Consider the following 85,689-nt stretch of genomic DNA (forward strand, 5'->3'; position numbering starts at 1 on the left):
ACACAACCTGCATATCCGTGCCGTTACCTGCGTCTCCCACATCGCCGACGGTCACGCTGCCCGCCGCAGGCACGCCTGTAGACGTCAGCGTAATGACCGGAGAGGCAAGCGACAGCGCGTTGATCCCTTGCGCGGAGCCGTAGCCGACAGAGAGCACGTACACCCGGTAAGGCATTCCGTTCTGAATCGGCAGCCCCAAGAAATCTTTCGCGCCGGCTGCAAGCACTTGACTTACGTCGCTGCCGATGTTCGCTGTCGAGTATCGGGTCGCATCGCTAATCCCGCTTGCCACGTTCAGGTTGAACTGGTAAGTGGCCGCATCTGGAACAACGAAGATCCGATAGTGGCTAATGTTGGTTTCTACCGTTGCTCTTTTGAAGGCTACGCGGAGATCCTGACCATTGTTGTTATCGCCCACATCGCTGGCCGTCACATTGGTAACCGCCGTCACCGTCCCGTTGTTCGCCAGCTTGATCGTCGCCGACGCACTGGACAGCGCGTTGCCGTACGCCGAGGAAACGCCGACAGAAAGAACAAATACTTTGTAATTCAATCCGTTCTGAATGATTGCGCCGTCGGAATCGCGAGAATCGGCGTTGAGGGCAAGAGAAATATTTCCGCCGGTCTTGTAAAACACGGTGTAATTCGCATTGGCGTTAGCCGTATTCAGGTTGAAGTAGCTCGCCGCATTTTCCTTCACCACATAAACCCGATAATGTGCAATATTGTTCTCGTTGGCCGGCTTGGTAAAAGATACTCGCAAATCTTGTCCGTTGCCGTAGTCTGAAATATCGCTGAGCGCCAAGTTCGTCGGAGCAGTTACATTGTTACTGGACAACTGAATCGGCATGGAGGCATAAGACAGCGCGTTATTGCCTGTCGCATTGCCGACGGACATGACGAATACCCGGTAGTTCACTCCGTTCTGGATCAGTGCTCCATCGACATCCCGGGCACTGGAGGATAACGCTTGAACAATGTTGCCGTTGGTTTTATTCACCGTTGTATAGTAGTTTGTATTCGTAATCGCGTTGGCTGTGCTCAGGTTAAAGTTGCCTACGCTGCCTTCCTTGACCACGAAAATGCGATAGTTCCTAATCGGGGTTTCGTCGGCCGCTTTTGTAAACGACACTTGAAGATCGCGGCCATTGTTATAGTCCGCAATGTCGCTGACCGCAAGGTTCGTTACTGCACCGACGCCGGAATTCAAGAGCGCGACCGATGGAGAAGCTGTGGACAGAGCATTCGACTGGCTGCCCGTATTGGAGCTAAGCGCTAGAACAAATGCCGTATACGCCTCTCCGCTCTTGATGAGCGTGCCCGAGGTATCTCGCGCCGAGGAACTAAGCGTAACGCTGAGCGTGCTATTGCCTGTCTTGGACACGGTCGTGTAGTTCGAACTGGACATGCCGTTCGCCGCCGCAAGATTAAATGCGGATGCACTGCCCGTCTTGACGATCATGACGCGATAGCCCGTAATGTTGCTCTCATTGGAAGCCTTGGCGAACGTCACTCTCATGTCGCGGCCATCCCCGTAATCGCCTACGTCTTCAATCTTGACGTTCGTCGCCGGAGTAACCGCAGGGCTGAGCGTCAGGCTGATGGAAGCCGACGAGCCGGATAAGGCAAACGAGTCCTGACCGACCGATAGCACGAATACCCGATACGCTTGATTCGCGCGCAGCAACGCGCCGTCAACATCCCTCGTCTGCGCGCTTAGGGTCGTTCTCTGGTAAGCATTGTAGGTTGGAACCAACGTATAATTGGAAGAGCCTACCGTCTGGGCCTTCGCCAGATTAAAGGAAGATGCATTCTCAGCCTTCACGACAAGCAGCCTGTAGCCGCTCACGTTCGATTGATCCGAGGGAGGCGTGAAGCCGATTTGCAGGTCGCGTCCGTCGCCGAATTGGGAGACAGTCGTCACAGCGAGCGAAGAAGCCGCGCCGACCTCTTTCACGGCTTTGGTCGTAATGAGCACGCTCTGCGACAATTTATCCCACACGACGTCGTCTCCGAGCGACTCGCTCACGAACCGCACCGGAACCATCGTGCTTCCGCGAATGGCCCGAGCCGGAGAATCCAACGAGACGATGCGGTCGTTGATTGTAGCCGTCTTCGCACCCAGCGTCAACACAATCGTCGTGTCCCGCTTAGTTGCAGTAATCGTCTGGGTCTTCTGATTCCATTGCACCCGCGCATTCAGCGCTTCGAAAATACCGCGGAGCGGCACCATCGTGTACCCGCTGATCGCCACAGGGGCTTCCCGGGTCTGTAAAACCTGCCCGTCGATAAATATCCGGATGGGAGAGGCCGCTTGCGCGCTAGGCGCCAGATTGGCACTTGCAAATATAACTGTCGATGCTGTTAATAGGGCTAGAAGCTTTCGCACTAGACTCATCCTCCATTGTTGTCACTCATAATCGTTCCTCGTTGCATGAACCTGGTAATATAACGCTGCATGTCAGACTAAAGTTTCAGTAAACACTCAGCAGACCTTCAGCTTTTTTTAAGAAAACTCATCACCGTTATAGACGCTTCACATCGAGAAAAGTTACTACCAAAATCGCGGCGGATAAAAATCTTTTGGACGTTTTACACATTTCGCCCATTCGATTTACACGCGTCTAATGTTCATAGCGAATACTAGGGCTATCCTATCTCTGTGGAGGAATGCCGTTTCTATGAAAAAGTCGCTCTTCACTGTACTCTCCGCCTCATTAGTTGCTTCGACCCTATTCTCGGGAGGCAGCTTCGCGGCAACGAAAGCCAAGCAAGTAGATTCTTTTCGCCCGTTAACCACATTCTCGGTTCCCGGCGGCGGCATTGCAGAGATTATATCCGCTACTCCAGACGGCAACCGCCTGTTCTACACGAGCGCCGGCCTCGGCAGCATCGGCGTCCTTGATCTGACCGCTCCGGCCAAGCCGAAGCATCTGACGTCCATTGAAGTAGGCGGCGAGCCGACCAGCGTAGCTGTGACGCCGGACGGAAAAACGGCTCTTGCCGTCGTGATCGTTTCCAAGCGCGAAGTCGGCGAGAAGCCGGAGATCAAGCCCGGAAAGCTGGTCGCGATCGATACGAAAACCTTGAAGATCAAGGGTGAGCTGGCAATCGGCAACCACCCCGACTCGATTGCGGTCACGACGCATAACGGCCAGCTTGTCGCCGTCATCGCCATTGAGAACGAGCCGATCTATCTTGACGACAAGGGCATTCGAACGGACGAAGAGAAGCCCGGTCTGAAAGGCGACATCAGCGGCCCCGGCTACGTTCAGATCGTAAGCGTCAATAAATCCGATATCCGCAAATCGAAAGTCACCGATGTCAAATTCGACGCCAAGCTGATGAAAGCCAAGGGCCTTCTGTACCCGGAAGATCCTCAGCCTGAATTCGTCGATATCAAGAACGGCAAAGCAGCCGTTACACTGCAAGAAAACAACGGCGTTGCCGTAATCGATCTGAAGACGGCCAAGATTACCAGCCTCTTCTCCTCCGGCACTCCCGTTAAACAGAAGGCCGATTTAACCGAGGACGGCAAAATATCCTTTACCGGCTCCTATCCTGAGGACGTAAGCAAGGAAGAAAATGCGGGAGCGAGAATGTCCGATGCGGTAGCTTGGAATGCGGCCGGAACGACTCTCTATACTGCGGATGAAGGAGAGCAGGACTATACAGGCGGACGCGGCTGGAGCGTATGGAGCCCAACTGGCAAGCTCCTATGGTCGGACAAAGGCTCTCTGGAGCGCAAAGCGGCAGAACTCGGCTTCTATGACGACTCCCGTTCGGGTGCGAAAGGCATTGAAGTAGAAGGCGTGGAAACGGGAGTTTTCGGCAAGAAGGAATTCGCCTTTGTCGGTTCGGAGCGCGGCTCGTTCGTCGCCGTGTACGATATCGCCAAGCCTTCCGCTCCATCCCTCGTGCAAGTTCTCCCGACCGGCATTCGGCCTGAGGGACTGCTGGCTCTGCCTGGCAAAAATCTGTTCCTGACTTCAGACGAGAGCTCGGGAACGATCACGATTTTCGAAGGCATATCCGGCAAGTACGTCGCTCCGGCGAAGCAACCGACCATCTCGGCCAAGCCGGGCGTATCCTGGTCCGCTCTCTCGGGACTGGCTGCGGATGCCGTAAACAGCTCCGTTCTCTACGCGGTTCCGGACGTGGCCATGGAGCCATATATCTACAGACTCGATATTAAGGGCGGCAACGCACAGCTCTCTCATCATCTTGCAGTCAAAGAGAACGGGAAATTGGCGAACATCGACATGGAAGGCATTGCAGTAGATACCTCCATCGTCAAGGGAGACAATCCGGGCTTCTGGCTGGCAAGCGAAGGCAATGCTTTGTTCAAGCAAGAGGGCTACATGGCCAATTTGCTCGTTCAAGTGGACGGCAACGGCAAGGTGCTGCGCAAGGTCGCTCTTCCGGCGGAGATTGACTCGGCCGAAGGCGGGATCATCCGCAACAACGGCTTCGAGGGTGTCACGATTTCCACGGACGGACGTTATCTTGTCGCAGCTATTCAGAGGGAATACGCGAAGGATGCCAAGGTCGGGGGCGTAAATTACACTCGCATCGCCCGCTACGACCTGAAAGAAGAGGCGTGGGAATTCTTCCTGTATCCGTTGGAAGCGACAGAAACCAAAGGCGATTGGATCGGTTTGTCCGAAATCGTGAACGTGGGCGACGACCACTACGCCGTGATCGAGCGGGACAAGATGAACGGCGGCGCCGCCAAGCTTAAGGCGGTTTACACGTTCTCGCTCGCAGGACTTCAGCCTTTTGCCGGAGTGACGGAAGAGAATTCGGACATCAAGGCCTCGACCATCAAGAAAACAAAGGTTATGGACCTCAAGTCGACCATCGCTCCGTTCGAGAAGCTTGAAGGGTTGACGGTCAGCCGGGACGGCAAGGTTTGGGCAGCCGTAGACAATGACGGCGGAGCGCATCTGTCCAGCCTGCACCACGTCGGCAGTCTGAAGGATCTGCTGCCTTGACGCCTTCCATCGGAAGCAGGTATTGTCTTGAACATCCTGTTTCTAATAGCTAAGTAATAAGCAAAAGGAATGAGCGCTGCGGCTCATTCCTTTTGCTTTGCTCCCTTGCTCCTGTCGCCTCCATTGACCTGACAGTATTAACCCCTCCGTGCGCTTCCTAAAAATTCCCTAAAGAAAAGAAAATACTTCCAAACTTTATAATTTATCCGTTTTTACTTCCGATATAAAACATGTCTGCACGAATCCAGGAGCATATCGGATTACTGCCGCAACCATGACCATAAGCAGAGGAGATTGGCAATGTACAGCATGACTCTATTCACCAAACGCACGATTCTCGCAATCGCATTGTTCGCGCTTGCCTGGTCGATCATCGGCACGGGCTCCGCCCGCGCGGAAGGAGCGGCTTCTAACGAAGAGGTCGCGGTCATCTATTACGTCTCCGACGGCGACCTGTACAGGGTCAAGACCGACGGCAGCCCCGCACAGAGGCTTCGTCAGAACTTCGACGGCGTCGAGCTTAAGCCCGCAGGGGACTTCATGTACTATCTGTTCAGCGAGAAATCGACCACCTTGCTTCGCTTGTCCCTCACGGACGACCAAGCCAAAGCCCGCGATTACGGCGGCGACAAGCGGGTCATTTCCTTCGAAACCTACGGCGATATGGTCTACTTCATGGACGACTACGGACGCCTCTATCGGGCCGCCTCTACGGTTGAGAAAGGCGCTGACGCCACGCTTGTGGCCGATATGATCGACGTTGATTTTCCCGCGTTCACGGTTGTCGAAGACCGCATCTACTATAATGCGCTTCGCAACGGCCGCACGACCTGGGTCGCTTCCAAAGCGGCGGACGGCAGCGGGGCGGTGCAGTGGATCGCGGCCGGCGCGCTTGACAGCGCCTACTTCGCCAAGACGGACAGCACCAGCTTAAACCTGATGATTAACACGAAACCTCAAGAGCAGCAATATTCGACCGATTGCATGGTCCTCTACACGCTGCCTAAAAAAGGCGGAACGGCAAAAGCCGTGAATGCCAAAGCGCCGTTGGACGCGAATGCCGTCTACTCCGGCTCTTGGGCGGGCAGCGATGCGTACATGTACAACAAGGACATTCGCTTGGACGGCAGCGGAGATTACAATTATGCCAAGAGCAAAGGGCATTTGCTGACAAAGGCCGGCAAAACCATCGAGCTCAGCAAATCGGGCATTTACGAAATCGCCAATCTGGGCGCGAACAAATACGCTTATGTAGGCGCCAACGGTAAAGCTTATGTGGGCACGCTGGCCAACGGCAAGGTCAAAACGACCAAAGCCCTTTCGCTTAACGGCGTCGGATACGTACGCAACATGATGAGCAAGGGCAAGGTCAAATCGACGGTTCTGTTCGGCAATACGGGCGCCTATGTGCTGAACCCCGACTTGACGTTGAAGAAGATGGTCGGCGTCGAGTGGGACCTGTGCGTGTACGAAGATGACATCGACGGAATCTTCTACGTTAACGCCGGCGATAACGGCCGTTTGTATCGAATGACCGCCGACGGCAAATCGTCCACCAAGCTGACAGATGAGAAGGTGTCCCGCATCGTTCTGATTACGAAAGCTTAAGCCATCCTTTTTACATCGAAAGGGCCCCCTCCGCTCGACTCTCAGACGGACATCTCCGCTTGAATTCGGCTGATAGGGCCCTTTCAGGCTGCGCTAGCGCATCAGGTTATCATGTCTTTCCGTCGAAAAATCCGCTGAGAGAGCCACCCCGACAAGAGGAAGGCAAGCCCCGACACAGATGCTACAAGGCCTCCGAACTTCAGGCTTGATATCATTTCAGATCCCCACGTGAGCTTCAGTCCGGAACCCGCGGCGCTTAATCCCAAGATGGCAAAGGCGAGCAGGAAGACGGCGGCGAACGCAAAGAGATGAGCGCCTTGAGCGCCAAGCCAATAGTAGACGGGCAAAAAGATAGAAGAGAAAAGCAGCACGATACCGACCGCATATGCGACTGTTTCCCAGGACAAGCCATTCTCTTGCCCCAATGCATAATGGCTGAACAGGCTCATCGCTGTCGTAACCCCTATGCCGAGCGCCGTCTGAAGAAGAACGGTCATATACCGTGCCTTGACGATCTGATCCCGAGTTACGGGAAGCGTTCCCGCAAGCGGCAAGCCGTGGCTTCTCGCCTCCAGCCTCGATGTCATCATCATCATCAGAATAGGCGGCGTCACGCCAAGCAGCAAAGCCGTTCCGGGCGCCGTCATCAGCAAACCGTAGAAGAAGACGTAGACCCCGACAATCGCATACTGCCATCTTAGGATGAAAAAATCCTTACGAACGAGGTTCAGCATGTTTATTTTCCCCTTTGGCCGTGTAGTACATGATCTCTTCCAGCGAGGGCGTCTCAATCAGCGCCTGCCCGGCGAACAACCGAACGGCTTGCTTCCTGTCTCCGGACAACGCCTCGAAGCCGACGCTCGTCTCCCGGAGGCCGACGAACGCTTGCCGAATGTCGCGGTCCAGCAGCTCCTTTCCGCCCTTCACTAGTACATATCGTTCAAATATCTCTTCCCTTGACTGGTCGAATACAAGCTGTCCCCGATTCACGAACACAATGTAGTCGGCAATCCGATCCAGGTCTGTCGTGATATGAGTGGAAAACAGAATCGTCTTGCGTTCATCCTGCATGAGATCGGCCAGCATATCGAGCAGCTCGCGGCGGAATATGGGGTCGAGTCCCGCCGTCGGCTCGTCCATGATCAATAGTTCGGCCCCTCCCGACAAGGCAAAGGCAATCGCCAGCTTCATCCTCATCCCCTTGGACAAGGTACGAATGCGGCTTCGGGAGGCTAACTCGAATCGATCCGTGTATTCGCGAAAGGCTTTGTCGCTCCAGCTCTTGTAGAAGGGCGCATAGATGCTTCTCATCGCCTCGATGGTCAGATGCTCATACAGCCGGTTTTCTTCGGATACAAAGCCGATGCGCGCCTTGATCTCCGCCTCTCGCCCGGGCATTCGGTCGCCGAACAGGCGTATTTCCCCGGCATTGGCAATAGACAATCCCATGAGCAGCTTGATAATCGTGCTTTTACCCGCGCCGTTCGGGCCGACCAGCCCCGTCACGTAGCCTTGGCGAACGCTCAGATCGAGCGGCCCCAGCTCGAAGCCTCCCCGGAACTTCTTTGTTAAGCCTCTGACTTCTATCGTGTTCAAGCTTCCCTCTCTCCTTCCCGATATAACAGCCGAATATGCCCAATGATCTCCTCAACCTCAAGACCTAACGACTTCCCTTCCTTAATTGCCTCCTGAAGCTTGCTCTCCATGTCTCTTAAGCGCTGTTCCCGGATAAAGGCCTCATTCGCCCCGGACACGTAAGAGCCCTTGCCGACAATGGAATCGATCAGCCCCTCCCTCTCCAGCTCTTCGTACGCTCGCTTGGTCGTGATGACGCTAATCTGAAGATCCTTCGCCAATTGACGAATCGAGGGCAGCAGCGTCCCGGGGGAAAGCTCCCCGCTCAGAATCGCGCCGCGAATCCCATTCCTGATTTGCTCATAGATGGGCTCTCCCGAGGAGTTCGAAATTTGTATATTCAATTGCGATCCCCCCCTTAACAATTGGATTTAGTGTATATATAGTATATACACACTATAAACATAATTGTCAACTGTCCTTCGGAGCTAAATCTAATTTCATACGTATCCTCCCCCTAAGCATCGGCAACACTGGAGGTTGAGGTGACGGACATGCATTGGCTCCTGTTCGGCAGCACGCTCCTGATTCCCGCCGCCATGGCCTGGGGCTCTAAGGATCGCCCCGCAGCGAGGCTGATCGCGAGCGTGGGGGCATTGATCGCCGCGATCGCCATCGGGAACTTGATTGCCGCCAAAGTGTACGACGTTCTGAGCGAGCATACGGTGTTTATGACGACGATCCACGCCTTGCTGCTTAATCCTTGGTTCCTGACCGCAGGGGCTTACCTGGGTCTCTATCTGATCTACCGGATATGGCTGCTTATCTTCCAACGAGATTGAATTGCGCCCGTACGATGAGAACTACAGTCCTCGCTCGCCGCGCCTCCGACGGCCTTTCGAATTTCCTATTGTGGGATTGCTCAAGCTTCTATACAATCAGAACAAAGAGCATATGTTACGTTATATAACATAACCACGATCGGAAAGGGCCTCTATGCGCAACTTATCAGACATCGACGGAGTCTCTCCGCACTACCCTCAGGGGCAATTGCTAGCCTACTATCAGCCGATTATTGCGATGGAATCGCGCAGGATCGTCGGCTACGAGGCGCTTGGACGGGAACAAGTCAACGGAACCGTTCGCAGCCTCGGTCCGTTCTTCGCCGACTCCGGCGTGTCGGTAGAAGAGCATGTCCGAATAGACCGCTTGCTGCGCGAGCAGGCAATCGCTAAGCTTAACGGGCTCCCGAAGCCGCCTATTCTGTTTCTCAACCTGAAGCCTTCGTGGATTTACCAGCATTACAAAAGCACCGGCGAGCTCCATACGCTGCAGCTGCTGAGCAAGTACCGCGTGGACCCGCGTCATGTATGCATTGAAATTACGGAGGACGAGTTCGGAGATTCGATGTCGGAATTGACCCAAATTGTGGATTTGTACCGCGCGGCTGGCTGTCTGCTTGCCATTGACGATATCGGCACCGGCTTCAGCAACTTTGATCGTATTGCGAGAATTCGGCCTAATCTGCTGAAGGTCGATATTCATTTAATGAAAAAAAGCGCCTCTCATAGCGGATATCTTGGCGTTCTGCGTTCCTTCTCCAACCTGGCCGAACAAATCGGAGCCTCTCTCCTGATCGAAGGCGTAGAGACGACGCAGGACTTGAAGCGCGCCATTCAAGCGGGAGCGAGGTACGTTCAAGGCTATCTGTTCTCCCCCGCCGAGCCGGACTTCAGAGAAAGCCATTCGTTCACTCCGTTGATCGAAGCCGAACTGGACGCTAACCGAGTTTACGTCAAGGAAAAGAAACAGTTGTGGCAGGAAATCGGCAACTGTCTAGTCAGGAAAGTTCACGAATCGGGAATTCGCGAGTTTCTGCAAGCTTACACGGCCCAGATGACCGCCGCGACTGCTCTGAATGAACCGAATCTGACCGAATGGGCCGATGAAGCGATTCGGCTTCTGCTGCCGACACTGGAGGCTTCTTGCAAACGCGTATATCTATGCCGCACGACGGGAATACAGGTGTCCGCCAATCACTATCGAATCGACGTCGACCGTTGGGAGACCAATCTTGAGTACCGCAATGCGGACTGGAGCTGGCGGCCCTACTTTATCCCTCATCTCACGCACGACAGCTTAGCTGTCGTCGAAGCCAAAGTATCGGCCAAATATGCCGATCTGGATACCCATGCATGGATACGCACCGTGTCCATCCCCCTCGACGGCGAGCTTGTCCTGTTGTTGGACCTGGCCGACGTTACCGAGTAACCTCCCGCTTTCAGCAAAAGTTATTCCTTAAATCCTGTCTTCGGCCGAAAGAGCGAGGCAGGATTTTTACTGTTTCGTAGTAATGTACAGAAATCTTACAGTTCTTATTGGTACAGTAAGGGCTGGTCATGTTTACACCCTCTTAAATATAAAAATAAGAAAACAAAATGGAAGACAAGGATTAACAGCGCCTTCCCTGACAGAAGCTGCAGGGGACGATGCAACTTTTTTTACCGACACAAACCATTGGGGCGAAGGAGGTACGACACTCCTTCGCAAAAAGAACCGTTTCAAGCCATAGGCGGCTTGAAACGGTTCTTCTCTTATGTGGCGCTCTGCAGCTTGGCCAGCCTCTGCTCGTCCGTAATCCTAGGGCAAGTAAGACAATGCCTGTCCTTCCCAGGCAAACAGTAGAGCAGGCAGCATTCCGACCGAATCGCCAGCCTTCCATCGGGCTTGCCCGGCACGGCTGCCATCCGGAACCGTCCAGTCAGAGGATTGCCTGACATTCCGGGGAATCTGTCCGCTCCTCCCGGGCTTAGAAGCTCGGCATAATCCTGCTGGATGAATTGGCTTTCGCCCTTTCCCAGCCCTGGCTCCGATAGCCACGCCGTCGTCCAGTAATAGAGCGAGTAGGATAATGTCGCCCACAGCTTCCGTTCGGCGTTCCGGCAAGTCCGGGCGATGCTGGTCAGCGCAAAACAAACCTGCTCGGCAAATAGACGGTCGAGGTATCCAGCCGAAACAGCCGACTTCGTCGAATCCGGTCCGCTCTCCGTCAAGAGTGCAAGCTCGCCGTCAACCCGAAAGGACAGCTCGCCCTCTCGCCAGGCCAAGGTCACCCGTTCAGGCGACAGGTCCATGGCCTGCCGTCTTCGCATATAGCCGTGCATTGCGCCCGCAACCAACAACCCGTAACGCTTCATGAACAACGACCCGGTCACCTGCGCGGCAGGCGACTTCAGCTCCGCTCCTATTTTGCTTAGAAACGCCAGAAGCTTCTCTGAATCGGCCATATCCGTCTGAGGAAGCTCCTCCGCTCCCTTAGGTATTTCTCCTCTAATGATGCGGTAAGGCGCCATCCATGTCTCTTCGGCCGCTTTGCTCATTCCGATTGTCCCCCTATTTGGCATAAGCCTGCTTGGGAGAGATATGCCTTCCTCGGCCATGAGGAATGCACACAGGAGTGCCGAACAGCGGATCCGTACCGATCTCGCACTCCATTCCGAATACTTCCCGGATCATGCGCTTGGTGACGATCTTCTCCGGAGCCCCCTGCGAATGAATGCCTTTGTCTTGGACTGCAATGATATGATGCGCGTATCGGCAGGATAAGTTCAGATCGTGCAGCACCATAACAATCGTACGCCCATGCCGCTCATTAAGCTCGAACAGCAGGTTCAAAATCTCCACCTGATGCGCCATATCCAAATACGTCGTCGGTTCGTCCAGCAGCAGGATATCTGTATTCTGCGCTAAAATCATAGCGATCCACGCCCGCTGCCGCTGTCCGCCGGAGAGAGAATCAACAGGACGCTCGGCCAGCCCCTCCAGACTGGCAGCCTGAAGCGCAAATCCGACTTGCCGTTCGTCTTCCTCGGTCCATTGCTGCAAGAAGCCTTGATAAGGATTGCGTCCCAGCCGCACGAGCTGAAGTACAGTGAGGCCTTCCGGCAATGCGGGCCCTTGCGGCAGCACGGCCATCCGCCGGGCGGCTTCCTTGGATGAAAGCCGGGCGATATTATGCCCGTTCAGCAAGATCGTCCCTCGCTCCGGCTTGAGCAGTCTCGCGAATGAACGGAGCAGCGTCGACTTGCCGCTGCCGTTGCTCCCGATCAAGACGCTGATTCGACCTTGCGGAATTCGTAAATCCAGTTGATCGATTACAGTCGTGTTTCCGTAACTCAACGTAAGGGCTTCCGCCGATATTGCGTCCATTCGATCATCATCTCCTTATGCCGAACCGCTTGAGCCTGTCTTCTCAAGCCCGTTTCTTTTTTTGCTTCGCCAGCAGATAGAGGAAGCAGGGGGCTCCGATAATCGCCGTGAACACACCTGCGGGCACATCTCTCGGAGCAAACAGCGTGCGCCCCGCCAAGTCGGCGGCCACGAGCAGAATAGCCCCTACGAGCGCCGCTGCCGGCAGGAGCACGCCATGCGCCCCTCCTACCAGTCTCCTGGCGATATGCGGCGACATTAAGCCGACGAAGGCTACCGATGAGCCCGCAAGCGCCGCTGCCGTGCCGACGAGAACGAGCCGTTGAAGCTGAATGCGCCCCCCCAGCAGGGTCGGCAGCTCGCTGCCCAGCGGCTGGAGGTTCAGCTTTCCCGCCAGGATGAACAGCAGCGGAATTATAAGCAGCAGCCAAGGGCAATAGGAGTTAACCGTTTGCCAGGTGGCTCCATAGACCGTTCCTGTAATCCAGACTTTAGCTTGGCTGGCGACAATAATCGGGCTGAAGATCATAAACAAGGTTTTGAGCGCTTCAAGCAAGGCGCTGACGCCGAGACCGACCAGAATCATTCGAATAGGGGAAATCCCTTTCTTCCACGATGCGAAATAAATGAATGCCGATACGACCGCAGCGCCCGCAAAGGCGAACAAGGGCATCCATTTCACGCTTGTCGTAACCTGGAACAACGCCAGGTACAGCACAGAGCTCATCGCGGCCCCGCTCGTAACCCCGATAATATCGGGAGAGGCGAGCGGATTGCGCACGACAGCCTGAAGGATCGCGCCCGCGAGCGCCAGAGCCATTCCCGCCATCACCGCCAGCAATAGCCTGGGCATGCGAGAAATTCCAAACGACATTCGACTCCATTGCCGCATTCTGGCCGCCGAGCAATATCCGTACGGTTTGAGACGGGGGGATGCTTAACGTTCCGACCCCAATGCTGATGACGGCAAGCGCAAGCAACACCATGCTCAGACCAAGCAAGATCCAGATCGCCCGCTTATCCAGCAGCAGCGATACCCTCAGACGTCTTAGACGAAGAGTGGCATATCGACTCACGATCTCCCCCACTCCTTCCTAGCTAGCCATATGAAGAACGGCGCTCCGATCATCGCTGTCATGACGCCTACGGGAAGGTCCTTGGGAAATGCGATGAAACGAGCGGCGATATCGGCTCCGGTGAGCAGAATGGCTCCCAGCACCGCGCAGCAGGGGAGAACGAAGCGATAGTCGACGCCTACAAGCCTTCTGGCGACGTGAGGAACAACCAGTCCGACGAAGCCGATCGGACCGGCCATCGCTACCGAGCCGCCTGCCATCAGAACCACAGCGGCCAGGGCGATCAGCTTTACGCGAAGCGTGTTCTGCCCCAAGCCCTGCGCCGTATCCTCCCCTACCGCGATTAAATTCAGGGAACGGCCTAATCCGCTTGACAGAGCGAAGCCGGCAATCAGAAATGGCACAATCGGCCCGATGTGCTCCAGCCTTCTTCCTTCCACCGAGCCCGCTAACCAGAAAAGCAAGCTTTCCAGCGTCTTCTCGTCCGCAATCAGAAGAGATGCCGTGAACGAGCCGCACAAGGCAGCGATCGTCGCCCCCGCCAAGGTCAGCTTAAGCGGCGTCAGTCCCTCCAGTCCCGCCGAGCCGATCGCATACACCGCAACAGCGGCCGCAGCTGCGCCGAGCAATGCGAACCAGCCCAGCATGAATGAGGAAGCCGCAGGCATCCAGGACACGACGGCCACAACGAAGAGTCCCGCTCCGGAGTTTACGCCGAGCACGCCCGGAGAAGCCATCGGATTGCGCGTCAGGGCCTGCATAATCGCTCCCGCCAGTCCGAGCGCCGAGCCGACCAGCGCAGCCGTGATCGCCCTAGGCAGGCGAACCTCCCGAATGATGATATGCTCGCTGCTTGAGCCGTCATAATGGCGGTAAGCTTCAACAAAACTCTCCCAGTTCGTGTTTGCGTAGCCGTATACGTTGCTGACCAAAAATAACAAAAACAAAACTCCCGCCCCGAACAGAATCCCTCCAGTTCTCCGGGCGTTGCTTCGCAATAGCATAAGACCGAAACCTTTCTTCCGCTGAGATGTGAGTCAAGCCCGTAACCCAAGGGCGAATCCCCCCGGATACGGGCCACAAGCGGCAAACGCTATTGGAGCAAATATTTCTCCAGATCGTCCAGCATCAGATTGGCGGCAATGATTCCGCCCGAAGAGTTCCAGACCCCGTCATTGACCTTGATGGCCTTACCCTGTTTTACGGCGTTCAGATTTTTCCACAGGGAGTCCTCCAGCCAAGCCTTCTCGGTTGCGGAGGTTTGTCCCTTGGCATCCTCAAGCGTGAAGTAGAAGAGGTAATCTCCATCCGCTTCGGGAATTCTTTCTTTGCCGATAATATCAGCGAACTCTTCTTTATTCTGGCTGTCCGGACGTTGCAAGCCTACCTGCTTCAAGATGCCTCCAGGGAAAGTATCGTGATAATAAAGACGAACCTTATCCTCCAGATAGAAGCGGACCAGCGAGATCTTGGCGTTCGCCTTGTCCCCCAGCTTGGCCTTCAGGTCGGAGACGTGCTTCTCGAACTCGGCCAGCTTCTGAGTCCCTTCCGCTTCCCGGTTAAGAGCTTGCGCATACAGCTTGAAATTTTTGGACATGTCCGAATTCGTCCGCTCCGAGAAAACCGTCGGCGCGATGCTGGATAGCTGATCGTAGATTTTCTCCTGGCGAAGCTTGTTGCCGATAATCAAATCGGGCTTAAGGGCGGATATCGCTTCGAGGTTAGGCTGATTCTCGTCGCCGACGATTTCCGTGCCTTCGAGTTGATCCTTAAGGTGATCGTACTTGTCGTTTACGCCCCACGCCTTGACCATGCCGACCGGCTTGATTCCAAGAGCCAACGTCGCTTCCACTGCGTCGTTCACAAGCACGACGACTCTCTGGGGATTGGCAGGCACCTTTGTTTTGCCCATAAAATGTTCAATCTCTATCGTTGCTTCGGCTCCGGATGGAGCCGAAGCGGTTGCCGGAGCCGAAGCGCTTGCCGAGGGCTTCGCACTGGAGGAGGCCGACGGCTCGGCGGTTTTATTGGAACCGCAAGCGGTTAACAGGGCAAGCGTAACAAGCAGCATAGCAAGCAGAACGGCAGACAGGCGATGGCGAATCATGAAGTTTCTCTCCCTTTTTATGTTGAGAATGATTTTTGTTATCAGTTAAAATGATAATCATCGCCCTTAAGTCCGTCCATGTCCTGAACTATCCGATTTCTTGTATCGATCAACCCGTACATGCCGGAAATCACGGAAGGAAGTGTCGTCATGCGCAATTCAACCCCTCGCTCGAAACCTTCGGGAAGAGCGCTCTATTTGTTATCCTCCGTGGAGAAATTCCGCGAAGCCGGCCGGTGGACGCTCGCAGCTCGATCGACAGCCAACTGCTTGCTCTGTTATGTGGTGAGAGGCTCAGGCTCGATAGCGCTGGATGGAAGCCTCTGCTCCTTCGGCCCCGCTTGTATGATCGTCATACCTCCCGGTCTATCCGCGGAGGCCGAGGCGCTTGATCCGGAGATCGAGTATTACTCGGTGGAGACGGAAGTCGTCGTGCTCGCGCCGGGAGCATCCGGCTGGCAAGTCTTGCCCGAGGGCGGACCGCCTCAACCCTTCGGACTGCCTTGCGGCATGACCCGACTGCGCGAACCCGGACAAGCGCTGGACGACATCCTCCGCTTATATGACGGCTGGCAGCGGGGACTGGAGCCTCCTCCCGCTCTGGACCTTCATCTGCAAGCGCTGCTGGCCAGAATCATCGCGGACGCGGCAAAGCCTGACGTCGAGGCACAAGCTCGGCGGGATAGACGGACGACCGCCGGGAGCGTTGAGCTGAGCATTGCTTACATGCATGAGCATTTCCACGAAAGAATCGACCGGGAAACGCTGGCCGAGCTGGAAAACCTGACGCCCAACGCCTTCTGCAGAAGCTTTAAGCGGGCTACCTCTCTGTCGCCCACCGATTACCTGAACCGGCTGCGAATAGAGAAGGCCAAGCAGCGGCTCTCTCCGCGCAGCTCGGTGAAGGAGATCGCGGCGGCATGCGGCTTCGGCAGCGAATATTACTTCAGCCGAATGTTCAAGAAGCAGGTCGGCCTTGCCCCGACACTCTATATTAAACGGGAAAGACTGAAAGTCGCCGTAGCGACCTTCATCGGGTTGGAGAGCCACCTGGGGTCGTTGGGCGTCGAACCTATCGCCTTGTTCGATTGCTATAAGGGGCCTTCCATGAACGAGACGGAGCATCGCCGACAGCTTGACGCCCGAATGAACGAGCTCCGGCTTGCCAAGCCGGACCTCATCCTGGTCGACTATTACCATCGGAGCTACACCGAGCTGTTGAAGACCGTCGCTCCGACTGTTTCCATAGGCCTTCACCTGGACTGGAAGGTGACTTTAACGAGGATCGCCGAGCTTGTCGGCCGCGAGGCCGAGGCTGAGCAGCTCATCCGCGTGCTGGAGGACAAAACGTCGGTTGCCCGCTCCCGGTTAAGCGCGACGCTTCCCCGAACAAGCGTGACGTTCATGCAGATTACCGGCGACCGGGTGAGGATTCAAGGCGCGGTGCATCATCCTCTCAACGAGCTCCTCTATTCGGAGCTCCGGCTGACTCCCGGAAGCGCCGTTCCGCGCAACCGGATGAGAGTGGAGCTCGCGCCGGAGAGCTTCGAAGGGCTGCAATCCGATTATTTATTCATCAACAAATTCGATCATTCCGCAGAAGTCGAGCATAGCTTCGCGCAGCTTCGCAGCACATCGGAATGGCACGCCATTCCCGCGGTTCGGAACTCCCGCGCTCCCTTCGTGAACAATTGGTTGATCGACAGCTTCACTCCGCCGGGGAGAACCCGAATTATCGACCAGCTCGTCAATCTGCTGGACAGTAGGCCTAATGCCCTAAGCTGACGGCTTTATGGTATATTGATATCATGAACACAATGACCTTAAGCGCTCTAGCTGAGCCGCATCGCTTGCACATTGTAGAATTACTCAGAGACGGTCCGCGCCCCGTCGGAGAGATCGCCGACAGACTGCACCTTCAGCAGCCCCAAGCCTCCAAGCATCTCCGCGTGCTTAGCGAAGCCGGCCTCGTTGAAGTCCAGCCGATTGCCAATCGGCGTATTTATCGGCTGCGCCCCCAGCCGCTTCAAGAGCTGAACGACTGGCTGGAGACGTTCCGCGGAGTCTGGGAGGCCCGATTCGATCGTCTGGACGACTATCTGCACGAGCTGCAGCAATCGAACGAGATTGTCGAATAGCGGAACCTCGCGCTCGCGCAAGTAAAAACGGCTCGCCGTCCTTAGGCCGGCGGCAGCCGTTTTGTACTGCGCTATCAGATGAGTATACAGGGGTCAGATTCTTATCCTTTCTGATCGTTCAAACAAAGCCGACTCGCAGGGCGGGTCGGCTTCTGATTATTTGCCGTTCGTATAGGTCACGGCAGGCAGTCCCGTCTTCACGCATATTCCCCATCCGAAAGCCTCGCAGTTGGTCAATTCGGCGCGAATCGTATTGATGCCGGAGCGCCAGCGCACGGACGCGCTTCCGAAGTCGCTCACGATACGCCCGTCGCTTGCCGGAGGACGCCACCTCCAGTCTCCTTCATGAACTTCCTCCCCGTTGATCCATAGCCGAATGCAATCGCTGTATCCATAGCTTAGAATCGTCTCCGTCTCTTCCGGAAGCTCGAACGCGCTTTCGACTTGGACCGTTACGCCGTGCTGCGCCGCATACAGGCGATTCAGGTTCAGCGTCCCGTTCTCCTCCACCGTCGCCTTCATCCACCCCTCATACGCTTCCAGCTGTTCATCCTGAAGGTAAGGGGACGATACGCGCCATTCCACAACATAGCCCTCCTCGGCCAGCCGCTGCAGGTCTGTCGCTCTCCTCTCCAACGGTGCGGGAGGAAGCTCCGTGACACTCAAGCGGGACGCATAGGCGGGCAGGAAGCTCCACAAGCCAATTCGGCCTCTCTCGCCTCCATGCTGGAGGTTGGACAGAACAAGCTGCGGCTCCGGGTCGTCATTGAGATATACGATCGCCCCTTCCGGATGCACCTCTACGGCGAGCTTGAACCAAGCTCCCGTCATATCCGGCAACGGCTTCTGATATAGCGGGCCGTTATAGATCTGCCATGTCATCGATCCGTTCCATATCGGATCATATTGAATTTCTATCGGCCCAAGATAGACCAGCTCATAATTTCGTTCGTCCTGCGCGTTAAAGGCGATGCCGGCGAATCCGACCGGTCCGGGTATGGCTACCTCGATCTCGATGCGACAGCTCGTATACGGAACCTCCTCCAACAGCCATATGGTCGCTCCCGGCTTCTCCAAATATAGCGCCTTCCTTCCCAGATATTCTCCGGGAACGGCCCCCGATTCGCCAAGATCGAAGCCCGCTGCATCTTCGATTAAATCCCTTTCAAGCCTGAACATCTCTTCATCCCTCCATAATCGTCATAGAAAAATTAATATTTATTAGCCGTAATAGTCATTACCCCGTTTCGTCAATCTCCGCCCTGCCCAGCTTGTCCAGCAATAAAAAACAGAAGCGCCGCCTGCCCTGCTTGCTTTCGTAGGACACGCGCTTCCGCACGTTTACTGTTTCTTATACGAGTACTCCCGTTCCACCCGGCAAATCTTGACCTCGTAATTTTCGTACCATTGCCGCTTGCCCTGCTCCTGAGCCGCCCGATGCGCTGCATGGCTTTTCCATTGAGAGATCGCCTCCATGCTCTCCCAATAGGAGATCGTAATCCCGGCTCCCGCCGCATCACGAACGCTTTCAATACCGATGAAGCCGGGCTGTCGGGCAGCAGTTTCCTCCATTTCATCCGCCATGCGGCCATATCCGTTATCTCCTTCCGTGCGCTGGCTGGAAAAAATAACGGCGTAATAGGGGCCCTCCTTGCCTTGACCTGTTGCTGCCATAGCCAATCTCCTCTCCTTTGAATACAGATTTGGCTCTACCGATCTGCTTCCGCTCAACCTCGCTTACCAGCCCTAAAAGGCCGCTTACGGTTTCCTTACTCCAGCGACGACGCGCAAGCTACTGTCCCAACTCTGCCTGCACGTCGTCCAAAGCATCATTCGCCTCCGGCAGCGAGCTCGCATTTGTATCCCACAGCTCCGCCAGCGCCGCATAGGCACTCTCGAACCGTACGCCTTTCCGCCCGACCAGACGGAGCCGATCCGCCCCGGCCGAAGACAGCCCCAGTAGCTTCGTCATGCGCTCCAGCATTTGCAACGCCTGTCCTTGGGTAATTTCCCGTTCAGGCTCGAACTTCAAGCTGGAGAGACCTTGCAGCTCATAGATCCAATGAGCATCCACCTGCCGATAAGTACCGGACTTCACGCTTGCATCCCGAATCCCGTCCACGATTCCCAGCTTGTACAGATGGAAGACCCGGAAATCCTCGATATCGTTCAGCGGATAATTGGTCGTCTCCTTCATGACATTCTGCTTGCCGTTAAAGGAAATACTCCCGGTCGTTTTCCACTTGGTGTATTTCCCCTTCTCTTTCGCAAGCTCCTCCAGCGTCATGCCCGTTCTTCGCTCCATGAAGGCCGCGATCAGCTGGGCGAAGTCATGCTTCGACATGCTCGATTGATAAAGCCCCCTGAAATCGGTCGCGTATCCCGCCCATTCGAATGTGCCTCCCGAAGGAATCAGCCCCTTGTCGAAAGCGGCGCTCGCAATCTGCGCCAGGTCATCTGACGGCCGTTCGGGAACCGCTCTCTTCCACGGCTGGCCGCCTGCGGGAATCGCCTTCGTTCTCTGCTGCAGCAATTGGGTCAGATAGGCAATCTTGCGGGCATATCCGCTCTTGGGTGCATCCAGCAAGCGAATTCGAACATTGTCCGGTCTGTAGATCAAGTCCTCCACGATGGTCGCGAAATCCTCCGAGTAGCTGGCCGAGCCGTACTCCCGGGCGAACACGAGCTCGTGGTCGCCTTTAATCGATGCCCAATTTTTGTTGTAGACGTAGCTGCCGTTGAACCCGACCCACGTCTTCTGAATGGCGCTCGCGTCCGGGCCTCTCCGCAAGTATTCATGAATCAGATGCCCCATCTCATGAGATACGACCCAATCCTCCAGCACGCCTCCGGCAGCGCGGTAGGTGAGCGTCGCTTTCCCGTTCTCTACGCCGAAACTGCCGTGCAGGGCCGGGTTGTCCCGCTCTGTAAAAGCTCTGACGTAGATCGCGGAAGCCACCTTCTTGGCGCGAAGGCCGTCCGTCGCTTCCTTGATCAGTCCTGCGGGAAAACGGTCCAGCTGCTCGCGAAGCGTATCCAGCAAACGGCCCTGTATCGTCTGATCGTTGGCCAGCGCTTGCTCGAACGAAATGCGCACCCCGTATTGGGTCTCAAGCGCAGCCTTTTTCGCTTGATTATCGCTCCGCGATGCAGCCGAAGCCGGCGATACGCCGAACATCGCGGCCCCGATTAGCAATACCAGCGCAATCCCTGCGGACACTGCTCTCTTCATCGTAATCATCGGCACTCCCTTGACCTCTCTTTCATGCTATCGCTCTTGTCAGCGGAACCGAATATAAAGCCATTTCGATGCTCGTCCGCCCATGTTCACAGATCCATGCTGTCTTGCCCAACATACCATAATCCTGCGCAAAATAGTATAATTACCCGAGGAAGGGAGGTCGTTGTAAAACGATGAAAACATTGATATTGGCGGAGAAACCATCCGTTGCCCGCGAAATCGCGCGCGTGATGGGGAGCCATGCTAAAAATAAAAGCTACATTGAAGGACCTAAATATATCGTAACCTGGGCGCTCGGCCATCTCGTAGGCCTGGCGGAGCCGGAGGACTACGACGGGAAGCTGGGAACATGGGCGCTGGAGGATCTGCCGATCCTGCCCGATCGGATGAGGCTGAAGGTGCTTCGAGAGAGCAGCCACCAATTCAAAGCGGTGCAGCAGCTCATGCGCAGACCCGATGTCGGGGAGCTTGTCGTCGCAACGGATGCGGCGCGGGAGGGAGAACTGCTCGCCCGATGGATTATCGACATGGTCAAATGGCAAAAGCCGTTCCAGCGGCTGTGGATCTCCTCCCAAACCGACAAAGCGATCAAGGAAGGCTTCGCCTCCCTGAAGCCGGGCAGCCAGTACGAGCGGCTGTACCAGTCTGCCCGTTGCCGCGCCGAGGCCGATTGGATGATCGGGCTGAACGTTACCCGTGCTTTGACGTGCAAGTTCGGCTCGCCGCTGTCGGCCGGGCGCGTGCAGACTCCGACTCTCGGCATGATCATGCAGCGGGAGAAGGAGATTTTATCCTTCCGCTCGGAGGAGTACAGCCAGCTTCGCGCGAGCTTCGGGCAATTCGAGGCGCTGTGGCGGGGGGAGAACGGGGATTCCCGAATCTTCGACGCGACGAAGGCCCAAGCGTTGCAGGAGAAGCTGTCCGGCCGCGCCGGACGCATCGTCAAGCTGAAGAAAAGCGAGAAGACCGTGCCCCACCCGCTCGCTTACGACCTGACGGAGCTGCAGCGGGACGCGAACCGGCTGCTCGGCTTCTCTGCGAAAATGACATCCAATGTGCTGCAGCGGCTTTACGAGCAGCACAAGCTGGTCACCTATCCGAGGACGGATTCGCGCTATCTCACCTCGGACATGGCGGACACCTTGAAGGAACGTCTGTCCAGCATAGCCATCGGGCCTTACGCGCCGTTGGCGCGACCGCTTCTCCGGGGGACGCTTCCCATAAGCAGAAGAGTCGTGGACGACAGCAAGGTGACGGACCACCATGCGATCATTCCTACGGAGCAGGCGGTGATGCTGAACGCGCTCAGCACGGAGGAACGCAAGCTGTACGATCTGATCGTGCGACGGTTTATCAGCCTGTTCTACGGTCCGGCCCGCTTCGACCAGGTTGCCGTAACGGTGGAGATAGCCGGAGAGACTCTGTCGGCCAAAGGCACGACCATAAAGGACAACGGCTGGCGCGTCGTTTACGACGGCCAGGCGCTGGAGGAGGACGAGGAAGGCGAGGAGGCGGAGGACGCATCGGCCAGACTGCCCGAGCTTCGGGAGGGAGAATCGCTTGAGGTGAAGCAATGCCGGATTCAGACCGGAAGAACGTCGCCTCCTAAGCGCTATAACGAAGCCGCCCTGCTAACGCAGATGGAGAAGCATGGTCTGGGCACGCCCGCTACGCGCGCGGATATCATCGAGAAGCTGGTCAGCTCCGACACGATCGAGCGTCAGGGCAGCCTGCTGCATCCGACCGGCAAAGGCAAGCAGCTTATCGAGCTTGCTCCCGCCGATCTCCGCACGCCGGAGCTCACGGCCCGCTGGGAGGCCGAGCTGGAACGAATTGCACGGGGACAAGGCAAGCCCGATCCGTTTCTTAAAGGCATACGGGATATGGCTCGCGAGCTGGTAAGCGGCGTCAAAAGCAGCGAGGCCTCGTACGTTCCGCACAACGTCTCATCCAGCCATTGCCCCGACTGCGGCACGCGCATGCTGGAGAAGAAGACGAAACGCGGGCTGCTCCTCGTCTGTCCGAACGACGATTGCGGCTATCGCCGCTCAGACCAGCAGCAGCTGTCCAACCGCCGCTGTCCGCAATGCCACAAAAAAATGCTGCTCAAGGAAGGCAAAGCGGGCAAATACGTGCAATGCTTGCCCTGCGGTCTGACGGAGACGCTGAACAAGGACAGCACGCATATGAACAAGCGCGAGCAGCAGCGTCTTGTCAGCCAATACGCCAAGGAGCAAGAATCTCTGGGCTCCAATCTGGGAGAGCTTCTTAAAGCGGCGATGGAAAAGAAGGACAAATAATCTTCCCCAAGCGAGAAAGCGATGGTATGGGCGGAAACGAGCCTTCAGCGGCCCGGCTGCGTTCTCCGTCCGCCCCTGCGAATGAATAATTCGGCAAGAGCAAGCAGCAAGACTATCGTGCCGTAGATCGCGATCGTGTATCCTGTCGCATAGGTCAAGCCTAAGCCGGAAGTCAAGGCGGCGGTAAGCAGATGTATGGAGACATTGGTGAAGCAGAAGGCGTAGCTGCGAATGATCCACTTACGATGACGGTCTGCGCGTTTCTTGCGGATCTGCACGATCGCCGCGATCGTCATGCCGGGCCAGAGCAGATTCATGAGATTAAACGCCATACTGGCCGCTTTTCCCCCTGTCGCGTACGGGGCCATATAGCCGGAGGTTAGAACGACCGCGAGCACAGCAACCAAATAAACGTAACCGTTGACCCTATGGAGCTTGACCCTGTTCGTCTGAATGCGCACAGAGAAGTTCACTGCCCCGGACAACAGAGCCAGGCAGGCAAAGCCTACATGGACGTACATGACATTTAACCAAACCGGGACATTAACGGTGCGCTCCAAGCCTGTCTTGTGCTCCAAGAAACCCGTCGCTTCGGGTTCATACACGAAATTATAATAGAGGGCATAGACGCTTAGGCCGACTGCAGCGGCAAGCAGCAGCCCATATAACCGCTTACTGGCAAACATGATTGTTGTTCCTCTCTCTCGTCAATTGTTTCTTGCCGCCCGAAGACGACAGGAACGGGAAGGAAGTGCGTAAACCGATGCGCAAGGGCGAAAAAACGAAGCTTCATATCATCATGAAATCAGCAGAGCTCTTCAATCAGAAGGGATATGCCGCAACGTCGATGCAAGATATTATGGACGCCACCGGACTAACCAAGGGCGGTCTCTACCGCAACTTCCCCGGCAAGGAAGATATCGCGTTGGAAGCGTTCAAGTATGCGGGAGTGGTCCTCTGGGAGCATTTCTCGCGGGCGATAGAGGGCTGTCGGACTGCGACCGAGAAAATTACCGCCATGTGCGAGGTTTACAGCGACACCGTGCACAATCCTCCGATGCAAGGCGGCTGCCCATTCCTGAATACGGCGATTGAGAGCGATCATTCCTTCCCCGTGCTGCGCGAGCCGGCGGTGGCCGCTTACGAGCAAATGTCCGGGTTTATCCAGAGCATCATCGAAGAGGGCAAAGCCGCGGGAGAGTTCGTGTCCAATATGGACTCCTTATCCGCCGCCACCTTCATCTTCTCGTCTATCGAGGGAGGCATTATGGCTAGCAGGCTGACCCGCGACAATAAGCACGTGCGCAATTCAAAGACACAGATCCAGAGGTGGCTGTCTACCTTCGCCCCTGTGTAAAACAAATGCAATCTTCGGGTTATCTCCTCCTCCCAATGGACCGAACCGTCCGGTCTTTTTTATCGTAATCGACTCCCTCCTCCCTGTAAACCTGGTTTGTGTGACAAATTTGCGGAACCTGCCAAAACATAATGGCCGCCCCGACAACTCGGGGCGACTCATGGCATGGAGCAGAAGGCTCCTCCATAAAGCCGCGATCCGTCACGGCGCACGGCGACTTTACGGCAACAAAAAAGACAGCCTCGCATGTGAGACTGTCCATCGGCTAAAGGTTGCGCGCTGCCTGCGGAATTATAATCCCTTGCCGCCAAGGGCACGCAGCTTCACCGGCGTTACCGCCGCGATCAGCGGACGGCAGCGGCTGATGATGGCCAATACGTTCTCATCCTTCAAGGATGCGGCATGCGCCTCGGCGCTTTCCCAGATTTCCGAAATCCATAACACGTCCGGCTCGTCCGCCGACTCGCTCAGAATATACTGCAAGCAGCCCTCCATCGCCTCCAACGATTCCGAAGATTCCAGCATAAGCCGCGCCAGCTCGTCCCGTTGTCCGGGATGCGCCGTCAGTTTGCCCAGCATAACGAATTTACTCAACGCTTTCCTTCCCCCTTGAATTCATTTCGTCGAACATCGCTTGATAATGCTCCGACACCTTCGCGCTAACCTCTGCCATCCTTCGAACGAGAAGCTCCGAATGGATCTTCAAAGCCGCGCCGTAGGGAAGCAAGAAGTAAGGCACATACGTATGCAGCGTAGAGCGCTCCAGCTGGAAGACAGCCTCTCCGGGACCGCGTTCCGTGAGCGCATGGCCGAATAGCCAGTGACGGCACAGCTCGTTTAACGCCCGATCGTGTCCTTCAATCCGCACGTTTTCCAGCAAGGGAGCATCGGCTGCGGCGGGCAGCAGCCGCCCCAGCAGAAAGTCCTTCGCGGAAAATGCCGCCGGCCGCTCGAAGCGGCCTTCCGTCGCGTTTAACCGCCGGATGCGATCGACGCGGAAGCTTCTCAGCTCTCCCCGATAGGCGCAATGCCCGACGGCATACCAATTCCCTTTCCAATACACGATTCCGTAGGGATCGAACAATCGGGGCGGCGAAGCCTCTCCCCTGCCTCGATCATATTCCATCTCAACCGTATGCCCTTCGCCGGACGCTTCCTCCAGCATTTGCAGCAAGGCCTGGTGTTTGCCCTCTAAGGGCGGGTAGATGACGGACACTCCGCCGCTATGGCGCTCCAGCCGATCCAATTGCCGCTCATTCGAGTATCGCCTCAGCTTGTCTACCGCGCGGGCGAGCGCTTGCGAATAAGGATACCCCGCTTCCGTCGCGAATACGGCGGCATGAACCAGCCCCTTCTTCTCCTCATCGTCGAAAGCCAGCGGAGAGCTTGCGAAATCGGGAAGGATCCGGTAACCGCCGTTCGGACCGGAATCCGCGATGATGGGAACCCCGCTGGCGCATAACGAATCGATACAGCGGTACACGGTTCTCACGTGAACCTCCAGCTCCTCCGCCAGCTGTCCGGCGGTCACCCGCTTTCCGGACTGAAGTCTCCACAGAATCGCCAGCATGTTATCCGCTTTGGTCACTCGCCACCCCTTCTTTCCCCGCAGACTCTCCCTCTTCCTGCTCGGTCAGCTCAACTCAACGGCTCCCGGCCTTGTTCTACCCAGGTGTCGTATGTCGGGCCGTACACCTCGGGTATCCGCAGCCCCGCCTGTCTCATCAGGACGGTCATCTGGCCTCGGTGATGGGCCTGATGCATGAGTGTAAATCTAAGCGAAGCGCCGTTCTCCCAGACTTCCCCTCCGACCATCTGCTTATCCTGAAGGCGATCGGCGGTCCACTGCGTCTTCACCGCCTCAAGCATAGCCGAGCTGATACGACGATACTCTCCGGCGATCCGTTCGGCGGAATCCGGCCTTGCCGCAGCTTCCGGGAGGCCTTGAAAATCCAAGCCCATAGCGGTCATGTAATGAATCGAAGCGACCAGATGCCAGGCTACGTCGCCAAGCGTCCGTCGACCGGAGATGATGGCTTGACCCAACGAGTCGTCCGTTAAGACCATAAGCACCCGATTCGTAAGCTCCGCCTCTTGCTCCCATTCCACCGCAAAATCCTCAATTGATTTGAACATGTCCATTCCCCCTGGATCGTGAATATACTCAGATGCAGTATACCCGTTCATCCCTGACAGAAACGGTCAGTTACTTTTAATTTCATGGCGCCAAAACCGGCTTCCCGGTCATTCTTCCGAATCGGCGATACGTCCCGAGCCGAACCTTAGAACGGACTTCGCGCGCGCGCGTTCCGCTTCGAGCTCGCGGTTTTTCATCGGAGCATGGGTGACCAGCGAATCCAGCAGCTTCTGCGCGGCATCGGTCACTTCCTGGACGGCAAGCTGGAAGGCGGCCTCGTTCGCTTTGGAAGGCTGGTTAAAGCCGGACAGCTTCCTCACGAATTGAATGGCCGCAGCCTGCACCTCGTACGGCGTAGCCGGAGGATCGAAATTAAACAGCGTTTTAATATTCCTGCACATGCGTGCCCGCCTCCTCAATTGCTGCCCAATGCTCGGACAGCTTGTCCAGTCGTTCTGCGATACGGTCTTCGATGTCTTCCCCCAGCGGCAGAGCTTCCGCGGCATATTGCGAGAGCTCGTCATGATGGCCGATCATGACCGAATACTTGGCGTTCATGAATAGCGTGATGTCATTCGCATCGTTCCCGAATGCCACATAGCCGCCTTTCTTCACGGCAAGCCCTGCGAGCGCCCCCCACTTGTCAACGTTCGGAGGGCTGACGTCCAGCACGTTCTCTTTCCCGTGACGATGCACGACAACGCCAAGCTCCGCCGCTTTCTTCGCAAGCCCCTCCATGTCGTTGGACGTTAGAATCAATACTTTCACAATCGCCTTGTGCGCTTCCAGCCCGATTCTCTTCGCCAGCCGGGAAGGATCGACATTCGCCAGAATGGGGTGGTCGGCTGCGCCGGTATAGGTGTAATCCCACTCTCCGTCTATCAAGAAAGTCGCCTCATGCTCCTTCAGCAGCCGTTGCAGCGCTTCCCTCTGCTCCGGCGAGAACGGAACGGCGTGCTCCAGCTCTCCTCGCCGAGCAACCAACGATCCGTTCCCTCCGATCAGCGTATGCCGATGAAACCGCCGATCGAGCACCGGAAGCATGTCCCGGATCGGTCTGGCCGAGGCGAAGAAAACCGTATGCCCCTTGGCCTCAAGGCGTTCGAGCGCCTCCAGCAGCTTTGCCGTCACCGGCTTCCCTTTAAAACAGATCGTGCCGTCCAAATCGAATACGAAATTCATCCCCGCGCCCCAATCCCGCTTGTCGTCTGCAGCGTTAGCTAACCACATTATTCACGAGAAATCGGCTCTGCGCAAGGTAAGCATGCGACAGAGCCGACGGCGGCAAGAAGCGATTTTATTTATCCAGGGCTGCCAATACGGCGTTGACGCCGTACGTATTGCCGATCGGACCATAGCCGAGAGCAAGCTCTCCGTTAATGGCATAGAGCTGATCCTTCTGAACGGACTTAAGCTTGCTCCATACGGCGCTGTCGTCCCACTCGTCCGTTAAGGCCGGAATGGACTTGTCGCTGTAATTGAAATAGCCCAGGAACAGATGATCCGGATCGAGCTTGCTCAAGCCTTCCAGCGTGATCTCGGCGCCGTTACTCGCCTCTTCGCCTTCCGGAGCCTTTAAGCCGAGCCCCTCGTAATAAGGCTTCAAATAATCGGTTCCTTGCAGCCATACCGCCTTCTCCCTGACCTGCACGAAGGCTACCGACCCTTCCACTTGGGTCAGCTTTTCCTTGGCAGTGCTCAGAAGCTCGCGATATTCGGCAATATACTTCTCCGCAGCGTCCTCTTGTCCAAGTATTTCACCGAACGCGGTGACGACCGACGGCCAATCTCCCCAGATGTTTGCCTTCTCCTCATCGAGGATAACGGTTGTGGCGATTTTCTCCAGCTCGGCGGTTATCTCCGTGTTGGTCGCGTTGCCGGCAATAATCAAATCGGGGGCATAAGCCAGCAAAGCCTCCAGGTTCACGCTTGTGTTCTCGCCTACAATGGTCAACTCGTCCAGCCGATCGATGTAGGGCTTGTAGCTTTCCGTGCTTAGAACGGATTGCTTCTCGGTGAAGGGCAGCACGACTGCCAGCGAATCCAGGTCAAAAAGAAGCATAGAATCCGTATAGCCCCAGTGGACGACTGCCACCTTCTTCGGCGCCTCCTGAATCGTAATGCTTCCGTTAGCGGCGCTGATCGTTCTAGGGAAAGGACTGGCTGGCGATGGTTCATGGCTTGGACTTGACGCAATCGTCGGCTCAGGACTGGCGCTTGAAGATGTCGAAGGCTCGCCATTCTTGCCGGAGCAGGCGCTGAGCATCAGCGCAAGACTTAATACCAGGGCAACTATCGTCAGTGGTCGAATACGAACATTCATGGGGGGCATCCTCTCTGTTTTCCGGTATATGATAACGATTCTCAATATCAATTAGAACCTTATCATCCTATCCGCGCAAAGAAAATAGAGGAATTCCCGAATCTATACTGGACGATTTCGCTTCCGATACAGGCCGACCTGACCGGGCGGCACGCCCATGCGTTTCTTGAAGAGCCTGCTGAAATAATAGGCGTCCGCATATCCCACGCTTTTGGCGACGATGGATACGGAGAATTGGCCCGTTGCCAGCATTTCGTTCGCCAGATTCATCCGATGCTGAATCAAATAATCGATCGGCCCGATGCCCGCATATTTACGAAAAAGATAAGAGAAATATTTCGCCTTGATTCTGTATCTCTCCGCCAATCTCTCCAGCGTCAGCGGCTCAGCATGGTGCATCCGAATATACTGCATCGCTTCATCGATCAGCGGATAGCTTTCCTGATTTTGCCGAAGGCGCTCCGATTGAAGCAGATGGTGCAGCAGACGATAAAAAATCGCCTTCTTCTCCAGCATGCCCATGCTGCCGGGCGAGGAAGCGGCTTGCATCAATTGCTCCAGCAGCTGTCTGATTTCAGGATCAAAGGCAGAACACAGCACGGATACTTCCGTTAACCGAAATGCATCCCGCATATTAGAGAGGACGGGGAGATAATGAACCAGCCCGTACTCGAAGCCCTCCCGTCCAACGTGAATCTCCAGTTTCTTGCCGAGGCCGCCTAACAGCACCTTGCCCGGCTCAAGCCGGTAGCGCTGCTCCTCGTCGAATACAAACTCCGCTTGTCCGCTCAGCCCCATCACGATCGCGCACTTGCTCGTCGGCTGACTGACATGACCGGTATACATCCGGTCGGCATCCAGCTGCGTCCGATACGCGCCAAATACATCCAAGGGAATCTTCGCGAAGTCCTGCGCCAACTCCTCATAAGGGTACCCCACTTCATCACCTCGCGTCCGTTCCTTCGGCGGAAGTGCATAAACCTTCCCGTATCCGCTTATTGTCCCATTATAGATCAGCCTCGCGCCAACGACGAAACTAATCTCCGTTCAAATTCGGAATTGTACCTGAACTCAAAGCCATTTTGTGCGATATATCATCGCGCATGGCTCGGGAGAGTGTTATCCTTTGTCTAATCTTCCGAATATCGACTTTTCTTAAGGAGGTTTAAGCAATGACATCCCCTTCCTCTGCCCCGATGCAGCGCACCCGCCATCCCAAGTCATGGACGTTGATCGTCTTACACCTGTTCTTGTCGCTGGGCGCGATCTACGGAGGCCTGGCCCTGATTCTCGATCCTGCCGGGGGCCTGCTGGGTTTTCCTCTTTCCTATCTGGACTGGCTTCCCATCCGCAGCTTCCTGCTTCCTGGACTGTTGCTGTTCATTTTTTTCGGAATTATTCCCTTGATCGTGGCGGCCTCTCTCTATGCACATTGGAAATTCCCCTTTGCCGAGCGCTTGAATCCCTTCCGCGACAAGATCTGGTCGTGGACGTTCTCCTTATACACCGGCTTTGCCTTGATCATATGGATTGCCGTGCAGATGTATCTCATCCAGATAGCGGCTCTCGTGCATATCTTCTATATCGCCTTGGGACTTCTGCTGCAGATCGTGACGCTATGGCCGGGAACTCAAGCCCGCTATGAACGTTCCCCCGTACGTTAACCAAAACCGAATCTATAACGTCAGCCGGGAGAAATGGAACTACGGGCCTTATCTCGTGGAAGAAGGCGTGGATATGCTGATCGAGCAGATGAGCAAGCTATAGCATTGTCTAGCAAATAGCAAAAAACGCTCAGGGCGCCGTCCTGAGCGTTTTTTCGCATGGAACTCCATTCGGAGCGTGTTAATTCCAGAGAGTTACGGCTGAGCCCAATCGTCGACAATTAGCATTGTGCTGCGATCGACCTGCAGGCCATGGGCTTGCTTCCTGCCGTCGCGCAGCTCGAACAAATACCGCTCCTGGTCTGCTTCATAGCCGAGAGCGACGACTTCGGCCGCCGCCAGATCCAGCTTGCCGGCATACACAGCAAGCAGGCTCCGAACGGCCGTCTTGGCTTCCTCCGTCGATTCATCCATTCCCAGGTGAATGGCAAGGCTGTCCGCATCTTGCTGCCTTAGCGCATCCAGATATCTCTGCGCATCGCGGGCCGCGACCAAATAGAGCCCAATATACGGGGAATCGTACAACGGTCTTCGCTGCTCTTCCGGCAGATCGGCCGCCGGTCCGTCTTGCTTGCGGTATTTCACCTGCAGCGGAATGCTGCTTTCTTTCCCTTCCCGCACCCCTTGAAGGATGAAATTCTCGATATAATAGCTCTCGTCCTGCTCATTCGAATCCAGCTTCAGCTGAAGGTCCCCCAGCTTGTCGAATTGCTGACGAAGCCCAGTCAGAACCTGCTCCATCTGTTCCGACGTATATTCGTTCTCCGCAAAAGCCATCAAGCCGGCTAACTTCTCCGCGTCCTCCAGCTTCAAGGCGTTCAAGAACTTTTGGGCGTCTGCCGTCGCAATCTGCTCCAACGCCGGGCTTTCATTCGCCGAAGGCTCCGCAGACGGGCTTGCTGGCTGTGCAGCCGCAGATGCCGAAGGCACAACCGGCGCCGGCGACGAGGATGGCGACTCCTCTGAATTGCTGCATGCGGCCAGCGTCGCTGTCAGGATAGCCGAGAGCATGAAGGTACGGATCAATGCTTGTTTTTGTCCCTTTTTCTTCACTTAGTCCACTCCTATAAAGTTGCATTTACCCATTAGACAAGAAGCCCGGCCGGTCGGTTCCCTGAATTCATAAAAAACCGGAAATATTCTTGCAATGGGGATGCAACTCAGAGTGAACCTGTAAGGGCGAATCTGACGGTTCGGCTGAGCGCGGCAGGAAGCACGCTGACGTGCCCTTCGCCGGGAAACTTGACCAGCTCCGAGTGGAAACCGTGGACGGCAAGGGACTGCAGGCTGGCCTGCAGTCGTTCCGCGTCCTCTACCATGCCTTCAAGCTCGTCTTCGCCAATGGTCAGCATCAGCCGGGGAGCGCTGGAATCATGCGGCAACGGGAACGAGCAAGCGAAGCGCTCCTTCTCCCGGAATACGGCGCGATGGTTCCACCAGGCGGAAGGGCTGCCCGCCACATAATTCTGAAAAGAATTCGGCCGGCTGAACAGCGCATGCAGCACGAACAGCCCTCCCAAGGAATGGCCGAACAGCGTCTGCCGACCGACATCGATCGGGTACTCCTGCTCGATCATCGGCCTCAGCTCCTGCTCAATAAATTGCAGAAATGCATCCGCGCCTCCGTTCGGCGGCCAATCCTCGCCCCCCGGTCGTACCGGAAGATTCTCCCTAGGCGCCGGGGTTGTGAAGTCGTAGCAGCGGCGATTCATATCGAAGGGCTCCCGGGAAGGATAGCCGATCCCTACAATGACAACCGGATCGAAGCCGCGTGGCTTGCGCGTCTGCAGCCTAGCGGCTTCAGATAGCGTCCCGAATACGGCATCACCGTCGAGCGCATAGATGACGGGATACCCATTGGCGGGAGGATCAGACTTGGGGAGAGAGAGCAGAATCCGGTATTCCAGCCCATTAAGACCGGAGCATACGGTTTTCTCAAAGCACCCCTCTACCAGCAGTCTCGCAGCGGCGGCGTTGCTCATGGCGCGATCAGCCCGACCACATCATCGATGATTTTGCCGTAGGCGATCAATCCGCTGCCGGTCCAGTATTGATCGCTCACCTCGTATACCTGGCCGTTCTTCGCGGCGGGCATGCTCTTCCAGACTGCGCTCTCCGTCATTTCCTTCATGGAAGCCGTGCCTGTGCCTCCGTAATTAATCGTAAAAATATAATCGACGCCTAGCTCAGGGAGAATTTCCTCCGACAGGTCTACGCTGTTTTTCCCTTCGACGAGCTGACTTGCGGCAATGCCAAGCTCATGCGAGAGCACGAATCCTCCGAAGTAGTTGCCTCCGATCAGGAACATCCCCTTGCCGTTAAAGTTCATAAGCGCCGCTCGCTTGTCTTTCATCACAGGATCGAGCCTAGCCTTCGCTTCCTCGACCTTACGATGGTAGGCTTGCAGCGTCTGCTCCGCCTCGGCGGACCTGTCGAGCAGCTCGCCCAGCTTCGTTATGGAGCTTTCCAGATCGCCCGCCGCGTTCTTGAACACGTAGGTAGGCGCGATCTTCGAATAGTTCTCATACACCCCGTTTTCCGCGTACATAGCCGTATGCAGAATGATCAGGTCCGGCTCCAAAGCCATCACGGCTTCCGGCGAAGGCGGCAAGCCTCCGACAAAGTCGATCTTCGGAACATCCGCCAGCCGATCCTGCAAATATTCCTGGGCGCGGTCTCCATTGCCCCATTGCGCAACCGGCAGAACCCCGATGCTGAGCAGGGAATCTTCCATATAAGGGGCAAACACCCGTATCGGCTTGTCCGGCAAAGCCACCTCGTGCCCCAGCTCATCCACAATTGAACGGGGGGAATCCGGCGCCTCGGACGAGCTCCCCTGGGCGTTGGCTGAAGCCGTCGGAGCGGACGGCGAGGCTTCGGACGGACTTGGCGATGCAGCGGTCGGAGAACCCTTCTCCGTCCCGCATGCGGCTAAAACCGCAATCAGAAATATAAGCGCAAGAGCGGCAATTCCTCGCGACACTACGGCTGCAACTTGCAGATTTGGACTTCTATGCATAGCGTTCATACTCTCCCTTTTGTGATAACTATTCTCATTCAGGTCGATTATAAGCGCTTCTCCTAGGAGCATCCATGGACTGTATCCGCAGCGGGGCTTGGACAATATCCGGTAAACAGCAGATGCATTTCGTCCAACATCCGGCTAACGGAGAAGGCGGAGTACTCCAGCCAAGGGTCCGACGGGATCGGATGAACGCAACCGCTCTGTACGGCTTTAAGCCGCAGCCACTCGGGATCGTGCTGAAGCGTAAGCCAGTAGATGCGCGAGGCCGCCTCGGGACAGACCAGAACGAGAATTCTGTCCGGACGAAGCTCGTTCAGCTCGCTCAAGGTGAGCCTGCAATTGTATAGGGGCTCTTCGGAATAGGCAAAGGAGAGCCCGAGATCCTGATGCAGCACCTCCTCAATCCCTCGATTGCGATACAGATGGATGCCCTCTGCATTCACCCGCAGAACGACAAGCAGTTCCTGACCGATCACGTCGGCCAGCCGGGCGGCGGCAGGCCCGAGCTTGCGTTCATACTCCTTGATCCACGACACTGCCCTCCCCTCCACGCGAAGGAACGAAGCCACCTGCCGGAGCTGCAGCCGCCACTCGTCTTGATAGTCCACGAACAGCGAGGGAGCGATGCCGCTCAATATCCGGCGCTCCTCCTCCGCAATCCGTCCCGTTCCGATAATCGCATCCGGGCGAATTCTCACCAACCTGTCCAGCTCCGGGACAGGGTTGGGCTCTTCATATTTCATGTGGAGCTGTATCTGAGCTTGGTACGCATGATAATAATACGGTGTCCACTTGGAATTCAGCGGCGCTGCTACCGGGACTAATCCCAAAGCGAGCAATTGCCCTATCATGGAGGGAGAACAAGCGGCGACCCTTTGCTTTGGCTGCGCCGCGAACGAAGAGGGAGAGACTCCAACCTCTTTCTTGAACTTGCGGCTAAAATAGAATTCATCGCTGTAACCGACTCGCTGCGCAATCTCCCTCAGCCGATAATCCGTTTCGGTCAAATAGCGTTTGGCCCGGTTGATTCGCAAATCGGTCAAGAAATCCATGGCGCTCTGCCCGTAGGTTTTCTTGAACAGATCCACGAAGTATTTCGGGCTGATATAAGCCGCTGCCGCCAACTGCTCTACGGTCAACGGTTCGTGAAAGTGCTGTTCCATATAGCTTCGAACCGCGGATAGTCGATGATCGGAAGCTTGGCCCCGACTGCGCTCCCCGCAGCTTCCACTCTGATTCATGATGCTTTCCCCCCATCCTGTCCTCCAATTGTATCAGTAGTGAGAATCGTTATCAATTAGAGGGAGAAAAGAATGCCTTCAGTCCCTCACGGGCATCAACACGAAAAAGACCCCCACGGGTCTTTTGCTATGTCTGCTATTTACAGCCTCTTTAAGTTCGTACAGACTGTTCATCTCCGTACAGCTCGTTCAGATGAGCAATATGAGCGACTCCCCAGTCGTTCATGGCCTGCAAGAGAGGCGTCATTCGTTGACCGTATTCCGTAATGGAATATTCGACTTTGGGAGGAATTTGATGATAGACCTCGCGATGGATAATATCGTGATATTCTAGCTCCCTCAGCTGTTGGGTGAGCATCTTCTTCGTAATGTCCGGGATCGCCTTTTGAAGCTCGCTGAACCTCATCGTCCCATTGGCAAACAGCCGCAGCAGGATGATCGGCTTCCACTTTCCGACCAGGATATCCAACGCCGTTTCAAATTTACAATATGTGCTCATCCCGTACCCTCCAGCCCATGTACCGCCTAAGGTTTATTTTTGTATACTACGTTTACTTTAAGTGCCTACTTACTGAAATCGCCCCCGCATCCTATGATAATTCTAGGTTCAGAGGAACACAAGCAGAGGAGAGAACAAGATGAATATCGCGTTATGGATTGTGCAGGGTCTGTTAGCATTCGGATTTGTTTATTCCGGATGGATGAAGGCGGTCCGGCATGAACAAGCTAAATCGTCCTGGCCTTGGGTAAGTGAGGCTCCGAGGGGGTTGGTGGCCTTCATCGGAGTCGCAGAGCTGCTCGGGGCTCTCGGGTTGATCCTGCCCCATGCCCTTCATATCGCGCCTGCACTGACGCCTATTGCTGCGTTTGGGCTTGCCTCTGTAGTTCTTATGGGAGGCGCATTCCATATCAAGAGGAAAGAGTACCCACAAATCGGCGTGAATATCGTATTCCTGGCTTTAGCCTTATTTATAGCCTTGGGCCGCCTGTGAGCTGCTTTCTTATCGAAGGCTTCTGCATCCTATTTTCCTACAGGGCCAAGCCCTCCGATTCTCTTATCAGCGGAGCACAGGCCCGCTTTTCGTTGCAAATGTTGTGAAAATATTCACATAATTTGTGATATCAGTCACATCCGATGCGCAAACGGCAATCGTATAATTTCGTTAGCGGCGATGGCGAAAGCCGTGAGCTGTAAGGAGGTAACCAACCATGACAACGAAGAGAGAAAAGCTGGTGCTTGTCGGCAACGGAATGGCAGGCATAGGAACCCTGGAGCAAATTCTGAAGCTTGGCGGAGCCTACGACATTACCGTCTTCGGCAGCGAGCCTCACCCGAACTATAACCGAATTATGCTGTCTTACGTTCTTGAGGGCAGCAAAACGCTCGAAGATATTGTGCTGAACGATTGGAGCTGGTATAAGGACAATCGCATTACCCTATACACGGGAACGACTGTGACCCGCATCGATGCAGCTTCCCGTCAGGTGATCGCCGACAACGGCATCGCCGTGCCCTATGACAAGGTCATTTTGGCGACGGGATCACGCTCCTTCATCCTGCCGATTCCGGGCAGCGACAAGAATGGCGTTATCGGCTTTCGGGATATCGCGGATTGCGAAGCCATGCTGGAGGCGGCTGGCCAATATCGCAAGGCGGCCGTCATCGGCGGCGGTCTGCTCGGACTGGAAGCGGCCAAGGGACTCGTGAATCTCGGCATGGACGTGACGGTCGTGCATCTGATGGAAGACTTGATGGAGCGGCAGCTTGACCGGAACGCTTCCGCGATGCTGCAAGCCGAACTGGAACGGCAAGGCATCAAGTTCGCGATGGGCAAGCAAACCGTAGAACTGGTCGGGGATGAACGGGTGCAGGGGCTGCGTTTCAGCGACGGCAGCGAGCTCGCCGCGGATTTCGTAGTCATGGCGGTGGGCATCAAGCCGAATGTCGCTCTTGCCCAGGCCAGCGGAATTACCGTCAACCGCGGGATCGTCGTCAACGATTATATGGAAACGTCGATGGCGGATGTCTTCTCGGTTGGCGAATGCACGGAGCATCGCGGCGTCTGTTACGGCTTGGTCGCTCCGTTGTTCGAGCAAGGCGCGGTGCTGGCCAAGCATCTATGCGGCGCAGCCACCCTGCCTTACGAGGGCTCCGTCGTCTCCACCAAGCTTAAAATCTCGGGCGTGGACGTGTTCTCTGCGGGAGAGTTTATCGAAACCCCTGAGCATGTCGTCATTGCGGCGAAGGACGAGTGGAAAAAGACGTATAAGAAAGTTTTGCTGCGCAACAACGCCATCGTAGGAGCCGTGCTGTACGGAGATATCACGGAATCGGCCAGCTTGCAGAAGCTCGTGAAGCAAGGCGCGGAGATGACCGAGGAAATCTATGCCGAAGTGATGGGGGCAGGCTGCTGCGGCGGCGGGACGAAGAAAAGCGCATCCGTAGAAGCCATGGCCGATGAAGAGATCGTCTGCGGCTGCAACGGCGTGACCAAGAAAGCGATCGTGGACGCCGTTACGGAGAACGGCTTCACCACCGTGGACGAAATCAAGGCTTGCACGGGAGCTACCCGTTCGTGCGGGGGCTGCAAGCCTGTTGTCGAGCAAATCCTGCAATACGTTCTCGGAGACGGCTTCCGAGAAAGCGCCAAGCAGGGGATTTGCGGCTGTACGCCATTAAGCCGGGATGAGATTGTGGCAGAAATCAAGGCCAAGGGTCTGCGAAGCGGCAAAGAGGTCATGAACGTGCTCGGATGGAGGCAAGAGGAAGGTTGCTCGAAATGCCGTCCGGCGCTCAATTACTATCTCGGCATGCTTTACCCGGACACTCACGAGGAGGAGAGCGAATCCCGCTTCGTGAACGAGAGAATGAACGCGAACATTCAGAAGGACGGAACCTTCACCGTCGTTCCGCGCATGTACGGAGGCGTTACGACGCCGGAGGATCTGAAAAAAATCGCCGACGTCTCGCTCAAATACAACGTGAAGGTCGTCAAAGTCACCGGCGGCCAGCGCCTCGACCTGATCGGCGTGAAGCGGGAAGACTTGCCTAAAGTGTGGGAAGAGCTCGATATGCCTTCCGGCTACGCCTACGCCAAATCGCTCCGCACGGTCAAAACCTGCGTAGGCTCGCAGTTCTGCCGATTCGGGACGCAGGATTCCATGAGCATGGGCGCGCTGCTCGAACGCAAATACGAGCGGCTCGATATGCCGGCCAAGTTCAAGATGGCGGTGAACGGCTGTCCCCGCAACTGCGCGGAAGCTTGCACGAAGGACATCGGCATCGTCGGCAATGACGGCGGGTGGGAAATCTTTATCGGAGGAAACGGCGGGATCAAAGCGCGGCTTGCCGACTCCTTCTGCAAGGTGAAAACGGATGAGGAGCTGGTGGAGATTTGCTCGGCGGTCATCCAGTACTATCGAGAAACCGGCAAGTATTTGGAAAGAACCTCGGAATGGGTGGAACGGATGGGACTTGCCCATATCCAGGACGTCATTCTGAACGATGAAGACAACCGTAAACAGCTGGCCGCCCGAATCGACTTCGCTCTTGCCCAGGTGACGGAGCCTTGGCAAGCGATGCTGAAGAACGAGAAAGCCCGGAATGCGCTGTTTGAAACGGTAAAACCCTAGAGAACAAGGAGAGAACCGCCATGAATACGACGATGCAGGAGTATAATGTGGGCTCGCTGGAGGACTTCCTGCCGAGAATCGGCCGGGTTGTCGAGCTGGGTGGCGTGCAATTGGCGTTATTCCGCACCAGCGAAGGGACGATCTATGCGCTGGAGAACCGAAGCCCCCATCCGAAAGGCGGCCCGCTGGCCGAGGGGATGGTGTCGGGCTGTTACCTGTACGATCCTCTCTATGATTGGAAGATTGATCTGCGAAGCGGCGAAGTGCAGGCACCGGACCGCGGCATTGTAAAGACCTATCCCGTCACTGAGACGGCGGGACAGATCAAGGTTTGCTTGTAAGGCAGGTTAAGCCACTCACGATCCCTCAGAGAACGGCAGGTGGGCACAATGTTCACGCAAAATGTAGAAAACCTGGTCGAGACCGCCCTGGGCAAACGCGACCGAATGAAGGAAAGCTGGTCTAAGTATGGATTAGCGGCTGTGCTGGCCGGGGCCTACGTCGGAATCGGCATCATTCTCATCTTCACGCTGGGCGCTCCGCTGGCGGCGGCCAAATCTGCGCTGCAGCCGTTAGTTATGGGCGCCTCCTTCGGAATCGCGCTGACGCTGGTCGTATTCGCAGGCTCGGAGCTGTTTACCGGGAACAACATGTACTTCACCGCCAGCACGCTTGCGGGACGAACCAGCATCCTGGATACGCTCAAGAACTGGATTCTGGTTTTTGCCGGCAACCTGATTGGCGCAGTGCTTCTGGCTTGCTTGATCCGGGGAACCGGATTGTTCAGCGCGGCACCTCCGGAGCATCTGCTGTTTGCCGCCGCTGCCAAGAAGATGAGCCTGCCGTTCTCGGAGCTGTTCTTCCGCGGCATTCTCTGTAACTGGCTCGTCTGCTTGGCGCTATGGATGGCTTCGCGCGCCAAGAGCGAGGCGGCCAAGCTTATTCTGATCTGGTGGTGTCTGTTCGCGTTCATCGCCAGCGGCTACGAGCACAGCGTCGCGAACATGACGCTGCTCAGCACCGCCGTACTGCTGCCGGGCCACCCCGAGACGATAACGCTGGCAGGCTGGTTTCACAACATGATTCCGGTAACGCTGGGCAATATCATCGGCGGCGGATTATTCGTCGGCATGGCTTACTGGTTCATCTCGCCGGTTCGAGGTAAGCGCAGCGACGCATAGAGAGAGGCATTGGCGGCTTTGGACGATACAGCTCGTGCTGCGAGAGCTCTGTCTAACGCGGTAAGTCAGGGGGAGGCTCCTCTCCCTAGACTTACCGCGTTCCTTCGTGTGTCATCCTATACCCGCTATCCCCCGCCCCGTATGTAGTTGCTCAGCGCTTCCGCCTCGCTCTTGGCCTTGTTGCCCTCCGTCAGCTTTAACAGCCCATTATGCATCGTTAAATCCTTGTTGAAGAGTTCTCCGTTTGAGCCTTGCAGGAAAGCCCCTTGCAGCCCCGCTCTGACATAATAGGTGTCCGGTTCCCCATCCTCCTGCTTCCCAGGAATAAAATATAAGTCTGGTTAAAGTCGAGAACATCGCCGGCCGGCTGCAGCATCTCATCTACTTTTCCAAGCTGGTAAAGCTTGATATGCCGGTATTCCTTCCCCTTCAAGGTAGACAGGACTTCCACGCTCGAAACGACGCCGTACTGTTTTTGTTGGAATACAGAGACAGGCTTTCCGACAACAATGGCATCTGCGCTGGCGGTGCTTACTGGAACACTATTTAAAACAAAAAATGCGCCCTCGCTTTTGGCGATGCAGCGCACGTTAGTCTCTAAACGACAACAGAGAAGAAAAGGAGGCATGCGGCTCAGCCTCCAGTCTACGTTTGCCGTTTGTTTAATTGGCCGGTTGCAGAAGCAGCTCGGCTATCGCGTCCAATTGCTTCAGGGTAGAAATCGGATCGGTCGTGAAGTAGGTACTCCAATCCAGTGGGAAGACCTTATGATTGGCGTAGGCGGGAAGCGCCTTCCAGATTGCACCATTGGTAATTTCCTTCGCCCTCTCGGAGCCTCCGTCGTTCTCCAGCACGGAGAGGAATACATAATCGGAGCCTGCATATTCGGGCAGAACTTCCAGGGAGATTTCCAATTGCCCCAAGCCCGGATCGAATACATCCTTCTGTACGGCTTCCGGCGGCTTCAAGCCGAGCAGGTCGTAAATAATGTAGCCGCCCATCGCTTTGTTGCCGTATATAAATTGATTCTTGGGACGGATATTGACGATGGAAACCGTCTCGTTCTCCCCGATGACGGATTGGACTGTTTTCTTGGTTTGCTCTACTTTACTCTCGAATTGCTGAAGCCAGGCTTTCGCTTCCGCTTGCTTGCCCAGAATGTCTCCGAACAGGGAGATTTGCTCCGGCGGAGTGTATTGCAGCCATGGAATCCAGATCGTTGGCGCGATTTTGGATAACTCGTCATACGTGGCCTCGACATGGGTTACAATGAGATCTGGATTGAGGTCGATGATCTTCTCCAGATTTAACCCCGTCCATGGATCTCCTACGTGCTCAATCCCCGCCCATTCCTGCTCGAGCAGCGGATAGGCCGCCCACTCATTGTCCGCGCCGACAGGTTTGACTCCGAGCGCAAGCATAGCTCCCGTATATTGAATGGCAACAATGCGCTGCGGGTTGACCGGAATCGTACTCACGCCCTTGCCGTGCTGGAATTCGCGGGTGCTTCCACCCTCGTTCCCCTTGCTTGCCGCTGTATTCTCTCCGCCCTGTGCGACTGACGCTTCCGGAGCCGAAGACGGGGAAGCCGTTGCAGACGGCTTAGCGTCATTGTTCGAACAAGCTGACAGTACGGCTATCAGCAACAGCGCCGTCATGATGATCGATATCCCTTTTTTGTGCGCCAAGAAAATTACCTCCTGATAGTGATTCTCATTATCATAAAGAATCATATCAGGGATACCTCTTTCCGGGCCATAGTTCACCGTAAGATATTATTTGGACTTTCATAAGATCGTCAGGCAAACCATCGCTCGATATCGGTTAGTTGCCACTGAATCGACAATGGGTCGTAACCGTGCCACCGACTCATATCGGCATGGTATAGATGCCTGCCCTCTTGCAGATATGCCTGCCAATGCTCGCTGGCCAGCATCTCCCGCATTCTGGCTCCGGCTAGAGGCGAAGGCTCTGTCACCACAATCGTATGCTCGGCTCGATAATCCGGCAAGATCGCGGCGAGATCGATGTCCACGGCTGCCCGATCCGCTACGGCCCTTCTGACTTGCGCAGGGGAAGGCCAGTTCAGTTCGGCATAAACGACCTGGCTGCCCATCCCTCTGTTCAAATAGAGGAAAGAAGTCGTTTCCCTGATGTTGACGATGAGTGCCGTTTGCTCAAGCACCCTGGACTCCTGCAGCGTCTGACGCGCCGTCATCAACCGCCGATCGAATTGCTCCAGCCACTTGCGCTCCTGCTCGGTTCTTCGAACAATTCTGGCCAGGAGGTGAAGATGCTCCCGCCAATCGCCGAGATACCAAGGAACCACCAACGTAGGAGCCAGTTGACGAAGCTCCCGCAAACGCTTGTGCGGGATATTATCAATGCCGATAATCAGGTCGGGACGAAAACCCGCTATTTCCTCGATCGTGAACTCCGAAGCCCAGTCGCGGCAGACGCATCCCGATTCATGCAAGATCTCGTCGTATTCCCCGAAGCGCCAAGGAAATGCCGTTGTCGCTGAAGGCACGATGCCCAGAGCCAGCAGATGCATGGTGAGATGCGGGTTCAAGGAAACAATGCGTTTAGCCGATTGAACATACCGAGTCGGCGACACCCCGACCTCTTGCTTAAAACGTCGGCTCACATAATACTGATCCTGATATCCAACCTCTCTGGCCAAGTCGCTGAGCCGCATGTCGTCGAACAGAAGGCGCTCTTTAATATGATGGATACGCAGAGCGGTCACATAGTCAGTAAGGCTTTTGCCGCTGATCTGCTTGAACAGCACCGAGAAATATTCCGGACTGAAGCCGGCCATCTGTGCCAGGGTATTACGGTTCAACTCTTCATGGTAATGCAGATCCACGTATCTCATCGTTCGGCGAATCGCTTCTTCGTTGCCGTATTCTTGGGCCGTGGAGTGAATGTTGGCTTGCATCAATTCGTGAAGCCACTCATGGAATACACGATCCGCATACGCAGCCTCCAATTGTCCGGGAGTATCGGAAGCCCGAACCATTTCCTTGGCAAGATAAAGCATGCGTGGAGCCATCGGCATCTCAATCTCGCCCCAGTCGGTCAATCCCTCGTCTTCCCGGGAATAGCGAATGCCGTCCGACACTTCCTCTCTATACTTAAGTCTTTCGAAAGAAACGATAATCACGGAGATGTCGTTAAAATACGGCTCGATGGCGAGAGCCATGCTCGGCAGCGCGTAGTAGCAGCGTCCTGCAGATATCGGAAACTTCCGGTCTTGAATCGTTAGCATCCCCATCCCGCTTTCGAAGACCAGCAAGGCGTGGAGCGGCTTGGGAGCCAGGTGAAGGCCCTCCCCTAAGCTGAATTGCTCCGCAGCTACAAGCTCGTTCCTGATCCGGCCAGAAGGTAGGGGTTGGGCGTTCTTGCGGTCATTCTCCATCTCAGCTACCTCTTTCGTTCCGAATAAAAAAATAAAGGCTGTCGGTTTGTTGCCGACAGCCTTCATGGCGATTAGTCCAGAATGATGCTTTCCAGTTTAACATTAACAGGATTGGCGATCGTATCCCCAACCGGGCATTTGCTCTCCAGAAATTGCACGAATTCCTCGACCTTTTCTCTTGGCGAATCGGTTTTAATGAAGAACGTATAACGAATGTCGGAATAGCCTGGACGAACCGAGGATTTGTTAAAAAATCCATCGAGATCGAGGTCTCCCTCCACCTCTACGCGAAAATCCTCCAGCTTTACGCCGAACTTGGGCGCGTAGACTCTGGCTACGATGGACTGGCAAGCGCCTAACGCCGCGAGCAGCGCCTCGACCGGATTCATGCCGGTATCCGTTCCTCCCAGACTCTTCGGTTCATCGATGATTAATTCGAAATTTCGCGCTGTCGTTTTGACTTTAACCCCATCTTGCAGATGCGCAGTTGCTTTAAAAGTTTGGACTGCAGCCATGATGTTCTCTCCCTTGAAGATCAATAGTTTTCCTGATCGCTTCCTTTTAATACCAAACTTTTCCACTGTGTATGATGTGAATTATATCGTCCCAGCAGGGCACTGTCAATCCAGCTCCGGTGAAGGATAATTGTCGAGAACCGTCGAATATCTTCGGTTATGATGACGATAAAACGCGTACTGACCCTGACGTTCTTATTTATACTCCTCTTGACCGGAATACGGCTGACCTGGATTTTGTCAGGCTGGCCTCAGGAGCGGCCACTCGCCGTTCAGGGCGTGCTTGATCTCCGCGAGTTGTCGTGGAATGCCCCGATTCTGCTTGAGGGCGAATGGATATTTTACCCCGAGCGATTCCTATTGCGGGGAGAAACGGGCCAGGCGGTAACGGAAGGCGTTACGGCGGTTCTGCCCGGCTCTTGGGATGGCCTGTTCGCCGACTCTCGGCAGATGACAGGCTACGGAAGCTACCGCCTGCTCATTAGGCTGGGCGATCCGATCAAGAGAAAGCTGGCTGTGGCTATGCCTACTACGATTGCCGCCTCGGAGCTGTATGCGGACGGGGTTAAAATCGGCGAAGCAGGAACGCCGGGGACGACTGCCCGCGATACTACAGCTTCCGAGAGCTTGTATAGCGTTACCTTCGAGACCGATAAATCCGAGGTTGAGCTTGTCATCCATATGGCTAACTTTAGCAATGCAGTGCAGGGGGGACTGCCTTACTCGATTCAATTCGGAACCGAGGATGCGGTCATGAGCGACAAGCAATTCAATATGGCGATGCAGCTGCTCGTCTGCATCGTGTTATTGATTCATGTCGTGTATGCGCTCATTCTATTCGGCATGGGGGCTCGGCAACGGGCCCTGCTCACCTTCTCCGCGCTGGTGATATGCGCTGTAATGACGGTCCTCGTGACGGATGACAAGCTGTTGGTGACCTGGATGGAATTACCGTATAACGTCAGTCTGAGACTCAATGTACTAGGCTATATCTGGGTAGCCGCTCTGCTGGTCAGCTTCGTGCATCAGCTCTATCCGAAGCTGATGAAGAGACCTTGGCATATTTACTACGGCGCGTTGACGCTTGCCCTGACGGTGGCGACAGCGCTGCTGCCTACAGCTTATATCACGCTGGTCGATCTGTTTACGCTGCCTTTCATGCTCGGCGGCTTCCTGTATGCGCCGTTTCTGATGCTTCGGGCTACGCTGAGGGTGGACCGCAATGCCATCTTCCTATGGCTCGGGTTTGTCAGTCTGGCCGTTAACCTGATCTGGGGGATCACGCGTGCCAACAGCTACGGTCTTCGCTATTTACACTTCTATCCGATCGACTTCATCGTCGTCTTTCTTGCTTTTGCCGCTTATTGGTTCAGGCTGTATTTTAACAATTTGCAGCAAACCGCACTGCTGGCAGATGAACTGAGAAAAGCCGATAAGCAGAAGAACGACTTTCTGGCCAACACCTCGCATGAGCTTCGCAACCCGTTGCACGGCATGATTAACATCGCCCGCAGCGTATTGGAGGAGCAGCACGTTCGTCCCGAAAGTCAGGAAAAGCTGGAGCTGCTCATTACGGTCGGCAAGCGCATGTCCTTGCTGTTGAATGACATCCTCGATTTGGACCGTCTAAGGAGCAAGGGACTGCCGTTGCAGCCGCGAGCGGTACGGGCCCAGGGTCCGGCTGCCGGAGTGATCGATATGATGAGCTTTATGACGGAGGGCAAACAGATCGAGCTGCGCAATGAAATTCCCGAAGATTTCCCCCCAGTTCTGGCCGATGAAAATCGACTGGTACAGATTCTATTTAACCTGCTGCACAATGCGGTCAAATTCACGGAGCGCGGTTATGTTGTCATTCGGGGATCTATAAGAGACGATCGGGCTGTGCTGGAAGTGGAGGATACCGGAATCGGGATTGATCTGGACACGCAAAAGCGGCTCTTCAAGCCCTACGAGCAGGCGGATTCCAGCATGACGGCCATGGGCAGCGGAATCGGACTGGGGCTGAGCATCAGCAAGCAATTGGCGAATTTGCACGGCGGAGCGCTGGAGGTAGAATCGGAGCCGGGCCGCGGCTCCATCTTCAGACTTACTCTTCCCTTGGCGAAGGATGCTGTCCCGGCAGCCGTTCAGCCTCCCAACAAAGCTGGCGATGTCACAGCTGCCCAAGAGCTGGCTGCCGCATACTCCACGCCGGACTTGGAGCAGCTGGCCGCGGCTCTCGAACCGGAGGCAGGGAAGCCGCGCGTCCTAGTCGTGGATGACGATCCGGTTAATCTTCGCATTCTGGAAGGCATGCTGCCGCGCCATCAATATCAAGTATCCGCAGTGTACTCCGGGCTGGAGGCGATTAAGCTCATCGACGCGAGCGAGTGGGATTTGGTGGTCGCAGACGTCATGATGCCGCGCATGTCCGGCTACGAGCTGACACGGACGATCCGAATGCGGTTCTCAATGTCCGAGCTGCCGGTGCTGCTGCTGACCGCCCGCAGTCAGCCCGAGGATATCGCGGCCGGGTTCCAGGCCGGTGCGAACGACTATGTCGCCAAGCCTGCCGACAGCCTGGAGCTGCAGTACCGGGTTAGGGCGCTGACTGAGCTCAAGCTGACCACAAGCGAACGGCTGAGAATGGAAGCCGCCTGGCTGCAAGCGCAAGTACAGCCGCACTTTCTCTTCAACACGCTTAACTCCATTGCGGCGCTAAGCGAGATGGACACCAGTCGAATGCGGCTGCTTCTGGATGTATTCGGCAAATATCTGCAGGCAAGCTTCGACTTTCGCAATTCCGACCGGTTGGTCCCGCTGGATAGAGAGCTAGCGCTTGTCAGAGCCTATCTGTTCATTGAGCAGGAGCGCTTCGGGGATCGCCTGAACATCGAATGGGAGGTTCCCGATCGACTGCTGAATGCCCAGGTTCCCCCGCTTTCGATTCAGACCTTGGTGGAGAACGGAGTCCGCCACGGCATTTTGCGTCAAGTCAAGGGAGGAACCGTGCGCATTGGCGTTAAGGATGCCGGCGACCATGTCGAGGTTCAAGTATCCGACGACGGCATCGGCATCGAAGAACGGATTTTGCATCAAGTGCTGGGAGACGTGCCCGAAGGGTTTGCCGGCATCGGCCTGCGCAACACCGATCGCCGACTCCGTCAAATCTACGGCAAGGGGCTCGACATTAGAAGCGTTCCCGGCCAGGGCACGACGATTACCTTCAGGGCCGGCCGCCCGGAACGATAGAACGGCGCCGCCCTTCCCAAGCCTGTAGCCGCGCCCTCGATTTTTATTGAAAGGAAACATTCCCATTGGTACACTGACAATAGCTTGCTTGGGGGTGTTAGGTGTGGGGATTCATTCCATTCGGTTGCGGTAATCGGAAAGTAAACAGACAGCTCGGCCGCTTTTTTTACGCAAAGGGCAGGGGCTTATTTGTGCTTCCGTATGAATCGTTAATCATGAAGGGATGATTTCTTATGCGCACTCCATGGAAAAAAGCGTTTATGCTTCTGTTCTCCGGACAGATTTTCTCGATATTAACAAGCTCAATGGTTCAGTTCGCCATCATCTGGCATTTGACGCAGACCTCGCAATCGGCTGTCGTACTCACGATGGCGGGGCTTTTCGGCTTCCTGCCCCAAGCGATCCTAGGCCCTTTTATCGGCGTTTGGCTGGACCGCTGGAACCGTAAGAAAACGATGATTATTGCCGACAGCGCCATCGCGTTCTTCAGTCTCGTCTTAGGCTTGTATTTTTACTTGGGCGATCCTGCCCTGGAGTTTGTTTATTTGATCTTAACGGTACGTTCGATCGCTTCGGCTTTCCATGCCCCTGCATTCCAGGCCGCGATCCCCCTCATCGCGCCGGAGGAGCAGCTCACGCGAGTAGCCGGCTGGCATCAAATGGTCTTCTCGTTCTCCAGTATTATCGGACCTGCGCTCGGCATTGCCGTCTACTCGGCCGCATCTCTTGGCACTGTGCTGTTTCTGGATGTGGTTGGCGCGCTAATCGCTAATCTTATGCTTCTGTTCGTTCGCATTAACCAGCCAAAGGCCGAAGCACAGCAAAGCTCCCATTTTATCCGTGAATTCAAGCTGGGGTGGCAGGCCTTCATCAAGGTAAAAGCGATCGTGGTCATTACGGTCGTATCCGCTATTTTCAACGTAGGCTTCATGCCGCTGGCGACATTGTTTCCTTATATGACGATGTCCCATTTTGGACGCGGGGGCTATAGCGCAAGCATGATTGAAGCCGTCTTCAGCATAGGCATGATCCTCGGGGGACTGCTTCTTGGGGTGGCGGCTTCAAAATGGAAGGACAGCACTTATATTAGCTGGAGCTTAATCGTCATCGGCTTGGCTTGCCTGGGCAGCGGCGTGCTCAGCGGCGAGGCCTTCATGCTGTTCGTCCTGCTGTCCTTTCTCATGGGAGCGGCTACTCCATTCTTCAACGGCCCGTACATGGCCATGATCCAGAGAGCCTACGAGCCGGCCATGCTGGGTCGCGTCATATCGCTAGTGACCAGCGTAATGCTGCTTGCTTCACCCATCGGACTGTTAATGGCCGGTCCCCTCGTTGACCGATATGGAATTCAGGCCTGGTTTTTCTGGTCGGGGCTGGTCACTCTGTTGGCCGGGGCTTACTTGTTGGCCAGGCTGAAAAGGTTGCAGGTAGAAGCCGTTAACGAGTAGCGCCGGGCCGACAGCCCGAAAATAGCGGAGTGAAGGCTGCCGGCCTGTCGTGGTCGGCAGCCTTCTTCCGTTTCGACGCTGTACAAGCGGAACATCATGAAACCTGAGGATTCCATGAACGTACTACTTTTCTATAAGGTGCAATTATAACCTATACTCCAAAGGGGAGTAGCTGCCACAGTAAAGTCGTCAATACGAGAGCTGCGGCTCTCCGGCTTTACTGGCATTGCCGAACCGGCACTGTTAGCGAGACCTTTGCCCACTCTCGGCGAAGGTTTCTTCACGTTCAGGGGGGAGAGAATAGGGAGCAAGTTCACCATTCTAGTCAAGGGGGATGTCTAATGGAATTCGAGTTGCTCATGGAATACGGCTGGGTGCTGCTTGTATTGATTGCTCTTGAGGGGTTGCTGGCTGCAGACAATGCGCTGGTACTGGCTATCATGGTTAAGCACTTGCCGGCGGAACAACGGAAGAAGGCTTTGTTCTATGGCTTGGCGGGCGCGTTCGTATTCCGCTTTGCCTCGCTGTTCGCCATCTCGTTCCTGGTCGACGTGTGGCAGGTACAAGCTATCGGAGCGCTTTACCTTCTGTTCATCGCGCTCAATCACATCTTCCGCAAAGTCATCGTGAAGAAAGGAGAGCACGAGGCCAACCAGAAGAAGGAGAGCTCCAAGAAGCAAAGCGGGTTTTGGACCACCGTATTCAAGGTGGAGATTGCGGATATTGCTTTCGCGATCGACTCGATCTTGGCGGCTGTCGCGCTGGCCGTCGCGCTACCGACGACTACCCTGCCGAAGATCGGCGGAATGGACGGCGGACATTTTATCGTGATTTTCTTGGGGGGCTTTATCGGGCTTCTGATCATGCGGTTCGCCGCGAATATGTTCGTGAAGCTGCTGGAGAGCAGACCCACGCTGGAAATCGCCGCTTTCGTCATCGTCGGCTGGGTGGGCGTCAAGCTCGCCGTCCATACGCTTGCGCATCCGTCGCTGGATGTCATCCCCCACGACTTCGCGGAGTCGACGGGCTGGAAGCTTACCTTCTACGCGGTGCTGCTGCTGATTGCCCTGTTCGGCTGGATGCTGTCCGGGCGTAAGAGCAAGGAAAAGGAGCCTGCGAACGCCGCATAACCTCAGCCTCAGCGTAAGCCCGCTCCATAAGCCAATCGCCGCTTCTCCCGGGGTTCCGGGGAAGCGGCGATTATGATTTAACCTCGCGTTGACCAGACGGCCCTTCCGTCAGGTCTGTAGATTACAACGTTGCCATCGTCCTGAACGACGAGGCGACTGCCGGGATGCTGACTTGTATTCGAAGCCCACCGAGCTTGATTTCCGGGGTCATAGATAACCAGATTGCCATCGGTTTGCAGGATGCATACCCCTACAGGGCCGCCTGTTCCAGATGCCCAGATCGCGCTTCTCTGAATGTTGATCTTGGGCGGATAGGTGACGTTGCAGGCGGCTAGAGAGCTATTCTTCTCGCTGATCGTAGCGCTGACCCGGCGAATCTGGGCGACGAGCGGGGCCTTCTCTCGGGGGCCCGCCGTAGATAACTCTTCTTGAAGCGCCGTCAGTTCGGCTTCCAGTTGAGTGATTTCCACGGCAATCGGACTGCACTCCGGGGCAAGCGCTCCTGTTGTTTTGGTGATCTTGTAGAGAACCAGATTGCCGTCCCCTTGAAATACCAGAGAATATGCCCCGTTCGGCGAATGAATGGCGCGCTCAACGGCCAGAACCTCGCCCGGCAGCACATCGTTTCCTTCCGCTGCCGGACCGGTTGGCAGCCATAACCCGCGAGTCGGCTGCCAAGGATGACGCTCCCAGTCGCTCCACCAGCTTTCAGCCTCCGATGGAACGAAGCCTCCCTTCTGCTGCCGTTCGCGCACTAAATCCCGCAGCATATTTTTGAGAGCTCTCACCTCTAGCATCGCTTGCAGACTCGGCTGCATCGTCGGAGCCGGATTCACCGGTCGTCCATTGCTGTCATACTGCAATTGATAGCCGTTAGCGGCGTATTCCATCGCCCAGATCGCATGCCGGGTTTCGTAGATCAGGACGGTATTGCGGTCCCGGGAATACTGCTCGGTCAATTGCCGATAGCCTGCCGGATCGATGTGCTTGGCCTGAACCGTATCGTCCGCTCTCATGTAGCCCTGCGCCATGCGAATATCAATGAGTCCGGGATCGATAGTCATAATATCGTGAATATCGTTGTCCGGCTGAATAATGGTCACGTTCGCAGCGGGGCCCCAGCCATTCTCTGGGGCCGCTTCGTTCAGAGCGATCTCGTGAGTCATAATATCGCTCGTGGCGCGATTGACCACATCTCCGACATTGGCGACGCCCGCGTCAAAGGAGGGCAGCAGATGGCCTCCGGCAACGCTTCGCGCCGCGTCCAGACTGCTATCGGATGCCAGGACGGCATATACCTCGGTTGCTCCCGCCTGGATAGCCGCCTGGATGGGTACGATCTCCCGGACGCCGCCATCCACATAATTCTCGTTCCCCAGCTTGACTGGAGGAAAAGCCAAAGGGATCGAGGCTGAGGCAATCGTACCCTGGATCAGACCGACCTGCAGCAGATTCGCTTGCGGCGGATGAGCCAGATTGCAGCTTGCCAGCTGGCTGCTCTTCTGCGTGATCTGGGCATTGAGCTCGCGAATTTGAGCCACAAGCCGCGCCTTCTCGCTGCCAGCCGCCGAATGCAGCTCCAATTGAAGGCTGCTGCGGTTCGACTCTAGTTGCTTGATCGAGGCAGCGATTAAACTGCATTCCGGAGCAAGCGAGACGCCCGACTTAAGCAGCGTAACGCCGTCCCGCTCCAGCATTTGTCCCGTCTCTGTCACATAACGCAGCTCGCCGCTCTCCAACGCGACTGCGCCAAGCCGCAGCTTCATGCCGCTTTGTCTGACTTTGTTCAAATCCAGCTTGACCGGGTCATTCAGCTTGGCGATAATCGGGCCCAGATTATAGAGCGAGCGCGCTTGGGCGTTCACAATCTTGCCTAGCTCGCGTTTGAGCTCATTGATATCTCCGACCGTCTGTATGAGATCGTAAGCCACCCACGCCCAGCCGACGGGGCCCAAGCCCAGCTTGGCAATCTCTACGCCCACGGTGCCCAGCTGTCTTCCGGCAGACTGGCTCAGGAAGGACAGTACCTTTGAGTTTTTGACGTTAAGCAGCCAATCCTCTTCTTTCCACATATCCGAGTTGCTCTTCAAATCGCGCCAGATTCCGATTAATCCGCGCAATCCCCTCGTCGCATCATGGCCATCCCCTTCGCCTTCTGCGAGCTTGATCGCATTAATGGCCCCGACCGAAGTGCCCGATACGATCGCAGGCCGGATATTTCTCTCGTAGAGGTAGCGCACCGCACCGACTTGAAAGTCTCCGCGCGCTCCGCCACCGCTTAATACCAATCCGACAGCCATTCACTTGCCTCCCTGTTCCTTTGGTTTTACAAGCCCGTATTGACCTTATTCACGGACTGCGCAATTCATGACTAGGCGGCATCCTATCCCTATTCAGCACAAAAAAATACAGAGCAACGGCCATTCATTCGCCGCACTCTGTATTTCGAAGCATCGGGGGGTTGCGATGACTTGCTTTCTCCCGGAGCTCATGCCATCATCACTATTGAACGGGTAAGGAGGACAAGCATGATCCAGTTTGATTCGGATACCTGTCAGGCCGTATATGCAGGGGGAAGCATCCAGCTTCTGCCCAAGGAGTTTGCCTTGCTTCGTTTTCTCTATGAGCACGCAGGACGCGCCTTCTCGCGGGAGGAACTGCTGGATGCCGTCTGGCCGCTTGAGGCGCCCGTCGATCGGACCGTGGACGATCATATCTACCGTATACGCAAAAAAATATCCGTCTGGCCGCATCTGCTCCATGTCGGCACGGTTCGCGGCCAAGGCTACAAGCTTATCCGTCATGCTCCGCTGCAACAGGAAAGTCCGCTCTTGCAGGACTCGCAATTCGCGGACGATGTTCACCGAATGCTTGGCAAGTATCACCAGCTGGGAATGGGCGCAGCGATGCAGTTGCTCTCTACGCACCGAAGCCTCCTAAGCCTGCCGGGCGATCCTTACTATGACGACTATCTGCATTTTATCCAAGGAGATTTTGAATGGTTGCTGAGCACCGACAGCATCAGCGACTGGCAGAAGGTCCTGTATGCGGCATTTTTCCACGCGACCCTTCAGTTTAAACCCGAAGCCTCTCTCTGCTATTTTGAGCGGCTGCTCGACAAGGATCTTCCGCTTTCGCGAGAATGGCGGAGCGATCTCCGGTTGAACGCGGTTCATCTATATTTGGAAGCCGGGAGCCCGAAAAAGGCTCAGGAAGCGTTGGATTCGCTCAGAAAGGATATCGCGGATTTGCATTCTCCCAGCTTCACTGCGCTCTTTCTGCTGAAGGAGATGTACGTGCGGCTGCAGGAAGACGATCTGGCTGCGGCCGCAGTCAAGCTTGAGGAATGCGGCGCGCTGCTTGCCCGGCATCCGATCCGGAGAGAACGCGGGGCCTTCCTTGCGGCGAAGGCTATTTACCTCTATCGGCTGGGGAAAATCCCTCTCGCGGGTCAGACGCTCGACGAAGCGCTCGAGACGATTCGAGAGACCCACTTTATCCCTCATCTGCTCATCCACTTGAGGATGGCCCTGCGGCATCTTAGAAGCTACTCGCTCGACGAGGCTCGACAAGTGAAGTATGCGCGGCAATGGGATGCCCTGTCGATGCACTACCGCTTTGGCGAGCTTCTCGCTGCTGCAGAGCACTTGCTTCGCAAGCATCTCTGATCCTTCTCTGACATTCCCTTGCTACGATGAGTGTAACGACTCAGGCAGGGGGACCTCTACATGCTTAGGAAAAACCGCTCTTTCACCAAAATGTTCATCGCCTATGGCCTCTCGGCATTCGGAGACTATCTCGATTTCATGGCGGTCGCCATTCTATTGGGCTTTGTCTGGAAAGCGGACGCTATGACTATCGCTCTCCTGCCGATTTCCTTCGCAGCGCCCGGCATACTGTTCAGCCAGCTCGCAGGCATAGTCGCCGACCGTTGGAACAAGCGCAATCTGATGGTCGCCGCTGATTTGCTCCGCGCCGGCCTCACCGTCATGATGATCTTCGCGCCTAACGCAGAAGGCTTGCTCGGATTGATTGCGCTGCGTTCTACCGCCCGCGTCTTCCACTACCCGGCTCAGCAGGCGATGACGCGAAGCGTTGTCGCGCCAGATCAGCTGTTGCAAGCCGCCTCGTTGAATGGAGCGGTCTTTCAGCTTTCCAAAGTGCTAGGTCCCCTGCTGGGGGCTTCAGTGGCTATTGCGATCTCACCCTCGGGCTGCATGACGATCAATGCGGCCTGCTTCGTACTGTCCGCGATTTTGCTTCTTCGGATACCCGCTAAGGAAGGATACCCTGCTGCAGCCGAAGAAGCAGCGGAATCGCTCAGTGTGCGCTCGGCTTGGAGAGAGGGCTGGCGAATTCTCTTCGGGAGCCGCGTTCTGCTGGTCAGCTTTGTTTTCTGCTTGATCGGTCTGGCGGGAACCCAATTGATCGATGCCCAGATCACCGTCCTGCTGCGCGAGATAGCCCCGCATCGACCCGAGCTGCTCGGCTGGATCGTGACTGCGGTCGGCGCGGGCGGACTGGCGAGCGTCTCCTGGCTGCATCGGTTCAAGCAGCTATCGGCCTTCGGGTGGCTGCTAGGGGGAGGAGTGGCTCTCATCGGCTTTATGTTTATGGCAGCTGGCCTATTTCATAAGGATACCGCTCTCTGGATAATCCTCCCCGTCTCCTTCATCGGCGGGATCGGCACCGGATTTATCTCGACGGGCTTGAATTATATGATGCAGAAGGAGACCCCTCCTGAGGCCATCGGCCGGGTCAGCGGGATTTATGATTCCATGAGCAGCGTCGTCTTTATCGTTTCCCCGCTGACTGGAGGCGTTCTGATCGGACTCTGGGGCGCGCCCTTTACCTTCTTATCCGTGGGCATCGGCGTAGGCAGCGTGGGCTTGATCGGTGTCGTCTTGCAGCGCTGGCTATGGAGAACGGCCAAGTCTTCCGAGAAGAAGCCTTCCTTAATGGCTTGATCTGCTTTTGCTTAGGCGATCGGAATGTAAATCTCCAGCTCCGACCGCTCCGCCTCCGGCCCGAGGAAGCGTTCGTCGTACCGTTCGAAGTCGATGCCTTTAACAAGCTCCAGCCCCTGGGAGGACAGCCACCGGCTGTAGATCAGCTCGTAGGTGTCGCCCAGCTTGTCGGCAAGTCCCTTGTGCGTGAACACTGCGTAACGCTGTGCCGGGACGACTACCCTGGTCATGCCTTCGGGAACGCTATCCCCGCTTGTCTCGTAGCTCGCAATATAGACAAAATTTTCGTTCTCTCCGGGAAGGCAGATGCCGTAGGTAACGGCGGGCTGCAGCTTTCCTTCAATTTCATGCCGACGAGAGAGAAACCGCTGCCACATGCCGGGAATATCTCCTTCGCTCCTTTTGCTGTCCCATGCCATTCCGACAATGGTAAATGCGTTCAGCTCCACTACTTTGGCTTCCATGGGAATGCCTCCATTAAACGTCATATACTCGACCATACGCTGAATGTCGGCAAGCTGCTTCTCCCGGGCTGCGATCTCTTCTTGAAGGCCGTTCGCCCGCTCCTCCAGCAGAAGCTTGATCCTGTCGGCATCGTCCATCGTGCCGTCCCGCTTCAGCTCCCGAATAGCTTCAATGCCAAGCCCCATCGAACGCAGGAACAGGATCCGCCGCAGCTCCGGCAGTTGATCGGGAGCATACAGGCGATACAGATTATCCTTCCCGACTCGGGCGGGCGAGAACAAGCCAATAGCATCGTAATGACGAAGCGTCTTGGCGGTCACGCCAAATAGACGTGCGACAAGTCCAACCGTAAGCAAGTTGAAGCCTCCCTCCAGCGTGATCTGTATGTTCATCGTACAGCGTTTACCCTGGGGCAAGGTCAATCCCTAATCTTCCCGAATGTCGGCCCCTTGCCTATCGAAGCCCAGAATTATTGTCATGCCCGAAGCCTCCGGCTCGTAAAATAAATCATAAAGCTCGTACGACAACAGCCTTCCGAGGAGGGATGGGCATGAAGATTACGTCCGGAGGATTCGAGGTCGTCTATCACGGCAGAGTGTTCGCTTACGGGATGAGTCCGATCGAGATCGTCCTGTCCGAAGAAAACGACCCTTTGACCTTCATCTTCTGCATCGAACAGGAGCCGGAAAGAGACGATTTCATAACGGACATCCGGCTGGTTCGATACAATGAGGTGAGAATCGCCTGCATCAACTTTCCGCGAGGCAAGCCGACCGGCAACCCGGACATGATCCATCTTGGGGTTCTGAACAACCGCAAGCTCTCGTTGAGCTATGAGGTTACGATTAATTTCGATGCGCTGTCCTGGATGCTGACGTTTACGTTCTACGCGGGCGAGGGGGTCTCCTGACATGAACAAAATCGAAATCCAAGACCCCAAGGTTGCCAGCAAGATCATTGCCGCCAACGCCGAAAGCGAAAAACGCAAAGCGGAGCTTGGCTTCCTTGGCCTGTTTTTCGGATCGGGAGACAACGTTCGCTTGTACATCGTAGGCACGATTGCGCTCGGCATGCTTCTCGTCGCGCTGGTATACACGCTGACGCCCGAGAGCTATCGCTCCGCGGATTTCGGACTCAAGGAGCTGTGGACGCTGGTCGTGCTCCCGGTCGAATCTACGATTATCGGTTACCTGATCGGCTCGCGGTCGAAGGACAATGGCGGTTGATGCTGCCTTGGACTTCTATTTCAAAGGAAAATCCCCCTCATTGACGTACATCGGAGGGGGAGCATCGCGATATGCACCAAGCGGCCGACTTTCCGATCCGGCAGCCGGAATGAAGCTATACCGGATCGCCTGCCCGACCAGATCAGGCTTGTTTAGCTCAATCTTCTGCTGCTTGATCTGGCCCAGCATCTCGTAGACGAACTGGTGGAACAGGATTTTTACTTGCAGCCTCTGGCGCGCCTCTTGATGCCTCCATTGCATATTACATCTGCTTTGCCTTGTCCATTAACTCGATCGGAGATCGGGGAGCGAAGGCGTACTTCAGCTGACACGGATTGTCCCGCTCCATAAGCAGTCGCAGCTCCTTTCCCGCATTAGACGGCAAAGCGGCTTTATACAAGAGAACATAATAGGCAAACTCAGACTCGGCGACAATCTTCGCATGAGTTCCTTTGCCGCCATGGAGGACATGAAATCGACTGACTATATTCACTTGCTCGTCCAGCCAGATCTGCGCTTGACCATGCGTCGGCTATAGCGAATGTCCATGACCTGAACGACCGTCATGTTCCATAGCGCATGTAATCGTTCACGTTCATCTCTCCGGTTCATTCCCTTCCGCCGTTGTCGTCCTGCATCATCGCCTAATAACCGCTCGACTCTCTCTCCCCGGCCTCTTGCATCAGCATATGAATCCGACGGGTCGTATTCACGTTTCGTACCGTCATATATTTGTAGACCGTGGAGCCCACAAGCTTGTTCATCCCGCTTTTGTTGACCTCGTCCCTGCCTACGGAATATAGAACAGCCCCGGGAACGTACAGCAAGGTTCCGATTCCAGGCTTGAGCGGAAGCTTGTCCAATACAGAGGCGTCATTGACCTCATCCCAGAGGAACATGACATCACTCTTGGCTTGATCGCCATTGGTCCAAGATTCCGGCAAAGCCTCGATGACCGTCCGAATCTCATCCCAGTCTCGCACCACAACCCGGATTTGCAGACCGAAGTCCTCAGCTATCGCTTGTTCAAGCACATGAGCTAGCTCGGTGTTGGACAACCCCTGCCGATTGGCAAAAACAATATTGCCCGAATTAATGTAAGTCACCACATCCAGCATGCCCGCCTTTTCGAACGTTACCTTCAGACGCTTCATATTGATTAGGTTATTCCCGCCTACGTTAATGCCCCGAAGCAGTGCAACATAGACCATTCTTAATCCTCCGTTTCCCGTATGAAGAAGGCTGCGAATTGATCGGCAATCCTGACGGAATCTGCGGCATTCCCGTTCGCCGGCAGCCTCATTGTCGGTATTTCCGCTGCAAGATTAAGTATAGAGGGGATGCCCGCCTTTATTCAACCGGCAGTCTGATTTGCGCTGCCGCAAGTTCTACCGTTACCGCGCCTGCAGCGTACATCCCCCTCTGTCCCGATCACCTCGTAGGGCGCCTGTCTTCCAAATAAGAAGAGTGTAATCTGCTGTTACCCTGCCATTCTGAACATTTTCGTACAACTGGATAGCTCCCGAAATGAAATCGGGGCCTTCCTCGCGGAAGCCCCTGTACGTTTCCTTTTTGTCCGGCACCCGGACTCCTTACCCGGCCTCTGCGTCCCGATGCTTCTTATGAAACACGGCATCCAGCGACAGCCATCTGCTGCCGTTGACGGCGAGCAGAATGCAGCATGCGGCAATGACCAAATCCAGCTCATAGCCGTTCATCAAGCCTGCTCCAGCCTTTACCTTGACTATGGCGACGACCATCTCGATCAAGAACAGCCCCGCAAATACGCGCGTCTCCAGTCCCAGAATCAACGCCGCCCCTCCCACCACCTCAAGCGTGGAAATCACGTAGGCCAGAAAGCCTGCAATCCCGAAGCCCTCGAAGAACAAGGACGTATTCGTCATCCCGTTTAGAAATTTATCCATGCCGTGAACGAAGAAAATAATGCCGACCACGATCCTGACCGCAAAGATGGAAACCCCCAACCGATTCAAAGCCAAATCCGCCAACTCCTCGCTTATGTAAATATATCTGATAATGTAAATATAATATTTGCAGTTAATTACTTCAAGTAACTATAATAGGGAAAAGGATGATTTTTTGAATTACTTGAAGGAGGACAACCGGATGTCATCTGTGAGAAGCATCATGGCCAGAATACCGGGCATCACCTTAAAAACAAAAATTATGAGCGGTTTTTCGATTATTTTGTTGTTTCTTATGGTTCTGTCGAGCATTACCTATTTCGAGCTGGAGCAGCAGAAGAAGGCCTATAGCGGGCTGGAGCGGCTGCTGGGCGAAGCGATGACGGTCAATGCCCGCTCCAATGCGGTGCTGGAGCAGCTCGTGCCATCGCCTGAACAGGTGGACGCCTCCGGCATCGCAGAGGCAACGGAGCTTAGTCGAGCGCTGGCGGACAAGCTGGACAAATGGAGTGCGGAGCAAGCAAACGAGGCCGCAAGCGGTGCAGATGCGGAGAACGGACTCGGCATGGGACGAATCGGGAGTATGGATGCCGATCATTTGGCGGAATTTCAGTTCTCCATGTTCTCCTGTCTGATTATTCTGTTGGGCGTGATTGTCGCACGCTGGATTACCTACATCGTATCCAGCCCGGTCCTCGCCATATCGCAGACGATTAACGAGGTAGCGCGAGGCAATCTGCTGGTTCCCGAGCTGCCTTCCGCCAGACAGGACGAGCTGGGCGATACGGCCCGCGCGATCAACCGGATGCGCATAGGGCTGCACGATCTGGTCAGTAAGATCAATGCAGGAGCCGTACAGGTTGCGGCATCCTCCAGCGAGCTTCACGTCGGCTCCGAGCAAAGCACGCTGGCTGCCCGGCAAATGACCGCTTATATCGGGACGATCTCGCAAAGCGCCATAGTACAGCAGGAGGAAGCGCTGCAGGCTAGACGGACGGCAGAGCAGCATCTGGACAGCCTGAATCGGCTGCTGGAAGCCTCACAAGCGGTCAGACAGGCATCGGAAAGCGTTCAGCAGGAGGTTCATAACGGCGGGATTGTCGTCGTTCATACTCTGGATCAAATGAACAAGATCAAGCAGACCACGACAGAAATTCATGAGGTCATTGAGCAGCTTGCCCTGCGCTCTCAGGAAATCGGGGGCGTGGCGGACGTGATTACCGACCTTGCGCAGCAGACCAATCTGCTCGCGCTGAACGCCTCTATTGAAGCTGCGAATGCCGGCGAGCACGGGAGGGGTTTGCCGTCGTGGCAAGCGAGGTGCGCAAGCTGGCGCTGCGATCCAGCGATTCGGCCGGGCAAATTACAGAGCTGATCCGGGAGATCCGGGCGGAAATGAAGGAGGCCTCCGCATCCATGTCTACCGGATTGACGGAGGCGGATAAAGGAATGAATGTCGTGCAGCATACGGATGCATCGTTCAAACAAATTTTCGCTTCCTCGGAGGAAGCGAAGGCCCAAATCGAGCGGATTGCAAGCTTTATTGCCGAGCTTGAGGCCGGTTCGCACCACATTGCCGCCATGTCGGGCATGCTGGCCGAACGGTCGCAGGGCATATCGAGCGATATCCGCCAGATTGCCGAATCGTCAGCCGCGCAGACCGGCTCCGTTCAGCAAATGGCGCATTCCGCCGAGGCGCTCAGCCTGTTGTCTTCCGAACTGGAGAGCGAAGTCGGAAAATTCTCGATTCGTCCTTCCGCCTGAGCAATAGGATGATGGCGATAGGCGCATTCCTGCGCAGCTTGCGCCGTAAGAGCCACACAGAAAGCGGCGGCCCGCTCGGCGCCGCTCTGTCTGGCTTACCCGATCGACATTCCTCATCGTTCCGGCTTCACCTTGAACTTATCCACCAGCCCTTGCAGCTCTGCGGCCATGCGAGTCAAGTAGGACGAAGAAGAGGAGATTTCCTCCATTGAAGCCAGCTGCTGTTCCGTAGCTGCCGACACCGTCTGCGCCCCCGCCGCCGTCGATTGCGAGACGCGGGAGATGTCTTCTATCGCCTCCACGACTTGCATTGTCTCTCTCCCAATCTGTTCGGCTGTCACGGATACCTCGCGAACCTGCTCATCGACCTGCTCGACCGAGCGTTCAATTTCGGCGAACAGCCTGCCCGCCGTCTCCACGACGCTCCTGCCCGCGTTCACTTCATCCGCAGCCGCTCTCATCGAGTGATCCACACGGCCGATTTCATCGCGAATCGCAAGGATCAGCGAGGCCACTTGCTCCGTAGACCTCGTGGACTGCTCCGCCAGCTTCCTGACCTCGCCCGCCACGACGGCGAATCCGAGCCCCTGCTCCCCCGCCCTGGCCGCTTCGATTGCAGCGTTTAACGCAAGAAGATTGGTTTGTTGCGAGATTTCCGAGATGACCTCAACGATCTGACCGATCTCCGTGGAAGTATGGACCAACTCGTTAATCACGTCAGACAACCCGTTCACAGACAGGCTTATGGAACTCATTTGGCTCACGGCGCTTTGTATCGCTTGTCCGCCTTCCGCAGACCTTAGCGCAACCTGCCCAGTCGCATTTGCCGCAGTATGGGCGCCCGCCGCAATTTGCCGTATTCTGCCCGACACCTCATGAATCGTCTGCACGCTTTCCTCCACCAGGCTTGCCTGCTGATTGGCGCCGTCCGCCATCCGCTCGATCGCGTCTACGATATGCCCCGTGGCCGAGGCGCTTTGTCCCGCGCTGACCGACAGCTGCTCAGACGAAGCCGCTAGTTGATTGGCGGAGGAATTCACCTCGGATACGACCGAGTTAAGCGAATCGACCATGCGGTTAAAGGCAGCGCCAAGCTCGCCGAACTCGTCCTGCGATTTCACATCCGCCCTCCGGCTTAAATCCCCTTGGCTGATCATTCGGGAGGCATCAGTCAAAGCTCTCAGCGGTCTCGTAATCGAGCGGACAATGAAGAGCATCAAGCCTGCCCCGACGAGCGTAAAGACGATAATGACCATAATCGTATTATTCAAGATAGGGGCTGCTGTGCGCGTAACCTCGCCGGGAGAGCGATCCCCCGCGATCTTCCATCCGGTCAAGGCGTTCGTGATGTAGATCAACCGCCGACTTTCGCCGTCCGGAGACTCCTGTTCGATCTCGCCCGACTCGCCGTTGAACAGAGAGGGGGGCTGACCGACTGCTTCGGTTGCCGACTCCCCGCCGGCTTCTTCGCCCGGAGGCATCGTCGCAGCTTCGGGGGGCGATTCGGAAGCTGCATTCGCCGTCTTGTCCAACTCTTCTTGCCCCGCTCCGGCTCCCCAAGGCGGAGGAACAATGTTGGCTCCGTCGGAGCTGAACATGACAATAAAGCCGTTATCCCCAACTTTTACTTCGCTTACGATTTGCTTAAGCTCGGTCAGGCTCAGCACGACGGCGACAACCGATTCGCCCTTCTCCGCAGTTGAGGCTATCGCCACAACGGTGTCTCCCGTCTCTGCGGAAGTATAGGGCTCCGTAATCGCGGCCTCTCCCTCGTTCTCCATCGCCAGAGCATAAAATTCAGGCTCCGTTGTATCGACATTCATGGACGGCTCAAGATTGCCGGGGAAATAGCGGCGCTCCCCGCCGCTCCGAACAACGGCGACGCCTTCTACTTCAGGATGGCTTTGAACATAGGCATTAAGCTGCTCGTCGGCCGATAGGGCGGATAGCTGCCGCGACAATAAATGAACGTCCGATATTTTCGCTTGCACGTATTGATCGACGAGCTGGCTAACGAGATGAATATCGGTCTCGGCCATGCTTTGCAGTTGATCTTCGACTTTATTCTTTGCGGTTATGTAGGAGAAGCTTCCGATTGCCAAGCTCGGCAGCAGCAGGATGAGCAGGAACGAGAGTACTAATTTGTTTCGAACCGAGCCAAGCTTCTTCTTGTATTTCGACTGCAAGGGTTGAACTGTGGGGGTCATCTGAGAGGTCTCCTTCGTCTTGTAATCTGTTACCCGATTATAGATCTCCCATTGTGAATCCCCGCTGAAGCCAAGCTGAATGATTACTTAATCTTACCGATATGGCTGGTCGGAATGTACTGGGAAAGGACGACCCGGGTCGACAAAAAATCCGAGAGCCGTTACGCTCTCGGATTTTCAAGCTGCTGTTCGAGCTCGGTTTCAACCGGAAGCCATTGCATCCGCCTTAGTCGGATGAACAGTGCCGAAGGGATGCTGCGGCGGCGCGTAGATGACGGAGACTTTCAGCGGTTTATCCCCTGTATTGGTGACATTATGCCATGTGCCGGCAGGAACCATAATGGCATAGCCCTCATAGACGGGCTGTTGATAATCGAGTCTGTCTCTTCTGTCGCCCATCTGCACGAACCCCTGTCCCTCTTCGATCCGGATGAACTGGTCGGTCTTCGGATGAACCTCCAGCCCGATATCATCGCCAACGTCGATGCTCATCACAGTAACCTGAAAGTGGTCGCCTGTCCATAGAGCGGTGCGGTAGTTATTATTTTCCTCGGCCGCCTTCTCGATGTTGATTGCCAGCGGCGCCTTCCCATAATCCTTCAGCAGGACCGAGCCTTCGGAACGCATGAGTTCGGCCTGAGCGAAGTAATTCCGTTGAAGGGCAGGATAGCCGAACGCATACCCAGGGTAAGCGTAGGGAATGACCCACCCAGGATAGTAAGGAGACCTGTAGACATTAGGGACATTATACATTGAGTTTCCCTCCATAGGTTTATAAGCACATCATATGCCTATGTCGGGAAGGCCCCCTTTGTCACTTTCAGTTTGCTTCTACATTTCCCTAATCTGTCTAATGTTCCGGTTCATGAGATGCCGGACAAGCGATTGATAAACCCCTCTCCTGATCGTCCCCAGATTCTGTTGATGCCTGGCAAAAAAATCGTCGGGGCTTTCATAAATCCCGAGATCTCGGGCGATCCCTTCCTTTTGTACGTAGGTATCATTCTCGTTCCAATAAATAGCAGGGCTTTGAAAGTTGTCCGTCGCGATTCCGTAGCCGCAAAAGGAGCCCTCGCAATCCTTAAACTTGCTTTGCAGCTTGGTCAAATAAGGGATATCCAAAATAAACCCCTCCAGATTAAGCCATTGGTTCTCATGGAAAACCTCGACCCAGCTATGAAGAATTTCTTTCGGGGACAACCCATAATACCATCCTTTCATTGCCCCCTTCTGCAATTGCTTATGAATGGTAAAGCCATGCATGCGACAAGGTACCCCCACAGCTCTCAGCAAAGCCATGAACAGCACCCCCTTCGTGTTGCATTGTCCGTAACCGTTCATCAGCACCTCAGACGCCGGAATATCGTCGGCCCTATTGTAGCCGAATAGAATCGTATCGCGGACGTAATTATAGATGCCGAGTATTTGCTCCTTCTTGGTTAGCCGAGTCCACCCCTGAGCAGAAATGATCTGCTGAATATGGGGGTGAAAGTAATCAAGCAGCGCCGTTTCTTCAAGATATCGTTTCAACGGAAACACCTCCTGCCTTCACTATAAGGTTATAGCGAGCAGGCAACTTTCAAAAAGACGCTGTCTTTTCTAATCTCTTTAGCCGTCATCCCTAACAGCTTCTTGCCGGTAGCCGCGAAGTGGGAAGGGCTGTCGAACCCCGCCGTCAAGGCAGCGTCCGTAATGCTCCTCCCGGCAAATATCAGGTAGATCGCCTTTTGAAGCTTATGCAACGTAAGATAACCGCTTAATGAAATTCCCGTATTCTCCTTAAACAAATGGGAGAGTCTGCTGTCGGATAGATTTACCTGCTCGGAGAAAGCGCCTACGGAGTGCTCGGAGCTATCGCATTCCTTGAGGAGATGGATCACCTCCGCGATCCGCCGATCCTTAACTGTCCGCTGAATATAGTCCACGCCCAACAGCCGGAGAAGCTGCAAGAGAAACGAAGTATAGCTGGCGCTATCCCCAATAGCCTGATAGTTGCCTCGCGCGAATTCGCTAGTCGTGTCCAGCATCTCTTCCGGGAACACATACAACGAATGTCCCCCGATTCTTCTCTTAAAGCATGCCGCCAAATCGGAGGTACTGTCCATGAGCAGAAGCAGCAGCGGCTGGCCCAGTCCGTTTAGCCGATGAACGACATTGGAATCGATGGCTATGCCGGAACAGCGAAAGCACTCTCCTCCTATTTCTATTTCATACGCCAACCCCAAAGATAGGGTCACCTGTACGAAGGAGTGCTTGTGAGAATCGGCTTCAATCGTATCTCCCACGACCAGCAGATGATGATCCGCCCCGTATAAATTCATCACTCGGCCTCTCTCCTCCTATTCTCTCAGAGTATCCTATCGTTTCTTTTGTCCTATTTTATCACAGCCGCATTTTCCCCGTACTCCTAGAAGTCTATCGATTATCATAATAGAGCATCGTTTTTCTTAACAGGTCACCAACAGAACATTCGAACACGATTTTGGTTACTAAAGGAACATTACATATTTGGAATATCGTGTAAGATTAAAGCGCACCCTTCTCCATGCTCAACGCGCCGCGAACCATTCCATAGTGGAAAATATCTAAATTTAAGTCTACCTGTTCAAAGTATAGCTTTGATTCAGAGCTTAAATTGTGACTATTCCACAAAAAAAGGAGATGATGTCGTTCTTGAATTCGCTTTTGCCGATTCACCGTTCTACAATCTATCCTTTGGGGAGGAAATTTTAATGTCATTTCCAGAAACATTGAAGGAATACCCCTCTAGATTTAAGACTCTCTTGATCGCAACGGGCGGCCTGCTGCTGATCCTGGCTTGTTCTCTGTTGTTCGCGGACCGCGCATCGGCGCATGGCTGGCTGATCGACGGACGCGGAGACTTGTGCATGACCGGACAGAACTTAAATTGCGGTCCCGTACAGTACGAGCCTTGGAGCGTAGAAGGCCGCGGAGACTTCCCGGAGATCGGCGTGCCGGACGGCCAGATTGCCGGCGGAGGAAAATATCCGCCGCTGGATGAGCAAACCATGAACCGCTGGGCAAAAGTTGACCTGAGCGGCGGTCCTCATACCTTCCACTGGAAAATGGTCGCCAATCATAGCACCAACCGTTGGGACTACTATATTACGAAGCCGGGCTGGGATCCGAACCAGCCGCTGACGCGCGCGAATCTGGAGCTTTTCTGCCGCTATGAGGATAACGGCGCCCAGCCGCCGATGGATGTCTACAATGATTGCTTCATCCCGAACGATCGGGAAGGCTACCATGTCATTGTCGGGGTATGGGATATTTTCGATACGATCAATGCGTTCTATCAAGCGATGGACGTAAACCTGACGCGCGATCTTTCGCAGCCGACTACGCCGGCTCCGGGGTACCCGGGAGACCCGGACCGCTTCGGCGCCATCCGCGACTGGAGCTCGATCCGCCCGTATAATGCCGGGGAACAGGTCGTCTATGACGGTTATATTTGGGAAGCAAGATGGTACTCCCACGGGCAAACGCCTGGAGTAGACGCAGTATGGCTGCTCATCGGACCCGTAACGGGCAACCCCGCGCCCGCCGCTCCGACGGGGCTGACCGCAACGGCAGGCAACGCCCAGGTGACGCTCTCCTGGACCGCTTCGACCGGCGCGACGAGCTACACGGTGAAACGCTCCGCCACCGCTGGCGGTCCGTACACGAATGTGGATACCGTCAGCACCACGAGCTACGTGAACACGGGCCTGACCAACGGCACGACGTACTATTATGTCGTCAGCGCCTCCAACAGCGCGGGCAGCAGCGCTAACTCGGCTCAGGTGAGCGCAACCCCAACCGGAGGCACGACGCCGGTGCCCGCCGCTCCGACGGGGCTGACCGCAACAGCGGGCAACGCCCAGGTGACGCTCTCTTGGACCGCTTCGACCGGCGCGACGAGCTACACGGTGAAACGCTCCGCCACCGCTGGCGGTCCGTACACGAATGTGGATACCGTCAGCACCACGAGCTACGTGAACACAGGCCTGACCAACGGCACGACGTACTATTATGTCGTCAGCGCCTCCAACAGCGCGGGCAGCAGCGCTAACTCGGCTCAGGTGAGCGCAACCCCAACCGGAGGCAGCACGACGGGCAGCCTGATCGTTCAGTATCGGGCGGGGGATAGCAACGCCAGCGACAATCAGATTAAAGCTCACTTCATCATCAAAAATACCGGAAGCGCCGCAGTCGATCTCAGCACGCTGAAGCTTCGGTATTATTTCACCAAGGATGGCTCAGCGGCTATGAACGCCTGGATCGATTGGGCGCAGATCGGCGCTTCGAATATTTCGACCACGTTCGGCACCGCTTCCGGCACGAACGCCGACACCTATGTGGAGCTGAGCTTCTCATCTGCGGCCGGCTCTATCCTGGCTGGCGGACAGAGCGGAGAAATCCAGCTGCGCATGGCCAAGACAGACTGGTCCAACTTCAACGAGAACAATGATTACTCCTATGACGGAACGAAAACCGCTTATGCGGATTGGGGCAAGGTCGCATTGTTCCAGAGCAGCGTATTGGTATGGGGGGCTACGCCGTAAGCAGTTGTTGGGCATGAGGTGAAGCGCCGGCTAATATTGACGTTGGAAATACGCTGTGCTATGCTCAACTCATATTGAAGGCACTGCAACCTTAGGGTTCAACCTCGCGAATCGCGCGTGGTTGGACCCTTTTTTGCGTGCTTCTTCACACTTCAAGGAAACGAGGGAAAACGATGGCCAAGAAATTCGCATTGCTGCAAAGACTGGACGAGATCGGCAGGTCGCTGGAAAGAAGGGACAGTTCGTTAGCCCTGATCGGGCTGGGGTCGGTTGGAATCGAAACGGATCGGATAGATGAATATTCCGATCTCGATTTTTTTGTCGTCGTTGCTCCGGGATGCAAGCAGCCTTATATTGACGATCTGGGTTGGCTCGATGAGGTTTGTCCCGTTGCCTATCAGTTTAAAAATTGCGAGCTTGGTCATAAGTTTCTATTTGAGGATGGGATTTATGGGAGTTTGCCGTGTTCGAGCCGGCTGAATTGGAGACGGCAGCCTATACGGGAGGAAGGCTCATCTGGCAGCGCCCCTCCTATGAGAATAAGGACTCCGGGGAAGGGAACCCTCCTCTCCCCTCCACACGTGAATCCTCCCTCGACCATGCCGTCGGCGAAGCGCTGACGAATCTGTATGTCGGACTGGGCCGATACATGCGAGGGGAAAAGCTGTCTGCATTCCTGTTCATTCAACGGTATCCGATCGACAGGCTGCTTTCCATCCTGCATCTACTGGAGCCGGAGGTAGATTTTTTTCCCGACGTCTTCGGCAACGAGAGGAGAGTGGAGCTACGCTACCCTCAATTCTCCGGTAACCTCGGCGGAATGCTTCAGGGGTACGACAGAACCCCCGAATCCGCTCTGAAACTGCTCGATTACCTGGAGCTTATCTATCCGGTCAATTCAAGAATGAGTCAGGAAATCCGCGCGCTGGCCGCACGCTGCATGCATCGCGAGCAGCGGTTATGCTATCATGAATGGGATCAGCTTTGAAAAGCCGGCAAGGAGCCGCTGATCTACGAGAATATTCCCGAAGACAAGCGAATCCCCTCCATGGCACATGTGCACCTGGCAAGCATTCTGATGAAGCGGCGCTTCCTAAATCAGTTTTGAAAGCGGCCAGGAAATGAGGAGAACCGCACCATTCTACTGATGGTGCGGTTCTCCTCAGATCACAAGAAGAGTCAGGGCATCAACCTAGCTCTTGCAGCGCCTCATCGGCGGAAAGCTCGCCGCTCGCTACCCGCTCGATACGATCCGCGAACATTTCCAGCATATAATGAAACAACGAGACAACCTCCAGCAGCTCGTCCCCCGATACCGTTCGCGAAGATGGAACCGTGTATACGTAGCGGGCGTATACCTCGCCGTCCTCCTTTATGCCGAAGTGGCCGAGCGGCAGCACGCCGTTGGCCGCGAGCAGCACGCTCTCCACCGCGCTCCTTCGATCCGGCGCAACGACGCAAGGAACGATTGAATAGAGCTGAAGGAGTCTAATCCACTCGATATCGGATTCTGGCATAGGCACGAAACTCAGGTTAATGATCCGGTCCCTATTCTGTCTATCCTTACCCAGCGCCAATAGCAGTACGTGCAGCGGAATATCCGGGGACCGCTCCAGCAATTCCGTCTGCAAGCCTTCCTCCTCGAACCCGGCTTGCAGCCCTCCGAGTTCTGCCAGATGCTTCGCATGCTCCAGTTCAGAAATCATTTGTTCACCCTCCTGTCGTTACGGATTCTTCATCTTAATCTCTCTGCTTCATCGATTCCATCAGCAGCTCGCGCTGCTTGTCGATATCTCCGTTCAGCTTGAACAGCGCCTTCGTGCTGCATCCCGTCGCTTCGATGAAATTCAGGACTCGCCGATATTGATTAATCGCTTCGTCCGTATCGTCGCGTTCGGGAAGCTTGGCAACCATATCGAGGATCAGATCGGCATCCTTGGCTCGTTTGGCATGCTTTTTGTCAGACGACTTATCGGCGTCGAACAGGGATGACCATACGCTGTCCTCGCCGGATTTCGCCGCTTTGTCGCGACCGTATTGCTTGATCCGGCGGAATAGGCCCATGCCGGCCTTCGTGCCGCTGGCCGCCGCCTTCAAGCTGATGCCGACCGCGGAGCCGGCGCCGCTAAGCGTCGCGATATCGCCCGCAAGGTTAGCCATTTCCAAGCCTGCTTCTATACCCGCACGGGTCAATCGTTTCTGGTTGATCGATTTCATTTCCTTGGCCAGCTCGTAGTTCTGAATGTGATCGAGCTCGCTTTGCGCCTCTTGCTTCTCAGCCTCGGTTGAGCTTGAATTGGAGGCATCCATTACATCCATTAAAGCTTTACGGCGATCGTCGATCTTCGCCTTGTCCGTGCCCTGAGACTCATGAATGACTCTGCCGAACAAAGTGTAGCTGTTCTTCTTCACCATGTCGCTATTGGCGTATTTGGTTTTGAAATCCCTCTTGATGGTGGTCATCTTCTGCTTGGAGGCATGCCACTGCATCATATCGAACACTTTGATCGTGATTTTGACGCCGCTGATCGCGATGCCGATTCCCGGAATCGCTTCCGTCAGCTTGCCGACGCCGGATTCGAGAATTTCCAATATCGACTTGACGGTCTTCACGGCAGATTGCGCCGCCTCCAGCCCGTTATGCAGCGCTTCGAGCCCGCCCTTGATCGCATCATCCTTAGCGATGCCTTCGTCTGAGAAGCTTTCCTTGAATAGGCCATAGACGCTCTTCACCATGAAGAAAGCGCTCTTGATGGAGGATAAGGCGTCTCCGACGCTGCCGCTGTACCCGGCCACCGCTTCCGATGCGCCGGTGCCCTTATCATGGCCGTCCAGCTTAGCTGCGTTATCGACCACTTTGGCTACACCCGAGAAAGACTTCTGCGTGCTCTCCAGCCCTTCGTACAGAGCCCCCGCCGTCTTCGCTTTGCTGTTCGATTCCTCGATAGCCTTCTTCATATTAATCAGGCCGACAAAGCCGGAGCCAACCTCCAGCAAGCCCGAGGCAACGCCGAGCTTCTGATTTTGCCGGTCGATTTTTGCCTTTTCGACTTTTTGCGACGAGACGTCGCTCCCTTGCTCCGAGCCATCCTTAATTTGATCCTTCAGGTCGTCGGAAGCGCCCTGGTAGGTATCGGTTTGCCCTCCGATGCCGGTATTCGCCATCTCCGCCGTATCGCCGACGTTATCCGGCGCAGAGCTCTCCTCCTTATAGGCTTCCGCTTGGCCGAAGCCTCCCGCATCCCTGGCTTCGTTCACCTTGAGACGCATTAACCCCAACCCGGTCGGTTGAGGCGTATTCACGGCAGTATTCGCAGTCGAAGTCGTTGCCGGAGCCGTCGTGGGATTCGCGGTCTGGCCTGCGGCCGGATTGGCAACCGGATTCGCGTTAGCCGTAGGCGTCTTCGCTCGATGACTGCCGGCCTTTCCCTTCATTGGAGCCTTCGCCATGGACTGCGCCATCATCTGCATGATCGCCTGATTGCCAACGGTCATCTGCAGCCAGCGAAGCTTGTCCAGCTCCTGACTGCGCTGAGCCGAAGCGCCGGATGCCGCTCTGAGGCCTGATGAGGAGCGCCCTTGTCCTGTTGACACGGGGCCGCTCGTTGTCTGGTTCGCAATATGGCCTTTCGGCGGCATAGGGGTTCTCCCCTTTATAATATAGTGAATACTCGAATAAGCGCCATCCTGTTACTTTCAACATACTCAGTCAATCAGGCTGCTTGATCACGATCAGAAAATTATAGAAGAAGGACGCCCCGACGAATAGTGAGCCCTGTCATCAATTTGTCATATAACAAATTGGCTCTTAATGGAATGATTCGGTGAAAATACCAAAGAAACCGCCTGTGGCAATTCACTTAATCTGTCCTTATACAAAACAAATGGTTGAAACAAAAATAAATCATGCTCGTCTAATAGGGGGAGTGGCAGACATCAAAGATTGCGGAGAGATAACAAGCGATATTGAGCCAGGAAGGAGCCAGAAAAATGAAGAAGGTAATCACAGGTACGTTCCTTGCTTTAACGCTGTTTATGACATCGTTGCCTGCGTATGCGGCTGACAGTCAAATCAAGATTGACGGTGTTGCTGTCTCATCCGATGCAAAGCCCGAAACGAAAAATAATCGTATAATGGTGCCCTTGCGTATTATCAGCGAGAATTTGGGAGCAAAGGTGAATTGGTCGAATTCGGAAGTCACGCTCACGAAAAATAAGATGAAAGTCATGCTGAAGCCAAACAGCAAATCCGCGGTGAAAAACGATGAGGCGTTACAGATGGATGTAGAGCCGTATGTCAAGGATGATCGGATGTTCGTTCCGCTTCGATTTATTGCGGAGACGTTTGGCTGCAAGGTTAATTACAGCGGCTCTACCGTAACTGTCGATACTGCGCCGCTGGCCATTGAAGGCGTCAAGGTGAAAGCATTACAGCAAGAATATCGCATGACGATGGGCGGCGTAGTCCAACAAGTCAGTGGGAATGCCTATCACGAAGCGATTTATCATCTGTTTACGGAAAACAAAGGTGCAAAAGCCGAAGCGCCTGCCAAATACGCGTGGAACGCCGACATCGACACGCCTGGTTCGTATTATAAGAACGCCCAGTATGACTTTTTAGACGAGAAAGGGAACAGCGTCAAACGGTTCGATCTTTATTCTCTACTTAACGCGTTTCCCTCTGAGCTGTTGGAAGGTTATCCGGCCGCTCTGCTGCACGACGCTACTGAAGATCAATGGTACTTATTTAACGATGCCGCAGTTAAATCGATCGGACAACTCGTCGATACGGCTGCAAGGAACGGGTTTCTGAAGGTTATCATCAATACGGTCGTATAACTTAAGCCGCAGGGGCCGTGACCGGCAAATAAAAATGCAGCGCGTATCCGTTAGGATGCGAGCTGCATTTTACTTATAAACTTCGTTATTCGGTGGGATCTAACGCTTGCGAGCTACCACCGCTAACCGACCGTTTTCGCTTGAGTATTCGCACGTCGACAGTACAATTAGCTGGTCGCCGTACTGGGCGGCCACACCCGTATCGTATAGAGCGAGTTTTTTAACGTTTTGAACATAAGAATCGAACTCGGCGGGTGAGTCTGCCTTCTCCACCTGATAGTACTTAAAGACGTCGTCCGATTTGCGATAAACCTCCGAGAGGATAACGGCAACAATCTCATATTCCGCCTTCTCGTAAAGAGTGTTGAACTGGATCGTAGAATGTTCCTTATAGTAGCTTTCTTTCTTATAATTCAGCAAATCTGCAAACATCAGACCACTTTTCATGTTATGACCGTGAAGCAGTAGAATGTCCGAATCGTCTATCGTGTTTTGAGCGTCCAGAAAGGGGAGTCCGTTTTTGTTTTCCTTCTTATCAAAATCATGATCGAGATAGTACTCCGCATCCTGCAGGTTCTGCATGACCGGATAGTCGATTCGGGTATTGGCTATGGTCAGCCAACCGATGATGTCAGGGTTCCGCTCGTAAAGCTCCTGAAACTCCGGAAGCATGACCGGTTCGCTCGCCTGCTTGATAGAAAGCAGGGGGGCTTGCACAACCCCGCCCGTGTCCGATCTTGTTTGTTCCAACTGCTGTGTCAGCTCGTCGATCTGTTTCTGGGCTTGATAATCCCGTAAGAGATTCCGTGCAAGGCCTGCCACAGCAAAGACCAGCAGAAGAACGGACAAGGCGATAAGGATTTTTTTTGTTTTTTTCATCTCTTATCGCCTCCCCGCATTAGTTGACCTTTTTCTTTCTGAATGGCATAGCGATTCGGAGTCCGATCAAGGCGATCAGCGCCAGCGCCATGTAGAAAGTCGAAGATGTGCCGCTGTCTCCTGTTTTCGGAACGTTGTCCAGCTCGTCATCTTCAGGCGGTCGGGCGTCAATTCCGTTGCCAGACCCGTTGTTGCCGCCAGGCGGGTTACCGTTGTCGGTTCCGTTGTTGTTGCCGCCAGGCTGATTGCCGTTGTCGGTTCCATTGTTGTCGCCGCCAGGTTGGTTGCCGTTGTCGGTTCCATTGTTGTCGCCGCCAGGTTGGTTGCCGTTGTCGGTTCCATTGTTGTTGCCGTCAGGCGGATTACCAGTGTCGGTTCCGTTGTTGTTGCCTCCAGGCGGATTGCCGTTGTCGGTTCCGCCGCCGCCGTTGTTGCCGCCGCCGTTGTTGCCTCCGGAACTATTCGGTTTCATCGGTACGTCGTGTCTTACGATATCAAACTCGACAGAGATTGTGCCGCTCGTGTACGTCTCATACCCCGTCTTCGTTACAACCAGATAGTAATCCGTTTCCGGGAATACCATGTACGCATAGGAACCGGTTACGTCGCTGTCCTGATCCGGGTTCTTGTTATTGTGCGGGTCAAAGCCCGGAATCGTAGGCAAGGTACTTACTTTCGTGCCCGGAGTAATTCCATTATCTCTATTCCGCTTCGTATCCGCATAATACAGCGTCACCGTAGCTCCCTCGATTGGTGCCGACATTCCTTTATTTGCATCGTAAACAATGCCGTACGGATCAACCAGCTCCTGAGAGATATTGAGTTCTCCGTTAGCCGCCACGTTCAATTCGACGTCCTTAACGAGCCTCAATTCCTTGCCCGGCTCAACTTCATAACTCACTTCCATCATATACGTGCCCGTGATTAAACCTTCCACGGCGAAGGTGCCGTTCATCCTATCAAGAGGGAACGCTTTTGGCTTGCCGTTCTCCTCGATATAGTGCCCGTTGGCATCCTTCAAATAGATGTGCATTTTGTCGGCAAAGGCCCCTTTAAGAAACGCACTTTGTCCGTCAGGCTGCTTGAAGAGCACGATGCCTACCGCTGTGATTTCCGCAGGAATCAGGTTGCCCTCGATTGTAGGATCGGTGCCCTCGATGATTCCCTTTTGCCTGAATGGCACAGGCGTCAGCACTCCGCCAATCGCGATCATCCTGTTGTACGTAATGGTATACTCTTCATCCCGCTGAACCGGGTGGTAATACTTACCTTCGCCGTCGGTTTTAATGTAATGCTCATCGCCCGTCTTGACGTTCTTCACGATAATGTCCGCATCGGGGATAATCTGCCCGGTCGCATTATCCCTCAGAACGCCTGTGAGCGCCGCCGGCATCGTGATCACAATGGCTTTAGCCTCGTTGTATGGCACGCCTGATGGGCTGGTCGCCGTGGTGGTCGCAGTGATCTCGTGCTCCTCCGGCGTTGTATCGCTCAACTTCGGCGGCGTATATTTGATCGTGGCCTTGCCGTCTTTGTCGGTGGTAGCCCGTCCGATTTCAGTGCCCCCTACCGTAAACACAATTACCTTACCCTCTACCGGTTTGCCGTCCGTTCCCGTGAGGGTGGCTGTCAGTTCAGAAGGCGTTTTGCCGTCTCCAGGCACTTTCTGAATTTCTGGCTCCAAGGCAAGTGTTCCTGGAAGGTATCTGGCGTTCTCAAAAGGCGCTTGAGCCGTTTCATTTTCTTTGATGACACCTGTCTGCTTCAAGCTCGCTGGATCGGTCGTGTATTGGTCTGCCGTATAGTCCGTTTGCGTGACTGTGTAGGACGTATCCTTGAGAATGCCAACAATGGTAACCGATTGTCCGTGCTTGAGTGTGAGTTTGTCGCCGTTCTTGATGTTTCCGCTCGTGCCATCGTTGAATTGATAGGTATACGTTCTGCTAGCACCTGCTCCAGCGAAGTTGACCGTATACTCAAAATCCTTGTTCGAATTCGCACCGTTGCCAACCACCGTATTGCTGATTAACAGATTTCCAGGCGAATCTTTGTGATTGGTGAACTTGGCTTCGGCAGTTTTCGACTGTTCGATGGTACCTGTCAATTCCAATCCAGACGGAGTGGTCACATAGTCCTCAGCTGAGTAATCTGCCTGCTTAACGGTGTACGTAAGTCCCTCGGGCAGCTTAATGGCGACCGTCTCGTCGTGCTTGAGTGTGATCGTCTCGCCGGATTTGATCTTTCCTGAGTCGCCGTTCGACTTGGTATAGGTGTACTCTTCTCCTGCACCATAACCCGTGAACGTTACTGTGTAAACAAAGTTTTTAGTCTTATCGCCGCCGTTGCCGGTCATGGTATTACCGATCAGCAGATTGCCGTGCACCATTCGGGTGTTGACAAACTTTGCAATTTTCTCAGAACCGGTTTCAATGCTTCCTGTATGCACCAGGCCGTCAGGGTCGGTGCTATAGCCGTCTGCCGTGTAATTCGTCTGGGTGACGGTATAGCCGGTACCCGCAAGGATGTCCTTAAAGACAGCGGTTTCGTCGTGCTTAAGCTTGACGGTCTCTCCGGACTTGATCGTTCCGGTGCTGCCATCCTGCTTGGTGTAGGTATAATCTTTGCTTCCGCCTTCCCCAATACCTGTGAACGTGACGGTATATACGAATTCCTTGTTCTGTTCCCCGCCGTTCCCCTCCACGGTGTTGCCGATCCGCAGGTCGCCGACGTTTCTGATGTTTACAAAAGGCGCTTCCGCCGTGTCGTTCGCAGGAATGCTGCCTGTATGCGCCAAGCCGACAGGAGTAGCGCTATAGCCGTCTGCCGCGTAATTCGTCTGGGTGACGGTATAGCCGAGCCCCGCGGGCAGCACCGGGATCGTTAATTTCTCGTTATGCTTGAGCGTGAAGGTGTCGCCGGACTCGATGCTTCCGCTCGTGCCGTCTGACTTGGTATAAGGATAGCTGGCATCCTTGCCCTCGCCCTCAAAGGTAACGGTGTACGTAAACGCCTTGTTCGTGTCCGCGCCGTTGCCTTTCACCTCATTGCTGATGGCCAGCTTGCCGGCAACAGGAGTCGGCACAATCAGCGGATCCCCGGTGGTTACTTTTACGCCGTCAACCCAGATAGGCTTGCCGGGCGTATTTCCTACATACACCTGATAAATTTTCGTAGTGGGTAGCCATGTGGTTGTATCAATATAGGTTTGCTTAAGCTCATAAAGGCCCGGATTCGGGAACAACAGATTGAGCTTGCCACCACTTAAAGTTTCTCCAGTGGCGACCTGCGTTCCGTCAGCTTTCTTATACAGCGTAAACTTTACACCATTCAGCGGATTGCCGCTCGGGTCCACCTTTTTCAAAGGCAGCAGGGCATTGGAGCTTGAACTGCCGGCTACGTCCGAGCTGTCCAGCGTGCTTTCGCTTTTGGCGCTTACGGATTTCAGCTTGTCATCGCCCATCAGCTTTACTTCGTTGCCCATCTTGTCGCCAGCCTTCGCTATGGAAGGGTCAACCTCGCTCTGGTACACAAACTGGTAGAACTTATTCGGGTCGGTCATCGTAAATTTTAGAACTGTCGTGCCGTCCACGCCCGGTTCGGCTTCTACCTGAACTTCACTATTCGGGTCGCCGAGATCCAGCGCTTCGCCGTCCCTTTCCAAAGCGCCGCTCGCGGTCAGCTTGGCACGGTAAACCGCCATACTAGGTGCCGACAGTACGAGCTTGCCGCTTTCATCCTTGCGCAGGTTCATACCCGCCCCAAGAGTGTCCTGTAAATAAACGTCTTCCTCCATGTGATATGGCGGGTAATAGTTCACCGTCCATTCCAGCACGCCGGGAAACGGCTTTGTTACCGACTTGCCCAGCGCCTGAACAGGCACAATGACCTTGCGCTGTTCGGTGAGAACCTTTTCCACTCCGCCCCATGTCATATGAAGGTCGGCTTTGTTATACAGCACCTGCTTGCTTGTACCGTTAGTGGTGTATTCCTCCAAATATTTCTCCAGAGCCGAATTGGAAGGTCTTGCCTTCACCAGAATGACATAAGGGCTTTCCAGCTTGGAGAAGGTGAAGGTGCCTACGTTCCCGCTAGGTGAGAAGCTGACCACATGGGCAGGGGCGTTCGGCTCGATGAGGGCTGCGGCGTTATTTCGAACCCCATAGCCGGTGCCGCTCCCATTGTCCGAATAACCTTTCCAAAGCTCAAAATCCTTCTCCGCGGAAAACGGGACGAACTCCCAGCCCTCCGGCAGGGTATCCACTAGCTTCACATTGGTGATGACTCGACTTCCGCCGTCTTTCGCCATCTCGACCGTGTTGTACCCCGGCATATTTACCCCTAAGCGGAAGGTAACGGTCTTGGTCGTCCGGTCATAGGCCGAAATCGTCCATGCCTCGTTGTCATCGGTGGAGATGTAGCTACCGACGCTATTCGGAGTCACGTTTTCAGGCGTACCGTCTATCTTCAATGGCCTCGACGCAAAGAGCATATCCTTGTTCAGCATACGCAGGTGAAGGTTGACGCTATATTGTGCTTGCATTACTTTTTCACCGTCAAAGAGCAGAGCCCGATTCCAGCGCGTTTTCTCTACGTTAATATCCTGCCTGAAGAGGATAGCCGGGTTGGTCTCAAGCGCACGGAAGCTGAAGGATGCAAGTTGGTCGGTGGTGTACCCGGTCACCTTGATCAAATCCGCCACCACTTCATCGTTCACTTTCAACGGAATAACCTTCAAGGTCAAACCATTCGCGCTCTTGAGGGTATTCATGTGGTACTTCTTCCAAAGCTGTGCCGTATTTACATTTGCTTTGATTTTCGCAATCGTTTCCGAGGAAACCTCGCCGGTTTCATCCACGGCGTTGTCCAAGACATTCAAATCTCCGCCATGCACCAGCACATCATATACCACCGCATTTGGCAGGGCATATTGCGGAGTCAGGCTGACGGTCCATGTGATGCTGCCAAGGTTGTAATCCTCCATTGAAATAGCGGCGCTTTTCGCAAAAGTGTGAGCGCCGATGGTAACAATTGCCTCGTCTGTCACTGCGGCAGGTCTTATGCCGGTTATTACATCGTTGTTCTGTATGCCATCTGGTGTATCCAACTCCCAGTTGGCACGAGGATCAATTCTGAAGCTGGAGCCGCTGTTCACTTTGGACTTGATGATCAGTTGAACTTTACCGTCGATATTCCCGAAGGAGTACATGCTGTTTCCATCCGGAGTAATCGATTTTTCTTCAGATGCCACGCCACTTGCCCATGTCTGCCATGTGGCCGAGGTAAACTCCAGCCCTGCAGGCAGCACATTAGTGATGGCAAAGTTCTTTAACCCTTGTTTGTTATACTTGTTCACAATGATCGTCCATGTAATCTCTTCATTAGGGTGGTCATACGAAGCGCTGGCTTGAATCCAGTCGGGGGCAAAGGAAATTTCCTGACCCGCCTCCACAAGCTTGTCATTGTCCTGTCTCAGTTCCACTGTACCACGCATAACCCGATAGCTACGACCAAGATTGTTCGGCGGATTCTGGTGCTCGTAATAGTAGCCCCCCTTGGGAATCCATGTTTTATATTCGACCCTCGGATCTTCACCTGTCCCTACTGGGAACATATACGTCAGCGATCCGTCCCCGCCGATGGTTGGGGTAGCTTGAACTCCATTTACTTTGAACGTATCTGGCACATAAATACCGCGGACATTACCAGAGGTATTATAGGTTGAAGGGTTCGTATAAAACGTCTTCCCGTCCAGCGGCAGTTTAATTGTTTGATCAAACTGATCGAAAGCGGATACGGTTGACTGCCACGTAATCGCTCCCTCAACAAATTGTGCGGCTTGAATTCCGCGATAGCTATACTGATCCCACCTGACCATTCCCGGCGAGGTCAATGTGATGCTGTATGCCGGTGTGACGTCCGGATTTTTGAGCTGATAAGCTCCCCCAAAAATCGTGATCGGCATGGACTCGCCGTAATTTAAACCTGTCAGGTCCGAATTAGCGGTGGTTTCAAAGCTGAACGTAACCGCTCGTCCGACACCATTGAAAAAGCCTTCATCTCCGTCAAACACAACTTTGATGCTGCTAGGAGTGAAATAGGCGGTGCCAAGCTTTTTCGGGCCGGTTTCCGTCTGTGCCATCAAGGACTTGGTGGCCGTTGGCAACACCACTTCTTGGAAGTGGTCTGTTCTCGGCAGTTCAATCCAGTCACCCTGCTGAATGTACAGGCTGTGATCGGCATTGGTCGGATTAGGATCGTCGCCATTCACCGGCACCTTGAGACCTTCCGACTTAAGCGTGAATGGCTGTCTGCCTTGAATGGTTCCGTCAGGCGCAATAACAGCAAGAGGGGTGCCCTGCTGTACCGTCAACGGAAAGGTTGAATTCGCCCCCATGAACACCGTTGTTTTATCCTCCGGCCCCACCGCTAACGGCATTATAAGAGCACCCTCTGGAGCCTCGTACACCACTTCGGTTACAGACGGCTCGGGTGCCGTAAATTCGGGCTCTTCCGGCTGATTCGCCGAAGCCGTAAACGTCACGGTCTGTAAGGCCAGCAAAATCGCCAAACAGAAGGACAACGCTGTCTTGAACAGGTTTCCTTTACGTCCCACGTTCCAAATATCCGACAACGCGGCCTTGTTCTTGTATCGCTTTTGTCTCACGTTCCAAACATCCTCCATTTCATTTTCCGAGAGTTACGTCTGTAGAAAGATCACTGCAAAAAAGGATCAAGAGGAATAAACGACAGAGAAGGTCGATATTCCACAATTTTCTATCAGTCTATCACCCGGAACTAGACAGAATCTATACAAGCTCCCCCCGACAAAAAAGCCCCCGGCAAGAGCAGGGGGAAAGAGTTTGGATCCCTCAATGGGAGATTGCAGTCACTTATGATAAGGCTTACCGCGCTGTCTGGAAAGGCAAGTTTTATAACTTCTCAATTAGTGCATCAACAGCATTAATAATCACATCTGGCTGAGTATGTGGAATCATATGAGCGGATTCAGGCAGCACAATAAGTTCAGCATTGGATAACTCACGGTAAAGCCTATAGCTATGCTCTTTTGTAGGGAAAGGATCCAGTTCGCCGACTACAATAACAGTTGGGGTTTGAATTTGGGTAAATTGATTCTCCATATATACCGCTGCTGGGACAAACTGAAGCACATCTTCACGATTTGCTCTGAATTGCGAAGGTCTAAGCCAAAAAGCAAGAACTTCTTCTTCGTAATCCGCTGGAACACGTTCCGGCGCAAAAGTTACTTTCATCATACCCCGCACCATGATCCTTCCTAATGGCACCAATAGGGTGTTCATAATTAGATTGCCTATAAGGGGGGTTATAACAATCCTGGAGATGGGATCCCCTTTTTCCGCTGGATACCCTTCCTTATACATCCCGCCGGCTACGGTTACCAACCCTGCCAATTGATCTGGATATAAGGACGCATACACTAATACCAATAGCCCGCTCCAAGAATGACCAACAAGAATTGGCTTCTCTACACCTATTTCCTTTAAAGCCAAATGAAGCAATCTTGCATGATCGATAAGGGTAAAGGGATCCTTCCCATTTCTCGGGCGCCCGCTATAGCCGTATCCAGGGCGATCGAAAGAAAGCATGCGGTACCCCTTGGACACACCAAGTTCTATTGCTTTATGGAAATCGTTACCTCGGAGAATGCCTCCATGCAAAAAGACAACCGGTCGCCCTTCGCCTTGATCCATATAATGCAATGGAATGCCATTGACCCTTACAAACTTGCCTGTAGGAGGGAACTTAGTTTGTCCTCTCTTGTAGCTAAATCTGTTATATAAATATAAAACGAATAACAACCCAAGCACGAGTATAACGAAAATCATCCATTTTCTCCCTTTCTAAGGATATTCACGTACCGATTAGTACGTTATAGTGATAAAGTAAGGCTTCAATCTCTAGTCAGATGAAGCCGCCTATTACGAAAAATTATTCTATGGCCAAGCTGCTCCAAAGCAATTGCGCCGAATCATGCGCAAACTTGTCCATGCTCATGTCCTTTGGCGCCATGAGCCAAGATTGTATAATCCCATTGAGAACCGTTTGAACGAAAATCGCTAATGACTCAGCCTTAATATCCTTTCTGATTAACCCCTGCCCTTGAAGGGCTTGAAACAAGCGTGTTATTTCCTTGTAAAACTTCTCAAACAGCCCTCGTACCTTCTCCCTTACATCGGAATCACGACTCGACGTATAAAAATCAACAAACAACAAAGGCTTCCTCGGCAAACCGATGCATTCCGCCAATTGCCCCTGTAGCCATGCTGCCAACGCCTTCACCCGATCTTCCGATTGGATAATCCCTTGAATCTGTTGAGGAAGTGAAGCCGCCTGCTGCTTCAGATTTCGCTCACATATGGCCAAGTACAAGTCATTTTTATTGGTAAAATGCCAGTACACCACACTTTTCGTTTGCCCTGCTTCAACAGCAACTTGATCCATAGTTGCGCCGGAATATCCATGCGTTGCGAACACCTTAATGGCCGCATCCATCACTCGAGTACGAGTATCGGAATGCAGCTTCCCTTGTTCAGGCCGCTTCTGGGACAGCAGCTTCTGCAGGTCTTCTTTACTGCCCACGTGTCTTCTCACTGTTGTCCAATGGACATCTGCTTCTTCTGCAATGCTAGAGTAGCTGATTTGATCGAATGGATACTGTGAAGCTAGCTCCTCCACAACCTGCATAATCTTGTCATAATTACTCATTGGATATTCGTCCCTTAACTAAAATAAATACAAACATTTGCGTACTAAACAGTACGTGAATATCATATTTCTTATGCACAATTTTGTCAATCTTGGGGGCTTTAGAAATGAGAAAGGCACTCTTCAGTCTAACCGAAGACGTCCCGCACCTCGTCCGCGACAGAGCGCAGAGGCTGCCCCACCAGCTTGACCAAATCATCGGATACAAAATTCATATCGGAAAACGGCAGCATCCGGTAGAGGTCATTCCGATATCCGGGGTCTTTGCGATGAATTACCTTCCGGCCCGTCACCTCTGTGATGGATCGCGCCAAATCATCCAAATCCCAAGTCCGCATCGGAGTCAGCTCATAAGTCCGATTCTCATGCCCTGCCTCCGTAAGAACGATTGCTGCGGCTTGCGCCAGGTCCAGACGCGAGACCGTATTAAAGCTCCATTTTCCCGGAGGGCTGACCAAGACTCCGCTCGCAGCCGCTTCCCGAATGCCCAGAAGTCTGACGATATCCATGTAATAAGCGTTGCGCAGGAAGGTATACGGAATCTTCGAATCTCGAATAGCCTGCTCCGTTTCCAGATGAAGCCTGTGAACGGGCAACCTCCCCTTCTCCGGTGCAAAAATACTGGTATAGACGATATGCCCGATTCCGGCCTGGCGAGCGGCTTCGACGACGGAGAGATGCTGGCGCAGACGAACGGTTTCGTCCATGCAGGGAGAGGACACCATCATCAGCTTGTCCGCTCCGCGAAAAGACGGTTCCAGGGATTCCGGTACATCGTAATCGCCATACCGCACTTGCAGATGAGAGCCTGTCCATTGCCCCAGATTATGCGGCTCCCTGACGCTTACGATCAAGTCTTGCGCATCGCATCGAAATAGCAATTGCTTGAGGATCATCCCGCCCAGCTTGCCGGTCGGACCTGTCAGTACGATTTTCATGAAGACACCCTTTCACTCGCCAATATTGTTAAATATTTAACTATATGAGCAAAGAGAAGCCGACGCCCCTCTTCTTGACGCGCTTTGTCTATATAGTTTAATGTTTAACCACTTTCCAGTTTATCCCGGATATTTTGATTTTGTCAACAAAAGTGTAAGCGCGATGAATGCATTTTGCAATTTGCCGATATCTCCAAGAGACGCAGACGCCTGCATTGACACCTGCGGCAATCGAAGAAAAAACAACGGGCAGAGGATTAACCTCGCCCGTTGTTTGCTGTCTCCCCTCCATGCGGGAATATCTTGATTACGGAGACGACCTATTGTTGAAGTTAACGGCGAACAGCGAATGAATATTGCCCTCGGGGTCGGCAAATAAACCTGTCGTATGTCCCCACGGCTTAATCACAGACCCGGCGATCGCTGCCGCTCCTTTTGCAATTTACTGATGAAACCAAAGATACACTATCTCCGGGGATTCGCATTCAAAATTAAGCTCGACAGCCTGTCCCGCGCGTTGTTGGAGGAAGGAATCAAGCTTAACCTTCAACTTCATTTCCCCCGATCATTTACCCGGCAGCCAGCTCTTGCAGCCCGTCGCCAATTCTTGAAGCTCGTTAAGCAATACGCCGGCATGATAACCATCGCATACGGCATGATGGAATTGCACCGATAGAGGTAGCCGCAGCTTGCTGTCCTGCCAGTGGTATTTGCCCATTGTAAATATGGGCAGCAAATAGGCTCCTTCGTTGTATACGTTCAGGTTAAATCCGGTAAAGCTAACCCAAGGGATGCTGGAAATGGGGAATGTGTTCGGCGGTTCGCTCGTATCCGGAAATAACTGCTTCGCATTCTTGTACGTTTCCGTCTTCTGAAGATAGCCATCGTAAAAAGATTGAAACTCTTCGCTGTAAGGAGTCCAAATACTTGAGAAGGTCTTATCCTCCTCATGAAACAGGGTGAAGCTGGGGGACATCCGATCCCATACACCCAATCGTCCCTTCGAATCCAGGCAAGTTCGAAATTCGCAGTGACGATTAACCACCGTCGCAATCATATGGATCAAGGCCGGATATAGCTTCATCCCCATGCGTTTAAGTTCAGACCGCAACAAAGTGATATCCAACTCGGCTGTCATGCTGTAGGTGCATCTAACATGGTTCAAATAATGTTCGAAATAAGGCTGCCTCGCCCAGCTATCCCGATCAATCAGATTAAAAATCATTTTGTACCCTCCTAAAATTTTTAGATTTTAGGAGGGCACTTCAACTGCCTTAACCATATCCTCATTCACGTTCCTCGTCTATTATTGCTTTCCATTTTAACACATTGTTTCCCATGGGAGACTATACGGTTTGCTTTTTGACAACGGCCACCCATAGCTCATTTTTGTTTTCCTCCGGGGGCAGGTAGCACTCAATAGCAGGCAAATAATCAAGATCGTAGCTTGAGACCGGAAGCCACTCGGTGTACAGGCGTTTCCATATCTCCCCGATGCCCTCCGGCCCTCCTTCGGCCTCGAACACGGCCCAGGTTGCTGCCGGAAAGTCCCTTCTTATCATTTGCCCTGGCGGGGATTGATCCGACACAATGGACAGAATGTAATGAAACTCTTCATTTTTACCGAAGTCCCCGTCCGCGCATACGCCAAGTATCCCCCTCAAGCTAGGATCGGCTGCCCGTATTTCCCACAGTCTCTCGAAGAGTCCTTCTTGTGCGGCGTTAGCCCATAAGCCAGGGATCGTATTGAAGGCATTGCTTGTATCCACACGCTCCTGCACCCCCACGATGGAGAACCCCTGCAATTCCTCGATTCTGTAATTCATCTCGGCAGCTCCTCTAATCGAAATTTGGAAGGAGATTCGCGGATAGGCTTTGAGCTTTGTTCCACTGCTGCGCGCTGCAGTTGGAGTAGTCCCGTGCAGGTTTTGGAAGGCTCTTGTAAAGGCCTCCGGCGAGTCATACCCGTACTTAAGCGCAAGATCAATCACTTTAATCGAGCTGTTCTGAAGCTCAAAAGCCGCTAACGTCAGCCGCCGCCGTCTCACATATTCCGATAATGGAACCTCCGTAATAAACGAGAACATGCGCTGGAAATGGTAGACTGAGCAGCAAGCGACCTTCGCAGCCGATTCGTAATCGATCTCTCCCGTAATATGCTCTTCAATATAGCTGATTGCACGATTCATTCTATCCACCCAATCCATTCGCGATCACCCTCTCCAAATTCAATATATATCGGCGAGACTATCGTTTCCGTGCATTCCGTGCACCAAATTGCAAGGTCTAGCAGAAACATCCTGCAAGTTCTTACGTCAAATACGTCCTCACACGATTCAATGTCAGGGGCTCAGCCTGAACGGCTTGCTTCTCTCCATGCGATGGCGCCGAATACAGCTCTGCCAGCGCCTCCGTATCCTTCAGCATATGCCCCGTTAGAATGCACACGGCCGTCTCGTCCTTATCGATCCGCTGTTCAGCCGCGAGCTTTCTTAATCCGGCCAGCGTAGCCGCAGACGCCGGCTCGCAGCCCAGTCCGGATAAGTCGATTATACGCTTGGCATCCATAATTTCTCCATCGCTGACCGCCACCGTCAACCCTTTCGTCGCTCGCAGGGCGCGCAGAGCCTTCGGCCAGCTAGGAGGATTGCCAATGTTCAGAGCGCTGGCCCGTGTGTATGGCTTAGGCTCCGGCACCAACCGCTCGTCCCCTCGCTCCACCATACGGTGAAAAGGACTCGCCCCCTCTGCTTGCACTAGCGCAATGCGAGGCAGCCGGTCGATCAATCCGAAGGCCAGCAGCTCTTCGAGTCCCTTTCCAAGCGCGGACACGTTGCTTAGCGCGCCGCCCGGCACAACAATCCAATCGGGCATTTGCCAGCCCAGGTTTTGCGCAATCTCGAACACGATGCTTTTCTGCCCTTCAATGCGGTAGGGGTTGACGGAATTGCAGACATACAGCCCGAGCTCCTCTGCATGTCGTTCCAGAAAGACTATACCGTCATCATACGTCCCATCGAAGCGAATGAGCTTGCCTCCGAAAGCGGCTGTCTGCAGCAGCTTGGCGGCAGCTACATTCCGTGCCGGAGCGAATACCAAAGCCGAACCTCCGCACCAGGCCGCATACATAGCCAGCGAAGCGGAGGTGTTGCCTGTCGACGAGCACGCGAATATCCGCTTGCCTAACGAAAGCCCATGGGAGACCGCTGCGGCCATCCCGTTATCCTTGAAAGACCCGCTTGGATTTTCACTCTGCGCCTTCATTGCTACTCCCCGAATGCCCGCATATCGGGTGGCTGCTTCAAGCGAGTATAACCCGGTGTTCCCCTCTCCGCGTGTGACCAGCGATTCCATCGGCAGCTCGGGCGCGATCAGCTCCTTATATCTCCATACACCGCTGGCCCACACTGTCCCCCTCTCTGCAAGCCGTTGATCGAATCGTCTGCGCAGCTCCTCCCCGTCCCAATCGTTAGCTCTGCCTGCTATTTCCGATGATTCCCATACCATAGCCTTTCTCTCCTCGTATAGTATCTTTTGAAAGCATCTTTAAGTCAGTTTCCAGTCCCCGAGGGGCTGGAAAGGAACTTTTGAAATTTCCAGCGAATCGCTCCT

74 protein-coding genes and 1 pseudogene (1 of these 75 cut by a window edge) are annotated in these 85,689 nt (G+C 54.6%); 25 read left to right on the forward strand and 50 right to left on the reverse strand.

The window, feature by feature from the left end; all coding sequences use genetic code 11:
* Nucleotides 1-2,389: the 5' portion of a stalk domain-containing protein gene (locus tag ACFO1S_RS26990; protein ID WP_204604537.1), read on the reverse strand. 731 nt of this gene lie to the left of the window's left edge; only the first 2,389 of its 3,120 coding nucleotides appear in the window; the start codon lies at nucleotides 2,387-2,389; the stop codon falls past the left edge of the window.
* Between the two features lie 292 nt (nucleotides 2,390-2,681).
* Here ACFO1S_RS26990 and ACFO1S_RS26995 point away from each other — a divergent pair, with 292 nt between their 5' ends.
* Together ACFO1S_RS26995 and ACFO1S_RS27000 are read left to right on the forward strand one after the other, a co-directional pair.
* Entirely contained in the window at nucleotides 2,682-4,994 is a 2,313-nt protein-coding gene (locus tag ACFO1S_RS26995; protein ID WP_204604538.1) for an esterase-like activity of phytase family protein, read from the forward strand.
* A 300-nt stretch (nucleotides 4,995-5,294) separates the two neighbouring features.
* A complete protein-coding gene (locus ACFO1S_RS27000; RefSeq protein WP_204604539.1) occupies nucleotides 5,295-6,602 on the forward strand; it encodes a DUF5050 domain-containing protein in 1,308 nt (435 codons plus the stop codon).
* A gap of 101 nt (nucleotides 6,603-6,703) precedes the next feature.
* Here the strand turns inward: ACFO1S_RS27000 and ACFO1S_RS27005 are convergent, their stop codons facing one another.
* From ACFO1S_RS27005 to ACFO1S_RS27015, 3 genes are read right to left on the reverse strand one after another with little or no spacing between them, the layout of a single operon-like run.
* On the reverse strand, nucleotides 6,704-7,336 hold the full coding sequence (locus ACFO1S_RS27005) for an ABC-2 transporter permease (protein ID WP_204604540.1): 633 nt from the start codon (nucleotides 7,334-7,336) through the stop codon (nucleotides 6,704-6,706).
* Entirely contained in the window at nucleotides 7,317-8,198 is an 882-nt protein-coding gene (locus tag ACFO1S_RS27010) for an ABC transporter ATP-binding protein (RefSeq protein ID WP_204604541.1), read from the reverse strand. The genes ACFO1S_RS27005 and ACFO1S_RS27010 overlap by 20 nt, the downstream gene beginning before the upstream one ends.
* Complete coding sequence (locus ACFO1S_RS27015) at nucleotides 8,195-8,581, reverse strand: GntR family transcriptional regulator (protein WP_204604542.1); 387 nt, start codon at nucleotides 8,579-8,581, stop codon at nucleotides 8,195-8,197. Before ACFO1S_RS27015 ends, ACFO1S_RS27010 begins: the two co-directional genes overlap by 4 nt.
* A gap of 150 nt (nucleotides 8,582-8,731) precedes the next feature.
* Here ACFO1S_RS27015 and ACFO1S_RS27020 point away from each other — a divergent pair, with 150 nt between their 5' ends.
* Both ACFO1S_RS27020 and ACFO1S_RS27025 read left to right on the forward strand, forming a co-directional pair.
* Nucleotides 8,732-9,019 (forward strand): transposase, encoded by a 288-nt coding sequence (locus ACFO1S_RS27020; RefSeq protein ID WP_378127940.1) that lies wholly within the window; start codon nucleotides 8,732-8,734, stop codon nucleotides 9,017-9,019.
* Nucleotides 9,020-9,173: 154 nt separating this feature from the next.
* Complete coding sequence (locus tag ACFO1S_RS27025; protein ID WP_204604544.1) at nucleotides 9,174-10,448, forward strand: EAL domain-containing protein; 1,275 nt, start codon at nucleotides 9,174-9,176, stop codon at nucleotides 10,446-10,448.
* A 323-nt stretch (nucleotides 10,449-10,771) separates the two neighbouring features.
* Here ACFO1S_RS27025 and ACFO1S_RS27030 read toward each other — a convergent pair whose 3' ends face one another.
* The 5 genes from ACFO1S_RS27030 to ACFO1S_RS27050 all read right to left on the reverse strand — a co-directional run bounded on the left by ACFO1S_RS27030 (nucleotide 10,772) and on the right by ACFO1S_RS27050 (nucleotide 15,569).
* Nucleotides 10,772-11,557, reverse strand: coding sequence for a hypothetical protein (locus ACFO1S_RS27030; RefSeq protein WP_204604546.1), 786 nt, complete (start codon nucleotides 11,555-11,557; stop codon nucleotides 10,772-10,774).
* A 13-nt stretch (nucleotides 11,558-11,570) separates the two neighbouring features.
* Nucleotides 11,571-12,386, reverse strand: a complete 816-nt coding sequence (locus ACFO1S_RS27035) for an ABC transporter ATP-binding protein (protein WP_204604547.1) — start codon at nucleotides 12,384-12,386, stop codon at nucleotides 11,571-11,573.
* A gap of 43 nt (nucleotides 12,387-12,429) precedes the next feature.
* A complete protein-coding gene (locus ACFO1S_RS27040; protein WP_378127916.1) occupies nucleotides 12,430-13,239 on the reverse strand; it encodes a FecCD family ABC transporter permease in 810 nt (269 codons plus the stop codon).
* Nucleotides 13,240-13,458: 219 nt separating this feature from the next.
* Nucleotides 13,459-14,466 carry a FecCD family ABC transporter permease gene (locus ACFO1S_RS27045; RefSeq protein WP_204604548.1) on the reverse strand — a complete coding sequence of 336 codons (1,008 nt, stop codon included), beginning with the start codon at nucleotides 14,464-14,466 and terminating at the stop codon, nucleotides 13,459-13,461.
* Nucleotides 14,467-14,555: 89 nt separating this feature from the next.
* Complete coding sequence (locus ACFO1S_RS27050) at nucleotides 14,556-15,569, reverse strand: ABC transporter substrate-binding protein (RefSeq protein ID WP_204604549.1); 1,014 nt, start codon at nucleotides 15,567-15,569, stop codon at nucleotides 14,556-14,558.
* A gap of 150 nt (nucleotides 15,570-15,719) precedes the next feature.
* Between ACFO1S_RS27050 and ACFO1S_RS27055 the strand changes: the two genes are divergently transcribed.
* Nucleotides 15,720-17,354: a helix-turn-helix domain-containing protein gene (locus ACFO1S_RS27055; protein ID WP_204604550.1), complete on the forward strand. Its 1,635-nt coding sequence runs from the start codon at nucleotides 15,720-15,722 to the stop codon at nucleotides 17,352-17,354.
* Between the two features lie 23 nt (nucleotides 17,355-17,377).
* Nucleotides 17,378-17,707 carry an ArsR/SmtB family transcription factor gene (locus tag ACFO1S_RS27060; protein ID WP_204604551.1) on the forward strand — a complete coding sequence of 110 codons (330 nt, stop codon included), beginning with the start codon at nucleotides 17,378-17,380 and terminating at the stop codon, nucleotides 17,705-17,707.
* A 156-nt stretch (nucleotides 17,708-17,863) separates the two neighbouring features.
* Here the strand turns inward: ACFO1S_RS27060 and ACFO1S_RS27065 are convergent, their stop codons facing one another.
* The 3 genes from ACFO1S_RS27065 to ACFO1S_RS27075 all read right to left on the reverse strand — a co-directional run bounded on the left by ACFO1S_RS27065 (nucleotide 17,864) and on the right by ACFO1S_RS27075 (nucleotide 20,939).
* A complete protein-coding gene (locus ACFO1S_RS27065; RefSeq protein ID WP_204604552.1) occupies nucleotides 17,864-18,886 on the reverse strand; it encodes a LamG domain-containing protein in 1,023 nt (340 codons plus the stop codon).
* Nucleotides 18,887-19,048: 162 nt separating this feature from the next.
* On the reverse strand, nucleotides 19,049-19,381 hold the full coding sequence (locus tag ACFO1S_RS27070; RefSeq protein ID WP_204604553.1) for an antibiotic biosynthesis monooxygenase family protein: 333 nt from the start codon (nucleotides 19,379-19,381) through the stop codon (nucleotides 19,049-19,051).
* 118 nt (nucleotides 19,382-19,499) lie between these two features.
* A complete protein-coding gene (locus ACFO1S_RS27075; protein ID WP_204604554.1) occupies nucleotides 19,500-20,939 on the reverse strand; it encodes a hypothetical protein in 1,440 nt (479 codons plus the stop codon).
* A 182-nt stretch (nucleotides 20,940-21,121) separates the two neighbouring features.
* Between ACFO1S_RS27075 and ACFO1S_RS27080 the strand changes: the two genes are divergently transcribed.
* Complete coding sequence (locus ACFO1S_RS27080) at nucleotides 21,122-23,248, forward strand: DNA topoisomerase III (RefSeq protein WP_204604555.1); 2,127 nt, start codon at nucleotides 21,122-21,124, stop codon at nucleotides 23,246-23,248.
* Between the two features lie 44 nt (nucleotides 23,249-23,292).
* On the opposite strand, the gene ACFO1S_RS27085 is transcribed toward ACFO1S_RS27080, so the two are convergent.
* Nucleotides 23,293-23,934 carry a DUF2306 domain-containing protein gene (locus tag ACFO1S_RS27085; protein ID WP_204604556.1) on the reverse strand — a complete coding sequence of 214 codons (642 nt, stop codon included), beginning with the start codon at nucleotides 23,932-23,934 and terminating at the stop codon, nucleotides 23,293-23,295.
* Between the two features lie 77 nt (nucleotides 23,935-24,011).
* On the opposite strand from ACFO1S_RS27085, the gene ACFO1S_RS27090 reads away from it, so the two are divergent.
* Nucleotides 24,012-24,605 (forward strand): TetR/AcrR family transcriptional regulator, encoded by a 594-nt coding sequence (locus tag ACFO1S_RS27090; RefSeq protein WP_204604608.1) that lies wholly within the window; start codon nucleotides 24,012-24,014, stop codon nucleotides 24,603-24,605.
* 291 nt (nucleotides 24,606-24,896) lie between these two features.
* Here the strand turns inward: ACFO1S_RS27090 and ACFO1S_RS27095 are convergent, their stop codons facing one another.
* The 7 genes from ACFO1S_RS27095 to ACFO1S_RS27125 form a co-directional block, all read right to left on the reverse strand.
* A complete protein-coding gene (locus ACFO1S_RS27095; protein ID WP_204604557.1) occupies nucleotides 24,897-25,199 on the reverse strand; it encodes a putative quinol monooxygenase in 303 nt (100 codons plus the stop codon).
* Nucleotides 25,192-26,193: a helix-turn-helix transcriptional regulator gene (locus tag ACFO1S_RS27100; protein ID WP_204604558.1), complete on the reverse strand. Its 1,002-nt coding sequence runs from the start codon at nucleotides 26,191-26,193 to the stop codon at nucleotides 25,192-25,194. The genes ACFO1S_RS27095 and ACFO1S_RS27100 overlap by 8 nt, the downstream gene beginning before the upstream one ends.
* Nucleotides 26,194-26,243: 50 nt before the next feature.
* Nucleotides 26,244-26,741 (reverse strand): DinB family protein, encoded by a 498-nt coding sequence (locus tag ACFO1S_RS27105; protein WP_204604559.1) that lies wholly within the window; start codon nucleotides 26,739-26,741, stop codon nucleotides 26,244-26,246.
* A 108-nt stretch (nucleotides 26,742-26,849) separates the two neighbouring features.
* Complete coding sequence (locus ACFO1S_RS27110; RefSeq protein ID WP_204604560.1) at nucleotides 26,850-27,143, reverse strand: DUF2277 domain-containing protein; 294 nt, start codon at nucleotides 27,141-27,143, stop codon at nucleotides 26,850-26,852.
* Nucleotides 27,127-27,924 carry an HAD-IIB family hydrolase gene (locus ACFO1S_RS27115; RefSeq protein ID WP_204604609.1) on the reverse strand — a complete coding sequence of 266 codons (798 nt, stop codon included), beginning with the start codon at nucleotides 27,922-27,924 and terminating at the stop codon, nucleotides 27,127-27,129. Before ACFO1S_RS27115 ends, ACFO1S_RS27110 begins: the two co-directional genes overlap by 17 nt.
* A 115-nt stretch (nucleotides 27,925-28,039) precedes the next feature.
* Nucleotides 28,040-29,065 carry an ABC transporter substrate-binding protein gene (locus ACFO1S_RS27120; protein ID WP_204604561.1) on the reverse strand — a complete coding sequence of 342 codons (1,026 nt, stop codon included), beginning with the start codon at nucleotides 29,063-29,065 and terminating at the stop codon, nucleotides 28,040-28,042.
* A gap of 102 nt (nucleotides 29,066-29,167) precedes the next feature.
* Entirely contained in the window at nucleotides 29,168-30,004 is an 837-nt protein-coding gene (locus tag ACFO1S_RS27125; protein ID WP_204604562.1) for a helix-turn-helix domain-containing protein, read from the reverse strand.
* A 233-nt stretch (nucleotides 30,005-30,237) separates the two neighbouring features.
* On the opposite strand from ACFO1S_RS27125, the gene ACFO1S_RS27130 reads away from it, so the two are divergent.
* Nucleotides 30,238-30,729 carry a hypothetical protein gene (locus tag ACFO1S_RS27130; protein WP_378127919.1) on the forward strand — a complete coding sequence of 164 codons (492 nt, stop codon included), beginning with the start codon at nucleotides 30,238-30,240 and terminating at the stop codon, nucleotides 30,727-30,729.
* Nucleotides 30,707-30,832 (forward strand): hypothetical protein, encoded by a 126-nt coding sequence (locus tag ACFO1S_RS27135; protein WP_378127920.1) that lies wholly within the window; start codon nucleotides 30,707-30,709, stop codon nucleotides 30,830-30,832. The genes ACFO1S_RS27130 and ACFO1S_RS27135 overlap by 23 nt, the downstream gene beginning before the upstream one ends.
* A 92-nt stretch (nucleotides 30,833-30,924) precedes the next feature.
* Here ACFO1S_RS27135 and ACFO1S_RS27140 read toward each other — a convergent pair whose 3' ends face one another.
* The 5 genes from ACFO1S_RS27140 to ACFO1S_RS27160 all read right to left on the reverse strand — a co-directional run bounded on the left by ACFO1S_RS27140 (nucleotide 30,925) and on the right by ACFO1S_RS27160 (nucleotide 35,494).
* Nucleotides 30,925-31,782, reverse strand: a complete 858-nt coding sequence (locus ACFO1S_RS27140) for a hypothetical protein (RefSeq protein WP_204604563.1) — start codon at nucleotides 31,780-31,782, stop codon at nucleotides 30,925-30,927.
* 107 nt (nucleotides 31,783-31,889) lie between these two features.
* On the reverse strand, nucleotides 31,890-32,711 hold the full coding sequence (locus tag ACFO1S_RS27145) for an alpha/beta hydrolase (protein ID WP_204604564.1): 822 nt from the start codon (nucleotides 32,709-32,711) through the stop codon (nucleotides 31,890-31,892).
* The gene (locus ACFO1S_RS27150; RefSeq protein ID WP_204604565.1) at nucleotides 32,708-33,748 is read right to left on the reverse strand and encodes an ABC transporter substrate-binding protein; all 1,041 of its coding nucleotides are present in this window, start codon (nucleotides 33,746-33,748) and stop codon (nucleotides 32,708-32,710) included. The genes ACFO1S_RS27145 and ACFO1S_RS27150 overlap by 4 nt, the downstream gene beginning before the upstream one ends.
* A 62-nt stretch (nucleotides 33,749-33,810) precedes the next feature.
* Nucleotides 33,811-34,995 carry a helix-turn-helix domain-containing protein gene (locus ACFO1S_RS27155; RefSeq protein ID WP_204604566.1) on the reverse strand — a complete coding sequence of 395 codons (1,185 nt, stop codon included), beginning with the start codon at nucleotides 34,993-34,995 and terminating at the stop codon, nucleotides 33,811-33,813.
* A 151-nt stretch (nucleotides 34,996-35,146) separates the two neighbouring features.
* Nucleotides 35,147-35,494: a winged helix-turn-helix transcriptional regulator gene (locus ACFO1S_RS27160; protein WP_204604567.1), complete on the reverse strand. Its 348-nt coding sequence runs from the start codon at nucleotides 35,492-35,494 to the stop codon at nucleotides 35,147-35,149.
* A gap of 139 nt (nucleotides 35,495-35,633) precedes the next feature.
* On the opposite strand from ACFO1S_RS27160, the gene ACFO1S_RS27165 reads away from it, so the two are divergent.
* The 4 genes from ACFO1S_RS27165 (at nucleotide 35,634) to ACFO1S_RS27180 (ending at nucleotide 39,809) form a co-directional block, all read left to right on the forward strand.
* On the forward strand, nucleotides 35,634-35,987 hold the full coding sequence (locus ACFO1S_RS27165) for a DoxX family protein (protein ID WP_204604568.1): 354 nt from the start codon (nucleotides 35,634-35,636) through the stop codon (nucleotides 35,985-35,987).
* A 217-nt stretch (nucleotides 35,988-36,204) separates the two neighbouring features.
* Complete coding sequence (gene nirB / locus ACFO1S_RS27170; RefSeq protein WP_204604569.1) at nucleotides 36,205-38,628, forward strand: nitrite reductase large subunit NirB; 2,424 nt, start codon at nucleotides 36,205-36,207, stop codon at nucleotides 38,626-38,628.
* Nucleotides 38,629-38,648: 20 nt separating this feature from the next.
* The gene (gene nirD, locus ACFO1S_RS27175) at nucleotides 38,649-38,969 is read left to right on the forward strand and encodes a nitrite reductase small subunit NirD (RefSeq protein ID WP_204604570.1); all 321 of its coding nucleotides are present in this window, start codon (nucleotides 38,649-38,651) and stop codon (nucleotides 38,967-38,969) included.
* Between the two features lie 48 nt (nucleotides 38,970-39,017).
* Nucleotides 39,018-39,809, forward strand: coding sequence for a formate/nitrite transporter family protein (locus ACFO1S_RS27180; protein WP_204604571.1), 792 nt, complete (start codon nucleotides 39,018-39,020; stop codon nucleotides 39,807-39,809).
* Between the two features lie 217 nt (nucleotides 39,810-40,026).
* Here the strand turns inward: ACFO1S_RS27180 and ACFO1S_RS27185 are convergent, their stop codons facing one another.
* The 4 genes from ACFO1S_RS27185 to ACFO1S_RS27200 all read right to left on the reverse strand — a co-directional run bounded on the left by ACFO1S_RS27185 (nucleotide 40,027) and on the right by ACFO1S_RS27200 (nucleotide 43,745).
* Complete coding sequence (locus ACFO1S_RS27185; protein WP_204604572.1) at nucleotides 40,027-40,437, reverse strand: hypothetical protein; 411 nt, start codon at nucleotides 40,435-40,437, stop codon at nucleotides 40,027-40,029.
* 34 nt (nucleotides 40,438-40,471) lie between these two features.
* Nucleotides 40,472-41,497 (reverse strand): ABC transporter substrate-binding protein, encoded by a 1,026-nt coding sequence (locus ACFO1S_RS27190; protein WP_204604573.1) that lies wholly within the window; start codon nucleotides 41,495-41,497, stop codon nucleotides 40,472-40,474.
* 110 nt (nucleotides 41,498-41,607) lie between these two features.
* The gene (locus tag ACFO1S_RS27195; protein ID WP_378127923.1) at nucleotides 41,608-43,230 is read right to left on the reverse strand and encodes an AraC family transcriptional regulator; all 1,623 of its coding nucleotides are present in this window, start codon (nucleotides 43,228-43,230) and stop codon (nucleotides 41,608-41,610) included.
* Between the two features lie 71 nt (nucleotides 43,231-43,301).
* Nucleotides 43,302-43,745 carry an OsmC family protein gene (locus ACFO1S_RS27200; RefSeq protein WP_204604575.1) on the reverse strand — a complete coding sequence of 148 codons (444 nt, stop codon included), beginning with the start codon at nucleotides 43,743-43,745 and terminating at the stop codon, nucleotides 43,302-43,304.
* Nucleotides 43,746-43,904: 159 nt separating this feature from the next.
* On the opposite strand from ACFO1S_RS27200, the gene ACFO1S_RS27205 reads away from it, so the two are divergent.
* The 3 genes from ACFO1S_RS27205 (at nucleotide 43,905) to ACFO1S_RS27215 (ending at nucleotide 49,557) form a co-directional block, all read left to right on the forward strand.
* Entirely contained in the window at nucleotides 43,905-46,979 is a 3,075-nt protein-coding gene (locus ACFO1S_RS27205) for a hybrid sensor histidine kinase/response regulator (RefSeq protein WP_204604576.1), read from the forward strand.
* Nucleotides 46,980-47,212: 233 nt separating this feature from the next.
* A complete protein-coding gene (locus ACFO1S_RS27210) occupies nucleotides 47,213-48,427 on the forward strand; it encodes an MFS transporter (RefSeq protein ID WP_204604577.1) in 1,215 nt (404 codons plus the stop codon).
* A gap of 341 nt (nucleotides 48,428-48,768) precedes the next feature.
* Nucleotides 48,769-49,557, forward strand: a complete 789-nt coding sequence (locus tag ACFO1S_RS27215; protein ID WP_204604578.1) for a TerC family protein — start codon at nucleotides 48,769-48,771, stop codon at nucleotides 49,555-49,557.
* 77 nt (nucleotides 49,558-49,634) lie between these two features.
* On the opposite strand, the gene ACFO1S_RS27220 is transcribed toward ACFO1S_RS27215, so the two are convergent.
* On the reverse strand, nucleotides 49,635-51,857 hold the full coding sequence (locus ACFO1S_RS27220; protein WP_204604579.1) for a patatin-like phospholipase family protein: 2,223 nt from the start codon (nucleotides 51,855-51,857) through the stop codon (nucleotides 49,635-49,637).
* 228 nt (nucleotides 51,858-52,085) lie between these two features.
* Here ACFO1S_RS27220 and ACFO1S_RS27225 point away from each other — a divergent pair, with 228 nt between their 5' ends.
* Both ACFO1S_RS27225 and ACFO1S_RS27230 read left to right on the forward strand, forming a co-directional pair.
* Nucleotides 52,086-53,225 (forward strand): winged helix-turn-helix domain-containing protein, encoded by a 1,140-nt coding sequence (locus ACFO1S_RS27225; protein WP_204604580.1) that lies wholly within the window; start codon nucleotides 52,086-52,088, stop codon nucleotides 53,223-53,225.
* A 60-nt stretch (nucleotides 53,226-53,285) separates the two neighbouring features.
* The gene (locus ACFO1S_RS27230) at nucleotides 53,286-54,524 is read left to right on the forward strand and encodes an MFS transporter (protein ID WP_204604581.1); all 1,239 of its coding nucleotides are present in this window, start codon (nucleotides 53,286-53,288) and stop codon (nucleotides 54,522-54,524) included.
* Between the two features lie 11 nt (nucleotides 54,525-54,535).
* On the opposite strand, the gene ACFO1S_RS27235 is transcribed toward ACFO1S_RS27230, so the two are convergent.
* Nucleotides 54,536-55,381 carry a MerR family transcriptional regulator gene (locus tag ACFO1S_RS27235; RefSeq protein ID WP_204604582.1) on the reverse strand — a complete coding sequence of 282 codons (846 nt, stop codon included), beginning with the start codon at nucleotides 55,379-55,381 and terminating at the stop codon, nucleotides 54,536-54,538.
* Between the two features lie 158 nt (nucleotides 55,382-55,539).
* On the opposite strand from ACFO1S_RS27235, the gene ACFO1S_RS27240 reads away from it, so the two are divergent.
* Together ACFO1S_RS27240 and ACFO1S_RS27245 are read left to right on the forward strand one after the other, a co-directional pair.
* Nucleotides 55,540-55,899, forward strand: coding sequence for a DUF6864 domain-containing function (locus ACFO1S_RS27240; protein WP_204604583.1), 360 nt, complete (start codon nucleotides 55,540-55,542; stop codon nucleotides 55,897-55,899).
* Between the two features lies 1 nt (nucleotide 55,900).
* A complete protein-coding gene (locus ACFO1S_RS27245) occupies nucleotides 55,901-56,215 on the forward strand; it encodes a hypothetical protein (protein ID WP_204604584.1) in 315 nt (104 codons plus the stop codon).
* Between the two features lie 15 nt (nucleotides 56,216-56,230).
* Here the strand turns inward: ACFO1S_RS27245 and ACFO1S_RS27250 are convergent, their stop codons facing one another.
* From ACFO1S_RS27250 to ACFO1S_RS27270, 5 genes are all read right to left on the reverse strand, one after another.
* Nucleotides 56,231-56,476: a hypothetical protein gene (locus tag ACFO1S_RS27250; protein ID WP_204604585.1), complete on the reverse strand. Its 246-nt coding sequence runs from the start codon at nucleotides 56,474-56,476 to the stop codon at nucleotides 56,231-56,233.
* Between the two features lies 1 nt (nucleotide 56,477).
* Nucleotides 56,478-56,708 (reverse strand): hypothetical protein, encoded by a 231-nt coding sequence (locus tag ACFO1S_RS27255; protein ID WP_204604586.1) that lies wholly within the window; start codon nucleotides 56,706-56,708, stop codon nucleotides 56,478-56,480.
* Nucleotides 56,705-56,827 (reverse strand): hypothetical protein, encoded by a 123-nt coding sequence (locus ACFO1S_RS27260; protein ID WP_378127927.1) that lies wholly within the window; start codon nucleotides 56,825-56,827, stop codon nucleotides 56,705-56,707. The genes ACFO1S_RS27255 and ACFO1S_RS27260 overlap by 4 nt, the downstream gene beginning before the upstream one ends.
* Before the next feature lie 32 nt (nucleotides 56,828-56,859).
* Nucleotides 56,860-57,426: a DUF1697 domain-containing protein gene (locus tag ACFO1S_RS27265; RefSeq protein ID WP_204604587.1), complete on the reverse strand. Its 567-nt coding sequence runs from the start codon at nucleotides 57,424-57,426 to the stop codon at nucleotides 56,860-56,862.
* Between the two features lie 381 nt (nucleotides 57,427-57,807).
* Nucleotides 57,808-58,215: a DoxX family protein gene (locus ACFO1S_RS27270; RefSeq protein ID WP_378127929.1), complete on the reverse strand. Its 408-nt coding sequence runs from the start codon at nucleotides 58,213-58,215 to the stop codon at nucleotides 57,808-57,810.
* 544 nt (nucleotides 58,216-58,759) lie between these two features.
* Between ACFO1S_RS27270 and ACFO1S_RS27275 the strand changes: the two are divergent.
* Nucleotides 58,760-59,904, forward strand: a pseudogene (locus ACFO1S_RS27275) (methyl-accepting chemotaxis protein).
* A gap of 113 nt (nucleotides 59,905-60,017) precedes the next feature.
* On the opposite strand, the gene ACFO1S_RS27280 reads toward ACFO1S_RS27275, so the two are convergent.
* The 4 genes from ACFO1S_RS27280 to ACFO1S_RS27295 all read right to left on the reverse strand — a co-directional run bounded on the left by ACFO1S_RS27280 (nucleotide 60,018) and on the right by ACFO1S_RS27295 (nucleotide 64,432).
* A complete protein-coding gene (locus ACFO1S_RS27280; RefSeq protein ID WP_204604590.1) occupies nucleotides 60,018-62,111 on the reverse strand; it encodes a methyl-accepting chemotaxis protein in 2,094 nt (697 codons plus the stop codon).
* Between the two features lie 201 nt (nucleotides 62,112-62,312).
* Nucleotides 62,313-62,864 carry a cupin domain-containing protein gene (locus ACFO1S_RS27285; protein ID WP_204604591.1) on the reverse strand — a complete coding sequence of 184 codons (552 nt, stop codon included), beginning with the start codon at nucleotides 62,862-62,864 and terminating at the stop codon, nucleotides 62,313-62,315.
* A gap of 78 nt (nucleotides 62,865-62,942) precedes the next feature.
* Nucleotides 62,943-63,641, reverse strand: coding sequence for a transglutaminase-like domain-containing protein (locus ACFO1S_RS27290; RefSeq protein WP_204604592.1), 699 nt, complete (start codon nucleotides 63,639-63,641; stop codon nucleotides 62,943-62,945).
* Between the two features lie 29 nt (nucleotides 63,642-63,670).
* Nucleotides 63,671-64,432, reverse strand: a complete 762-nt coding sequence (locus ACFO1S_RS27295; RefSeq protein WP_378127941.1) for a helix-turn-helix domain-containing protein — start codon at nucleotides 64,430-64,432, stop codon at nucleotides 63,671-63,673.
* 411 nt (nucleotides 64,433-64,843) lie between these two features.
* On the opposite strand from ACFO1S_RS27295, the gene ACFO1S_RS27300 reads away from it, so the two are divergent.
* Together ACFO1S_RS27300 and ACFO1S_RS27305 are read left to right on the forward strand one after the other, a co-directional pair.
* Entirely contained in the window at nucleotides 64,844-66,676 is a 1,833-nt protein-coding gene (locus ACFO1S_RS27300) for a lytic polysaccharide monooxygenase (protein ID WP_378127932.1), read from the forward strand.
* A 463-nt stretch (nucleotides 66,677-67,139) separates the two neighbouring features.
* Entirely contained in the window at nucleotides 67,140-67,664 is a 525-nt protein-coding gene (locus ACFO1S_RS27305; protein ID WP_378127934.1) for a hypothetical protein, read from the forward strand.
* A 199-nt stretch (nucleotides 67,665-67,863) separates the two neighbouring features.
* On the opposite strand, the gene ACFO1S_RS27310 is transcribed toward ACFO1S_RS27305, so the two are convergent.
* Both ACFO1S_RS27310 and ACFO1S_RS27315 read right to left on the reverse strand, forming a co-directional pair.
* Complete coding sequence (locus tag ACFO1S_RS27310) at nucleotides 67,864-68,382, reverse strand: YbjN domain-containing protein (RefSeq protein WP_204604594.1); 519 nt, start codon at nucleotides 68,380-68,382, stop codon at nucleotides 67,864-67,866.
* A gap of 34 nt (nucleotides 68,383-68,416) precedes the next feature.
* Nucleotides 68,417-70,315 carry a hypothetical protein gene (locus ACFO1S_RS27315; protein ID WP_378127936.1) on the reverse strand — a complete coding sequence of 633 codons (1,899 nt, stop codon included), beginning with the start codon at nucleotides 70,313-70,315 and terminating at the stop codon, nucleotides 68,417-68,419.
* Nucleotides 70,316-70,666: 351 nt separating this feature from the next.
* Between ACFO1S_RS27315 and ACFO1S_RS27320 the strand changes: the two genes are divergently transcribed.
* Nucleotides 70,667-71,515 carry a copper amine oxidase N-terminal domain-containing protein gene (locus tag ACFO1S_RS27320; RefSeq protein WP_204604596.1) on the forward strand — a complete coding sequence of 283 codons (849 nt, stop codon included), beginning with the start codon at nucleotides 70,667-70,669 and terminating at the stop codon, nucleotides 71,513-71,515.
* A 99-nt stretch (nucleotides 71,516-71,614) separates the two neighbouring features.
* On the opposite strand, the gene srtB is transcribed toward ACFO1S_RS27320, so the two are convergent.
* The 8 genes from srtB to thrC form a co-directional block, all read right to left on the reverse strand.
* Nucleotides 71,615-72,394: a class B sortase gene (srtB, locus tag ACFO1S_RS27325; RefSeq protein WP_204604597.1), complete on the reverse strand. Its 780-nt coding sequence runs from the start codon at nucleotides 72,392-72,394 to the stop codon at nucleotides 71,615-71,617.
* A gap of 19 nt (nucleotides 72,395-72,413) precedes the next feature.
* Nucleotides 72,414-79,058: a DUF7601 domain-containing protein gene (locus ACFO1S_RS27330; RefSeq protein ID WP_204604598.1), complete on the reverse strand. Its 6,645-nt coding sequence runs from the start codon at nucleotides 79,056-79,058 to the stop codon at nucleotides 72,414-72,416.
* 265 nt (nucleotides 79,059-79,323) lie between these two features.
* Entirely contained in the window at nucleotides 79,324-80,259 is a 936-nt protein-coding gene (locus tag ACFO1S_RS27335) for an alpha/beta fold hydrolase (protein ID WP_204604599.1), read from the reverse strand.
* 103 nt (nucleotides 80,260-80,362) lie between these two features.
* On the reverse strand, nucleotides 80,363-81,139 hold the full coding sequence (locus ACFO1S_RS27340) for a TetR/AcrR family transcriptional regulator (RefSeq protein ID WP_204604600.1): 777 nt from the start codon (nucleotides 81,137-81,139) through the stop codon (nucleotides 80,363-80,365).
* Nucleotides 81,140-81,267: 128 nt separating this feature from the next.
* Nucleotides 81,268-82,077, reverse strand: a complete 810-nt coding sequence (locus ACFO1S_RS27345; protein ID WP_204604601.1) for an NmrA family NAD(P)-binding protein — start codon at nucleotides 82,075-82,077, stop codon at nucleotides 81,268-81,270.
* Between the two features lie 565 nt (nucleotides 82,078-82,642).
* The gene (catA, locus tag ACFO1S_RS27350; RefSeq protein ID WP_204604602.1) at nucleotides 82,643-83,302 is read right to left on the reverse strand and encodes a type A chloramphenicol O-acetyltransferase; all 660 of its coding nucleotides are present in this window, start codon (nucleotides 83,300-83,302) and stop codon (nucleotides 82,643-82,645) included.
* A 121-nt stretch (nucleotides 83,303-83,423) separates the two neighbouring features.
* A complete protein-coding gene (locus tag ACFO1S_RS27355; protein ID WP_204604603.1) occupies nucleotides 83,424-84,284 on the reverse strand; it encodes an AraC family transcriptional regulator in 861 nt (286 codons plus the stop codon).
* A 103-nt stretch (nucleotides 84,285-84,387) separates the two neighbouring features.
* The gene (thrC, locus tag ACFO1S_RS27360; RefSeq protein ID WP_204604604.1) at nucleotides 84,388-85,584 is read right to left on the reverse strand and encodes a threonine synthase; all 1,197 of its coding nucleotides are present in this window, start codon (nucleotides 85,582-85,584) and stop codon (nucleotides 84,388-84,390) included.
* Nucleotides 85,585-85,689 lie beyond the last annotated feature (105 nt).

This window comes from Cohnella boryungensis (genome assembly GCF_042651945.1).
In the GTDB taxonomy this organism is placed as follows: domain Bacteria; phylum Bacillota; class Bacilli; order Paenibacillales; family Paenibacillaceae; genus Cohnella; species Cohnella boryungensis.

Bases quoted from the DNA above. Each gene is read 5' to 3' on its own strand.
- ACFO1S_RS27060 (WP_204604551.1), top strand. From the start codon at position 17,378: ATGAACACAATGACCTTAAGCGCTCTAGCTGAGCCGCATCGCTTGCAC.
- ACFO1S_RS27195 (WP_378127923.1), bottom strand. From the start codon at position 43,230: ATGGAGAATGACCGCAAGAACGCCCAACCCCTACCTTCTGGCCGGATC.
- ACFO1S_RS27050 (WP_204604549.1), bottom strand. From the start codon at position 15,569: ATGATTCGCCATCGCCTGTCTGCCGTTCTGCTTGCTATGCTGCTTGTT.
- ACFO1S_RS27000 (WP_204604539.1), top strand. From the start codon at position 5,295: ATGTACAGCATGACTCTATTCACCAAACGCACGATTCTCGCAATCGCA.
- ACFO1S_RS27315 (WP_378127936.1), bottom strand. From the start codon at position 70,315: ATGCCGCCGAAAGGCCATATTGCGAACCAGACAACGAGCGGCCCCGTG.
- ACFO1S_RS27135 (WP_378127920.1), top strand. From the start codon at position 30,707: ATGAACGTTCCCCCGTACGTTAACCAAAACCGAATCTATAACGTCAGC.
- ACFO1S_RS27320 (WP_204604596.1), top strand. From the start codon at position 70,667: ATGAAGAAGGTAATCACAGGTACGTTCCTTGCTTTAACGCTGTTTATG.
- ACFO1S_RS27005 (WP_204604540.1), bottom strand. From the start codon at position 7,336: ATGCTGAACCTCGTTCGTAAGGATTTTTTCATCCTAAGATGGCAGTAT.
- ACFO1S_RS27215 (WP_204604578.1), top strand. From the start codon at position 48,769: ATGGAATTCGAGTTGCTCATGGAATACGGCTGGGTGCTGCTTGTATTG.
- ACFO1S_RS27205 (WP_204604576.1), top strand. From the start codon at position 43,905: ATGATGACGATAAAACGCGTACTGACCCTGACGTTCTTATTTATACTC.
- ACFO1S_RS27260 (WP_378127927.1), bottom strand. From the start codon at position 56,827: ATGAACCGGAGAGATGAACGTGAACGATTACATGCGCTATGGAACATG.
- ACFO1S_RS27300 (WP_378127932.1), top strand. From the start codon at position 64,844: ATGTCATTTCCAGAAACATTGAAGGAATACCCCTCTAGATTTAAGACT.
- ACFO1S_RS27120 (WP_204604561.1), bottom strand. From the start codon at position 29,065: ATGAATGTTCGTATTCGACCACTGACGATAGTTGCCCTGGTATTAAGT.
- ACFO1S_RS27075 (WP_204604554.1), bottom strand. From the start codon at position 20,939: ATGAAGAGAGCAGTGTCCGCAGGGATTGCGCTGGTATTGCTAATCGGG.
- catA (WP_204604602.1), bottom strand. From the start codon at position 83,302: ATGATTTTTAATCTGATTGATCGGGATAGCTGGGCGAGGCAGCCTTAT.
- nirD (WP_204604570.1), top strand. From the start codon at position 38,649: ATGAATACGACGATGCAGGAGTATAATGTGGGCTCGCTGGAGGACTTC.
- ACFO1S_RS27310 (WP_204604594.1), bottom strand. From the start codon at position 68,382: ATGATTTCTGAACTGGAGCATGCGAAGCATCTGGCAGAACTCGGAGGG.
- ACFO1S_RS27225 (WP_204604580.1), top strand. From the start codon at position 52,086: ATGATCCAGTTTGATTCGGATACCTGTCAGGCCGTATATGCAGGGGGA.
- ACFO1S_RS27285 (WP_204604591.1), bottom strand. From the start codon at position 62,864: ATGTATAATGTCCCTAATGTCTACAGGTCTCCTTACTATCCTGGGTGG.
- ACFO1S_RS27145 (WP_204604564.1), bottom strand. From the start codon at position 32,711: ATGAGCAACGCCGCCGCTGCGAGACTGCTGGTAGAGGGGTGCTTTGAG.
- ACFO1S_RS26995 (WP_204604538.1), top strand. From the start codon at position 2,682: ATGAAAAAGTCGCTCTTCACTGTACTCTCCGCCTCATTAGTTGCTTCG.
- ACFO1S_RS27045 (WP_204604548.1), bottom strand. From the start codon at position 14,466: ATGCTATTGCGAAGCAACGCCCGGAGAACTGGAGGGATTCTGTTCGGG.
- ACFO1S_RS27220 (WP_204604579.1), bottom strand. From the start codon at position 51,857: ATGGCTGTCGGATTGGTATTAAGCGGTGGCGGAGCGCGCGGAGACTTT.
- ACFO1S_RS27265 (WP_204604587.1), bottom strand. From the start codon at position 57,426: ATGGTCTATGTTGCACTGCTTCGGGGCATTAACGTAGGCGGGAATAAC.
- ACFO1S_RS27110 (WP_204604560.1), bottom strand. From the start codon at position 27,143: ATGTGCAGGAATATTAAAACGCTGTTTAATTTCGATCCTCCGGCTACG.
- ACFO1S_RS27160 (WP_204604567.1), bottom strand. From the start codon at position 35,494: ATGAGCACATATTGTAAATTTGAAACGGCGTTGGATATCCTGGTCGGA.
- ACFO1S_RS27150 (WP_204604565.1), bottom strand. From the start codon at position 33,748: ATGCATAGAAGTCCAAATCTGCAAGTTGCAGCCGTAGTGTCGCGAGGA.
- ACFO1S_RS27210 (WP_204604577.1), top strand. From the start codon at position 47,213: ATGCGCACTCCATGGAAAAAAGCGTTTATGCTTCTGTTCTCCGGACAG.
- srtB (WP_204604597.1), bottom strand. From the start codon at position 72,394: ATGAAAAAAACAAAAAAAATCCTTATCGCCTTGTCCGTTCTTCTGCTG.
- nirB (WP_204604569.1), top strand. From the start codon at position 36,205: ATGACAACGAAGAGAGAAAAGCTGGTGCTTGTCGGCAACGGAATGGCA.
- ACFO1S_RS27340 (WP_204604600.1), bottom strand. From the start codon at position 81,139: ATGAGTAATTATGACAAGATTATGCAGGTTGTGGAGGAGCTAGCTTCA.
- ACFO1S_RS27090 (WP_204604608.1), top strand. From the start codon at position 24,012: ATGCGCAAGGGCGAAAAAACGAAGCTTCATATCATCATGAAATCAGCA.
- ACFO1S_RS27020 (WP_378127940.1), top strand. From the start codon at position 8,732: ATGCATTGGCTCCTGTTCGGCAGCACGCTCCTGATTCCCGCCGCCATG.
- thrC (WP_204604604.1), bottom strand. From the start codon at position 85,584: ATGGTATGGGAATCATCGGAAATAGCAGGCAGAGCTAACGATTGGGAC.
- ACFO1S_RS27030 (WP_204604546.1), bottom strand. From the start codon at position 11,557: ATGAGCAAAGCGGCCGAAGAGACATGGATGGCGCCTTACCGCATCATT.
- ACFO1S_RS27070 (WP_204604553.1), bottom strand. From the start codon at position 19,381: ATGGCAGCAACAGGTCAAGGCAAGGAGGGCCCCTATTACGCCGTTATT.
- ACFO1S_RS27080 (WP_204604555.1), top strand. From the start codon at position 21,122: ATGAAAACATTGATATTGGCGGAGAAACCATCCGTTGCCCGCGAAATC.
- ACFO1S_RS27185 (WP_204604572.1), bottom strand. From the start codon at position 40,437: ATGCCTCCTTTTCTTCTCTGTTGTCGTTTAGAGACTAACGTGCGCTGC.
- ACFO1S_RS27355 (WP_204604603.1), bottom strand. From the start codon at position 84,284: ATGGATTGGGTGGATAGAATGAATCGTGCAATCAGCTATATTGAAGAG.
- ACFO1S_RS27085 (WP_204604556.1), bottom strand. From the start codon at position 23,934: ATGTTTGCCAGTAAGCGGTTATATGGGCTGCTGCTTGCCGCTGCAGTC.
- ACFO1S_RS27165 (WP_204604568.1), top strand. From the start codon at position 35,634: ATGAATATCGCGTTATGGATTGTGCAGGGTCTGTTAGCATTCGGATTT.
- ACFO1S_RS27345 (WP_204604601.1), bottom strand. From the start codon at position 82,077: ATGAAAATCGTACTGACAGGTCCGACCGGCAAGCTGGGCGGGATGATC.
- ACFO1S_RS27040 (WP_378127916.1), bottom strand. From the start codon at position 13,239: ATGCCCAGGCTATTGCTGGCGGTGATGGCGGGAATGGCTCTGGCGCTC.
- ACFO1S_RS27295 (WP_378127941.1), bottom strand. From the start codon at position 64,432: ATGAATTTATACGGGGCGGATCATCATCTGCTGGTCGTGGGAGATACG.
- ACFO1S_RS27065 (WP_204604552.1), bottom strand. From the start codon at position 18,886: ATGTTCAGGCTTGAAAGGGATTTAATCGAAGATGCAGCGGGCTTCGAT.
- ACFO1S_RS27115 (WP_204604609.1), bottom strand. From the start codon at position 27,924: ATGAATTTCGTATTCGATTTGGACGGCACGATCTGTTTTAAAGGGAAG.
- ACFO1S_RS27240 (WP_204604583.1), top strand. From the start codon at position 55,540: ATGAAGATTACGTCCGGAGGATTCGAGGTCGTCTATCACGGCAGAGTG.
- ACFO1S_RS27025 (WP_204604544.1), top strand. From the start codon at position 9,174: ATGCGCAACTTATCAGACATCGACGGAGTCTCTCCGCACTACCCTCAG.
- ACFO1S_RS27180 (WP_204604571.1), top strand. From the start codon at position 39,018: ATGTTCACGCAAAATGTAGAAAACCTGGTCGAGACCGCCCTGGGCAAA.
- ACFO1S_RS27280 (WP_204604590.1), bottom strand. From the start codon at position 62,111: ATGACCCCCACAGTTCAACCCTTGCAGTCGAAATACAAGAAGAAGCTT.
- ACFO1S_RS27200 (WP_204604575.1), bottom strand. From the start codon at position 43,745: ATGGCTGCAGTCCAAACTTTTAAAGCAACTGCGCATCTGCAAGATGGG.
- ACFO1S_RS27055 (WP_204604550.1), top strand. From the start codon at position 15,720: ATGCGCAATTCAACCCCTCGCTCGAAACCTTCGGGAAGAGCGCTCTAT.
- ACFO1S_RS27335 (WP_204604599.1), bottom strand. From the start codon at position 80,259: ATGATTTTCGTTATACTCGTGCTTGGGTTGTTATTCGTTTTATATTTA.
- ACFO1S_RS27250 (WP_204604585.1), bottom strand. From the start codon at position 56,476: ATGCAATGGAGGCATCAAGAGGCGCGCCAGAGGCTGCAAGTAAAAATC.
- ACFO1S_RS27230 (WP_204604581.1), top strand. From the start codon at position 53,286: ATGCTTAGGAAAAACCGCTCTTTCACCAAAATGTTCATCGCCTATGGC.
- ACFO1S_RS27245 (WP_204604584.1), top strand. From the start codon at position 55,901: ATGAACAAAATCGAAATCCAAGACCCCAAGGTTGCCAGCAAGATCATT.
- ACFO1S_RS27235 (WP_204604582.1), bottom strand. From the start codon at position 55,381: ATGAACATACAGATCACGCTGGAGGGAGGCTTCAACTTGCTTACGGTT.
- ACFO1S_RS27130 (WP_378127919.1), top strand. From the start codon at position 30,238: ATGACATCCCCTTCCTCTGCCCCGATGCAGCGCACCCGCCATCCCAAG.
- ACFO1S_RS27155 (WP_204604566.1), bottom strand. From the start codon at position 34,995: ATGAATCAGAGTGGAAGCTGCGGGGAGCGCAGTCGGGGCCAAGCTTCC.
- ACFO1S_RS27105 (WP_204604559.1), bottom strand. From the start codon at position 26,741: ATGTTCAAATCAATTGAGGATTTTGCGGTGGAATGGGAGCAAGAGGCG.
- ACFO1S_RS27035 (WP_204604547.1), bottom strand. From the start codon at position 12,386: ATGGACGCAATATCGGCGGAAGCCCTTACGTTGAGTTACGGAAACACG.